The sequence below is a fragment of the Erwinia sp. S43 genome, from assembly GCF_016624745.1.
In the GTDB taxonomy this organism is placed as follows: Bacteria; Pseudomonadota; Gammaproteobacteria; order Enterobacterales; family Enterobacteriaceae; genus Erwinia; species Erwinia coffeiphila.
Genome location: NZ_JACVTX010000002.1, coordinates 230,686 through 344,266, shown reverse-complemented (window position 1 = coordinate 344,266; position 113,581 = coordinate 230,686). Strand labels below are relative to the sequence as shown.

Here is a 113,581-nt window from a genome sequence, read left to right as displayed (position 1 = left end):
CAGCCGTTCCACCACGCCATACAGCAGCGCACCGGTCAGCCCGCAGATCACGATCAGCGTCCACATCCTCACCACGTCTTCGTTGTACATCGACTGGATCAGCAGCACGCCCAGACCCGTGGTGTCACCGAACCACTCGCCGACAATTGCGCCGACCAGGCTGAGGGAAATGCCCAGTTTCAGCGCCACAAAAATCGACGGAGCGGCGGCGGGGAAGTGCAGCACCAGAAAACGCTTCAGGCCGCTGGCACCGAAACTGCGCAGCAGGCTGATATGCAGCGGGTCCACCATTTGCAGGCCGCGCTTGGTGTTCAGTGTGACGGGTAAAAACGTCAGGTAAAAAGCGATCATCACCTTGGCGAACAGCGTGTTGCCGAACCAGATCACCACCAGCGCGCCAAAGGCAATCACCGGCACGGTCTGCGAGATAACAAACAGCGGAAACCAGGCGCGATCGATCCAGCTGACGTAGAAAAACAGGATGCCGCAGGCCACGCCAAACGCGGTGCCCAGCGCAAAGCCCAGCAGCGTTTCCAGCCCGGTGCGCCCGGTGCTGGCCAGCAGCAGATCGGCGTTCGCGCGGATATCTGCCACCACCATCGGCACCGACGGCAGATAGCGTGGGCTGATGGCAAACAGCGTGACGCTTCCCTGCCAGAACAGCAGCACCAGCAACACCGCGACCACCAGAGGATGGGTCAGAAGGCGTTTGATCATGACTGTTCCTCATGCTCGGTGAAGCGAAATGACTTCATGCTCTCCTCCTCAATCGCCTCCAGCAGCCGTTTCTTGATGGCGATAAATTCGGCAGAGGTAAGCATGTCGGGGGTACGCGGGCGGGGCAGATCGATCTGCTCAACGCATTTGATGGTGCCGGGGCGCGCGCTCATCACCACCACTTTGCTACCGAGGAAGATCGCCTCATCGATGTCGTGGGTGATAAACAGCACGGTGCGGCGATGCTGCTCCCACAGCTTCAGCAGCCAGCGCTGCATCAGCGTGCGGGTCAGTGCATCCAGCGCGCCGAACGGCTCATCCAGCAGCATTAAATCGCGCTCAAACAGGAAGGTGCGCATCAGCGCCACGCGCTGGCGCATTCCACCCGAGAGCTGATGTGGATAGCTCTGCTCAAAGCCGCTGAGACCAAAGCTGGGGAACAGCGCCTCGGCGCGTTTGCGGGCCTCTTTGCGCGGCACGCCTTCACACTCCAGCGCCAGAATGGCGTTATCCATAATGGTGCGCCACGGCAGCAGCAGGTCCCGCTGCGGCATAAACGACACTTTGCCGAGCAGCTCGCCATCCCGCTGAGACTGGCCTTTAAACAGGATCGCCCCGTCGCTGTCCGGGTCGAGCAGTCCGGCGATCATATTGAACAGGGTTGACTTGCCGCAGCCGGAAGGGCCAACCAGCGTGACAAACTCCCCCTCATTGACGGTCAGGTTGACGCCGGAGACGGCGATGACCTGTTGCTGCCCATCGCCAAAGCGTTTCCATAAATTATCCAGCTGCAGCAGGGGCAGATGTTTTTTTGGTGCAACGGTCATCAGGCTTCTCCGTGCGGTGATCAGTTAAGGGTTTTGTACTGCGCCGGGACGTTATTCCAGAAGCTGAGGTCGAAGGTCTGGTTAACGTCAACCGGCTGTTTCAGCGCGCCGTACTCCACCAGCAACTTCATCATCTTCTCGGCTTTCGGCATATCGACGTTGCCCAGCCCCGGCGATCCCTGCGGGTACATCAGCGAGGCGACGGAGTCGAGCATCGCCACCTGATGCTTACGATCGAGGCTCGGGTTGGTTTTCATCAGAATATCAATGGTTTCGTCGCGGTGGGTGAGAGCGTATTTCCAGCCTTCCAGCGTGGCGTTAACAAAGGCCTGGACCTGCTGCGGCTTTTTTTCCACCATCGATTTTGAGGTAATCAGCGCATCCTGCTGGGTGGTCACCCCGACGTCATCGGGTGAAATCAGTTTGAGGTTGGTGACGCCTTTCTCTTTCAGCGTGTTGTATTCGTTATAGAGGGTGACGGTGGCGACATCGACCTGCTTATCGATAAACGGGTTGAGCGACACCGACTGCGGCAGCAGGGTGATATCCTCTTTTTTCAGCCCTGCTGCACCCAGCGAGGCCAGCAGCGGATACTGCACGCCGGTAAACCACACCGAGACTTTTTTGCCTTTAAAATCTTTAAAGCTGTTGATGCCGGAATCCGCATAGGTGACAAAAGCGAACGGCGTGCGCTGCTGGGACATCGCCAGCGCGACAATCGGCAGACCTTTTTCCCGCGCGGCCAGCACGCTCTCCATACCGCCCGCCAGGCCGAAGGTATCCGCGCCCGACGCCACTAAGGTTTCTACGTTGATGTTCGGACCGCCCGGATTGATGGTGACGTCCAGCCCCTGCTGCGCATAAAAGCCTTTTTCTTTGGCAACGTAAAAGCCGGCAAACTGCGCCTGCGCCAGCCATTTCAGGCGCACGGAAACTTTCTCCTGTGCGGCCTGCGCGGCGCTGGCCAGCAGCGCGGTACAGAGCAATCCAGTCAGACAACGACGGGCGAACTGCGAGGTAAGTCCTGACATGAGCGTATCCTCTGGTTTCGGGTTTAACATTCAGGTGATAATCAAAAATCGTGTTATGTATACATGTGAACGCTTTTTTAATGTCTTAACTGCCCTTCAGGACTTGCAGGATGTGTGCCAGTTTCAATAAATGCCATTGACCCGCGCCAGAAATCAGCGACAATACGCAATATAAAGTGGTGAAAGAGATGTATACCTTTTCATTTAACAGGTATGCAAATGGATCGTAACAGTGCAACCTGATGAGCAAACAGCACCATGAGTGAGCAAAAAAACCTCTCCCGCCTGACGGGAACCTCGCTGGCGGACGGCCTGAAGCAGACGCTGGAAAAAGAGATCGCCAGCGGCGCGCTGGAACCGGGTAAACGACTGGATGAAAAGGAAATTGGCGCGCGGTTCGGTGTTTCCCGTACCCCGGTACGCGAGGCCTTTCGCCTGCTGGCGGCCGACGGGCTGGTGGATCTCAACGGCCGTCAGGGCGTGATGGTGCGCGCCCTGAGCATGAATACGCTGCTGGAAATGTTTCAGGTGATGGCCGAGCTGGAAGGGCTGTGCGCGCGGCTGGCGGCGCGGCGCATTTCGCCGGTTCAGCTGGCTGCGCTGCGTCAGATCCAGCAGCAGATGGCGGATCGCGGTCCGTCAATCTCGCCGGAAGCCTTCTATGAAATGAATCTCAGCTTCCACGAAGGGATCTACGCCTTTGCGCGCAACGCTTTTTTAGCCGAGGAGACGCGCGCTCTGCGTAACCGCGTGGGCGTTTATCGCCGCCGGGTGACCTTCCATCCGGGGCGGGTCAATAAAACTCTCGAGGAGCATGGCGCGATCCTTGAGGCGATCGCCCGTAACGACGCCGATGCCGCGCACGACGCGATGCGCAAGCACCTGACCCTGCTGGGCGATGACCTGGTCGATTTTATCGCGGGCTTCACCAAATAAACATTTTTGCCTTCCTGGTATGCAAATTGCTTTGCTATGTATACCTAAACTGGAGGGCACCAAATGAATCTCAATCTGAACGGCAAGATCGCGCTGATTACCGGCGCATCAAAAGGCATCGGCGAAGCGACGGCACGCGTACTGGCCGCCGAAGGCTGTACGCTACACCTGGCGGCGCGTAACGGCGCGGCGATGCGCGATCTGCAACAGGCGCTGATTGCCGAATATGGCGTCAGCGTTTCGGTGTATGAACAAGACCTCAGCTCAACGGCGGCGATGGAGTCCCTGGCGGCCGAAGTCGGCGCGATTGATATTCTTATCAACAACGCGGGCGATATCCCTGCCGGATCGCTGGAGGTGGTCGGCGACCGCGAGTGGCGCGCCGGGTTCGATCTGAAGGTCTTCGGCTATATCTCCCTCTGCCGTCTTTACTACCCGCAAATGAAAGCGGCCAAAAGCGGCGTGATCGTCAACGTCATCGGCAACTCCGGGGAAAACTGGGATGCCAGCTATATCGCCGGCAGCACCGGCAACGCCGCGCTGATGTCGTTCACCAAAGCGCTGGGCGGCCGCAGCCTGGATGACGGCATCCGGGTCATCGGTATCAACCCCGGCCCGGTCGCCACCGACCGCATGCTGAAAATCATGAAGCGCAAAGCGATCGACATGCTGGGCGACGAGTCGCGCTGGGAGGAGCTGTTCGCGCTCTATCCGGGCCAGCGCCCGGCTACCTCTGAAGAGGTGGCGGACCTGGTGGCCTTTATGTCTTCAGGGCGCGCGGGTTACATCAGCGGCACCAACATCACTATCGACGGCGGCATTGCTGCGCGTGGATCGGTCATTTAACCGGGAGCGCAGCATGTCAGATATCTATACGCGTAATGCCTGGTTCGATCGGCTGTTTGCCACCGAAGGGCTGATCTGGATGGGGCAGAACACCAACCATCTGCCGCCGCATCCCGAGGTGCTGGCCGCGCTGCATAATTCGGTGGCCGCCACCGAATTCAGTGCCTATGCGCCGCCGCTGGGGTTTGAGTCACTACGTAGCGCTATTGTCGCCGACATTGGGGTTGCCGGTGTGACGGCGATGGTCACCGACGGCGGGGTGAATGCCCTGGCGACGCTGTGCCGCGCCCGCTGCCGCCCCGGCACCACCTTTGTTACCACCGATCCCAGCTGGAAATGGCCCTGCCAGTTCGCTGAGCAGATGGGATCTGAAGTTATTCAAATTCCGATCTGGAACCCCGACTGCCACTATCGCCTGACCCCGGACGCGCTGGCGGCGGCGGTAGACGACAGCACCGCGCTGATCTATCTCGTCGACCCGAACAATCCGCTGGGCATTCACTACAGCCGGGAAGAGCTACAGGCGTTTATCGACATCGCCCGCCGCCATAATGCGCTGCTGATCCACGACTGTACCTACCGCGACTTTGCCCCGGAGCACGTGGCCGCGCTGGGGCTGGACAGTGAACAGGTGGTGATGTCGGTGAGCTTTTCAAAATGGCTTGGGCTGGCGGGCCTGCGGGTCGGCGCGCTGGTTGCCGCTCCGGCGCTGCTGGCGGAGCTGGCACCGTACAACGGCGGCGTGCTGGGAGCTAGCGTTCCGGCGCAGCGCGCGGCGGAAGCGGGTTTAAAAGTGAAAGGGGAATGGATGACCACGCTGCTGGCGGCGGACAAACGCAATAAAGCGCGTATTGCCGAGGCGGTCAGCGCCGTGCCGGGGCTGTCGCTGCCGGTCTATCCCTCCGGCGGCAACTTCCTGGTGATCGATGTCACCGGTGCCGATATCCGGCCCGAAGCGCTGGTGGAGTGCTATCTGCAGCAGGGCATTCAGATCCGCCACGGCGGTTATCACACCGCTACCTTTGGCGATCGCTTTATCAAAGTCAGCACCACCGTTCCGGCTGAATGGGCGGAGAAATTCGCCGCTCTGCTGCCGGAGATGGTAGCCCAGGCCGCGCAGCTGCAGCAGTTCCGCCAACCATTCTGAGGAGCGAACCATGTTTATTACCACTAACGATCGGGTTGAGCTGTGGGTTGAAACCAGCGGGGAAGGCATCCCGATACTGTTTATTCATGAATTTGGCGGCAGTTTTGACAGCTGGCAGCCGCAGATCCACGCCTTCAGCCGCCGCTACCAGTGCATCACCTATGCGGCGCGCGGCTATCCGCCGTCCTCGGTGCCGCAGGATCTGGAGGCGTACTCCCAACAGCGGGCGGTGGATGATGCGCTGGCCGTGCTGGACGGGCTGGGCATTGAAAAGGCGCATATCGTCGGGCTATCAATGGGCGGATTTGCCGCGCTGCATTTTGGCCTCAATGCGCCCGAACGTGCGCTGTCGCTGACCGTCGCCGGGGCAGGCTACGGCTGCGAGCCGGAAACCGAAGCGTATTTCCGCCAGGTCTCGTTACAGGTGGGGGAAAACTTTGCCCGCCAGGGGGCAAAACAGTTTGCGCCGACCTATGCGCTGGGGGCCAGCCGCGTGCAGTTCCAGAACAAAGATCCGCGCGGCTGGCAGCGCTTTGCCGACCGGCTGGCGGAACACGACTCGCTGGGGGCCTCGCTGACCATGCGCGGCGTACAGGCGCGTCGCCCGGCGTTCTACCAGCTGGAAGCGCAGATTCAGGCGCTGATGCTGCCGGTGCTGATTATGGTCGGTGACGAGGACGATCACTGTCTGCAACCCGGCCTGTACCTGAAAAAACACCTGCCCGCCGCCGGTCTGGCGATCCTGCCGAAAACCGGCCACACCCTGAATCTGGAGGAGCCGCAGCTGTTTAACCAGCTGCTGGCGGAGTTTTTCGCGCAGGTTGAGGCGGGTAAATGGGGCGTGCGCGATCCGCGTGCCAATCCGGCGCAGATTATGCGCACCGACTGAGGGTAACGTCATGAAAATTAACGCTGAACGGCTCTGGCAGCGGCTGATGCGTATGGCGCAGATAGGCGCCATTGCCGGTGACGGGGTGAATCGTCAGGCGCTCAGCGCGGAAGAAGCGGCAAGCTGGCGGCTGATGATTGACTGGGCGCAGGCCAGCGATCTGGAGGTCCGCCGCGATGCGGCGGGTAACCTGTTTGTTATTCTACCCGGCAAGGATCGCCGGGCAGCGCCGCTGCTGCTGGGCAGCCACCTTGACAGCCAGCCGACCGGCGGTCGCTTTGACGGGGTCTATGGCGTGCTGGCCGCGCTGGAAGTGCTGACGGTGTTTCGTGAACGGGGCCTTCAACCCGCCTGCGATGTGGTGGCGGTGTCGTGGATGAATGAAGAAGGATCGCGTTTCGCACCGGGGATGATGGGCTCATCGCTGTTCGCCGGGGCGCGCGCGCTGTCGGCGGTGCGTGCCGTGACCGACGAGGCGGGCTGCTCCGTCGGCCAGGCGCTGGATGCGCTGCACCGGGCGGTGCCGCTGGCTCTTTATGCCTGCCCCCATCCCCCGGCGGCGTATCTGGAGGCGCATATCGAACAGGCGACGCAGCTGGAACGCGCGGGTGCCACCATCGGCGTGGTCAGCGGGATTCAGGGCAAAGTGACCTGGCAGGTGACGCTGCGCGGTGAACGCGGCCATGCGGGCACCGTGCCGATGGCGCAGCGGCGCGATGTCCTGCGCAGCTTCAGCGGCATCGCGCAGCGGCTTTACGAGGAGGTGGGCGAGGCCGATCCGGCGGTGATGCTGACGATAGGGCGGATTGAGATGCAGCCTAACGCGCCGTCGGTGATCCCGGATGGCCTGACCTTCCGCATCGATCTGCGCCACCCCGACGCCGGGCAGTTAACGGCGCTGACGGCGACAGCCGAACGGCTGATGAACGACATGGCATCACCTTGTGACATTGAATTCACCCGCCTGAGCGAAGCGGCACCCAACGCCTTTTCCCCCGAACTCCAGCAGGCCATTGCGACATTCGCCGGTGAGCGCGGCTATCCGGCGCTCTCAGTGCTTTCTGCTGCCGGTCACGATGCACGCTATCTTGCGACGATCTGCCCCTCGGCGATGATTTTTATTCCCTGCCGTGCGGGCATCAGCCATGCGCCGGAAGAATGGGCAGAGCCGGAGGCGGTCAGCGCCGGTGCTCAGGTGCTGCTGGACGTTGCCCGCCGCTGGTCAGGGTTGCAGCATTTCGCTCATCGCTTTTAAATTGGCTGAGTGTGTGCCTTTGCGCCACACCAGCCAAATCTCAATATTGCCCATCCCTCCACCCAGCGGCCAGGCCTGAACGCTGTCGCGCCCCGGCATACTCTCCAGCATACTGGCCGGGATCAGCGCCAGCCCCGCGCCTGCGCTGACGCAGGCCAGAATGCCGTGATACGACTCCATTTCGAAAATCTTGCCCGGTACGGCGTTTTCCCGCGCGAACCAGTTTTCAAACAGCCGCCGATAGGAGCAGTTGGCACGGAAGGCGTAAATCGTTGAGCCGGAAATGCTGGCGGCGTCCGGCACCGGCGGATGATTCAGCGCGCCGATCAGTACCAGCTCTTCGCTAAAGGCCGGTACGCCCTCCAGCTGCGGATGCTTCGGCGGCCCGTCGACGAACGCCGCGCTGTAGCGGCCAGAGAAAATCCCGTCAATCATATCGCCGGAAGGTCCGGTGGAGAGATCCAGCTCCACCTGTGGCCACTGCTGATGGTAGCGGGCAATCAGCGGCGGCAGGCGCACCGCGGCAGTGCTTTCAATCGCACCCAGGGTAAAGACGCCGCTGGGATGCTGGCCGGAAACGCTCAGCTTCGCCTCATCGGCCAGCGCCAGAATGCGCCGTGCGTAGTCCAGCAGCGTGCGGCCGCTGTCGGTGATGTGCAGCCGCAGTTTTTCCCGCCGGAACAGTTCGCAGCCCAGCTCTTCTTCCAGCTGGCGCAGGCGGGTAGAGATATTTGACGGCACGCGGTGCAGCCTGTCGGCGGCGGCGGTAATGCTGCCCTCTTCGGCAATCGCGCGGAAGACATCCAACTGGGTCAGATCCATATCATTCTCGATTTGAGTAAGTAACTTTCATTATTATTCATTTTTAAAGAAAGAGTGACAAGCTTATCCTTGACCCCATGCCGCATTTCAGCCTGAGCCGCTGGGTGCTATGTCGAACCGAATGACCGAGAAGGTGCACAACATGACTGACGTAAATTCTGCCGTTTCCCGCAACCCCGCCACGGGTGACGTGGTGGCCCGCTATCCTTTCGCCAGCCGGGCCGACGTGGATGCCGCACTGGCACAAAGCGACAGCGCTTTCCAGCACTGGCGCACCAGCCCGCTGAGTGCACGCGTGCAGCTGCTGTTGTCTGTTGCCGCCGGGCTGCGCGAACAGAGCCGTGCGCTGGCGGAGATGATGACGACTGAAATGGGTAAGCCCATCGACCAGGGCCTGGCCGAAGTGGAGAAAAGCGCGAAGCTGTGTGAATGGTACGCGCAGCACGGTCCAGACTTCCTGAAACGTGAACCGACCACCGTCGAAGGTAACAAAGCCTTTGTTGACTATCTGCCGCTGGGTGCCGTGCTGTCGGTGATGCCGTGGAACTTCCCGATCTGGCAGGTGCTGCGCGGCGCGGTACCGATTCTGCTGGCGGGCAACAGCTATCTGCTGAAACCGGCCCCGAACGTGATCGGCTGCGCACTGCTGCTACAGCAGGTGTTGAGCAATGCCGGGGTGGCGGAAGGGCTGTTTGCGGTGGTTAATGCCGATAACGACGGCGTGGCGCAGGCGATTAACGATCGCCGTATTAAAGCCGTAACCGTGACTGGCAGCGTGCGCGCCGGATCGGCAATTGCCGCGCTGGCCGGAGCCGCCATCAAGAAATGCGTGCTGGAGCTGGGCGGCTCCGATGCTTTTATCGTGCTGGCGGATGCCGATATCGATGCGGCAGTGAAAGGGGCGATTGCCGGTCGCTTTATGAATAACGGCCAGCTGTGCATCTCGGCGAAACGCATCATCGTGGAGAAAGCGGTGTTTGACACCTTCCGCGGCAAATTCCTCGCTGCGGTGAAGGCGATGAAAATTGGCGACCCACGTGAAGCCGGGGTGTGGATTGGTCCGATGGCGCGCTACGATCTGCGCGATGAGCTGGATTCGCAGGTGCAGGCCACGCTGAAAGAGGGTGCCACTCTGCTGCTGGGCGGCCACGTGCTGCCGGGCGACGGTAACTACTATGCGCCGACGGTTCTGAGCGACGTCACGCCCGCAATGACCAGCTTTAAGCAGGAACTGTTTGGCCCAGTGGCCTCGCTGATTGTGGCGGATGATGCCGAACATGCGGTGGCGCTGGCCAATGATTCAGAGTTTGGTCTGGGGGGCAGCCTGTGGAGTCGCGATCTGGAGGCCGCACAACGCCTGGCGTCGCGCATTGAAACCGGCGGGATGTTTATCAACACGCCAAGCTTCTCTGACCCGCGCGTGCCGATCGGCGGCGTGAAGAAAAGCGGTTTCGGTCGCGAGCTGTCGCACTTTGGCCTGCGCGAGTTTACCAACCCGCAGACCGTATGGATTGAACAGCCCTGACGTTACACCGCCATATGGCTGAACCAGTGTTCCAGCTTGTCCGGCGGTAGGGGATGGGAATAATAGAAACCCTGGATTTCGTCGCAGCCGAGATGCTGCAACGAGGCCAGGGTTTGCAGATCTTCCACGCCTTCGGCCAGCACCACGTAGTTCAGCTCTTTCAGCATGGTGATCATATGGCGGGCAATCACTTCGCAGGCCGGATCGCAGTTCAGCTGCTGGATCAGCGAACGGTCCAGTTTAATCACATCGATAGGTATGCGGCGCAGGGTATTAATGTTGTTGTAGCCGGAACCAAAATCGTCCAGCGCAATGCGAAAACCGCGCTGCTTGAGCATATCCAGCCCCCGGCAGGCGTCGGTGCTTTCCAGCACTTGCTGAGTTTCCAGGCATTCAAGGGTCAGATCGCCGGGTTGTAAACCCGCGCGCCGGGTTTTCTCTGCCAGATCGCAGGCAAACTCCGGGCGGGAGAAGTCGCTGACGCTGAGATTAACCGATACCGGCAGATTTAGCCCTTTTTCGCGCCAGACCCGCAGCTGCATCAGGGCGTGGTCAATCACCCAGTCGGTCAGTTCATCCATCAGGCTGGTGTGTTCCGCCAGCGGGATAAACTCGGCGGGGGAGATATTGCCGGCAACCGGATGCTGCCAGCGCAGCAGCGCCTCCAGCCCGACCGGCTTACCGGTGTGCAGGCAGAGCTGCGGCTGATACACGAGGTACAAACCCTGGCTGCCGCGCAGCGCCAGCGCCAGATCGTTTAACAGCTGAAAATTGAGATTGCGGCGGTTATCGCTGTCGGCGTTATAGGCCATCGCCGTCTGCTTCTGGCTGATAGCCTCATGCAGGGCGCTGACCGCCTGGCGCAGCACCTCTGTGACCTGAGAGGTGGCAGGCACAAAACTCACCTCACCGACGTAGATTTTCACATCAATGGTGATATCGCCCAGCACCTGAGCACGAATATGTTCCAGCCGATCGCTGAGCGCCCTGGCGTTAACCGCGCTGTTCTTTCGGCTGAGCAGAGCAAAACGACCGGTAGCGACGGTGTACAGCACGTCCTCTTCGCTCAGATGCAGCCGGGAACGTACCGTTGCGGTCAGGGCTTTCAGCAGTGTTTCTACGGCATCCATCCCCATCGAGCGGGCGATTTCATAGGCGCGCGGCATATCAATGCAGTCAATCAGCGTTAGGGTCAGCGGATCGAAGCTGGAGGCACGCTGCAGTAGGCCAATATCCTTCAGCAGCCGCTGGCGATTGGGCAACTGGGTGACCACATCTTTGTAACCCGCAGTGTACCAGGCATCAAGATAGCCGCTGACCAGGCCCGCCAGCAGCTCCAGCATCGTTGACTGATGTTCATCAATGGTGTGCGGCCGGGTATCGGTAATACACAGGGTTCCCACCGAAATGCCTTCCCGCGTGTAGAGGGGTATACCCGCGTAGAATCGAATGAAAGGCGCGCCCAGCGTGAAGGGACTTTGGCTGAAACGCGGGTCGAGCAGCGTGTCGCTACAGATTAGTAGCGAATCCCTGAGCGCCACCTGGCGGCAGAAGGCGTCATGCAGCGAACTTTGCGGCACATCCAGGCAGCAGGCGGCCTTAATATACTGATTTTCATTATCCAGAACCGAGACAAAGCAGCCCGGGAACGCCAGCAGATCGCTGGCGAGCAGGGTGAATTTTTGCAAAATATCATCGCGGATAGCATCTTCAGATTTGAGCATCTCAAGGGCAGCCAGGCGTCTGACATCATCGTTACTGAAGGTCCCACTCATGGTTTGGATTCGCATTAAAGAGTTGATGGCTGCTGACCCCGTCAGACTATCACGATTCCTCTCTCTGACTGGTCGATCTTCACTGCTGTCATCATGAAAATAATTTTTAATGATAGTGAAGAGATTGCATCATTCCAATGCGGTCCCGGGTTTTGCTGGCACTACATGCGTAATTGTGATGGAAATCATGGCTCAGAGAGCCATGTCGATGTTTTCCTCACGGTTTACACGGCGGCGCCAGCCCAGCTCGGGGGCAATCAGCGTGGCGAAGTCGCTGATAATCTGGCGATACTGGTCTGCGGTGAACTCATAGGGCAATTCCAGTCTCAGTTCATCCACTTCGCGCAGGATCGGATCGTTAAACAGACGTTCCAGGATCTGTTCCGCATCGCCCACGATATCCTGTGAAAACAGCGTACGGCGCGGCCCCTGCGGCGTCAGCGTGCGTTCATAGCGGCTGGCGGCAAATTCCGCGTAGCGGCGGCGGGTTGGGGTGTCCGCACTGTCGATGGGAACAATGACCCGGCCTGCGGCGATACGCGGCCGACGCGGGGCATCTTCGGGCCAGTTTTTACGATAGGTGGCAATCTGCGCCAGCTGCGCCTCATAGTAATTGTTCGTCTCTTCACCTGAGGTCAAATTGCCGATCAGCATGTTAAAACCGTTCGCCGCCGCCCAGGCCGCCGATTTCAGCGAGCCGCCGCCGTACCACAGGCGGTTAACCAGCCCCGGCGAGTCGGGATGCAGGCGCGGGCGCTGCTGGTTGCCCGGCGAGGCAATCAGGGTATTTTCATCCGCCAGCCAGCGGCCGCTGAGGTTATCCCGCAGGCGTCGAACTCGATCGTAGGAGAAATCCTCCTGCCGCCAGTCGCCGGAGAACAGCGCCGGGCCGATCAGTTCCAGGTGGTTCGGCTGCCCGGCACTGAGGCCCACGTTGAGCCGTCCACGGGACAGCACGTCCACCGTCAGTAAATCTTCCGCCAGCCGAAACGGGCTTTCATAGCCCATCTGGATCACCGCGGTGCCCAGCTCAATATGCCGGCTGCGCTGCGTGGCGGCGGCCAGAAAGGTACTCGCCGAGGAGACGCCGTGCTCCAGATGGCGCTGGCGAATCCAGGCGCCGTTGTAGCCCAGCGATTCACCCAGCTCGAACAGCTGCAGGGTCTCTTCCAGCCCCTGTAGCGGGGCGTGGTCCGGGTAGTTCCCGGGAGTAAGGAAAGCGATATGCGATATGGCCGGTTTCGTCATGGTGTCCATCCGTTCAGACCTGATGTGGGAAAGGCGCACTGAAAAATCCTTCAGCATCGGGCAATTGTGTTGCCTGCCCCGCACTTTGCAAAATGCTGAATCCGGCACTCTATTTTCATCTGGTGAAAACGGTCGTCGAAATAAATCCACCTAAACGCTTGCGGTTGCGCTCAGGATGCAATAAAAAAGTCTCTGTCAGGGGAGTCTCGCCGAAGAGACTGAGAGGCTGATTGCGATTTATTGCGGCTCAGCGACCCTTAGAACCTGACCCAGTTGATACTGGCGTAGGAAGACCTGTCGTGCCGCTTCACCGCACGCCTTATCGGGCAGATCGCAGCCGCCGAACGCCGATACTCTCCCTTCTCATTATCGCGGGTCTTCTTAGTTATCTGAGAGGCCGGTATGACGTTTATAACAACTCTCCCTGAATATTTCGCCGAGGCGACATCGTGAGCCACTGGTCGATCCTGGGTTCCGGCGTGACCGGGCTGTGCGTGGCTACTGCGCTGGCCGATGCCGGAGAAAAGCTGGAAATCATCACCTCTGAGGAACACTGCCCCGCGTCGCACTATGCGGGCGGTATGCTCGCGCCGTTCTGCGAGGGCGAAGGCGCGCCGGAAGAGGTGGTCAGGCTGGGGCAGGGCTCCGCCGACTGGTGGCAGGCGCACGTCAGCGGCGTGGAGCGTCAGGGTACGCTGGTGATCGCGCCACCGCGCGACAGCATGGAACTGAACCGCTTTGCCAGAATGACCCAGGGCCATGAGTGGGTGGACCCGGGCAGCGTGGAGGATCGTCTGGCCGGGCGCTTCGCACGCGGGCTGTTTTTCCCCAGCGAAGGGCACCTTGACCCGCGCAAGGCGATGCAGGAGCTGCGGCAGACGCTGCTGGCCGCGGGCGTGGAGATCCACCACGGCAAACCAACGGGCAAAATTATCGACTGCCGCGGGATTCACGCCGCGCCTCAGCTGCCGGAACTGCGCGCCGTGCGCGGTGAGATGCTGATCCTGCAAAGCGATGAGGTGCAGTTTTCACGCCCGGTTCGCCTGCTGCATCCGCGCTTTCCCTGCTACCTTGTGCCGCGCAGCGAAGGGCGCTTTATGCTCGGTGCCACCATGGTGGAAAGCAACGACGCCAGCCCGATCAGCGCCCGCGCGCTGATGGAACTGCTGAGCGCGGCATACACCATCGACCCGGCGCTGGCCGAAGCGCGGGTGATTGAAACCGGCAGCGGCCTGCGCCCCTCTTACCCGAACAACCTGCCGGATATTCGTTATCGCGACGGCACCTTCCACGTCAACGGCATGTACCGGCACGGCTTTTTGCTGGCACCGATCGTGGCGCAAAATCTTATCCAACAGCTGTCGCAGGAGACGCGCTGATGCACATTTTACTGAACGGTCAGGCGACCGAAACCCAGGCCGCGACCCTGACGGCGCTGCTTAACGAGCAGCAGATCGATCGCAGCTGCGTGGCCTGCGCGCTGAACGGCGATTTTGTCCCCCGCGGGCTGTATGACGCCACGCCAATTAACGAAGGCAGCAAGATTGAAGTGCTGTCACCGATGCAGGGGGGCTGAGATGAACTTTTACGATTACGCACCTGAATCACGCTTTCTGTTGGGCACGGCGGGCTACCCGTCGCCGGAGATTTTAGGCCAGGCGATTGAAGCCTCCGGCACCGAGATTATTACCGTCAGCCTGCGTCGCGAAGGCGGAGCGGGTGGGGCATTCCGCGATCTGCTGACCCGGCTGAACAAACGCGTGCTGCCGAATACGGCAGGCTGCCACACGGTGAAAGAGGCGGTCACCACGGCACATATGGCGCGTGAGCTGTTCAACACCCGCTGGATCAAGCTGGAAGTGATCGGCCATGCCGACACGCTCCAGCCGGACCCGTTCGGGCTGGTGGAAGCGGCGCGTATCCTCTGCGAAGAGGGGTTCCAGGTGTTTCCCTACACCACTGAAGATCTGGTATTGGGCGAGAAGCTGCTGGAGGCGGGCTGCCAGGTACTGATGCCGTGGGGCGCGCCGATCGGTTCCGGCCAGGGGCTGCGCAATATTGAAGGGCTGCGCACCATGCGCGCGTGGTTTAAGGACGTGCCGCTGGTGGTGGATGCCGGGATCGGCACACCGAGCCAGGCCGCGCAGGCGATGGAGATGGGCTTTGACGCGATCCTGCTGAATACCGCCGTAGCGAAAGCGCAGGACCCGGTGCGCATGGCCAGCGCCTTCCGCGATGCGATCCGCGCCGGGCAGCAGGCGCTGCTGGCCGGGCCGATGGAGCGCCGCGATATGGCGGCGGCCTCAACCCCGGTCTTCGGCCTGGCGGAGTTTAACTGATGGATCGCTACCAGCGGCAGACCATGCTGCCGGAGATCGGCCCGCAGGGGCAGCAGAAGCTGGCGCAGGCGCGGGTGCTGGTGGTCGGCGCGGGCGGCCTGGGTGCCACGCTGCTGCCGCAGCTGGCCGGGGCCGGAGTCGGCTTTCTGCGCGTCTGCGACGACGACCGCGTGGAGGTGCATAACCTGCACCGGCAGACGCTGTTCACCATGCAGGATGTCGGCCAGCCGAAAGCCGTAGCGGCGCGCCGGGCGCTGAACGCGCTGAACCCGGAATGCGAGGTGGAAGCCGTTGATATCCGCCTGTCCGGCAGCAGTCTGGATCATGCGCTGCGCGATATGGATATCGTGGTGGATGCGGCGGATAACTTCGCCATCACCTGGCTGCTTTCCGACGCCTGCTTCAGCCGTGGCCTGCCGCTGATTTCCGCCTCGGTTCTGGGGCGGCAGGGCTACGTCGGCGGATTCTGCGCCGGGGCACCGAGCTATCGTGCGCTGTTCCCGCAGCTGCCGTCCTCGGCGGCCAACTGCAGCACGGCGGGGGTGATGGGGCCTGCGGTAGCCACGCTGGGCGCGCTACAGGCGCAGATGACCCTCAGCGTGCTGCTCGGTCTGGAACCATCACCGCTGGGCTGCATGGTGAACTGTGATTTTGTGAACTGGCGCTTCGGCCAGTTCCGCTTTGACGGCGCGCCGGAACCGACGGAAGCCATCATCCCGTTCCTCGACGCGCAGATGCTGACGGCGGAAGACTGCATTGTGGAGCTGCGTAGCCTGGAAGAAGCCCCGGTGAGCGTGGCCGCGCAGGCTCAGCGCATCCTGCCCGCCGAGCTGGCCGCCTGGCAGCCACCGGCGTCGGGGCGTATCGTGCTGGTTTGCGCCAGCGGCATCCGCGCGGGCCGCGCGGCGCAGCAGCTGAAAGAGCGGGGATACCGCGATCTGGCGCTGGTGGCGGCGGACTATATTCCGGGGGAGTGACGATGAATTGCGCGTCAGGGGAGGATGAGATCTTACCCGCTGACGCGTTTAATTATTTGTCTGAGGGATGAAACGCCCGTACAACTTGCATTTCATTTTCATCCCATAGCCACGGGGTTTCGTTTTCAGACAGAGTGGACGTTTCTGATTCGGAGGTATTCTGTGAAGCTTTTTGACTGCCCGAGATGACGTTACGGCCTTTGTCTGTTATTCGTATTTCAACATTATGGTAAGCATAGAAATCATCATGGATGTTTTGTTCGACAATTTCTTTTAGATTAGAATCATTTGGTCGGTTGCCGTATTCGATCAATCCCTTTATTTCTAACTCATCAAGAAATGCCGGAATTTCCATCCAGTTAATAAAATCATCGTTAAATTTTGCATGATGCAATCCACAAAGATCGGTGAAACGTAAACCGCTGGCATCATTCACGATTGTCAGCAATTCCCGCTCGCTGCGTGTGAGATGACTTTGCCGTTCAGGTAATTCTTCAAGGAAGCGTTTTAATAGCTGAGCGGTCCATTCGTCCGCTCGTTCCTGGCTGAATATCTCAGTGGCAAGTTCAGGTGTATCGCTGGTTAATGCATGCCAGATAGCATTGTTTTTCTCAACCAGATGCGGTGTGACTTCCGATGCCTTCACCAGTGCGGGCCGCCAGGTTTCGGCCGATTGCTCTGCAATGGAGTGAGGGTAAGTGTATAAATTGACTCTTCCGGCCAGAGTGGGATTGATATCGGTGATAGCTTTGATCAAAAAGACAGCGTTGATTCTTGAAATGGTTTTCACATCCAGCCAGATATCGATAGGGTAATTTTTCTCACTATAATCGAGTATTTCCTGCAGTTTTTCCGCCTCATAAACATCGGTGTTCAGGTTGCTCAACGAGTGGAAGATGCCAGGACGGCGTTTTCTCTGCTCATCACGCTTAACAAAAATGTCAGTGGCTATTTTTGTATTATAAATAGGGTCAGTCGTAAAGTTAGGGTTGAATGAGATTATCACGCTGTTGTTTTTGGTATAAATCTCTGTGGGTTTTATTTTATTGCCATTGTGGACCATAAACTTAAAGTGTCCCGCCGATGAGTCATTGGGAAGAATAACGAGTTTTTTCAAAATTTCCTCTCCAGTTCGAAATGCCACATTAATAATTAAGGTAAGATAACCGAACGCTCTCCGGCAAGGGTGACAGAGTATGGGTAATCTGCTGGCTAAGTGGAACCTTTTTAGTGGCGAGCATTAAAATAATAATTAATTGTTTGGTACGGAAGTGCTATTAATACTGTTGTCTGATGGTGTCGTTGTCAATAATATAAAAATATATATTATGGTTTGCGGTATTTGTATTCCTCAAACGTTTTTGTTCAGCAGGGCATTACCTTTGCCTGCCTCAGCGATCGTCCGGGGTTGGGTGTAGATATCAATCTGAAAAAAGCGGCGAAATACCCGATGCTGGGAGGGATCCCAATGGACCCACGCGCGCCTGCGGCACGCCCGTGAGGTGTTTGTAAGGGTTGATGTTATTGATAGGGGCTACCGGGATGGTGGTTTTTTTTGTTGCTGGCAGGGAATTAAGGATGTTAATTGGCATAATTGGAGAATAGCTCGCATGCCTGTGCCAACACCTGATTTGCAGGACGTTATCGTCATGGGCTTGTCGAGGGATAGATGAAAGAAACAGGATGACTTCCGGTTTGTTGGGCCAAAGAGTAAGCTAAACTTTGATGTTCTAGCTTCAGGCAAGAAACAAACCTAAGGGATGAGACTAAAGGATAGATATGGCTGCATATTCAAATTCAGAAGCGGCGAGAGACTTACGGCTTGCCTTAGACAAGGCACCTGCTGGAGCAGTAAGCGGAGAATGGTGTTCTACTACGGAACAGGCCGGAGTCTCTTCGCAATCCGGTGGCTACATGTATGACGATGGGAGTCATGTTGCAGGGGGTGACAATGCTTTTGAAACGATCCGAAAGGTAGTTGGGAAATTGGAAGCATCACGGACACAGATTTTTAATAAGGTTATTGTTCGCTGGACGAGGTCTAAAATACCGCTAATGAGAGGTCGTGTTACGGTTGATGTGCTATTCGATGAGACTATTGTTCCGCGTGGTCCTGATAGCAAGGTTTATGAAGATGCCGCTATAGCCAGGCGCGCATTCTGGAAGAAGAATGGAGACGTTCTAGACAGCTTTGCTGCTGAAAGGCGTGAAGCAAACTCACATAACCAGACGAAATGGCTCGGGCCACATCGGCGTGTACTCAGCATCAAAACCAATACCGGATTGACCTTGGCTACCGATGGTCTTTCTACGCCTTGGGCTGGCATCTCAGAACCGGAAAATGGTGTAGAATGTGAACTCTTCATGTTATTAGACGCTTCAGCTATTACCACTAGTCAGATTGCTGACTGGGCTAATTTATTAATAAACTTGGGAGATCTCATCGCCGATGGTTACCAGATAGCTGACGATGTCGAAAAATTTGGAGCCATTTTGTTTTGCACCCTTACGAACGAATTTAGTCCGATGACTCGCATCATTCTCAGCCGTGATAGTCGCCTGATTGAAGGTTTGCCTTTTGGTTCAGTTCCATTGATCCGTGTAACGCCGATTACAGAGGCAGAAATAGAATATCGGGACCAATCAGATGAATGGGCCTCGAATGCTGCAAGATATGCGCTCTCGGAAAGGAGAATCGAAATTTAATAGTAATCTAATATAACCAAGCGCATATCTGGTGAAGGAAAGATAAGGCGTAGTGCCGATCAATTTGTTTTCATTTTATGATTAGTGCCTGGAATGAAAAAAATATACTGACGAAACTTCGATTTTGAGTGCTATCAATAAAAATTCTGTTGTGAATAGGGTGTGTCGACATTACTTAGTGATACTAAAAAGCTGCTAAGGTTGTGAGCCATTTAAGATCCTACTCTGAAGAGTAAATTTTAATCCCATTAGAGTTAAAAGCTGTGTCAGCATCAAAGACAATCGCAACACTTTTAACAGGTCTAGTCAGGCCAACATAAAGTTTGGCTCGAGAATCATTGGTGAGTACAGCGTTATGATTCTGGAACCATTTCAGCATCGGGTCGGTAGGAAAAATTATCACTCGTTCAAATGTCAGACCTTTAGATGTACCAAAAGTAAAAACAGGATAGCGCTCATCAACGATACGCTTTTTATCCCAGCGTAACTGCACGGGAGTAGACTTTTCTAGATACTGGCTCAGTAATTTTGCAGGCAGCAGGAAGACTCCGTCGTGACCGGATATCTCACGGACGTTAGAGAATGATGGGGTAAAAGCAGGATAAAGTTTGTTGGCAAAATCGTTGATTTCATGAAAGCACCGAAAGTTCTCATTCAACATTTTATCATCGACTGTGACCCCTGGCGCCTTGTCATCAAAGAAATTCACGATGGCAGCTTTTTTGTACTTTGCATTTTTCTCGGTATTTACGGTACTGTAAGTGGCCTGACGCGGGTCGCCGACCAGCGTGATTTTAATGGGTGATCTGAACAGTGTTTTAAGGATTTCAAGATCGTAACCTGCTAGATCCTGAACCTCATCGACATAGATTTCATCAAAACACGACGCCAACCGAGCGATGATTTTTCCGCTCGACTTCTCATCACAGCGAAGAGAGAGTTTAGCCATTTTATCGGAGTAAAGCTTAAAATCAGCACTAAAATAGTGTTGCCTGAAATCTTTTTCACCCCAATAGATGGGTCTCCCCGCAACCTTATAAGGCTTTACACCGGACTTGCTGCTGCAAAGGAGCATGCCTTTGATGTCATAGTCAAATAAACACCCTTGATAGGGTTTTATCCAGTGTTTAATTAGAAAAGAAAACCAGGTAATCACATACAAATTAGGCGGGATACATCCATTCTCTTTAATGATTTTAATGTTTATTTCATCCCGGCAGGCCTCAGTGAACGTGGTAATCAGAATACGCTTACCTGAAGTCGCCGCCTTTAATGCTTCACCGACCACAAAGGTACTTTTACCTGCTCCAGCAGAGGCGATGATGACTTTGTTCATTTGATCGCATCCAGAATGTACTGCGGATACTGTACGCTGAGCGCTGTAGTATTCGCATAGTTAAATAATTTCAATGCGCAATCAGTTTTATTAGCACGCATATAAATTCGTAAATCATCATCAGAAGTATATGCAGTCCCTAAAATAGTATTAAGGTTTGCCCTACCATTCACTTTTAGCAATTTAGGTTCAAGTGTATTGTAATTGTATTTTTTTTTACCAATCATCAGCGTACCAGTATCAACATTATGATCAACGCAGATGTCAATGTGTGGATTTTTATTCGCATCCAAATAGGCGCTGTATTTTTTCTGGATTGCGGCAATATCGCCATCATTGTCCGTTACGATGCAGGTTGGTTTGTCGATAATCGCAGCTATTTCCAAAAATCTAAGAAATGAAATTCCTACTGAAATGACTTCGACACCGTCTTCAACTGGCAATCGTCCCTGGTTCGCATCCATATAGGCCTTCTGAACTATAAGCTCGTCCGAGTCGCCTTCAACCAGAATCGCTTTCTTACACAGAACCATCCTAAGCGTGTCGTAGCCCGCAATCTTTTCGAAGAATTCTTTCGTTCCTGGCGTTAACGAAACCAACTTGGTCGTCTTGCGGTTCGAGAGAAAAATCAGATCACCAAGACCAAGTTTATTCGCAACAAAACTACTGTGAGTCGTAATGATGATCTGTTTGCCTACACAGTTGTCTTTGATGGTCTTGATGAGCAGATTAAGCTTGGTATGAGATAAGTTATTTTCAGGCTCTTCAATAAGAATGACATTCGACTCTTTTGCTTTATTGTGCGAGAGCGCCAAATTGGTCTTCACAATGCTTTGCTCACCCTTTCCAATGTAGTTAAACGGAACATCGTCCAGGCAAGTAATCAGACTTGATTCCCATGCTTTCTGAGAGGAAAGCTCAACTGAGATAGTGACATTTTTATTAGTGATCTTACTTGCGCTGATAATTTTCTTATTGATCGTTTCGATAGACTCGTCTGATATGAAGGCTTCTTTCATCTTACGGTGGGATTGAGAAACGCTGATGACCTCTTCGTCCGTCAGCAAATCCTTGATTATTCGGCTGATGTAAACATCTGAACCATTATTGCCTTTGCCCGAAGATGAATCGATAAATGCAGACTTGAGGGGGATGTTACGTGATAAAAGGGTATCCCTGCTGAAGCTTTTCCACTCAATATCGTAATACTCGATAGGCAACGTTTTAATATCACCGACTTTCAAAAGTGCTTCATAGGCAGCCTTATAGTCCTCGTTAAACTTGATTTTGAACACAACTCCAACTGAAGATGACTTTAGGCAGTTACCATCCCCCTCCAGGAAAACAGTGTCAGGCGTTTTTTGGAAATGGAGCTCAATAAATAGAGCTGGTGGTGGTAGTTTGGCTGCGGTTACAAGGCTGGCTAAATATTCCTTCACCAATTGATCATTAAAGAGATATTGGCTGATATTGTTCTTGACAGGTTTCCCTGCATATAGCCCCGTCAAACCCAAATTGATAGCCTCAAGGATGGTACTTTTCCCCGCTTCATTATCACCTACGATAATGTTTACTGATTCATTGAAATCGATGCAGAATCGGTCTTTAAAACCCTTGAAACCATCAATAATTAATCTTGTAATAACCATTTACATCTCCATTACATGCTGCGCTCAATCGAATCGAGAAAAAATAGCTGATGAAAACTGAATAAGGATTTGGGCGGTAATTTAAATTTCATCCGAGAATATGACCTGTCCAATTGAAATACAATACGCCAATGTTAATAATACTGCTACCAGTTGTAGAGACTACTGTGATTCTCCACTCCCTCACTCACAGCGTTCCCACCAGCCACTCAGTGCCATGCCCGGCCAAAGAATTTCCGCGTTACAGCAACATAAAATCCCTGGCTCTCTGCCCCAAAAACATGCCCTGAAGCTATCAGGCGAAAATCACACACCGAAACAGATAACAACCGATGCTAATTTTCCAAAGATAAATGCCACCACCGCACCCAAAGCCGCGGCAGTAGCATTTTTTCTTCTTCCCGATAAAGCATCCCGCCTGCCTCATCGGCCACAACGTCATCTACTTTTCGCGGGCGGGGTGGGGGAGCGGATAATCAAAATCAACCCTGATCGGCTCCGCATAGGGGCTGTTCCACAGCTGGCTGTAAAGTGCGTCCAGGCGCTCGGCCATCGGCACGCTGTTCATCACCAGCTCAAGGTTGCGTGAGTTATCAAAATAGCCCCCGCTCCAGTTGCTGGTTCCCACCCAGGCCGTCGTGCCGTCGATCGTCATCAGCTTGCTGTGAACCACGCGTGCAAAAGGAATAAATCCCCGACTTGCAGGAGGGATGGTCACCACCTTCAGCTGAACGTTAGGCACCAGCGACAGGCTTTTTAACCAGAACACCTCGGGTTTCTTCAGGTTCCAGCTGGCCACCATCAGTTCAACCTGCACACCGCGCGCGGCCGCGCTGCGCAGGGCGTTATCAATCGTGGCGTAATAGGGGCGCTTTCCCTTTTCTCCCCACGACAGCGGGGCGTAGTCCATTACCTGCACTCGTATCCGCGACTTTGCGCTGTCCAGCAGACGCGGCAGTTCAACCTGCGAGTCAATCACCCCGCTCGGGTTATAGTCGCGCGGGCTGGCAACCAGATAATTGCCCTGCGGAGCCGACGCCGGTGCCTGCCACGTCAGTTTCGGCACCGGTTTATTGCCGGCGAGCAGTGCCTGCGCCTGCCAGTCCTGATCGAAAATAGCCTGAATTTGCTGCACCGCATGTGCATCATCAATCCGCAGGCCGGTTTCCTGAATCTGCTCCAGCGCGCGCCAGTCAAAGTTCTGGCTGCCGACAAAGGCCACTTTACCATCCACCAGCAGATACTTGGCATGGACGATACCGCCGGTCAGCCGGTGGAACGGAATAATCCGCAGTTCGAGGTTGGGAATGGTCTTCAGCGCCGCCAGCGTTTCCGGCGTCGACAGGCCAACGCCTTTCTCCTCCATCAGGAAACGGATCTTCACGCCGCGTTCCCCGGCGGCGCGCAGATGGGTCAGCACGCCGTCCAGCAGAGAACCTTGTTCGTTTGCCACATAAAACTGCGCCAGATCGATATGCTCGCGTGCCGAATCAAACATCTGTTGCCAGACGTCGGCGGCATTGCGCAAATCACTGTTCTGTAGCGTGGTTTCCTGGGGTGCGTTATACACCAGCTCATAGCCCGGTATTGAGAACGCCGCGTGTACGGGCAGGCTTAACAGCATCCAGCCGCCCGCAACCAGGCTAATCAGGCGGCCTCCCGGCCACCCGTATTGACGAGAATCAGGCATAGCGCTGCGCCTCGCGCCCTTCCCAGTGCCGATCGCTCTGTTCCGGACGACTGGCCGGGCTGCCGGCACGGATCAGCAGAACTTTCAGCAGTTCGTTAATGCGCTCCATGCGGCTTTGCAGGTAGTTATTCCCTACCAGGCACAGCAGCGCTATCGCAATCCCCAGGCCGGTGGCGTAGAGCGCGGTGCCCATCCCGGCGGAAACCATACTGGCGTCAGAAACCCCAGAGGCGGAAAGCGCCTTAAAGGTGTCCATAATGCCCAGTATCGTCCCCAGCAGGCCCAGTAACGGCGCGGCGGTCACCACGGTTTCAAGCATCCACAGCCCGCGCGACATCTGCGGTTTGCTCAGCAGATATTGCGCATCAATTAAATCGCTCATCGCCTCGCGGTCTTCCGCCATCTGTTTCTTCTCCAGCACCGGCAGAATAATGGTCAGTGGCAGGCTGTTGCGCCCGGTCAGCGACTCCGGCAGGTCCGACGCCCGGCGGACGTCCGGCGTCAGCGCCTGTTCAAAACGCCGGGCCTGGCGCTGCGCCCAGGAAAAATAGAGCCCGCGTTCAATCAGTATCACCACGGCGATCGCCAGTGCGGCATACATAATGTAGAAAATAATGTCGTGTATCAGGTTGGCATCCATCAGCGTGCCCTCCGGTTAATTAAAAGGTGGCTTCCAGCGAAACGCTAAAGGTGCGCTCTTCGCCGACGTTGTAATACGGGGTGCTGGCCCTCACGCCATCGTAAGGTGCTGCGTTAAAGGTCGTTGAGCGTACGGAGGTTAGGTACTGCTTATCGAACAGATTATCGATGCCGAAGCGCAGGGTGGCGCTTTTAACAATCTTTTTGTCCACCGGCAGATGAACGCCAGCGGCAACATCAAAGATCGTGCGCCCGCTGATTTTCTCGTCGTTGGTTAAATCGCCATAGAACGCGCTGACGTATTTACCGCCGAAGCTGCCGTAGTAGAGGCCATCGTCATATCCCAGCGACATGTTAAGCATGTTTTTCGGCACGTTCGGCACCGTTTTACCCGCCGTTGGCAGTGGATTGCCGCCGTTGCTGACAATGTCATCTTTCTGCTCGGAATCCGTATAGGTGTATGAGGTGTAGTAGTTGAAGTTGTACGGCAGCTTACCGCTCCACTCCAGCTCCAGACCTTTACTTTCCACGCTGCCGATATTCATCATTTCGTAGTCGCCGTCAGCATTGGTGGTGGAGATCTGACGGTCGGAATAGCGCATATAGAAAACGGTCGCGCTCAGCAGCATGTCGTCACGCTGGAAGCGCCAGCCCAGCTCGTGGTTCCAGCTCAGCTCTGGCGAGGTGTTAATGGAGTCGCCCACGTTATAGAGCACGTAGTTTGGCGGCGTGCGCATGTTGCGCGTCAGGTTATAGAACAGTTGGTTTTCCAGATCCGGCTTATAGCTGAGGCTGAAGTTCGGCAGGAATTCATGGTAGGTGGCTTTACGTTTTTCCGGCGCGTTGTACAGGCTGCCCTTGTTATCACCAATGCGTTCGACGTACTGATACGCCAGCCCGCCCACTACCGTCCATTCTGGCGACACGAACCAGGTATCCTGCAGCCAGACTTTCTGCGCCGGGGTAACGGTGTACTGGTTGCGGCCCTGTACCGTGTTGCCGTTGGCGTCTTTCACCTGGTCGGATCCGCCGGGCTTACCGGAAACGTTCGCCGGGTTGCCATCATCCTGAATACTGATAAACGGCTGGGTCTGCGACTGGCGCGCACGCTCATACCAGTAACCGATATCCAGGCTGTGTTCGTCGTTAATATCCCACTTCAGTTTCGTCGTAACGCCCGGTCGCCATGTCTGGGTCCATGAAGGTCGGTAGTAGGTATTGGACGATAAATTGCTCAGGTCGTACTGCCCGGCTTTATCGGAAGTGCTGGACAGCACTGAGGCCGTTTGTCCGGTAAAGCTGCCGCCGTTACCCCAGAAGTAATAGGGCTGCACGGTCAATGCGAGGTTGTCGCGAAGCTGCAGTCGTTGTGAGAAAGTGAGGTTGAAGTTTTCAAACGGGTTGCGGTTCAGCTTGTAATATTTGCTCAGCTGACCTCGGCTGTTATAGACCGGCGATGTCGAGTAATCCTGGGTCGGATCTTCGTCAAACTGCGCTTTGCTCAGGGTGTTGTAGTTGGTGTTGTCCTGCTTGTTATATTTCACGATCAGGTTACTGCTGTTGCCGTTACCATCCTCGTAAAGCGAGTTCATCTCGAACTTATTGGAGTAGTTGCGTCCTTCTCCGCGCCACTTTTTGGCTTCGGTGTGCGAGTATGAGAGCCAGTTGCTGAAACCGTTGTACTCACCGGTTTCCAGGCGGGCGAAAGTTTTGCTGAGGCTGTTGCTGCCCAGGGTTTGCTTGACGAAGCCGCCGAACTCTTTAGACGGGCGCTTGGTGACAAGACCAATGTTGCCGCCGCTGGATCCGATATGCGGGCCGTCGACTTCGGAAGATCCCTGAGTCACAAAGATCTGCTCAAGGTTTTCCGCATCCCCCAGCAGGTTCGGATACACCGCGTAGTTGCCCGAGTCGTTAATCGGAATGCCGTCCATCGACAGGCCGATTTGATCGGCGTTCATCCCGCGCATGGTGTAGTCGATACCGCTCAGGCCGCTGGCGTCATTACTGTTGACGTTCATACCCGGCGTATATTTCAACATGTCGATCGCGTTACTGGCGCCGGGAGCTTTGTCCATGGCTTCTTTCGTCAGCGTGGAACGCGCTTTACTGCTGTCTTCCTGTACCATCAGACCGCCGCCCAGCGACTGCCCTTTGACATTAATCTCCCCCACATCGCTGCTGTCTGCCGCCAGCGATGAACCTGATAACAATGCCGTCACTACGGCTAACGCAATCCCAGAATAATTAAAGTTCTTCATTTTTTTTCCTGTGAAAAAACAGATAATTAAGTTTTATGGAGCCTGATAATTAAACGTTGCGGTAAATCTTTTGCTTCTTTGCCCGGCGAAAGCCTCTTCAGGGAAGGGCTTCAACTGGCTGATACTTTGTAAGGAACTTAGCGCTGCGCGATTGAGCAACATGCTCGTAGCCTTGCTGGCAATACCGGAAGCGAGCACCCTGCCGCTGCGGTCAACCTCCAGCCAGACCTCAACGTTGCCCTGTGGACGTTCCAGTGATGCCTGACGGCCGCTCGGGTAGCGTTTGCGCTGTTCCAGCTCGCGGCGCAGCGCCTGCAGGTAGCCGTTTTCCACCGCCTGCGCGTTGGCTTTCGGTGCCGGAGGAGCAGGCGGAGCTGGCGGCGCGGTAGGCTGGCTCACCGGCCTGCTGACGGCAGACGGTTTTTGTGCCACGCGCTCCTGCGGCTTCGGCGCTTTTTCAGGAACCGGTTTTGGCTTAGTTTCTGGTTTCGGCTTTGGTTTTGGCTTAACAATCGGTTGCTGCTGGATAACCGGTTCCGGAGCAGGAACGACGGGTTCGGCAATCGGCTCTGGCTCAGGCTGCGGTTCGGGTTGTGGTTCCGGCGGCGGTTCTGGCTGTGGTTCCGGGATGGGTTCCGGCTGCGGTGGCTCAGGTTCAGGTTCGGCCAGCGACAGCTCCATTACCGTATCGTCATAGTGGGGTTTCACCTGCAGCACGGCATGCTGGCTGATAAACAGTAAGCATCCACCGATAACCAGCGCGGGTAGCCAGCTGACAACGTGGCGTGAACGATAAAGCAGATACATATCACTGCTTCCGTGTGGCGATAGAAATGGAGAAGAAACCGCCCTGGCGTAGGGTATCCATCACGGTAACCAGGCGCTCGACCGCCACGTCTTTATCGCTGTTGACGATAATCGTGGTGGTCTGGTTTTCCTGCTGCTGTTGCTTCAGGGTATTCACCAGCGCATCGATGGCCAACGGCTGGCCGTCCAGCTGTAGCTGTTCGCCACTACCGAGGGTGATGATGGCTTTTTTCTGCGGTTTAAGCTGTTGGGCGCTACTGGCCGACGGCAGCTGGGTTTTCAAGCCCAGAGCCGGGATCACATTCAGGCTAATCAGAACAAAGAAAACCAGTAAAAACATCATCACATCGATCATCGGGATCAGTTCGATATGGGCTTTATTTTTTTTAGGCTCACTCCAGTTACGCATGGCACTCCCTCCCAAAAATTGAAGGGGCCAATATAGAAGTGCTTTGTTTATTTTTTGTTGCACATTTATTATTTTATTATCACAACACTTACACTTTTGTGAAATAAAAGCGCGATAAGGTTCAATGAATGGCGCGATATTTGGCAGCAGTCAGGGATAAATCATGTTTTCAGCATATGGGCATGCAGGGGTTAACAGGAATCAATTTTACTATCATTCCTGACGATTCATATCGACTAAAGATGGAGACACATTTCTGTTGATTTTATGGTGCTATGTTAATATAAATATTCATTTAGAATCATATTGTTATTTGTTTGTTGGGTGTGAGTTTTCACAGATCAAAAAATTGATGTTGTTGCCGTGAAAAACGGGTGTCGTCAGCGTTAAGCAATCGTTTTCGTTCAGGCGATTGGGTCAGGAAAGATCGTTCAGAAATAGTTATTGCCAGTACTTCATCAGTAATATAATTGCGTGATATCTACAAGAGTGATTATTTCTGAATTCGCCGATTCTCCGTGTCGAATTAAGGTCGTGGATTTGTCATATTCGGAAATACAGTTCCCTGATGCTCTGGCGGAATTAAGCGCTGCAGTGGCCCAGGGCCGTGACCGCATTACGCAGGTCAGATTATTACCGCCAATCTGAGCCGTCGCGTCCGTTCGTTTCCCCTGTCAGGCCATATCTGCGCACCATCCTATCCTGTATTTTTAGCCGGGAAAGGCGGTAAACTGCCCGCCATAGCCAGCTGAACAGAACACACCATGCAAAATCGCCTGACGATCAAGGACATTGCCCGCCTCAGCGGGGTGGGGAAATCCACCGTTTCCCGCGTGCTGAACAACGAAGAAAACGTTCGGCCGGAAACCCGCGAGCGCGTGCTGCAGGTGATTGAAGAGCATAACTTCAGCCCGTCCAAGTCGGCGCGGGCGATGCGTGGCTTCAGCGACAAGGTCATCGCCATTGTCGTGTCGCGCCTGGATTCACCCTCTGAAAATCAGGCGGTGCGCGCCATGCTGCCGCTTTTCTATCAGCAGGGCTATGACGCCATCGTGCTGGAAAGTCAGTTCAGCGTGGAGCGGGTCAAAGAGCATTTGCAGGTGCTGAAGCAGCGTAATATCGACGGGGTGATCCTGTTTGGTTTTACCGGCCTGACGGCAAAAATGCTGCTGCCGTGGCGCGATAAACTGGTGATGATGGCCCGCGAGATGCCCGGCCTCTCTTCGGTGTGTTATGACGACGCCGGAGCGGTGCAACTGCTGATGAAGACGCTGCTGGACAGACAGATTAACGAGATCGGCTTTATCGGCGTTTCCCCCCGCGACACCACCACCGGCCTGAAGCGTACGCGCGCCTACGAAGAGTGCTGTCAGCAGCACGGGCTGGCAGCGCATATCGCACTGGGCGAGCTGACCTGGCAGAGCGGCTACGATCTGCTGCCGCAGCTGCTGAAACACGATATCCGTGCGGTGGTGTGTGCCTCCGACACTATTGCCCTTGGCGCGCAAAAATACCTTCAGAAACAGCAGATTAGCGGCGTTATGGTGTGCAGCATCGGTAACCTGCCGCTGCTGCATTTCCTGTTCCCGGAATCTTTCTCCGTGGAGCTGGGATACGGTGCCGCCGGTGATGCCGCTGCGCGGCAGCTGCTGGCGCAGCTTGACGGTTCAGCCGATCTGCAGCAGACGATTATTCGCGGAAAACTGGCGCTTTAACGCCGTCTTTCGGCCCGATTAAACCCTTACGATCCTGAAAATTTGTGATCGTTTCTGCAAAACTGGGAACGTTCCCATGACAGGGCGTAGCGGATCTGGATATTCTTGCGTCGATTTCAGACAGCCCCTGACCCGGCATTGGACACTTCCAGAGATAAGGCCACTTCTTATGAGTAAAGTTAAGCAACAGGATGTTGATCGGCTGATCGACCTTGTCGGCGGCAAAGACAACATCGCCACCGTAACCCACTGTATAACCCGTCTGCGTTTTGTCCTGAGCGATCCGAAGAAGGCCTCGCCGCAGGGGCTGGAAGAGCTGCCGATGGTCAAAGGCTGCTTCACTAACGCCGGGCAGTTCCAGGTGGTGATCGGGCCGGAAGTCGGCGACTACTACAAAGTGCTGATTGCCACGATCGGCCAGGCTGAAGTCGGCAAAGAACAGGCAAAAATTGCCGCCCGGCAGAATATGAGCCTGTTTGAGCGCAGCATCTCCCACTTCGCGGAGATCTTCTTCCCGCTGCTGCCCGCGCTGATCAGCGGCGGTCTGATCCTCGGCTTCCGCAACGTTATCGGCGATATTCCCTTCAGCAACGGCCAGACGCTGGCGCAGATGCATCCAATGTGGCAGTCGGTTTACGACTTCCTGTGGCTGCTGGGCGAAGCGGTGTTTATGTTCCTGCCGGTGGCGGTGTGCTGGTCAACGGTGAGAAAAATGGGCGGCACCGAGATCCTCGGCATCGTGCTGGGCATCACTCTGGTGTCTCCGCAGCTGATGAACTCCTATAACCTCGGGCAGCAGCTACCGGAAGTGTGGAACTTCGGCTGGTTCACCATCGAAAAAGTCGGCTATCAGGCGCAGGTGATCCCGTCCGTGCTGGCCGGTATGGCGCTGGCGCTGGTGGAAAATGCGCTCAAGCGCATCGTACCCGCCTACCTGTATCTGGTTATCGTGCCGGTGACCTCGCTGCTGATTGCGGTGTTCCTTGCCCACACGCTGATCGGGCCGTTTGGCCGCATGATCGGTGACGGCGTGGCGTTCGCGGTGAAAAGCGTGATGACCGGCAGTTTTGCGCCGATTGGTGCGACGCTGTTCGGCTTCCTCTACGCGCCGCTGGTGATTACCGGCGTGCATCAGACCACGCTGGCGATCGATATGCAGATGGTGCAGAGCACCGGCGGCACGCCGGTCTGGCCGCTGATTGCCCTGTCGAATATTGCCCAGGGTGCGGCGGTAGTGGGCGTGATTATCGTCAGTAAAAAACATAACGAACGTGAAATCTCGGTTCCGGCGGCGATCTCCGCGTTCCTCGGTGTGACCGAACCGGCCATGTACGGCATCAATCTGAAATACCGTTTCCCGATGCTGTGCGCGATGATCGGCTCCGCCGTGGCGGCGCTGATCTGCGGACTGGCAGGCGTGACGGCGAACGGTATTGGCGTCGGCGGCCTGCCGGGCATCCTCTCTATCAAGCCGCAGTTCTGGAGCGTTTACGCGCTGGCGATGCTGGCAGCAACTGTTATCCCGATTATTTTGACCGTGCTGGTTTACCAGCGTAAGGCGCGCCGCGACGCGCTGGCCGCGGTGTAGTGGTATTTAATAAGGAACAGGCAATGAGTAACGAAGTGCAGTGGTGGAAGAACGGAACCATCTACCAGATTTACCCAAAAAGTTTTCAGGACACCACCGGCAGCGGCACGGGCGATATCAGCGGCATTATCAACCGGCTGGATTATCTGCAAACGCTGGGCGTGGACGCGCTGTGGCTGACGCCGATTTATCTGTCGCCGCAGGTGGATAACGGCTACGACGTGGCCGATTACTGTGCCATCGACCCGGCCTACGGCACCATGGAACAGTTCGAGCAGCTGACGGCGGAAGCGCATCGGCGCGGTATTCGCATCGTGATGGATATGGTGTTTAACCACACCTCAACGCATCACGAGTGGTTCCTTAAGTCCCAGGATCGCGACAGCGAGTTCCGCCCGTTCTACATCTGGCGGGATGCGGCCGAAAACGGCGGGCCGCCGAACAACTGGCGCTCCAAGTTTGGCGGCGGGGCCTGGCAGTGGCACGAAGCGAGCGGGCAGTACTATCTGCACCTGTTTGCTACCGAACAGGCAGACCTGAACTGGGAGCATCCGCCGGTGCGCGAAGCGCTGAAGCAGGTTTGCCGCTTCTGGGCGCAGAAGGGCGTTGACGGCCTGCGGCTGGACGTGGTGAATCTGGTCTCCAAGCAGCAGGATTATCTGCCGGATGACGTGGGCGACGGCCGCCGTTTTTACACCGACGGGCCGCGCATTCACGATTTTCTGCACGAGTTCAGCACCGATGTGTTTCAGCCGCTGGGCCTGATGACCGTGGGCGAGATGTCATCTACCCGGCTGGAGGACTGCCGCCGCTACGCCGCCAATGACGGTAGCGAGCTGTCGATGACCTTTAATTTCCACCATCTGAAAGTGGACTATCCCAACGGCAATAAGTGGACCGACGCCGCGCCGGATTACGTGCTGCTGAAGCAGATATTCCGCGAGTGGCAGCAGGGGATGCACGGCCACGCCTGGAACGCGCTGTTCTGGTGTAACCACGATCAGCCGCGCATCGTTTCGCGCTTTGGCGATGAGGGTGAACTGCGTGTCACCTCGGCGAAGATGCTGGCGATGGTGCTGCACGGGATGCAGGGCACGCCGTATATTTATCAGGGCGAAGAGATCGGCATGACCAATCCGGGCTTCACCCGCCTTGAACAGTATCGCGATGTGGAAAGCCTGAATATGTACGCCGAGCTGAAGAGTGCCGGGCACAGCGATGAGGAGCTGCTGCGCATTCTGGCGCGTAAATCCCGCGATAACAGCCGCACGCCGATGCAGTGGAGCGCCGATGCGCAGGCCGGATTCAGCGCCGGTACGCCGTGGATCCCGGTGGCGCATAACGCCAGCCAGATCAACGTGGAGCAGGCGCTGGCCGACCACGACTCGGTGTTTTATCACTATCAGCGGCTGATTCAGCTGCGTAAAAACGAGCCGCTGCTGACCGAGGGCGATTACCAGGATCTGCTGCCCGATCATCCGTTTATCTGGTGCTATACCCGTTCCGCCGGGGGGAAAACCCTGCGCGTGCTGGCGAATCTGAGCGGTGAAGAGCAGGCGGTGACGCTGCCGGCGCTAAGCGGTGAGGTGCTGCTGCACAACTATGAGGATGCTGCGACAACGGGACGCCTGCGTCCTTACGAGTGTATCTGGCAGCTGGCGGACTGACGGTTGAATGCGGCGCTTCCGGCTGAACGGAACGCCGCATCAGCGATTAATCGGCCTGCTGGAATTCGCTGGCCATCAGCTGCTGGCAGGCATCGGTAGATTTTGCCTGCTGGCGCTGTTCCGGCGACAGCGACTGCCAGCTGTTCACCACTTCTTCGGCAATTTCCTGATCGAACTCGTCTTTATTCAGCGCCGACGGTGATTCGCCGCGCATGCTCATCTCTTTGATTTTTTGCAGGTAATAGTCCGCCGACGCTTCCGGCTGTTTCACCACCACGCTGCACAGATGGTTGATATAGCTGGCCTGGGTTTGCTGCTCGTCCGCCGCGCTGGCGGAGGCGGCGGTGAAAAGTAAGAGGATGGGGAGTAGAAATTTCATAACATCTCCTGCGGTGGCCCGTCTCCGGGGAGTTTACAAGGCTGGTCAGCTTCAGCTGTGACAGTAGTCAGTATGGGGCAACACGGGTGAAAATGCTGCTGCATTACCACCCGCTGCGTCAAAATCAGTGTCAGTGTCAGCGTTGAACTTAATCCTGTTCAGGCGTTTTCTTTGTCTCTTCCGTTTTATCTTCTTTTTCCGGCTCTTCCGGTGCCGCGTGGTTATGCGTTGGTTTCAGCAGCTGGATATCGAGGATCACATAGGTCATGGTACTGATAAACAGCGAGATCACGCTGCCCATCACGCCGCTGGTGGTGAAGGTCAGATAGTTATAAATCACCAGCCATGTCAGACCGATAAACAGCGCCAGCGCGGTGGCAATCGCCGGGCTGGAATAGTCGCTGGCCCCTGAACTGCGGGCGTTCACGGAGGTAAACAGGCTGCCGGAGCTCTGAGACTCCAGCGCGTGGATGGCCCGGTCCCAGCTCTCCGTACGGCGGGCGCTGGTTTTACAGTGGAACAGGTACAGAATGGCAATAAAGTAGCCGGAAAAAGCGATCAGCACCGGAATGGCTTCCAGCGCATATTCAATGCTTTTATGGCCGTGGCTGGCATTCCCGGCGGAGAGATCCAGCGTCAGCGATGCGCCCAGTGCGGCATACAGAAAAACAAACAGCGCCAGGAAAGTGATGGCGTGCTGCCAGAACAGCGTCGACTCGCGGTTTTTCTGCCCGACGGCGGTGGTCAGTGCCTGTTGAATTTTCGCCGTTCGCCGTTCGTCGTATTCACCTTCGGCCTCGTTTTCAAAAAATGCCTGCATAAACTCTGCATCAGCCTGCTCTGTAACCACTTTCATCCCTTGCCTCAATAACAGTTAATTAACGTTCATAGGGTAGCAACGGAACAGGCGTTGTGGAACCCGTAACGATCTCAGTTCATTTCCCCTGAATTAATGTGATTACCCTCTAAGAAAACGATTCTGCCTGGCGGGTGGTAACGGCATTTTAGTAATTAACAAAACATTAACATGATGAATTTAAAACGCTTAACGCACGTTTCATCCGTGAAATGCGCTCAATTTTCGCGCATTGCAATTTTTATTGCTCCGATCTTATTATTGGAAAAAATGGTGCGAAGTCCTGCTGACAGGCAGGGCCATTTTTAAATAACGGCAGTTGATAATAAACCTTCGTAGTCGGTTAACGCCGATTAACCCATTAATGTGGAAGGCAATAATGAAAAAATCACTCTTACTCTGTCTGACCCTTCTCACGCTCAGCCCGGCCGCTTTTGCCGTTCAGGTGGGCGTCAGCATCGCACAAATGGATGATGTCTTCCTGTCCCGCCTGCGGGGATACGTGCTGGACCAAAGCAAAACCTACCCCGATATGAAAGTGCAGTTTGAAGATGCGCAGGGCGCAGTCGATAAGCAGCTGAGCCAGGTACAGAATTTTATCAACGGTAAGGTTGATGTGATTATCGTCAACCCGGTGGATACCCAGGGCACCAAAAACATGAGCGAGGCCGCCAGAAAGGCCAAAATTCCGCTGATTTATCTCAACCGTATGCCGTCGGACTCGAAAATGGGGGACGGCGTCAGCTATATCGGCAGCGATGAGGTAGAGGCGGGCAGGCTGCAAATGGCGTATCTGGCCGAGATGGTGAAGGATCGTAAAAGCGTCAACGTGGCGATCATGAAAGGGCTGCTGAGCAACGATGCAACCCGCTTCAGAACCCAGGGAGCGAAAGAGGTCATCGCCAAACACCCGAATATGCACGTGACGCTGGAAGATACCGCCAAATGGATGCGTGAAGACGGCATGAACCTGATGAACAACTGGCTCCTCGCCGGGGACAAAATCGACATTCTGTCCGCGAACGCCGATGAAATGGCGATTGGAGCGGCGATGGCGATTAAGAGCAATGGTCTGAAGCCCGGTAAAGACATTCTGGTCGGCGGCACCGACGGCGGTCCGAACGGGTTGCAGGCGATTAAAACCGGCCTGCTGACCGTCACCGTGTTCCAGGATGCGAAATCACAGGCCTACGGCGCGGTAGATATGGCCGAGACAGCCGCGAAAGGCGGCAAAGTTGAGGACATTAAATTCATTCCATTCCAGCAGGTTACGCCGCAGAACTATCAGCAGTTTATGACGAAGTAATTATTTTTAGTGGGGTTATTTGCACCTGCGTTTCCCGCAGGTGCCTTTTTCTACAGGAGCCACAATGAAGACAATTAAAGGTCCTGGTGTATTCCTGGCGCAGTTTGCCGGAGACAGCGCACCTTACAATACGCTGGCCGGTATGGCGGCATGGGCGGCGGAGAAAGAATTTAAGGGCGTGGAGATCCCCACCTGGGATACGCGGCTGATCGATCTGGCGCGCGCGGCGGAAAGCCAGACCTACGCCGACGAAATTCTCGGCATCCTCGCCGAACACGATCTGACACTCACCGATTTAGCCAGCCATTTGCAGGGGCAGCTGGTGGCGCTGCATCCGGCATTTAATCTGCCTGCCGATAGCTTTGCGCCGGAAGCCGTGCGCAACAACCCGCAGGAACGGCAGCGCTGGGCGACCGAACAGCTGCATCTGGCGGCGAAGGCCTCCCGCCGTTTCGGTTTAAGCAAACACGTAACGTTTTCCGGCACGTTGCTATGGCCCTATCTCTACCCCTATCCCCAGTGGCCGGAAGGGTTAATTGAGGAGGGCTTTGACGAACTGACGCGCTGCTGGCTGCCGATCCTCAACGCTTTTGACGAGCAGGGGGTGGACGTCTGCTACGAGATCCACGCTACCGAAGATCTACACGACGGCCTGACCTTCGAGCGCTTTCTGGCGAAAACCGGCAACCATCCCCGCTGCAATATGATGTATGACCCCAGCCATCTGGTGCTACAGGGCATGGATTATCTGGCGTTTATCGATCACTACCATGAACGGATTAAAGCCTTCCACGTGAAGGATGCCGAGTTCCGCCCCAACGGTAAAAGTGGGGCCTGGGGCGGCTATCAGCCCTGGAGCAGCCGTGCCGGGCGCTTCCGTTCGCCGGGCGACGGGCAAATCGACTTTTCCGCAATCTTCTCCAAACTGACGGGCTACGGTTTTGACGGCTGGGCGGTGCTGGAGTGGGAGTGCTGCTTTAAAAACCCCGAAGACGGCGCGCGCGAGGGAGCGAAATTTATCCGCGACCATATCATCCGCGTGACCGATAAATCCTTTGATGATTTCTGTAAATCCTGGGCCGATCCGGCGCTTAACCGTAAAATTTTGGGGCTTTGACCATCATGAAAAAAACACCACTGAAGGGGCGGCGCATTCGCCTGGGGATGGTCGGCGGCGGCGAGGGAGCCTACATCGGCGGCATCCACCGCTTTGCTGCCCGGCTGGATAATCAGTATGAGCTGGTTGCCGGGGCATTCGATATCAATGCTGCCCGAGGGCATGCTTTTGCGGCAGAAAACTTTATTGCCGCCGACCGTTCCTATGACGATTTTACGGCGATGATCGCCGCCGAATCCGCGCGTGAAGACGCCGTGGATGTGATTGCTATCTGCACGCCCAATTTCACCCACTATCCCGTGGCGCGCGCCTGCCTGGAGGCGGGGATCGATGTGATTTGCGAAAAGCCGCTGACCAGCACGCTGGAGGATGCGGAGCTGCTGGCCGAAGTGGTTCAGCGTACCGGCGGCTTCCTCGGCGTCACCTATACCTATGCGGGCTATCCGCTGATTGCCGAGGCGCGGCAGCGTATTGCCGCCGGGCTGATCGGCCAGGTGCGTACGGTGCAGGTGGAGTATCCGCTGGAGTGGATGGCGACCGGCGTGGAGCTGAAAAATAATCAGCAGGCCGCCTGGCGCGTCGATCTGAAGAAAAACGGACGGGGTGGCTCGGTGGGCGATATCGGTACTCATGCCTACCATCTGGCGGGCTATGTGACCGGGTTGAAGGCCGAAAGCGTGATGGCCGATCTGGCGACGTTTGTTGCGGGGCGTGCGCTGGACGATAACGCCCATGTACTGATCCGCTATGAGGGCGGCGCCCGGGGGATGTTGTGGTCGTCGCAGGTGGCGATTGGCTGCTCCAACTCGCTGCGGCTGCGCGTTTTTGGCGAAACGGGCAGCCTGATGTGGGCGCAGGAGCAGCCGAATGAACTGCTCTTTACACCGCTGGAGGGCAACAGCCAGGTCATTAAACGCGGGCGCGACGGTCTGGCAGCGTTAACCCGTTCCCGCACCCGCACGCCGCCGGGCCATCCCGAAGGCTACATCGAGGCATTTTCGAACCTCTACAGTGGATTCGCCGATGCGCTGCGGGCGCGTGATGTGGGGCAGGAACCGGGCCTGGCCGGCGCGGCGGTGCCGCAGATTTATGACGGGCTGAAAGGCGTGGCGTTTGTCGATGCGGTGGTAGACAGCCACGAGCAGGGCACGGTGTGGATGAAACCGAAGTACTGCTGATACTCTGGGATCTCTGACCGCGAAGGCCGCGGTCAGAGATTCGGCCAGTGCCGTTCCCCTCAAAGAGGCCGAGCCTCGCCGGGTGCGTTAACGGCGGATCACCACCAGCAGCCCGCCTATCACCAGTACCGTTCCCACCATCTGCTCCAGCGAGATCGGTTCCTTTAACAGCCACCAGCTAAAGAAAATGGTCAGTACCGGGCCAAGAAGACCGATCATCACCGCTCTGGCGGCACCAATGCGGAACACGGCGGCGGACTGCCAGAAAATCGGCAGCACCGTGGAGAACAGCGCCATCGCCAGGCACCAGCCGTAAACCGGCAGGGGAAGATTCAGCGCCGTCAGTCTATGGGTAAACAGGAAGTGAACCAGCGTGGCGAGGGTAGACACCAGCAGCGCCAGCACGGAGAACTTCATCGCGCCAAGACGGGCGATCGCTGCTTCCGACCCGGCACTGTAACCGGCATAAAGCACCGCGCAGCCGAACACCAGCAGACCGCCGGTGATCACCGTGCCGATTTCGCTGGTGACACTGACGTCGTGCATAAAGGCGAAGATAATCCCCGCGTAGGCGAGCGCCATCGCCAGCAGCACCTTTCTTTCAAACTTTTTCCCCAAGAAGGCTACCCCGAGCAGGATGGTCAGCATCGGGTAGGTGAAGAGGATCAGCCGTTCCAGCCCGGCGGAGATATACTGCAGGCCCATAAAGTCCAGCATGCTGGAACCGTAGTAGCCCACCACGCCGAGCAGGAACAGCCATCCATAATCTTTACGCGTCAGCGCCGGGCCCTGGCGCAGGATGGGGATCGCCATCAGCAGGATAAACGGCAGCGACATACTCATCCGTAGTGCCAGCAGGGTAACGGCATCCACGGGTGCGGACTGATAGGCGAGTTTGACGAAAATCGCCTTAAAGGAAAAACCAAAGGCGGCGAGTACGGCAAACGTAATCCCGGCTGCGCGGGATGGGGCAGATAGCGTCATTTGAACCATTTTATATGTAGAGTGAAATGCTGTCGGCGGTTCGATTCACACCGAATAGCGGTTAAATCAATGCTGTGGTCAGGTGCCTGTCCGGCCGGATAATTTGTTGTTCTGCGTGTTCCTTGGGGTTTAGCGGGGCGTGTGTTTTGCGATAAGAGAGATAATCGCTGACGGTTTCTGATATGTGAAATCGTAATCAGGTATGTGTCTGATATGCATTTTATATGATTCAAGGGCAGGGGCTTCGCGTTGAGAGCCGGGAGGATGGTCCGGCCTCGGCTGCTGCTGACGTGATAGCAGCAGTGGCGGTAAGCAAAGAGAGGGGGGCTCGGCCTCGGCGACTGCCGGACGGTCCTCGCGCCGCTTTGCGGTCCCTTCGGTTACTGCATTGTGCCGTGCGGATCGGCCAGGATTGAACATCCCTGTTCAAGCCCGGCCTGAGCGCTGCATCCATGCTGCGCTCTCCTGGCCCAATGCCTCCACCTCAGCGCTGCGGATTATCCGGCAGCCGCCGAGGCCGAGCCCCTGTTACAGTTGGCATCGCTGTTTGAAGATCGCGTGTTCGTTAATTTTAAGAGCCAGAGCCAGACTCTTTTTTCAAACAGGCAACGAAAAAGTAAAAAGCAGACTGGCAGGAGTGCCGAACGGGCAATCCGCAGCGCTGAACGTAGCGAGGAAGCCAGGATTCGGCCACACGGACGTGGCCGAAAGTCACAGCCGCGCAGGACGCGCGTCTGTGGCGGTCCGACCGGCTGACGAGCGAAGTGAGGGCACCGCAAAGCGGCGCGAGGACCCGCCCGAGCGGTGCCCCGACCAGTCTAAGCCGTCACCCTATTCGCAGACGTCACGCCCTCATAAAACCCTCTGGCAAAATGTTGAATATCTCACCCCACCAGCGCTAAAGTTCGATATACAAAACCGCCATCCAGCAGGGCTCTCATATCCACAGCCTATCGAGAGAAAATGATTAACTTCCGTATCATCCGCCATATGTGGCTGTTCCTTGCCGTGGCCGAAGAGAAACACTTTGGCCGTGCAGCCAGGAAATTAGGCATGACGCAGCCTCCCTTAACCCAGCAAATCCAGGTGCTGGAACAATCGCTAAAAGTTAAGCTCTTCGACCGCTCAAAAAGAAACGTGCAGCTGACGCCGGTCGGCCTGGCGATCCTTCCTGCGGTGAAGAAGTTTGCGGAGCAGGTGGAACGGCTCGAAGTGGCAATCAACGAAGCCGTTGCCGGACACAGCGGCGTGCTGACGATCGGTGCCATCAGCGCCGCGATGCTGGACGTACTTCCCGGCTACATCCGGCGAATGAAGGCACTGAACCCGGATATCGTGATTTCCATTAAGGAGATCGACAGCGCCGAGGCGATTCCGGCGCTACAAAATGGCGAAATTGACCTGGCCTTCGCCCGCCTGACCGGTGAACAGGGGGAAGGCATCGAATCGCTGCCGATCTCCAGTGCGGAACTGGTGGTGACGCTACCGCACGATCACCGTCTGGCCGGGCAGAGCCGAATCAGCCTGCGATCGCTGATGAATGAAGAGTGGGTGATGTTTTATCGTTACCTCAATCCGGGCTATTTCGACAGCATCATCTCCGCCTGCCGCAGTGAGGGCTTTTCGCCACGTATTCTCCATGAGGTCCGCTCTGTAGCGCTACAGATTGCTTTCGTCGGCTGCGGGCAGGGCATTGCGCTGGTCCCGGCATCGCTGAAACATCTGTCGCTCACCAGCGTGGTGACGTTACCGCTGGAAGAGCGGATTGAAGTGGTCACTACGGCCGTTGCCTGGTCTTCTGCCCGCCAGAATCCGCTGGTGGAGCGCTTTGTTGAACTGGTGAAAGGGGAGGCGTAGCGGCCTGGCGTGCGGCCACCATCACGGACGCTCCCGCGTATCCAGCTTCAGCTGCATAAAGGTCAGATCCAGCCAGCGGCCAAACTTCATACCCACTTCATGAAGCTGGCCGCTCTGCTCAAATCCCAGCTTTTCATGCAGCGCAATCGACGCCCGATTGCCGGATTCAATCCCTGCTACCATCACGTGTTTACCGTGTTTGCGCGCGTGTTCAATGAGGGCTGACATCAGCGCCAGCCCCGCGCCGTGGCCGCGTGCGTCTTTATGCACATAGACGGAATGTTCAACCGTATGACGATAGCCATCCCAGGGGCGCCAGTCGCCGTAGGAGGCATAGCCAATGGTATCCCCCGCCTCGCTCACCGCCACCAGCACCGGAAACCCGGCCGCCTGGCGGTCGCGAATCCACTGAATACGGTTGCCGATATCCACCGTTTTCTCATTCCAGATTGCCGTGGTGTTCTGTACCGCATCGTTATAGATCTCGGTTATTACCGCTGCATCATTCTCAACTGCCGTTCCGATCTTGACCATAGACACCTCCGGTTTCATCTAATAAAGTGGACGTATTGTTTACTATTTTATTTATCCACTATGTTAGATAACTTGTCCAGTAAAGAAGATGATATTAATCGCCGCATCGGCCAGCGCATTAAGCTGGAGCGGGAACTGCGCGGCTGGTCGCTGACCGACCTGGCACAGCAGTCCGGCGTTTCCCGGGCGATGATCCATAAAATTGAACGCGGCGAGAGCAGCCCGACGGCGACGTTACTGGCCAGGCTGGCGGGATCGTTTGATATGAGTATGTCCCAGCTGATTGCGCAGAGTGAGATGCAGTCGGGCACGCTGCTGACGCTGGCTCAGCAGCCGGTGTGGCAGGATCCGGAAACGGGATATATTCGGCGGCACGTTTCCCCGCAGCAGATCCCGGCGGATCTGGTCAGTGTTGAGCTGCCAGCGGGCGTATCGGTGCCGATGCCGTCCATCTCCTATTTGTCCCGCCGCCAGTTAATCTGGGTAATCAGTGGCGAACTGGTGTTCCAGGAGGGGGAAAAAACCTTTGAGCTGGAAGAAGGGGACTGCCTGGCGTTGGGCGATCCTGCCGACTGTGTGTTTATCAACCGCAGCGAGCGGGCGTGCCGCTACGCGGTACTGGTGCTGAAACCGCTTTAGGTTGCACCTTTCGGTATAAATTGCCCGGCGGCCTGTTTCAAACGTACAGCGTCGAGGGCAAACTCTGGATGCCAGATGCCAGATGCCAGATGTTGGATAGTTGCCAGCATCCAGCTTCGATTAGCCCGGCATCAGTGTAAAGCGGGTAACAATCTCAATCGGCACAAAGGTATGCGCTGACACCGGTTTCTGCTGATTCAGCGCAATCAACCTGTCTACCGTTTCGAGCAGCAGCTGCGGGATATTTTGTGACAGGATATAGTCAATTTTCTCCGCCAGGATCAGGCGTTCGGTAACCTCGTTGACTTCATGGGTGATCACCACCGGTTTTATCGTGCCCTGGTATTCCTCCAGCGCGGCGACAAGCCCTTCGTTCCCTCCGGCAACGTTGTAAACCGCGCGGATATCCGGATCGTTTTTCAGCAGCTGTATCGCCGCATCGTAGGTTTGTTGCGTATCGTCATTGCCTGAAACCACTTCCAGTACGTTGACCGAAGGCAGGGTTTTTCTGATCTGCGCGCGGAAACCAATTTCGCGATCGTCATGGCAGCTGTAGGAGAGCGTGCCAACAATCACCGCCACGCTGGACTGAGGGCAGTGCTGCAGATGTCGGCCCAGAATAAAGCCAGCCGCCTGGCCCGCAGCACGATTGTTGATGCCGATATAGGCATCGCGGGCGTCAGGATCAAGATCGCTGACCAGCGCAATGATACGCTTTCCCTGTTGCTTCAGTTTAAGTACCGCTGCATTTATTACCGGCGTGTTTTTCGCCACGATAGCGATGGCATCGGCGCTCTCTGCCTGCTGCGTGATTAAACGCACCACCTCGTTGTCATCGGTGACCGGGCAATCGGCGATATCCAGCGTGACTCCCCGTGTCTTGAGCTGGCTTGCGATCTTCTCGCCTGCCTGTTTTACCGATGCGTTGTACTCCGCGCCGCCCTGAACCACCAGCGCAAAATGGGCATTCTGTTTCACTACGGCAGGCTTCATATCGCCCGCGGCCTCCACCAGCAACGAGGCATAGGCGTGCTGAACGGCTTCAACGGTTCTGGGATTGACCCCCGGACGGTTGTTGAGGACGCGATCGATGGTTGCGCGGCTAAACTGCGTAGCAGCAACCAGTTCTTTCATGGTGGGTTTACGGTTCATAAACAATAGCCTGCCTTCACGGTTCCATGTTCCTCATGTTACTCCATCTGTAGCCGCTAAGTCTTCGTAATACCTGATGATTCATAAAGGATCTGTATTTGTGTGACTCAGCTTAACGGTTGAAATAAGGCGAACCACCGTAGAAGCGCTCGTACTGCACCGCTTCCGTTTCGCCGCCGCCGGTATTGCCATATTTTTCCCTGTGATGCGTACAGCAAGAGCCGCAGGAAGCACAGATATACCGCCCTTCGTCGCATTTCTCCGTCAGATCCCGGTCATCAATAATTTCACTGCATTTATAGCCAATGCAGTGGTTGATATAGTGGCTGATGTCAAACTGTTCGCAGCCGTGGCTGGCGCATTTAAACACCGTCAGGCGATAGGCTGCCTGGAAAGGTTTACGGATAAACCCGTTACTCGCTGCATCCCACACGGTAACCTCGACGCGGGAATATTTCATATTGGGAACCATCAGCAGACCGCAGCTGCGGCAGTTGAGGCGGGCAAACAGCTCTCTGATACGGTTAAACCAGGCGGCCAGTTTAATCGGTAAATCACGCTTCGACGGCTCACCCACGATCATATATTGCATACCGTAGTGGGCCAGCCAGTCATAGATCGAGAAATCCACAAACGCTTTACTGAGATCGGGCAGGACGCGTGGTTCCTCGCAGACTTTCGACCGGCAGAGGAAGCGGTTTTCTGTCGAGCCGTCGGCCTGTTTTGCCCGCCAGTGGAACGCTTCGCATGACAACCTGATATGCCTGAAGCGTTTTTGCAGCGATGTACACTGCGGAAACAGTCTGAAGATGGCAGGATGACCAACGGTGAATCTGCCCGAGAGCAGTGCCTGCCAGATCTCATGCAGGATCACGCTCTGTATTGCTGCTTCGTCGTTGCGGCCGATGAGCGGCAGCAGTTTAGCGAGAATAAAAAATTCCGGATCGGCGGATAGTTCCGGGCTGGACTCGATATCACTGACGAAGCTGAAATCCTTTCTGAACATCTTCTGCTTCAGCAGGCAGGGGGTGATAAAGTCACGGAATACCGGATGCCGGTACCAGTCGGCTTTTGAGGCAAACGCACGCGGATAAGCATCACGAATATAAGGTTCAACCGCCATTTTATCCTGGCCGAAGCTTCGTCGGATAAACTCGTCAATATCGCTGCCGCGATGCTTGAGAAGCGTTTCACCCGGCAGGCAGTTGAAAAACGCCAGATAGAGCGTGGCGCTAAGCGAAATTTTTTTCAGCAGCGTTTCTATTAGCGCAGACTGCGTGGGCGAAGGCGCAGGATGGTTCCCGGCCCATTTTTTCATCCATGCGGCGAACTGCTCAACATGTTTATCGATAAACTCGCGTGGCAGGGTATCAGGGCTAATGTGTAGTGCGATCAGATCGTTGAAATCTTTGTGGCTGGCGATAGCTTCAAACAGCTCAGGATAATATCGACGCTGTTGAAACAGCGCTAGCAGGTGGTAGGGGGCGATGCCGCTGGCAATCAGCTTGCTGACGACATCATCTCCCCAGGCCCGGACGAAGCAGGTAATGACTTTTTCACGCTGCGGCCAGCCGTTGAACTGAATTTCGCCCTGGCCGAAGGCACTGAAGTAATCCACCAGTTTATCGGCCGTTGTGGCCACATCAAGCAGATGGACCTCATACGCGGTGGGCTTAGCATGTTTGCCCACACCTTCACGAAAAAGTACCGGCGAGTTTTCATCGGGCAGTTGGCTGCCGACAATCTCGCTTTTATGAAAGAATAGCTCGGCCCGGCTTTCCGATTTCAGGAAGCCAAACTGGTTCTCTTTGCCGGTCTTATTGTTCAGGCCGCCATACCAGAGCACGCTGCCCAGATACCACCTGGCACGACCTTTAGCGTTTTCAGCCATATTGCTGATTCCTTCTTTGGTATCGAACGACCGTTATGCTCTGCGTTTTTCCAGGCGGATATCGCCTTCGTCTGCGGGGGTTTCGTTGCCCCATCCGCTATGACGATAGAATCCGGCTGCGCGCGTAGTTTTACCCGTTTCCAGCCAGATAACGTCGTGCTGCCGGAACAGCTCATCTTCAGCAACCTGAACCAGTCGTTTACCAATTCCTCTGTTTTCATATTCGGGAAGAACAAAGGCGGCAAACAGGCAGGCATCTTCCGGGATAATCATGGAAAATCCGACGACTTGCTGGTCTTCAGCCGCCACCCAGGCACAGGATGAATTCTGGATCATGGCGGTCACGGCGGCCCTGGTGATCCCCATTTCTTCAAGTTCTTCACAGGTCAGCGTATTTTCGCGGACCGAAGTGCGCACGTGAAACAGACCGTCGATATCATCGGGCGTTGCTGCACGGATGGTTATTGTCATGGCGGTAAATCCTTTTTTGGCTGAAGACGACCGTCAGTCTGCCTGGTGTTAGCGGCGCTGCGCGACAATATCCAGCTGATATTTCTGCTTAATCAGCGTGTTACGGATGTCAGGCGACAATCCATCATCGGTAATAATCTGGCTAAAGGTATGCTCAATCGAGATCGGGTAGGGGTGGACGCTGCCGAATTTGGACGAATCCGTCAGCGCGATAGTCCAGGTGCCCCTGGCCATCACCGCGTTCACTACGTCGCAGCGCATCATATTGCGGCCGGTAAAGCCGGTGTCCGCATGCCAGCCGTCCACGCCGATAAAGGCTTTATGGAAGTTAAGCTGCTGGATGCAGTAGCGTGTTAACGGCCCGACCACGGATTCGCTGCTTTTCTGATACTGACCGCCGAGGATAACCACTTCGCACTGCGAGTCGCGCAGCAGATGGGCGATAAAATGGCTGACGGTAATAATCGTCAGATCGCTGCGTGAGGCGAGTGCGCGGGCCAGCAGGGCATTGGTGCTGCCGCCTTCAATAAAGATGGCTTCACCGTCGCCGATCTGCGAAGCGGCAAATTCCGCCAGCCCCTGCTTGATTTTGTAGCGGGTCTGCATGCGGGAATTCACGTCGTCGCTGTCGGGGGCGACAGCGGAGCCGTGGACGCGCTTTAAAAAATTGTCGCGTTCCAGCGCGTTGAGATCCTGGCGGATGGTGACTTCAGAAACGCCGGTCAGCTGCGCCAGTTCGCTGACGCTAACACTGCCTCTTTCGTTCACCAGCTGGATGATATGTTCGTGTCTGCTGTTCATTCAGGCTTTGATAAGGCTGGAATAATTCGGTTCAGTCTAACAGATATTCTTTGCGGCACACTACGCCTGTACCAGGCAGCGAGTATTGTGGCTGGCCCAAAACTTCAGGCCAGCCGTTTTGTCACTTATTCCAGCCCGAGGCTGCGCTTGCCGATGTTGTTCAAATCCGCAGTAGTAAAGCGCTGCTGCCAGTCGCGTTCGTAGTCCTCCCGCGGGAAATCGCCCGGCGACGTTCCCCGATCCAGCGCCTGTGCCACTTTGTGTGCGTAGGCCAGATTCTTCTCGCAGAGCGGTGCCGCAGGGATATACATCACGTTGCCCCAGCCCTGCTGATCGGTCACCGGTGCCACCGAGTGGATCACATCACAGTGCCACCACACGGAGTCGCCCGCCTGCAGCGACGGGATGGAACTCAGCCCCTCAATCAAGTCAGGATGCCACTGTGGCGAGATCGGCAGCACTTTGCCCGGTGCCACGCCGCACAGTTCATCTTCCGGAACGTCGTCCAGCAGCGGCCTCAGCAGGACATAGGCCATCGCTTCCGGCACCGGCACCACGTGCAGCAACCCCTGGCCCTGCTGCATATCCGACAGTGCGGTCCAGCCCTGGAAGGTGCGGAAGGCAGAACATTTGGTTGTATTATCAACATCATATTCATGAACCTCGGTACGATGCGCCGCATCCCACGGGTCGTATGCGTCGAATCGATTGTTGAATATTTTGCTGAAAACCTGCTGATAGGCGGGCAGCAGCCAGCGTTCGAGCGCGCCGGAGTCGGTGTGTGCACCCAGCCCTTTTGAGGTGGTTCCCGGCAGGCGGCGGCGAATCCGGTCTGGATAGATGATGCTGACGTCCGGGTTAAACCACTTCACGCCTTCCGATTCGAATTTCCACAGGCGATTAAGGAACGACTGCGTTTCGGCCATCGCCTCGCTTTGCCGCGCTTCCATCTGCGCGGTGGACCAGTAGATCGGATAAATCTCCGGTCGTGACGCCTCCAGGCTGCCAAAGAACGTATCCCCCGGCCCGCGGTACTGCGCATCGAAATCGTTGCGGTCCAGGTAGTCGAGCATCGAGGTATCCCACGCCAGGTTTTTATCGCGCGGGAAGGTTTGCTTTACCACCACGCAACCGCGCCGCTTGATCGCCGCGATCTGTTCAGCAGTAATGCGTTTTTCAGCGATATCTGCCCAGTTAATCACCGGCCAGGCGGTGCCGTGCTCGGCCTCTTCTGCCCTGGCGCGGGCGATTTCAGTCGTGATTTTTTGCTTAACCTGATTAAAAAGCCCTTCAACATCACCGATCTGCTGGCGAAGCTGCTTTTTCATCAGCCGGATCAGGGCGTTATGGTCTTCAGGTAGGGTGTTAGAGGTGAAATCGCTCATCGTGACAGCTCCGCTTCAGGTGTGTTAGGCTTCGAATGAAGGTTTTATTATTTTCGTTCGTAATTATGGCGACGAAGCTAACAAAAATGCAACAAGTCTTGCGTGAGTCGGATCACGAATCGTTCACGTTCCGGGAACGGGACGATCCGCTTTGCTCAGGCCGATAGCGAAACGTGGGGGAGATGAAATGAGTATGTTGAGAGACAGTGCGCACTTTTTCCGCGACTACTTCAGGCTGTCCGCAGCTGACAGTGGCCGTATCTGGCAGGGTTTCAGCCCGGAGGCACGTTACGGCTATTTAGCGGCATTACTGCAGTGGCAGGTGGATGAAACCGATGACAACGGGCAGAGCTGTGAGGAGCGAAGCGGGCAGCGGCATGAAAATAGTGGCATTGAGGGGCGCACGAAAATCTGATTGAAAAACAGATAACCGGCCATTAAAAAACCGGGCTCAGGGTGGCCCGGTATGGTGAGGCTAAGCGCCAATCGCGCCCCTTTGCCGACGATTTAGCCCAGTTTTTTCAGCAGCGCCTTCGCCACATCTTCCGAGCTGGCCGGGTTCTGGCCGGTGATCAGATTGCCATCTTCCACCACGAATGGAGCCCAGTCGGCACCTTTCTGATAGTGTGCGCCAGCGGCAATAAACTCATCCTCAATCAGGAAAGGCACCACGTCGGTCAGCTGCACCGCCGCTTCTTCACTGTTGCTGAAGCCGGTCACCTTTTTGCCCTGAACGCGCGGTGCGCCGTCGGTGGATTTCACGTGGCGCAGCACGCCCGGCGCGTGGCAGACAAAGCTGATGGGCTTAGCGGCGCGGTCAAAGGCTTCAATCAGCGCAATGGAGTCGGCGGATTCGGCCAGATCCCACAGCGGGCCGTGGCCGCCGGGATAAAATACCGCATCAAAGTCCTGCTGATTGACCGTCTCCAGCTTCACGGTGCTGGCCAGCGCCTGCTGCGCCGCGCTGTCGGCCTTAAAGCGGTCGGTCATTGCCGTCTGAAAATCCGGCAGATCGCTTTTCGGGTCCAGCGGCGGCTGGCCACCGGCAGGCGAGGTCAGCACCACCTCCGCGCCCGCGTCTTTGAAGACGTAGTAGGGCGCAGCAAATTCTTCCAGCCAGAAGCCGGTTTTCTCACCGGTGTTACCCAGTTCGGCGTGTGAAGTCAGTACCATTAAAATTTTCATTACGGGTTCTCCGGTGATGAGGTAATAAAGAGTGATTATTGATTAAGCATAGCCGTGACGGCGGCAGTTTTATCCTGATACGGGGCGCGCAGACGTAAATTGGTGGTGCCCGCTTCATCCTGGACCACGACCGGCTTGGCGTGGCTGAAGCGGCGGAAACCGTGAATGCCGTGATAGGCACCGATCCCCGATGCGCCAACGCCGCCAAACGGCAGACTGTCGATCGCCGCGTGGGTCATCACGTCATTGATCACCAGCGCGCCGGAAGTGGTCCGCTGCGCCATCTGCTGCTGGCGCAGCGGATCGTTGCCAAAGTAGTAGGCGGCCAGCGGACGCGGGTGAGCATTGATGTAGGCCATCGCCTCACTGACATCGCCCGCATAGGTTTTCACCGGCAGCAGCGGACCAAATATCTCCTCCTGCATCACTTTCATCTCTTCGCTGACGTCGAGGATCAGATGCGGGGCGATTTTACGGCTCTGCGGATCGAAATCGGCTTCACCCTCCGGCGCCAGGCTGATAATGCGCGCACCTTTGGCGGCGGCATCGGCCAGCAGATCGGTCAGCCGCTGATAGTGGCGATCGCTGATGATGGCGGTGTAGTCCGGGTTATCCTGCACGGCGGGGAAAGATCGGCGGATAAAGGCGCGTGCGGCGTCGGTAAACGCCTCTTCCGCCGCCTGCGGCAGCAGCAGATAGTCGGGGGAAATACAGATCTGCCCGGCGTTAAAGGTTTTGATGGTCAGGGTTCTTTCGGCGGCCAGCTGCGGGTCGGCATCGACATCCAGCACCACCGGCGATTTTCCGCCCAGTTCCAGCGTCACCGGCACCAGGTTCTCGGCAGCGGCGCGCATCACGTGTTTGCCTACCGAGGTGCTGCCGGTAAACACCAGATGGTCGAACGGCAGGGCGCTGAACGCCTGGCCCGTGGCGGCATCACCCAGTACGACGGCCAGCTCATTCGGGGCGAAATAGCGTGCCACCAGTTCGGCCAGCAGCGCAGAGGTTTCAGGCGTCAGCTCCGACGGCTTGAGCATTGCGGTATTGCCTGCGGCGAACACGCCCGCCAGCGGCCCGAATGCCAGGTTGATCGGAAAATTCCACGGGCTGATCACGCCCACCACGCCCAGCGGCTGGGGTTCAATCCACGCCTGCATCCCTGCGACCGGCACTTCAGCGGCCTCCGGTTTCATCCATTCGTCCACGTGATCTGCCGCGTGTTGCAGCATCCCGATCGTGGTCAGCAGGTCGGCGGTCATCGTCTGATACGCGCTGCGGTGGCCGAAATCGGCGCTGATGGCGGCGGCAATCGCCGCATGATTATCGCGGATCAGCGCGGCACTGCGCAGCAGGCGGTCGCGCCGCAGTGCCAGCGGGGCCGGACCCGCCTGTAAATGTGCCTGCTTCATGGTCTGAAGAATGTGCTGTAAGTCCTGCTCAAGTGTGCTGTGAGTCATGTTATTCATTGCCTTTCGCTGATTCGTAAGATGCAGCAAGCTTACCCGCCGTGGATTTTCGCCGCTAACAAGGCTATTTTTGCAGGGGTATAAATATTTTTATGGGGTCAGCATGTCACTGGTTCGCTTACGCACCTTCATTGAAGTTTACCGCCAGGGTTCCATTTCCGGCGCGGCCAGAGCGCTGAATCTGACGCAGCCTGCGGTTTCGCAGCATATCAGCGGGCTGGAGGTCGCCGTGGGCCGCGCGCTGTTTCAGCGTCAGCCGCAGGGCGTGGTGCCGACCGCCGCCGCGGACGACTTAGCGGCCGATATCGGCAATACCCTGGATACCGCCGAGTCGGCGCTGGCTTCTGCCCGTGCGCGATCGATGGATGTTAGCGGCACGCTGCAAATCATCGGCCACGCGGATTTTATGGCGGAGAAGCTGGCCGGGGAGCTGCTGCCGCTGCTGGAAAACGATATTCGCGTACATATGCACACCGGCGACGGCGAGATGGTGGTGCAGATGGTGGTGGAGGGGCACTGTGATTTGGGCATTACCGCACATCCGGTGAGCGATCCGCGGCTGAAAGGTGAAGTGATCTTCACCGATCGCGTGCTGGCGGTGGCCGCGCCCTCGGTGGCACATCGGCTACGACAGCAGCCGGATTTCGCTCTGGCGTTACTTCAGGAACCGTTGCTGGCCTACAACCTTGAGCTGTCGCTGATCGACCGCTGGCTGGATAAAAACCGGATTAAGTATGATGCACTGTTGCCTGCGATGGTCGGCCAGGATCTGCGCGGCCAGCGCAGCCTGCTGTGTAAGGGCTTCGGCTGGACGGTGATGCCGGAATTCCTTTGTCGTACGCAGTTAGACAGCGGTGAGCTGGTGGCGCTCGGTGCACCGGTCGGTGACACGGAAATCCGTTACAGCCTGGTGTGGCTGCCGAGCGCACTGCGCCAGCCGAGAATCGCTCATGCCAGACAGACGCTGGTCTGGCGGCTGGCGAACCGGGAGGAGTGATCGGCGCAGCGGGCGGCGGGCGGGCGGCCCTGCGCCGGTCGGGTTAAGCCAGCGCGTGGTGCACCAGCAGATTAATCGCGCCACCGCCGACAATCAGCCAGATAAACAGGAACAGTCCCAGGGCAAACGGGCGGGTTCCGGCCTTCATCAGCTGGCTGATACGCGTGCTCAGCCCCAGCGCGGCCATTGCCATCGCCAGCATGACATTATCCAGGCTGTTGATGGCGGCCACCACAGGCAGCGGCAGCAGGTGGAACGAGTTAAACATGGCCACCACAATAAACATCAGCGCGAACCACGGGAAGACGATGCGCTGTGCCGTTGTGCTGCTCTCCTCTGTGCCACGGCTGATAAAGATGCTCAGCACCAGCAGGAACGGGGCCAGCATCATCACGCGCAGCATTTTGGCAATCACCGCTGCGTTTTCGGTTTCCGGGCTGACGGCGTGGCCCGCGGCTACCACCTGGGCAACTTCATGCATGGTTGACCCGGTATACACCCCAAACTGGGTTGCCGAAATGCCCGGGATCAGTGAGGCAACGTGATGCCAGATCCACGGATAGAGGAAGATCCCGGCGGTCCCGAAGATCACCACGGTGGCGACCGCGACGGCAACCTTTGACGATTCCGCTTTCACCACCGGGGCCGTAGCCAGTACCGCCGCCGCGCCGCAGATGCTGCTGCCCGCACCGATCAGCCACGCGGTCTGGCGATCGATACCGAGCAGGCGCGACCCCATATAGCTGGCAATCAGAAAGGTGCTGCTGAGCATCACCACATCGACCACCACACCGCTCAGTCCAACATCCATCACCTGCTGAAAGGTCAGCCGGAAGCCGTAGAGGATAATGCCCAGCCGCAGCAGCTTCTGCTTGGCGAACTGTACGCCCTCATCGCACTGCGGGTGCAGCAGGGGATAAACCGTGTTGCCGAGCACGATGCCCACGATAATTGCCAGGGTCAGCGCCCCGAGCCCGAGTCCTGACATTACCGGCTGGTTACCCAGCCACGCGGTGCCGAGGGCAATGGCCAGCGTGAGCAGAATGCCGGGAATAAAGCGTTTAGCCGTGTGTGAATACTGTACCAGCGGAATATCGGTCATGGTTCTCTCCTCATGTATAGGACTGAGGATGCGACTAATTGATTTGAAAAAACAATTTATTATATCGTTATAACCAATCTGAATATCAGGTAAACGTACAGTCTTCAGGGTAATTGACGGTGGTGCCGACAGGGTAATGCGTATTTAAGATGAGGCTGTTAGATGAGTTATTGTATATAAAATACAGTCTGTTAGTTAGGTTTTACGCCTTTTTAGTCATGGGTAATGCCACGATTAATGGAGGCGGATTTGCCAAAAATAATCAACCGGGGCAATAATCGACCGGGTTCACAATTCCAGTGAAATCTTCGTTTTTGCCCGATATTTGAACGCGGAAAGATGCCTGCCACTCCTGTATATGTCATAGTATGACTGTCAATATTATTCAGCGCCTGTAGGTCGGAGGAAGACAGTATGAATCAGGATATTTCATCATCCGCTGAAGTGAAATCGGCGATTTTCCAGCCGCTTTACCTGCAAATCAGCCAGCTACTGCTGGAAAGAATTGCCTCCGGCGAGTGGCCTGCGGGCACCTATATTCCCAGTGAAGCCAGCCTGGCCGACGCCTATAACGTCAGTATCGGCACGCTGCGCAAAGCGCTGAACGAACTGGTGAGTAATAACGTGGTGATCCGCTATCAGGGCAAAGGCACGGTGGTGGCCGCCCATGATTCGGACAGCGCGTTATTCCGCTTCTTTAACGTGCTGCGTGAAAACGGAGAGCGCTCGCTGCCGCTGTCCCGGGTGCTGGCACGACATTTACGCTCCGCCTCCGCAGAAGAAGCGGCGGCGCTGGATATTGCACCGGGCAGCAAGATGATTCATATCTGGCGGGTACGCGATCTCGACGGGGCACCGGCGATACTGGAGCACGTCTACGTGGATGCGGCGCGTTTCCCCGGTATGGACCGTGAACCGGAGATCCTGCCGAATACGCTCTATCAGCTGTATCAGCAAAAGTACGCCTGCACGGTGGCTAACGCCCATGAACAGATCAAAGCGGTGAATGCCGGGCCGGACGAGGTGCTGCATCTGGAGGCCGTCGAAGGGGAAGCGCTGCTGCGCATCTGGCGTACGGCAAGGGATTTTCAGGATAAACCGGTTGAGTACCGCGTTTCCACCGTACTCACCCGGCATCACGCCTACGTCAACCAGCTCTGAGGCGCAGCTGCTCCAGCAGCGTGGCGGGCAGTTCCAGCGTCTCGCCGTGCTGCCTGGCCAGAGCCTGGCGTCGTTCACCGGGCAGCCTTACGCCCGGCTGCTCCAGCATCGCGCGGAACAGCAACTCGCTGTGCTGCAAATAACCCGCTGAGAAGAAGGCCGGATTGAGCAGCAGCAGCAGCTGGGCGATATGCGGCGGTTCACCCTCGGCGCTGAAGAATGAGCTGGCCTGGAAGCCAAAGTGGCTACCAGTCAGCCCCGCCGTCAGCAGCTCCACCATCAGCGCCAGTGCGGCGCCCTTGGCCCCTCCGGCCGGTGCCATGCTGCCCGCCAGCGCGGCGTCTGCGTCCTGAGTCGGGTTGCCCTGGCGATCGATAGCCCAGCCCAGCGGGATCGCTTCCTTTTTCTGGCTGGCCAGCATGATTTTGCCGCGCGCCACTTCCGACAATGACAGGTCGATCACCAGCGGTTCTCCCTGCTCGCGCGGTGAGGCAAACGCCACCGGGTTGGTGCCGTACAGCGGCGCATTGCCGCCCCACGGGGCCATCGCCGCCGGGCCGTTGCTGAATGCCAGACAAAGTAATCCCTGCCGCGCGGCCTGTTCGGTGTAGTAGCCCGCCATGCCAAAGTGATGCGAATGACTGACCGCCACGCTGACGATGCCGAACTCCTGCGCCAGTGCGATGCCGCGATCAAGGCCGCGCTGAACGGTCGGGAAGGCCAGACCGGAATCAGCATCGACGTTCACCACCGCACCGCGCTGGCTGACGGATGGCCTGGCGTGGGCGTTCAGTTTGCCGCTAACCAGCTGGTCCAGGTAGTAGGGCAGCCGCGCAAAGCCGTGGGAGGGAATGCCTGCGCGCTCGGCGGCCATCAGCGCCGCGCAGGTTTCGGCGGCGGCCTGAACCTCCACCCCCAGCTTCACCAGCGCGCGCTGCCCCAGGCTGGCGAGGTCGTGCAGGGCGATTGTTTCGTGGCTCATCGTGTTGTGCTTCCTTCTTCTTCGGTATCGGGGAGTGGCGTATCCGGCAGGACAATTTTACCGGGACCGGCCCTGAGCTGTTCCTGCGCCTGTGCCAGATCCAGCTTGTTTTCCCAGCGGGCGATCACCAGCGTGGCCACCACGTTGCCGATCATATTGGTTACCGCGCGCATTTCGTTCAGTATCCGGTCAATGCCCAGCACCAGGGTGATCCCGGCGAGGGGAATAATATTATGCGTGGCCAGGGTCGCGGTCAGCGCAATCAGCGCCGCCCCGGCCACGCCCGCCCCGCCTTTGGACGTCAGCAGCAGGATCAGCAGCAGGCCCATTTGCTGCCACAGGGTCAGGTCCGTATTGGTGGCCTGGGCGATAAACAGCGATGTCATGGTGAGATAGATCGCCGCGCCGTCCAGATTAAAGGAATATCCGGTGGGAAGCACCAGGCCAACGATGGCCCGGTCGCAGCCCAGCTTTTCCATCTTCACCATCAGGCGCGGCAGCACCGATTCGGTGGTCGAGGTGCCTAGCACAATCAGCAGCTCTTCGCGGAAGTAAACAATCAGCCGCCACATGCTGACGCCGACCAGTTTGCAGATCAGACCCAGTACGCCGCCGATAAACAGGAAGCTGGTGATATACAGGCAGACGATCAGCATGCCGAGATGCTGTAGCGAGGTCAGGCCGTATTTACCGACGGTAAAGGCAATTGCGCCAAACGCGCCGAGCGGGGCCAGCCGCATAATCAGTTCGACGATGCGCATCAGCACCTCGCCGCACTGTTCAATGGTTTTGGTCAGGAAGGCACTGCGGTTGGAGGCCAGCGACAGCGCCACGCCAAACAGTACGGAAAACAGCAGCACCTGTAGCAGATTACCCTGCGCAAAGGCACCGATTACCGAATCGGGGATGATCTGCTCAAGGAAGCCTTTACTGTGTTCGCTGACGTTAACGTAGTGGCTCATCGCACTGTCGTCCAGCTTCGTGGCATCCACGTTCATCCCCTTGCCGGGCTGCATCACGTTGGCCACCACCATGCCGATAATCAGTGCCAGTGTGGTGATTAACTCAAAGTAGAGCAGGGTTTTGCCACCCACTTTGCCGACCTGTTTCAGGCTCTCCATGCGGGCAATACCAATGGCTACGGTACAGAAAATCACTAAGGTGACTACCATCTTGATCAGGCGGATAAAGGTGTCGCCAAGGGGTTTCATCTGAACGGCTAAATCAGGAAACGCGTACCCCACAGCAACTCCGGCGACCAGGCCGATGAGAACCTGGACGTACAGGTGCTTGAGAAATCGCATGCGGTTGTCCTCGCAGTGCCTGACGGCGGCGAACCGGTGAGGATCAGCGCCGCAGGCGATCGGGAAAGCAAAGCCCGCCGGGATCGGCGGGCGGGAGATTACGCACTTTCAAAGATACGGGTCAGAACGAACTCTCTGTGGCCCAGCGCCTCGGCGGCGGTCAGGCGGCCGTTGGCGGTGCGCATCAGGCACTCCAGCAGCGCATCGCCCGCGCCGTCCATGGTCATTTCCCGGCGCAGCAGGGCGGACACGTCAACATCGACATGTTCAGACATCGTCCGCACCGTACGCGGGTTCGCGCAGATCTTGATTACCGGCAGGATCGGGTTGCCGATCACGTTCCCCTGTCCGGTGGGGAAGAAGTGCGCCACATAGCCCGCTGCGGCACAGAGCGTGACCATTTCGGCGGCGGCTGAGGAGGAATCCATAAACCACAGCCCCGGCCCGGTCGGCGTTTCGGCCTTATCCAGCACGCCGTCCACGGAGCATTTTTTGCCGATTTTCTGGATATTGCCCAGCGCTTTCTCTTCAATGGTGGTCAGCCCGCCTTCGATGTTGCCTTTGGTCGGCTGCGATTCGGAGAGATCGCTGGTCTTCCAGCGGTCAATCATTGCGCTGTAGCGATCGAACATAAACTGGAACTTCGTCCGCACGTCGTCATTGATGCAGCGCGCGGCCACCAGATGTTCACCGCCGGTCAGCTCGGAGGTTTCCCCGAACAGCAGCGTATTGCCATTGGCGTGCAGACGATCGAACAGATTACCGACCGACGGGTTCGCGCCGCAGCCGGAGGTGGTATCCGACTCGCCGCACTTGGTCGACACCCACAGCTCGCTGATATCGCAGGTTTCACGCTGCAGTTCAGAAGCGTACTGCGAAAATTCCCGCGCCTTACGCGATGCGGCGCAGATGGTATTGTGATCGCCGTTCTGCTCAATCCAGAACCCCGCAACCGGTTTGCCCGTGGCCTTAATGCCGTCGACCACACGCCGAGTCCAGCCCGGCTCGATGCCGATGACGATCACCGCCGCCACGTTCGGGTTGCAGCCGGTGCCGATCAGCGTACGGAAGTGCAGTTCCAGATCTTCGCCAAACTGCAGGCGGCCGTAAGGATGCGGCAGCGCAATCGTACCTTTAATGTTGTTGGCCACCGCTTCCGCCGCCGCGTTAGAGATATCATCCACCGGCAGCACTATCACATGGTTGCGAATACCCACACGGCCGTTTTCGCGACGATAGCCTGCAAACTTGCTTCCCTGGATTTCCATAGTTACCACCTTTTGGTTTTAACGTTGTGAACGTGAAGATGCTCGCCCTGTTTAATAGCCGCCACCACGCGGCCAATGTCTTCGCCGTATTTGATCACCGTGTCATCCACGGCCAGATCGCGAATGGCTAACTTATGGCCAATTGGAATGGCATCCTTCACCGCAAATTCGATCGTTTTATTTTGATCCATGATCCAGCCCGTCAGCTTCTGGCCTGCTTCCACGCCTTCCACCACTACGACCCCGACAGAATCGCCATCATCGTGTACGACAAAATCGATACTCATAACCGCCTCCGTTGTTTGAACAATAATGCAACTCATGTATATGACATATATTACATGACTTGATTAAAGCAAAATTTTTTCCGCGCAGGCTTAATTTTTTGCGAGGGACTTCACGAATAAAGGCCGATTGGGGCAGGGACAAGCGATGGCAAAGACTTAACAAAGGTAAATCGATTAAATCGATGATTGATATCACTTTATTAATTAGGTGATAACAAAAACGGCTTAAAATGTGATCGCGCATAAACTTCTGAAGCATGAAGCCGATCGCGATCACCTTTTGTTCGATTGTTTTTTGCGCTTCGGGGAAATGCTCATTATAGATATAGCTAAGTCATGTATATGACACAGGAGTATCGACGCAATGAACAGCCGTCGGGCACACTTAAACCTCGGAGATGCGTATGTCAGTAATCTGGTTAAAAAAAGCAACGAAGACGCCGGAGTCCAATACTTCAGAAGCCCGTCGGGTGGTTGAAGAGATGCTCACGACGATTAAGGCCGAAGGGGAAGAGGCGGTACGCCGCTATGCCCACTCGCTGGATAAATGGAGCGGTGAGATCGTTCTGACCCCGGAACAGATTGCGGCGCAGATACGCGAAGTCCCCGCCGACGTTCGGCGTGATATCGACTACGCCATCGAGCAGGTATACACCTTCGCCTGCGCGCAGCGTGAGTCGGTGAAAGATATTGAAGTGACGCTGCCTTCCGGGCTGATCGCCGGGCAGAAGGTGCTGCCGGTGAATACCGTCGGCTGCTACGCCCCGGCGGGCCGCTATGCCCACATCGCCTCGGCCTATATGGGTGTGGCGACGGCCAGAGCAGCGGGGGTGAAAAATATTATCGCCTGCTCCGGGCCGTATCTCGGCCAGTCGATCCATCCCTGCGTGCTTTACGCCTTTCACCGCGCGGGAGCCAGCACCATTATGACCCTCGGCGGCGTGCAGGCGATTTCCAGCATGGCGTGGGGGCTGTTTACCGGCACGCCTGCCGATGTGGTGGTGGGGCCGGGCAATAAATTTGTTGCCGAAGCCAAGCGCACGTTGTTCGGTCAGGTGGGGATCGATGTGTTTGCCGGGCCGTCGGAAGTGGCGGTGATTGCCGACGACAGCGCCGATCCCCGTGTGGTGGCCTGCGATCTGGTCGGCCAGGCGGAGCACGGGCATGAATCGCCCGCCTGGCTGTTCACCACCTCCCGCCCGCTGGCCGAGGCGGTGATGCAGGAAGTCCCCCGCCTGATTGACCTGCTGCCGCCGGTGGCGCGCGATGCGGCGAGCTGCGCGTGGCGCGACTACGGTGAAGTGATCCTCTGCGACAGCCGTGAAGAGGTGGTGGCGATCTCTGACCGCTATGCCTCCGAGCATCTGGAAGTGCATACCCGCGATCTGAACTGGTGGCTGGAATCGCTGAGCTGTTACGGCTCGCTGTTCCTCGGGGAAGAAACCACCGTCGCCTTCGGCGATAAGTGCAGCGGGCCTAACCACGTGTTGCCGACCAAAGGCGCTGCGCGTTACTCAGGCGGGCTGTCGGTGCATAAATTCCTCAAAACGCTGACCTGGCAGCGGATGCCGCGTGAAGCCGTCCCGCAAATCGGCGAGGCCACCGCGCGTATATCGCGTCTGGAAGGGATGGAAGCCCACGCCCGCACCGCCGAAATTCGCCTGGAAAAATATTTCCCCGGCGTCGCTTTCCAGCTCGGTACGCCGGTGACGCGCTAAGGAGAATCCATGCATATTGCATCCTTATTTGATCTACAGGGCAAAACGGCGCTGGTCACCGGCGGCGGCAGTGGCATCGGCGCGGCGATGGCGGAGGCGTTAGCCCGGGCCGGTGCCTCGGTGATCCTCGCCGCCCGCCGCGAAGGGCAGCTGGCGGAAACGGCGCAGCGGCTGAATCAGCTGGGTCCAACGGCGCGCTACTACTGTGCCGACGTCAGCAGCGTTAGTGAAATCAATTCCCTGGCGGCGCAGTGCGACGCGGTGGATATCCTGGTCAATGCGGCAGGGATTAATCTGCGGCAGCCGTTCGAAGAGGTCAGCGAAGCCGCCTGGGACCAGCAGCTGGCGTTGCATCTTAAAGCGCCGTTTTTCCTGACCCAGGCGCTGGCACCGGGCATGGCGCAGCGCGGCTGGGGGCGGATTATCAATATCGCCTCGCTGCAATCCCTGCGCGCCTTTGACAACAGCGCACCCTACGGCGCGGGCAAGGGCGGCATTGTGCAGCTGACGCGAGCCATCGCCCAGCGCTGGGGGCGTGACGGCGTGACCTGTAACGCCATCGGTCCCGGCTTTTTCCCCACGGCGCTGACCGGGCCGGTGTTTGCCAGTGATGAACTGCGCGAGCGCCATGCGGCCCATACCTGTCTGGGGCGAAACGGCGAGATGGCCGACCTGCACGGCGTCACGCTGTTTCTTGCCAGCCAGGCCAGCGCCTACATCACCGGGCAAACACTGATGGTCGACGGCGGCTACAGCGCCGTCTGACACTAACTTACCAGCGCAGAGGAACACACTATGCAACAGCCAGCCAGCGGTAACCTGCGGCGCGTCACGGTGTCGAGCCTGTTCGGATCGACGATCGAGTGGTACGACTTTTTCCTGTACGGCACCGTCGCCGGGATGGTGTTTAACAAACTCTATTTCCCGGAGGGCGATCCCTTTATCACCACGCTGCTCTCCTACGGCGTGTTTGCCATCGGCTTTTTAACCCGTCCGCTGGGGGCCATTATTTTTGGTCACTTCGGCGATACGCTGGGCCGCAAAAAATGCTGATACTGACGCTGGTGATTATGGGCGGCGCGACGGTATTTATCGGTCTGATACCCAGCTATCACCAGATCGGGCTGTGGGCACCGTGCCTGCTGGTGCTGTGTCGCCTGATTCAGGGGATTGGCCTTGGCGGAGAGTGGGGTGGTGCGGTGCTGATGACCTATGAATCCGCACCGGAAAAACACCGGGCCTTCTTTGCCAGTATCCCGCAGATCGGCATGTCGCTCGGGCTGCTGCTGGCCTCGGGGGCGATCGGTCTGGCGTCATTTCTGCTGACGGATGAGGCGTTTATGTCCTGGGGCTGGCGCATGCCGTTCCTGCTCAGCGGCGTGTTTGTGATTATCGGCACCTACATCCGCAATAACGTGGCGGAAACGGAAGATTTCCTCAAGGCGAAGGAGGCGCAAAAGGATAAGCCGAAGCGCATTCCGCTGGTGGAGCTGTTCCGCAAGCATACCGGACTGGTGTTTACCTGCATGGGAATGCGGCTGATCGACGGCGTGTTCTTCAATATCTTCGGCGTGTTCTCGCTGACGTGGCTGACCCAGACGCTGGATATTCCCCGTGGGCAGGCCATCGTGGCGATCCTCGCCAGCGCCTTTGTGATGAGCTTCTTTATTCCGTTCTGGGGCTATATGGCCGACCGCTACGGCCGCGCCAGAATATTCGCCATGGGCGCCACGCTCTCCGGGCTGTCTGCCTTCCCGGCGTTTGCGCTGATGCACGACCATGCGGATAACATCTGGATCGTCTGGGCATCGATTGTTATCCCGTTCGGCATTTTTCATGCGGCGGTCTTCGGCACGCTGTCCTCGGTGTACTCGGACTGCTTCGACGCCTCGGTGCGCTATACGGGTATTTCGTTTGCCTATCAGATTTCCGGCGTCTTTGCCGGTGGCCTGACGCCGGTGCTGGCGACCATTTTCTCCGAGATGCTGGGCGGCAAACCGTGGCTGATCTGCGCCTATGTGCTGATTATCGGCCTGATCAGCGCGGCCTGCGCGCTCTATTTATGGCGTCGCACCCACGGTGCCGGTCGTCTGGCGATGGGCCAGACCTTAACGATGAAGTGAGGAACGATGAAAGCATTAGTTTATACCCAGCCTTACCGGGTCAGCGTTGAGGAACGCCCTTATCCCCAGCTGGAGGACGGCAGCGAGCTGGTGCTGATCCGCATCGGGGCCGCCGGAATATGCGGTTCGGATATGCACGCCTTTCACGGCAGCGATCCGCGCCGCCAGCCGGGGCTGGTCCTCGGCCACGAGCTGGCGGGCGAGGTGGTGGAAAGTCAGTCTCCACGTTTCCGCATTGGTGACCGGGTCACGGCTAATCCGCTGATCGTCTGCGGACAGTGCGAATTCTGCCGCCAGGGGCGCGATAATCTGTGCAGCGACCGCCATATGGTCGGCATGGACTGGGCGGGGGCGTTTGCCGAGTTTATGAAGATCCCCGCCCGTTCGGTGGTGAAACTGCCCGATGGGCTGTCAGTGCAGCACGCGGCGCTGACTGAACCCGCCGCCACGGTGGTCCACGCGCTGAAGCTGACCCAGCGCGCGCTGCACCTGCCGCTGGCGGAAACGCGGGCGCTGGTGATTGGCGGCGGGGCTATCGGCCTGCTGACGGTACTGGTGCTGCGCGCCTGGGGCTGCCGGGATATTACCCTGGCCGAAACCAACGGCCTGCGGCGGGAGGCTGCGGTGCGACATACCGGCTGCGTGGGCATCAATCCGCTGGAAACCCCGGTTGAAGAAGCGCAGATGCAGCTGGTGGTCGATGCGGTCGGTGCGGCTCCAACGCGGCAGATGGCGCTACAGGCGGTGAAACCGGGTGGGGTGGTGATGCATATTGGCCTCCAGGCGTGGGCCAGCGAAATCGATATGCGCAAGCTGACGCTGGCGGAAATCACCCTGCTGGGCACTTACACCTATACGATGGATGATTTCTGCGTCACGCTGAAAATGCTGGGTGAAGGGGCGCTCGGGCCGCTGGACTGGGTGGAAACACGCCCGCTGACGGAGGGCCAGCAGGCGTTTGACGATCTGGAATCGCAGCGGGTTTCGGCGGCGAAAATCCTGTTGATCCCCTGAGCCAGGGGATCGTACTTTCAGGCAATCAGAATCACGCGAATGTCGTTAACGTTGGTCAGCGTCGGGCCGGTGATCAGCAGATCGCCGGTGGCGTGGAAGTAGCTGTAGCTGTTGTGGGCATCCAGATAGTCAGCGGCATTCAGCCCGCACGCCCGGCCCCGCGCCAGCGTGTCGGGGCTGATGATTGCCCCGGCGGCGTCTTCGGTGCCGTCAATGCCGTCGGTGTCCCCGGCGATGGCCCAGATGCCGCTTTCCCCCTTCAACGCGCAGGCCAGGCTGAGCAGAAACTCGGTGTTGCGCCCGCCTTTGCCTGCCCGTCCACTGGTCACCGTCACCGTGGTTTCGCCACCGGAGAGCAGTACCGCCGGGCCGGAAACCGGCTGCCCGTACTGCTTCACCGATTTGGCGATCCCGGCCATCACAATAGCGGCTTCGCGGCTTTCCCCTTCAATGGCGTCACCGAGGATCAGCGGGGTTAAGCCCAGCTGCCGGGCGGCATCAGCGGCGGCGTTGAGCGCCATGGCCGGTGTGGCAACCAGCCTGACCTCGCATATTGTCGGCGAATTATCGCGCAGCCTTGCTTCACCCCTCCTGTCGTCTACCTGAGAATAGCTCCGAGTGGCTTCAACGCTGCTGCTCGCTGGCGATCCGGGAAAAGTGGCCTCCGACAGAGGCAGGCTATGGCGTTCGCTGCCTGCCCGATCCCCGACGTTCAGAACCTGACGTACCGCCTCGGGCACCGCAATACCGTAGCGCTCAAGTACCCTGAGCGCATCCGCAGGTTGGCTGCCGTCGGCCACCGTCGGGCCGGAGGCAACGTCCGCCGGATTGTCGCCGGGAACGTCGCTGATAATCAGTGACACCACCCGGGCGGGATGCGCCATCGCCGCCAGCCTGCCGCCCTTCACGGCGGAGAGATGACGACGCACCAGGTTCATCTCACTGATGCTTGCTCCGCTGTGCAGCAGCGCCCGGGCGATCGCCTGCTTATCGCCGAGCGTCAGTCCCGGCAGCGGTAGCGCCATTAAGGCGGAACCGCCGCCGGAGATCAGCGCCAGCACCAGGTCGTCGGAGGTCAGCCCGTGCAGGGATTCAACGATCTGCAACGCCGCCGTTTCGCTCATCGCGTCGGCCACCGGATGCGCCGCTTCGAGGATGCGAATGCGTCCTGCGGGAACGGCGTGGCCGTAACGGGTGACCACTACGCCGCTGAGGTCGACATCGGGCCAGGCCGCATCGACCGCCGCTGCCATGGCCGCCGATGCCTTACCGGCACCGATCACCACGCAGCGCCCGCGCGGCTTATCCGGCAGTGCGGGCGGGATTACCGGTCCGGGGCGGGCGCTGTCAACGGCCCGCATAAAGATCTGCCGCAGCGTCTCTGCGGCCTGTGGGTTATTCATCGTTATGCGCTCTCGGCGATGGGCGCTTTGGCGGTAATAAAGCCGACCAGCGCCCGGGTAACATCGGCGGTGGTGGCGCTGCCGCCGACGTCCGGGGTCAGAATGCCTTTGGAACAGACGTATTCGATGCCCTCCATCACCATCGCGGCGGCCTCACGTTCGCCCAGGTGTTCCAGCATCTGCACGGCGGTCCAGAAGCTGGCAACCGGGTTGGCGATGCCCTTGCCGGTGATATCGAATGCCGAGCCGTGAATCGGTTCAAACATCGACGGGAAGCGGCGCTGCGGATCGATATTGGCAGTCGGTGCCACGCCCAGACTGCCCGCCAGCGCCCCGGCTAGATCGGACAGAATATCGGCGTGCAGGTTGGTGGCGACGATGGTATCCAGGCTCTGCGGGTGCAGCGTCATGCGGTGGGTCATGGCATCCACCAGCATCTTGTCCCAGCTGACGTCCGGGAATTCCTGCGCCACTTCGGCGGCGATTTCGTCCCACATCACCATTCCGTGCCGCTGGGCGTTAGATTTGGTCACCACCGTCAGCAGCTTGCGCGGGCGGGACTGCGCCAGGGTAAAGGCGTAGCGCATAATGCGGGTTACGCCGACGCGGGTGAAAATCGCCACTTCGGTGCCCACTTCTTCCGGCAGGCCACGGTGCGCGCGGCCGCCGTTGCCGGAGTATTCCCCTTCGGAGTTTTCACGCACGATCACCCAGTCCAGATCGCCCGGTCCGCAGTTGCGCAGCGGCGGGGTAATGCCGGGCAGAATTTTCGTCGGGCGGACGTTTGCGTACTGATCAAAGCCCTGGCAGATCGGCAGGCGCAGACCCCACAGGGTGATATGGTCCGGCACATCCGGCGCGCCGACCGCGCCAAAGTAGATGGCGTCGAACTTTTTCAGCGTTTGCAGCCCGTCCTCCGGCATCATCACCCCGTGTTTTTTATAGTAATCTGAACCCCAGTCGAAGGTTTCAATAGCGAACCTGAGCTGCGGGTTTTGCTGTTCCAGCGCGCGAAGCACTTCAACACCGGCGGAAATCACTTCAGGGCCGATACCGTCGGCGGGAATGGCGGCAATAGAGTAGTTACGCATGTTGTTTCTCCAGTTTGATATCAGTGAGTACGGGGATGGGGGGCATCAGCTGCCTGCGCCTGCGGTTTTTTTGCCGACAGGATCAATACGGTGATGGCTGAGATAGCCAGCAGTCCGGCGACAAAATAGAGTCCCCAGGTGTAGCTGCCGGTCTGCTGGCGGATCACGCCAATCATCATCGGGCCGACGAAGCCGCCGAGATTACCGATGGAGTTGATGGTGGCGATGCCTGCGGCTGCGGCCGGTCCGCTGAGGAACAGGGTGGGCATGCTCCACAGCGGCGGTTTGGACGCGCTGATGCCGACGGTGACCAGCGTCAGGGCGAGGATCACCGCCAGCAGCGAGCTGACGTTACCGGCATAAATCAATCCGGCGGCGGCCAGCAGACAGGCGGCGATCACGTGCCAGCTGCGTTCGTTGGTGCGGTCGGAGTGGCGAGCCCAGAGGATCATGCCGATAACGCCGACCACCGCCGGTATAGCGTTGAGGAAGCCAAGCTCCAGCGACGACGCGCCAAAACTGTGAATAATCTGCGGTGACCAGATGCCCAGCGTGTAAAGCCCCGCCGAGGTGCCGAAATAGACCAGCGCCAGGGCCAGCACGCGGCGATCGGTCAGGCCACGCCAGGCGCTGCTGTGGCTCTGTTTCGCCGCCCGCGCCTGCTCTTCCTGCTGCATGGTGTTTTGCAGCCACTCGCGTTCTTCATCGGTCAGCCATTTCGCCTTCGCCGGGCGATCGGTCAGCCAGAACAGCACCACCACGCCAAGCACCACGGCGGGAATCGCTTCCAGCACAAACATCCACTGCCACCCGGCGTAGCCGAACAGCCCGTGCATCTCCAGCAGTGCGGCGGAAATCGGTGAGCCGAGCGCGGTGGAGAGCGGCGCGGCGGCCATAAAAATGGCGGTCACCTGGGCGCGTTTCGCCGCCGGGAACCAGTAGCTGAGATAGAGAATGATGCCGGGGAAGAATCCGGCTTCGGCGACGCCAAGGAGGAAACGCAGCGTGTAGAAGCTGGTGGTGCCCTGCACGAAGGCCATGCAGCCCGATACCAGCCCCCAGGTGATCATCACGCGGGCTATCCAGATACGGGCACCGACTTTATGCAGGATCAAATTGGACGGCACTTCGAAAAGGAAATAACCGAGAAAGAATATCCCGGCGCCAAGGCCAAATACCGTTGGCGAAAAACCTAAGTCCTGATTCATCGTTAATGCGGCAAAACCGATATTCACCCGGTCGAGAAAAGCGATGAAGTAGAGCAGGATGATAAAGGGCACAATGCGCAACGTCACTTTACGCATAACCCTTTTTTCGAGGGACGTGTTCATAGATAAGTGCTCCGGATTGTGTAGGGGGTGTTATTATTTTGTAATCAAGTTCAGTATGCTGATTTGCCCGGGCAGATCATCAGGGCCGGATTATATAAAGTATTTGAATAATCTTTTGGCGAGGGAAAAGTGGATATAAATCAACTGCGTTGCTTTGTTGCCGTCGGCAAAGAGCTGCACTTTGGCCGGGCGGCCCAAAGAATGGAAATGATGCCTGCGTCACTTTCTCGCTTTATCAAACTGCTGGAAGAGGACCTCGGGGTTCGGTTGCTGAATCGCTCAACGCGCAATGTTTCATTCACCGCCGAGGGCGCGATATTCTTTGACGAAGCGAATAATATTATTGAGCGGTTTGATGCGCTGGCGAGGCGATTTAAAGTTGGAATAAAAGACGATCGCCGAACGTTAAGGATTGGTGCAATGGATACCGCCGCCCGGGGATTAGTTCCGGCGCTGCTGAACTTATTTCTGGCGCAGCATCCTGATACCGATATTCATATTATTGAAGATAAAACTATTAACCTGCTGCCTAAATTAAAATCCGGCTGGCTGGATATGATCTTTATTCGTGCGCCGCAGACGTTGGATGCCTCTTTGGCGGTGCGCTTTATCACCCGCGAGCACTGTGTGCTGGCGGTGCCGGTCAGCCACCCTCTGGCGGCAAAAAGCAGCGTCTCGGTAGCGGATTTCAGCGAGGCAGCGATGATCGTCGCCGATCGTCGGACCCGCCCGCACAGCCACGATCTCACCATGAGCCTGTTTAAGCATGCCGGTCTGACGCCGCATATTGCGCAGTATGCCGAAGAGAAGCAGACCATTCTGAGCCTGGTGGCTGCCGGTCTGGGCCTGGCCGTGGTGCCGGCGTCCTATAGCAATATGAACGGTGACAAGGTGGCCTATATCCCGCTGGTTCTGGACGAACAAAGCAAGGGGCTGCCGCTCAGCGTGGCGTGGCAGAAGGGGAACGAGGATGAATATTTGCGGGATATGCTGCGGCTATTGAACGAGCATAAAGGGGCGTTGACCGAGGGGCTGTAACCGGTCTGCGGAGAAAGCGTGTTTGTGGTCGGCCTTACCTGCCGGATTACAGATGGCTGATGTGATTCATCTGCTGGTGCAGGATGCGTACGATCAATATGTCTGAATCCCGGATGGCATAAAAGATGCTGTGTTGCTGAAATTCAATGCGCTTGATGTTCAGCACCGCCGGGTAATCACGGCCCATTTCAGGCATGCTGGCCAGAGTATGAAAGAATGCTTCCAGCGTTTCGGTGTAGCAGTCTGCCTGAGACTCGCCGAAATTTAACCACGTATAATCATAGATATCGGTGAAATCTTCAGCCGCACGTTGGGTGAGTTTATACACGATGCTTTAACTTCCTTTGTGCTGCAATTTCCGTGAGCGTCAGTTCGCTTTCGCCGCTTTCCAGCCCGGCAACAACGGCCTGGCGGAGCAGTTCATCGCTCGCTTCTTGTTTTTCAAGCAGCCTTAATGCTGAACGCATCACTTCACTGGTGGAACCGTATCGACCACTCTCAATCAGGCGGTTGATAAATAATTCCAGCTGTTCGCCGATTGTTACGCTGGTTGTTCTGGCCATAATGCCCCCTGTGTGAATTATTAACACAATAATAGAAATGCGTCGGGAGTACGTCAACCGTGGATTATCTCAGCCCTCTGCACTGCGTTTAACAGTGCGGTTCTGAGTGTGACCCTTATCACGTAAAAGCAATTTTTAACCATTATGGATATGAGTATAATTATCTAAGTCATTTATTTCATGGCCTTAGAGTAATAGTTGCCACAACTTCCCGCCTTGCAACTTCTGCATATTCAGAGAGAATAACCTGACCCTGCCAGCGTTACCCGCTGTGAAAATAATAATGTGAGGCTGTTATGCTGACCCACTGCCAGGATGACGTCACCGTCTATCCCGATTACGCCGCGCACACCGCGCCTAAACTGCTGTTTGTCTGTAAAACCCAGGGCGAAGAGTCCGCCATCCCGCGCGTTATGCATAAGCATGATGACCGGCTTGAAATCATGTTTGTGGCCAGAGGCAGCGGCCAGTACCTGATCGGCGGCCGCCAGTACCTCGCGCAGCAGGGCGATATCCTGATTTTTAACCAGGGCGTGGTTCACGATGAACGTCCCCACGTCAGCGAGGATTCGCTGATTTACAGCTGCGGCATCAGCCAGCTGCATATCGACGGGCTGCCTGAAAATCATCTGATTGGCCGCGATAAAAGCGCGGCGATCGCCGCAGGGGAACAAAGCCAGGCGCTGTGCGGCCTGTTTGATGCGCTCTGTGCGCAAATATTTAATAATGAGCGCCACCACGGGGTGGTCACGCATCACCTGCTAAATGCGATTGTGGTGATCTGTCGCAATATCTGCCTGGCGCGGCATGAACAGCTGGAAAAAACCGACGCCTCACAGGGGCTTTTGATCAAGCAGTTTATCGATGAGCACTACAAAGAGCCGATTAACCTGGAGTCGATTATGGCGGCGTCCGGGATCTCCCGTTTCTATCTGATCCACCTGTTCAAGAAGTTTTCTGGCTACACCCCCAAGCAGTACCTGATCCGGCGTCGGGTGGGTGAAGCGCAGTCGCTGCTGGTGAATACCGATATGGATGTCACCACCATTGCTGGCGAGGTCGGCTATGAGAGCGTTAACAACTTCCATCGGGTATTTAAAATGGTGGTCGGCATTCCGCCAACGCAGTACAAAAAGCTGTGGATGGAGGGGATTCAGGTAAAGGCGGGATAACGATAAAGCCCGCCGGACGGCGGGCTTGAATCTCGTTGCTGTCTGTGGATCAGATAGCCGGTAACACGTAGTCGGATTTCTCAATGGTTGCCGTGCGCTTCAGCAGATTCACCGATTTGATCACGCCTTCCATCCGCGACAGATTCATATCTTCATGCTCGATGCTCAGGGTCAGATCCGGGCTGGCAAAATGCGCCAGATGGTAGCAGAAGGCATTCCACCACGGTTCCGTCTGGCCGTAGCCCAGCGTCACGTAGGACCAGCTGCGTTCGCGGCTCTGCGTCATCGGGCGGTTATCCAGCGCCGTGGCGGTGGCGCGGTTAACCGTGTCGATAAAGGTATCCTTGGCGTGAACGTGATAGATCATGCTGCCCGCCTGGCGAATAAACGCCAGCGGATCGCCGCCCATCCACATAATGTGGCTCGGATCGAAGTTCAGACCCACCACGTCCCCGGTAATCTCGCGCAGCTGCAGGAAGGTAGGCAGGTTGTACGCCAGCTGCTGTCCGTGCAGTTCAATGCAGATTTTCACGCCGTAGGTGCGCGCCGCCTCGGCGGTTTTGCGCCAGTAGCCTTCGGCCACTTCCCACTGATGTTTCAGGATGGTCTGCGTTTCCGGTGGCCACGAGGTGACAATCCAGTTGGGATAGCTGTCGCCCGGCGCGCCCGGCAGGCCGGACATGGTGATGACGTTTTCCACGCCCAGCAGGTTAGCCAGCTCCAGGGTTTTATACAGGCATTCGGAGTGGATCTTGCCGGTTTCACCCGGATGCATCGGGTTGCCGTTAGCGTTCAGCGCGGAGAGCGTCAGCCCGTTATCGTCCAGCTTGCTCTTCAGTTCCGCCCGGGCGTAGGTGCTGGAAAGCAGTTTTTCCAGGTTGAGGTGCGGGGCCGTTGACCAGTTGCCGGTGGCGAACTCGATGCAGTCAAGCTTCAACTCCGCCGCGGTTTTGATCACCTCATCCACCGGGAGATGGGCGAGGCTGTCAGACACTAATCCGATTTTCATCTTTTATCCCTCCAGGTTAACGCTAACGACTTTCTGCGTTTTAAACGATTCGATCGCCGCTTCGGCCAGCAGCAGCGCGCGCAGTCCGTCGTCCGCGTTGGTGGGTACCGGGCGGTTGTCCTTAAGCGCGGCAACGAAGGCTCTCCACTGCTCGCTGAACGCTTCCTGATAGCGCTCAAGGAAGAAGTGCAGCGGCTTCTGCGCCTGTGCGCCAAACTCTTCAGTCACTTTCACCAGCGTGGTGGTCGGCACGTTGTGAACGTACAGGCAGCCTTTCTGGCCGTGCGCCTCAATGCGCTGATCGTAGCCATAGCCTGAACGGCGGCTGTTGTTGATCACCGCAATCTTGCCGGAGGCGGTTTGCAGGGTGATCACCGCCGTATCGACATCCCCGGCCGCTTTGACCGTCGGGCTGACCAGCGCAGAGGCGATAGCCGATACCGATACCGGCTCTTCGCCAAGCTGGAAGCGCGCCATATCGAAATCGTGAATGGTCATATCGCGGAACATCCCGCCGGAAACCAGCAGGTAGTCGTCCGGCAGCGGCGACGGATCGCGCGAGCAGATTTGCAGATGTTCCAGTTCACCAATCTCGCCGCCGCGAAGAGCGCGGTTAAGGTGGGCGTGGTTTGGATCGAAGCGGCGGTTAAAGCCAATCATAAACGGCACGCCGAGCGCTTTGATTTCAGCCACGCAGGACTTCACGCGCTCAATATTCAGGTCGATCGGCTTCTCGCAGAAGATCGCCTTGCCGGCGCGGGCGGCCTGCAGGGAAAAACCGGCATGAGTATCGGTGGAGGTGGCAACCAGCACCACGTCAACCTGCGGGTCGGCAATCGCTTCATCTGCTGAGAGTACGCGAGCGGCATACTTTTCGGCGAGGGTTGACGCCGCCTCGGCGTAAATATCCGATACGGAATAAAGCGTGGTGTCCGGATGGTCATGAATATGGCGAGCGTGAACCTGAGCAATGCGCCCGGCACCTAATAAAGCAACTTTTAGCATGTTAAACCTCAGCAGAATGGAATTAAGTGCAAAAACGTTTGTCCGTAGAGCAACTTTTAATAGTGAGAGAAAGAACGACAGCCAATGGCATTTATTCTTTCCTCATGCACAGGGCCAAGAATATATCTGCGGATTTTACGTTTCAATATATTTTATCGTGGAATTTTTATTTTGTTATGGCGGTAACATTTCTCGTCGGGTGCGAAAAATTGCTATGAGATAACCTGTTGTAGAATATATATAAAACTATCCTGTCGTCGTAAATTTGCCCTAAATCCATGGCGAAAATAGTGTTAAATTGGCGTTTCAATGAGGCAGTCACTGTGATGTAAATGTTTATTTTTAGATCTTGAAATCAACGCGTTTATCTATAAAGTTGATTAAAATCAGTATGTTGAGTTTTTAATGTCTTTGGTGGTTTTTTGTGCGCAATGCCGATCTTTGTGAAAGACCTCACAGCTCTTCACTGCTTTCAGCCGCAGAGCAATTTCTATCATTGGAATATAAATTTCATTCGTGATTAATAATAGAACAAACGGCGTGGGGTGTGCGTCGTTTAAAAAATGACTTACTGACGTTGGTATTTGTACCTGAAAACAGGCAGCCATTAATAAACTCAATACGCTGCCTGACATTATCTGACTACCAGGATGAGATAATCACGATGGAAGAAAAACTGGCTCGACAGAATATAGCCACGCACGATCAATCCTCCGGGAAAAATATAAAACGCATTACGCTGGTGTCGACGATCGGCGGTTTGTGTTTTGGCTACGATACCGGAGTGATCTCCGGCGCATTACTGTTTATGAACCGCGATCTGGGGCTGAGCCCGGCAGCGGAAGGGTTTATTACTTCTTCGCTGCTGTTCGGTGCGGCGTTTGGCTCGCTGTTCGGCGGTATGCTGTCGGACCGCCAGGGACGCAGGAAAAATCTGCTGTGGGTGGCGATTATCTTTATCTTCGGCGCGCTGGCAACGGCGGTAGCCTGGGACGTTCCCTCCATGCTGGCGGCGCGCTTTATCCTCGGCCTGGCCGTAGGCTGCGCCTCGGTGACCGTGCCGGTCTATATTGCTGAACTGGCCCCGGCCAACCAGCGAGAACGGCTGGTGACGGTGAACGAGCTGATGATCGTCACCGGCCAGTTTCTGGCCTACTCGGTTAACGCCGGGATCGTCAACGCGTATCCGGAACTGAGCCACAACTGGCGCATTATGCTGGCTATCCCGGCGATCCCCGGCGTGCTGCTGTGGTTCGGCATGATGATGATGCCGGAGTCGCCGCGATTCTTCCTTCAGCGCGGCAAAGAGAAAGAGGCGCGCAGGGTACTGTCGATGGTGCGCCAGCCGGAAGAGGTGGAGAAAGAGATTGCCGATATTCGTCAGATTATCGCGCTGGATGCCAGCGGTCCGAGCATTCGGGAGGAGCTGAGCAAGAAATGGGTGATTAAGCTGATCCTGATTGGCCTGATGATTGTACTGGCAACCCGCGTTACCGGGGTGAATACCATCATGTACTATGCGCCGAGCGTGCTGAAATCTACTGGCTTAGGCGATGCCGCCGCCGTTACCGCTGCTGTCGCCAATGGACTAATCTCGATCATCGCCACCGTGCTCGGCATGGCGATTATCGGCAAAATACCCCGGCGTAAAATGTTCCTCAGCGGCCAGATCGCCGTGACCCTGGTGCTGGTGATGATTGGCCTGGCCTTCAAGCTGTGCTTCCACTACGAAGATCATAATGGCGTGAGCGTTCTGCAGGGTAACTTTGCCGGGGCGAGCTATATCATTCTGGCACTGATGTCGCTGTTCCTGGTGTTTATGCAGGGCTGGATTGCCCCGGTATTCTGGCTGATGCTGTCTGAAATCTATCCGCTGCGCATTCGCGGGCTGGGGATGGGTATTGCGGTGTTTGGCCTGTTCGGCTTCGATTTTATTATCCAGTCGCTGTTCCCGATTATGCTTAACGCATGGGGTGGCGGCTCGACCTTCGGCGTGTTTGCCCTGTGTAACGTGGTGATGCTGGTGCTGCTGTTTAAATACCTGCCGGAAACGCGCGGGCTGTCGCTGGAAGAGATTGAGAAGAAGTTCAGGGAGTAAACGAATCCCCTACAATTTACGCCAATAAACCCGGCCTCAGGCCGGGTTTTTCCGTATGACATCTTTTAGGCAGGGAAACATAATTATGTTACTGTATTGCATGATTTTTGCCACGGAGCCTCCATGAAAAACGCGACCCCGCCCATGCGAAAAGGTGAAAAGACCCGGGAACGATTGCTGGCGGTTTCCGCAACGCTGTTTGCAGAAAAACAGTTTCACGGCACCCGTATCAGCGACATCGTCAAAGCCGCTGGCGTCACGCAGCCCAGTTTTTACAGCTATTTCCAGAGCAAAGAAGAAATCTACAGTCTGCTGATCGATAAGTTCGATCGCGAGCTGGAAGAGCTGGTGGCTTCGATGCTGATCGATGCCTCGCTGCCGAAGGAAAACGTGCTGGAAAACGTGTCCGCCAGCTTCCTGCGCTATCTTGAATTTTTCCACCGCAACCGCGAGCTGACGATGATCAGCCTTTTCCAGCAGCCGCAGGATCGGGAAACGCGCGATAAGCTGAAGCGCTGGATCGCGCGCAATATGCAGATTGAACAGCAGCGGGGTTTTTTCAGCCCGGATATTCCGGTGGAGATTATGGCGGACTGCTATCTCGGCGTGCTGCTGCAAACCATGCTAATTGCCACTGATGCGAAAGCGCTGCAACAAATCAGTGAGGAAAGAGGCCGCTTTATCTATGGCGGCCTGACGTTTCGGCGTTAACGCGGATTGGGTTCGTCAGCTTCAGCCCGGCTGGAATCGGCAGCGGGCGATAGCATCCCGCCAGCCTGCGTAACTCTGCACCATCGCTTCAGCCTGTTCCGGCTTCGGCACGATCACCGCACCGCCCTGTAGCGCGGCCAGGTCACGGCCATGCTGCCACCAGCCCAGCACTTTCCCCGCCATTACTGCCGCCCCTAATGCAGAAACTTCAGGCGTCGGTGCGCAGCGCAGCGGGCGTTGCAGCACATCTGCCTGTAGCTGCATCAGCCAGCGATTGGCGGTGGCACTGCCGTCAACGTAAAGCTCAGGCAGGGTATGACCGCAGGCCTGCTCCATGGCGAAGAACACATCCGCTATCTGGAACGCAATCGATTCCAGCGCCACCCGCGCCAGCGTTTCCGGCGTGGCCGCATCGGTCAGGCCGCAGATCAGTCCGCGAGCCTTCAGATCCCACCAGGGTGCACCCAGGCCGGACAGCGCGGGCACAAAGTAAATTCCCTGGTTCGATCCGGCCGTTTTCGCCATCTCGGTCAGGCGGGTTGGGCTGTCGATGCCCAGCATTTTTGAAACCCAGGCGGCCCCCGATCCCGTATGGGTGATGTTGCCTTCCAGCGCATAGCGCAGTGTACCGTCGTGCCAGGCCACCGTAGTGCTTAACCCGAACTCATTCTGTACCGGGCGTTCGGTGGACATCATCAGCGACGATCCGGTGCCGTAGGTGGCTTTGATGGTATCCACGCCCGGCCTGGCGCGCGCATACAGCGCGGCGTGAGAGTCGCCAACGCGGGAAAGCAGCGGCACGCCCGCAGGCAGCCCCGCAGCGGCATCGGCGACGGTTTCACCGCAGGATTGCGCCGACGCGACGGTTTCGGGCAGGGCGGCGCGCGGAATGTGGAACAGCTCCAGCAGCTCGTCGTCCCAGTCTTTTTTCTCCAGGCTGTAGAGCTGGGTGCGGGCCGCGTTAGCATGGTCGGTGACGAACACCGCGCCGCCGCTCAGCCGCCAGCTCAGCCAGCTGTCGACGGTGCCGATGCACAGTTCACCGTTCTGCGCGCGGCGATAGCCGTCCGCGATGGATTGCAGCATGCCGGTCAGCTTGGCGGCCGGGAACATCGGGTCAACCGCCAGTCCGGTGAGGGCGGTAATTCTGGCGTTCTGGCCGCTTTCCTGCAGCTGCTGACAAAAGGCTTCAGAACGACGATCCTGCCAGCTGATCAGTGACGTAACGGGTTCACCGGTTTTCCGATCCCAAATCAGCACCGACTCACGCTGATTGCTGATGGCAATGCCCGCCACCGGTGCACCGCTCAGGCGGATACACTCTTCGATGGCATCCTTCACCGCCCGCCATATCTGCCAGGGGTCCTGCTCGGACCAGCCCGGCTGCGGGTGAGACAGCGAAAGAGGGCGGCTGCTGCGTGCCACCACCTCGCCTTCACCGTTGACCGCCAGGACTTTGGCGTTGGTCGTGCCTTCATCAATCGCCAGTATCACCGGTGAGGTCATACATTTTCTCCGCGAATAAGATGCTGTGCCGTGCGGGCGATGCCCTGCGCATCAATACCCAGCCGGTCACGCGTTGCGGCGCGGTCGCCGGCGATCGCGTACTGCCCGTCCGCCAGACCCAGCCGTTTCAGGCGGATGCCCAGACCGTGTTCCGCCAGCACTTCCGCCACCAGGCTGCCGACGCCGCCGTTAACGTTATGTTCTTCTGCTGATACTACGTACGACACGTCTTTCAGCTGTTCAAACAGCGCCTGAGTATCGCACGGACGTACCGAAGACACGGAAATCACTTTGGCAGAAATACCCTGCTCGTTAAGGATCTCAGCCGCGCTGACCGCCTCATGTACCGTTGATCCCAGCGCCACCAGCGCCACGTCCGAACCCTCGCGAAGGGTATCGATTTTACCCGGTACAAACGCATAATCGTCGTCGTGCAGCACCGGCAGCGCTTTGCCATCCAGACGGATGTAAACCGGCCCGGTGTGGCGCAGGGCATAATCGATGATTTTACGACATTCCACCGGGCAGGACGGCGCGTAGATTTCAATGTTGCCAAAGCCGCGCATGATGGCGATATCGTCGGTACTGTGATGGGTACTTGCCAGCGGGCCGTAGCTGGCACCGGCATTCAGCCCGAACAGCTTGACGTTGGTATTGTTATAGCAGACATCGACCTTCACCTGCTCGTTGGCGCGGGAAATCAGGAAGGGCGCGGCGTTACAGGTCACGGCGACTTTACCGCCCAGCGCCAGGCCCGCGGCGGTGCCGACCAGGGTCTGTTCGGCGATACCGACGTTAACCAGCCTGCCGGGGAACGCTTTAACAAACGGGCTAATTTTTGCCGTAGAGGTGGAATCGGCCACCACCGGAACCAGATCGATTCCCTCATTCACGGCGTCGATAAAGGCGTCAACCATCACGCTAGCCAGGTGTTCTGCATTACTCATCGTTCAGTTCCTCCAGCGCCAGCGCGATCTCTTCGCCTTTTGGCACGCGGTGATGCCATTCCGGCTGCCCCTGGATAAACGAGATCCCGAAGCCTTTTTCCGTATTGGCGATAATAACCTGTGGTTTTCCGGCGGGCTTTAAGCCTTCCAGCGTATCCACAACGTCCTGCATATCGTTGCCCCGGCACTCGGTAACATCCAGTCCAAAGGCACGCCATTTTTCCGCCAGCGGGTCGGTATTCAGGATGTCGCGCGTGGCACCGGCCAGCTGCAATTTATTTTTGTCGTTAATAATAATCAGGTTATCCAGCCCGTAATGGGCGGCAACCAGCGCGGCTTCCCAGTTACTGCCTTCGGCCAGTTCACCGTCCCCGGTGACCACAAAGATGCGGCGCGCGTGACTGCTCTTTTTCGCTGCCAGCGCCAGACCAACCGCAACCGGCAGGCCGTGGCCGAGCGCGCCGGTGTTCAGCTCAATACCCGGGGTTTTTTGCCGTACCGGATGGCCCGGCAGGCGCGAGTCCGCGTGCTGATAGGTTGGCAGCCACTCGGTCGGGAAGTAACCCGCCTCGGCGAGCACACAATAATAGCCGCCTACCGCATGCCCTTTGGACTGGATATAGATATCCCGATCCTCTGAGTCCGTGCGGTCCGGGGCGCAGTTCAGCACGCGGAAATAGAGCGCCGTCAGGATTTCAACCTGCGACAGGTCCGCACCGGTGTGCCCACCCGCCGGGCTGTTGGCGTTCAGTTCAATGATACGGCGACGGACGGCGCGAGCCTTCTTCTGCAGTTCCGGTACATCATATCTGAAGGGATTCATCTGCTACTCCTGAATACTAATTCATGCATGAATAAATATTCATGCGGGGTAAAAATAAAGACCGTCGTGAGCGGTCGTTCAGTCTTGAAACCGTATTAACTGCAGTTCGCAGGTTTTTGCTTTACTGGCTTGAATATATATTCACTATTGATTTAATATTTATTATTATGACCTCAGTTACGCAGTCGAACTATCGGTTCAGCGAACAATTGAGATCGCGATCACAATTTAACCGCAGAAATTATCCGGTGTCACGGTGCTGACTTTAGCTTACGCTCTGCGCAGTAGGGATTGTTTAAATACGAGGCTTTATGATCAGGCAAAACGAAATCAGATTGATGGTAAAAATCGCCAACCTTTATTACAACGAAGGTTCCAAACAGGCTGAGATTGCCGCCGCGCTGAATCTTTCGCAGTCTTTTGTCTCCCGCATGCTGAATCGCAGCGTTCGCGAGGGGATTGTTAAAATCAGTGTGGTCCAGCCTGATAACGTCTTTCCGCAGCTTGAGCGCGGTATTGAGCAGCGCTACGGCATTCAGCAGGCGATCGTCGTTGACGTCGCCGAGGATGACGATGCGGCGCAGGTGCGCAAGGCCATCGGTGCCGCCGCCGCGCACTATCTGGAAACGCGGCTGCGCAACGGCGAGCTGGTCGGGATTTCGTCCTGGAGCAGTACCATCAGAGCGATGGTCAGTGAAATGCATCCGCAGACGGTCAAAGTTGATGGCGTGATCCAGCTGCTCGGCGGGGTAGGCGTGAACGGCAACGTGCAGGCCACTATTCTGACCCAGGACCTGGCAAACCGGCTCAGCTGCCGCGCGTGGCTGCTTCCGGCACAGTCGATTGAAGGTTCGGTGACCAGCCGCGATCTGCTGGCGGCCAGTAAGGACGTGAGCGAGGTGCTGCATAAGTTTAATGAAGTCACCACCGCCGTGGTCGGCATCGGCGATATGGAACCGTCGCAGCTGCTGCGCCATTCGGGAAACTACTACGATAAAACCATGCTGCTGTCGCTGACGGAAAAAGGCGCGGTCGGTGATATCTGCCTGCATTATTTCAACGCAGCGGGCCAGCCGGTGCTGAACGAAGATGAAGATCCGGCGATTGGCATGACGCTGGCACAGCTGAAAGCCTGCCCGCACGCCATTGCGCTGGCGGGCGGACAGGAGAAGGTGACGGCGATTAAAGCGGCGCTGAGCGGCGGGTATCTTAACGTGCTGATTACCGACTACCCCACGGCGCGCGCGTTGATGGAAGATTAAACGGCGGTCATACGCAGGGCGATACCGGGGCGGCCTGGCAGCGGCAGTCTGTCGCCGCTGCGCCATGTCCCAGTTACGCGCTCCACGGACATGGCCCAGGCATCGATAATCTCGACCGCGAATTCTTTCCCTTCCGGCAGCATGGTCAGCAGCTTAAAGCCCGGCTGGCTGTCGCCGAACCACAGCAGCCAGTAGTCGTCGCCCATGTGACCAATGGTGACATCCCACTGCGAGTGGCTGCGGCCCTTCCACGGCGACAGGCGTTTTGCTTCGCCTTCCTCCAGGATGCTGCGCAGGAACGCAATACGTTCGGGGCTTTCTCCCTTAAGCTTGCCGCCGTGCGACCACCAGATAATTTCATCATCGCTCAGATAGCTTTCGCCGTGGGTGACGTAGCCACCGGCGCAGACCCCTTCCCAGGTCAGGTTCAGCATCTTGCGGCCGCTGATATTGCCCCAGCCGCAGTCAACGTCCCCTTCATAGCGGCATTCATCAATGACGATCGGCTTGCTGAACTGCTCGCGCCAGGCGGGAACGAACCACAGATCGTGGTGCTGGATGCTGGCGTGGGTAATCAGCGGGTCAGTCTGATCGTACCAGTGGTCGTTACTGGTGTAATGAATCGGCGGGTTATGCCAGTTATGGATGGAGATAAGATGACCGTAGGGATCGTCCGCCGTAATCTGCTTAAACACGCCGTCCCAGAACGACAGGGGTTTTTTACGCAGTAAATCGAACTCGTTGGCCAGCGACCACCAGATGTTGCTGAAGCTGGAAAGACGTGCCACCAGATATTCCACGTAGCGGCGATCCGTTTCAGCATCCATCTCCGCAAAGCCCCAGCGGTCGTAGGGATGGAAGATAATCAGGTCGGCTTCAATCCCGCGATCCTTCAGCGCGTCGATCTGGTTCTCCAACTGGTGGAAGAAGGCACAGTCGAAGCGTGAAAAATCAAACCCGTCGGTGATATTGCCCGGGAACGGGAACCGCTGCGGTTCTTTAAAGTTATAGGTGTAGTGTTTGGGGAACACGCACATTCTGATTTTATTGAACGGTGAAGCTGCCAGCGAGGCCAGCGTTTGCTCCTGCACCGCGTCCGACTGATAGTTCCAGACGTAGGCGGTGGTGCCGAACGGATACCAGGCTTTGCCGCTGGCGGTGCGGAAATGGAAAGTCTCATCCGTTTCAATCGGGCCAGTGGCTTCATCCCCGGCTGGCGTGCAGTTTACGTTGCCGGTAATGCCGCTGAGGCTGGCGATATTGCTCTCGGTTTGAAACGTCCAGATGCCTTCGCTCTGTGGCATAAAGCGCAGCAGGAAACGGCCGCCATCATCGTAAAACCCGCGCACTACCTTCTGGTCATCGCCGTTGCTGAAGGTGGCTGTTACCCATGACTGGGTAAAATGCGCCGGATCGTTTTCTGCTTTAAACACGAATTCGGCACGTGACCATTTCGCGATATTAAGTGTGGAAGGGGAAACTAACATCTCAGGGTTCCTCTGCTTAGTGAATGCCGGGCTGGTGTGGCTGTGATACAGGGGCCTGCGCCGCCTGACTGTCATCCAGATTAAAGAACATCAACAGCACCACGCTGATGCCGTGGAAAATGGCGGGTACGCCAGCGATCAGGAAGATAATGCCTTTCAAAATCTCCGGGGTGATGGCAACGTCGGCGTGATAGCCGCTCATGCTTAAAATAAAGCCCACCAGGCCACCGGCGATGGCCAGGCCGATTTTCATCGTGAACAGGGTGCCTGCGGCGATAAAGCCGGACATCTTCAGGCCGCTTTTACGTTCGCAGTAGTCCGCGCATTCCGACGGCAGCGCCCAGGCGGTGATAGCACCGATTTCAGCGAGCAGGACAGAGACTACCAGTAAGGCCACCGCCAGCCAGATGTTATCCGGGCTGACAAAGAACAGCGCCAGTGCGGCGATGCAGCCTCCGGACTGGGCCAGCTTCAGCGTGCCCAGTGCGCTGACTTTCTTACGTTTAATCAGCTGCAGGGCGATCATCGGCGCAATAATACCGGCGATAGCGGTGGCCGAAAGCAGCCCGGAAACGAAGCCGTCGCTGCGGCCAAGGAAGTACTTCACAAAGTAAATCGTTGCGCTGCCCTTAATCACGAAGGCGATTGAGCTGGTGATTTTGAAGATGTAAAAAATCACCACCGGGCGGGCAGACAGCGAGATGCGCAACTGCTGCTTAAAGGAAACGTTTGACGCCAGCGATGCCGGTTTCACTCGTTCTTTGGTGCCGAAGAAACAGCTCAACATCATGGCGGTAGCCAGCACGGCAATCATGCTCATCGCTACCATGTAGGCCTGCGCTTCATTATCCTTGCCGTACCAGGCAACGAACATTGGTACTGTCACCGAACAGATCAGGAAAGACATCTTCGCCAGCGGGAAGCGCCAGGCATTGGCAGCCAGTCGTTCCTGCGGATCGCTGGTCAGTGCCGACAGCAGCGCGACATAAGGCACCACGGTGGAGGCATACATCAGGATCAGGAACAGGTAGGTGGCATAGGCATATACCAGTTTCCCGGTTGGGGAAAAATCGGGTGCCAGGAACACCAGCAGGCAGGAGAGGCCATAGGGCACGGCCAGCCACAGCAGCCACGGCCGATAATGCCCGTGCCGGGTTTTCAGCCGATCCGCCACGTTACCGATAAAGGGATCGTAAAACGCATCCACCAGGCGCGCGATAACAAACAGCAGGCCCATCGCCGCTGCCGAAATGCCTAAGACATCGGTGTAAAAATAGGGTAGAAACATCATCGTCATGCCGAGGAAGATATTGGCTGACGAATCTCCCAGACCAAAACAGATTTTTTCCCGCACGGACAGCTTGTGAACCGGTTCCATTTTTACTCCTGAATATATATTCAATAAGGATTATATATTCTATTCTGCGGGATACCGGTAACAGACTGCCAGAGGACAAAGTGGATTCTGGAAGAAGGGTCACATTATTTTTTAGTCAGTCAGATAACTTTGACGATGAAAATTCCATTAATATATTGATATTTAATGATTAATTATAATGTAGAAAATGTTATTTATAAGTAGCATTTTGGGGCGGCGTGAGAGGTGCAGACTACGGGGGCAATATGACTGATGGAACGGGCGACTCAGTCAACTGCCCGCCAGGCGAAAGGCATCTGACATCCGCTCCTGTTCTCTTGCGGAAAGGCCCAGCGCGTCGGCAATGATCCGCCACTGGCTAACCACACTCTGAAATTCCTCAATAATACGCCTGGATTCTGACGCATTAATTCTGAACCAGCGCGCAGCTTCTCTCGCCAGCTCCAGTTCTTTTGCATCGTCGGTTCCTTTTACTCTTTCGAGTGACTTCTTGTTTTCAGTAGCCCAGCAAGACCTGCTGAGGTGAGCGGTACATCTGCCGGAGTAGTATCATTACTCTTTTTGGCCGTGGCGATAGAGTATGGCGCGGCTTTCGCTTCTTGCGCATTACTATCCTCAGATGATGGGACAAAGCTGGAATGCGCCTCGCGTTTCGATTTTTTTGTTGGTGAAGACAGCTGCGAATCCTGAAGCTGACGGCCCAGCAGGTCGTTGGCCGCCAGCAGGTTCAAATCCTGCTCCAGGCCCAGCACCTGCATCACCGAGAGATAGGCACCGATGGTCACTCCCGATCCTCCTGACTCCAGCGATCTTAAGGTCATCGCAGTCATACCCGCGCGCTCTGCTACCTGCTTAGCGGTTAACTTACGGCGTTTTCGGGCAAGCATCAGGCGTTCTCCCAATGCATTGAGAAGATCGATGGTTTGCGGAAGAAGTGGCGCGGTTTTTTTTGCCATAATGCTAATAATTTATCATTTCAGTACTGTGAATGATGAAATATTAGCACATTAAGAAGGTATGTTCTGATTTTAAGCGCTAATGATAATAAAATGATGCAATTAATCATAAAAGAATAAAATATTAGTATTTTATAAAGCGTGGAGATTCTCTTTTCTCGCGGAAATCAATTTGATATCAGCATTGCTGGTCAAAGACAATGTAGTGACATTCGGACAGAGTGGTTTGTAGCGTCGTGTCTTCACTGGTATCCAGATATTTTGCGGTTCTTCAGGCGGTATTTTCCAGGCGGAGCGAAAAGGTGACGCGGTGTGTTCATCTGGTCACTTTATGTGTAGTCACACAGGCGGCCGCAAATCCGGCCGCCTGAGGGTTGTAAAGTTGGTCAGGCAGAAACCGCCAGACCGTCAGTTAATGGCTGGGGAACGCAAACTGGGAAGCTTCCTGCGCTTTCTGTTTTGGCCAGCGCTGGGTGATGGTTTTGCGGCGGGTATAGAAGCGCACGCCGTCCGGGCCGTAGGCGTGCAGATCGCCAAACAGCGAGCGCTTCCAGCCGCCGAAACTGTGGAATGCCACCGGAACCGGCAGCGGTACGTTGACGCCGACCATCCCGACTTCAATCTCATTGCCGAAGTGTCGGGCGGCTTCACCGTCGCGGGTAAAGATGCAGGTGCCATTACCGTACTCGTGCGCGTTGATCAGTTCGATTGCCTGTTCCAGTGAATCGACCCGCACTACGCACAGCACCGGGCCAAAAATCTCTTCTTTATAGATGCGCATATCCGGCGTGACGTGGTCAAACAGGCAGCCGCCGATAAAGTAGCCCTCTTCGTGACCTGCTACCCTCAGCGAGCGGCCATCCACCACCAGCTCCGCGCCGGATGCCACGCCGTCATCAACATAGCCGGTGACTTTGTCCCTGTGCGCGGCTGTGACCAGCGGCCCCATATCCAGCCCGCATTCGGTTCCTGCCCCGATTTTCAGCGCGGTGATTTCCGGGGTCAGGCGGGCAATCAGCGCGTCGGCCACCGCATCGCCCACGCAGACCGCCACCGAAATCGCCATGCAGCGCTCGCCGCAGGAGCCGTAAGCCGCCCCCATCAGCGCGCTGACCGTATTATCCAGATCCGCATCCGGCACCACCACCGCATGGTTTTTTGCGCCGCCCAGCGCCTGCACGCGCTTGCCGCGCTTCGTCCCTTCGCTGTAGATGTACTCGGCAATCGGCGTGGAGCCGACAAAGCTGATCGCCTTCACATCCGGGCTTTCAATCAGCGCATCGACCGCCTCTTTGTCGCCGTTGACCACGTTCAGCACGCCCGCAGGCAGGCCAGCCTGCTGAAACAGCGAGGCGATCAGCAGCGTGGAGCTGGGATCGCGCTCGGAAGGTTTCAGCACAAAGGTATTGCCGCAGGCGATAGCCAGCGGATACATCCACAGCGGCACCATCGCCGGAAAGTTAAACGGCGTGATGCCCGCCACCACGCCGACGGCGTGAAAGTCGCTCCAGGAGTCGATCCCCGGCCCGGCATTGCGGCTGTATTCTCCCTTCAGTAGTTCAGGGGCAGCGCTGGCATATTCTACGTTTTCGATACCGCGCTTCAGTTCGCCTGCCGCATCCTCCCGGGTTTTACCGTGCTCCTCGCTAATCAGCTGGACGATCTCCTCCTGATGTTCCTCAAGCAGTTGCTTAAAACGGAACAGCACCTGAGCACGCTTCGCCGGAGGCAGATTGCGCCACGCGGGAAGAGCGGCTTTGGCGGCGGCAATCGCTTCCTGGACCGTGGCGGCGCTGGCCAGTTCAACCTGGCGGATGGGTTTGCCGGTCGCCGGATTAAAAACGGAGGCAGTGCGGCCATCGGGCTGGCGAATTTTACCGTTGATCAGATGGGTGATAACAGTCATGACATTTCCCTCAGTTAATGTGGTGCAGGGCTTCGCCCACGGCATCAAAAAGACGATCCAGCTCGGCAGGTTCGGTGTTAAACATCGGGCCAAACTGCAGCGTATCGCCGCCAAAGCGCACGTAAAAACCGGCTTTCCACAGCGCCATGCCGGCATCAAACGGCCTGATGGCTGCGTCGCCGTCGCGCGGTGCCAGCTGAATCGCCCCCACCAGGCCGCAGTTACGGATATCAATCACGTTAGGTGCGCTCCGCAGCGCATGTAGCGTGCGTTCAAAATGCGGTGCCAGCTCAGCCGACCGGGCGATCAGCTGTTCGTTTTCCAGCAGATCCAGCGTGGCCAGCCCGGCGGCGCAGGCCACCGGATGCGCGGAGTAGGTGTAGCCGTGGGCGAACTCCACCGCATGCTCGGGGAGCGGCTGCGACATAAAGGTGTGATAGATCTCGCTGCTGGCCACCACGCCCCCCAGCGGGATCGCGCCGTTGGTCACCTGCTTGGCGAAGTTGAGTATATCCGGGGTGACGCCAAAGTATTCGGCACCGCTCCAGCGCCCCATGCGGCCAAAGCCGGTGATCACTTCATCAAAGATCAGCAGGATATTATGCTGGATACAGATCTCACGCAGGCGCTGCAGATAGCCGCGAGGCGGAATAATCGCCCCGGCAGAGCCGGAAAGCGGCTCAACGATCAGCGCGGCGATATTGGATGCATCGTGCAGCTCAATCAGCTTCAGCATCTCATTGGCCAGCTCCACGCCGCCGGTTTCGGCCATGCCCGCCGTGAAGGGCAGGTCGGTTTGCAGCGTATGCGGGATATGGTCAACATCCATAAACTGGCCGAACATTTTGCGGTTGCCGCCAATGCCACCCAGGCTGGTGCCGGCAATATTCACGCCGTGATAGCCACGCGCGCGGCCAATCAGTTTGGTTTTCGAAGGTTGGCCTTTGGCGCGCCAGTAGGCCCGGGCCATTTTCACGGCGGTATCGGCGGATTCAGAACCCGAACCGGTAAAGAACACGTGATTGAGGTCGCCGGGCATACGTTGAGCGATTTTATCTGCCAGCTGGAACGACAGCGGATGGCCGTACTGGAAGCCCGGCGAGTAGTCCAGGGTGCCAAGCTGTTTGCTGACCGCGCTCTGGATCTCGCTGCGGGTATGGCCCGCGCCACAGGTCCACAGCCCGGACAGGCTGTCAAAAATCTGGCGGCCTTTATCATCCGTCAGCCAGCGCCCCTCTGCCGAAACGATAAAGCGCGGATCGCGATGGAAGTTACGGTTGGCGCTGAACGGCATCCAGTGCGCCTGCAGGTTAAGTGATGCGGTATTAACGGCTTCAGACATGATTTTTCCTCCTGACGGGTGTAGGAAGAGTTTGCATTTAAGTATCAGTTAAGTTAAATGCCTATTAATGCATCTTTAGTTATGGAATAACTCACCTATATGAAAAGCAAATCTCTCGCCCAGGTCACTGACTTTGACCTCAAGCTACTGCGAATATTCAAAACCGTCTGCGAATGCGGCAGCTTTTCTGCCGCTGAAAGTCTGCTGGGTATTACGCGCTCGGCGATCAGCCTGCATATGAGCGATCTGGAAAAGCGCCTGGGCATGCGTTTGTGCCAGCGCGGGCGCGCCGGGTTTGCCCTGACCGATGAGGGGCGCGAAATTCTGCGCCACAGCGACAGTATGATGGCGGCCATTGAAGGGTTTCGTCAGCAGGTGAACCAGATGCACAAGCAGCTGCGCGGTGAATTTAACATCGGCATTATCAATAACCTGGTGACCCAGCCGAAGATGAAAATCACCCATGCACTGGATTCCCTGCGGGAGATCGGGCCGGATATTCGTCTGAATATCAGCATGAGTACGGCCGCTGAAATAGAGCGCGGGCTGATGGACGGTCGTCTGCATATCGGTGCTTTGCCGCTGACCTCTCCCGTTTCCGGGCTGGATTACGCTCATCTTTACGATGAAAAATCAGAGCTTTACTGTAGCAGTACGCATCCGCTTTTCAGCGAGGACAGCGATCCGGGGGACGGTCTTCTGGCGCAGTATGATGCGATTGCGCCGAGCTTTCGCATGACGGCTGAAACCATCGGGCTGCACCAGATGCTGAACTGCACGGCCACCGCTTCCGACCGCGAAGGCATTGCGTTTCTGATCCTCACCGGGCGCTTTATTGGCTACCTGCCCGATCACTTTGCCGCGCAGTGGGTGGAGAAAAAGTTAATGCGCGCCCTCGCGCCATCGCGGCTGAACTTCAGCAGTAAAATTGCCATCGTCACCCGAAAAGGGCGTCGGCCTAATGCCATTCTTGAACGATTCCTCCAGGCGCTCGATCTGTAACCCGCACATCATCCCCGCTTTTATGAAGCCGATCACACGCGAGTGGCGATCGGCGTCAAACTTTGATCATAAGTAAACCGTATTAGTTGACTTTGTTAATTTCGTGCTTCTATTCTCTCATTCAGTGATGCATACAAAATTGCATACATGAATGAAGAAATAAGCACCACCTAACTGTTCCTGTTCGCAACATCAACGTTTGGACGAGGTCTTTATGGTCAGTGTTCGTTTATCACATCTCAAAAAGTTTTCCTGTTGTCTGGCGCTGGGCAGTGCTCTGCTGGCGTCCTCTCTTCCCGCTTCGGCAGCCGTCGGTTTCTGGCAGAGCATTCAGCAAAAGGGCGTCCTGCGCTGCGGTGCGGCAACGGCAGCACCCTATGTGATGCGTGATGCCAAATCGGGCGAATACAGCGGCTATTTTGCTGAACTCTGCCGCGATTTTGGTGAAAATGTCTTAAAAGTGAAGGTGCAGTTTGTCGATGCCAACTGGGATACGCTGGTAGCCGGTCTGCAAAGCGACAAGTGGGATATGGCGCTGGGCTTAAATCAGACCCCGGAGCGCGCGCTGGCGGTTGCGTTCTCGGCACCGGCGCAGGACTATCAGGTCTCTTTCCTGATTAATAAGCAGAACCCCAAAATGGAAGGGGTGACCAACAAATTAGCGGATCTCGACAAACCCGGCGTGACCTTTGCGGTGATGTCCGGCACCTCACAGGATAAAGCGGTCACCGCCGTGATTAAGAAAGGCACGATTATGCGCCTGCCCGGCAATGATGAAACCCGCCTGGCGCTGATGGCCCGCCGCGCCGACGTACTGGTGGACGCCAGTGATACCAACCACCTGTTCGCGCTGGCTAACCCGGACTGGGCGAAAGAGATCCTGCCGGTTCCGGCGCTGGCGAAGCAGGGTGTTTCCTTCGGGCTGCCGCGATCCATCACCGAAGCCGACCGGGACGTGATTGATATCTATCTGACCCAGCGCCGTGCCACCGGCGAGATCGACCAGCTGGTCAACAAAGCCTCAATGGAAGCCAACGCCGCAAAATAAGGCGTGATGAATCTCTGACACTTAATTAACCGTGTGCATTCCGCACGCAGCGGAGGAATGATTATGAATGCCTCAAGTAATTTGGCGGCCGCACCCACGTGCCTGCAAGATAACCGACCTGTATTTCTCAATGAATTTAATAAAGGCGAATTTATTCAGCTGGAGAAAGTGAATAAAGCCTATGGAGAATTAGTGGTGATGGATAATTTTGACCTCACCATGAGAAGCGACGATCGTCTGGTTATTATCGGGCCGAGTGGTAGTGGTAAAAGTTCTCTGCTGCGTGTGTTAATGGGGCTGGAAGGTATTCAGGGCGGGACGATCAATTTCCACAGACAGCACTATATTGTCGGCGATAAGGCCAAAAAAGCAAAAATCGTTGATGCGAATATTCAGAAAAAGATCGGCATGGTTTTCCAGCACTACACGCTGTTTCCGCATCTGTCCATTTTGAGCAATCTGATCCTGGCACCGATGAAAGTCCACGGGCTGGAGAAAAAAGTGGCGGTGGAAAAAGCGCGGGCGCTGCTGGCCCGCTTTGGGCTGGAAAGCAAGATCGGCGCTTATCCCAGCCAGCTGTCCGGCGGCCAGAAGCAGCGCGTAGCCATTGCCCGTGCGCTGATGCTGGAGCCGGAGCTGATGCTGTTTGATGAAGTGACCTCGGCACTCGACCCGGAAATGGTCACCGAAGTACAAAGTGTGATGATGCAGCTGGCCGATCAAAAAATGGCGATGATTATTGTCACCCACGATATGCATTTTGCGCGGAATATCGCTTCCCGGGTGGTGTTCTGCGCTAACGGGAAAATTGTTGAGCAGGGACACCCTGATTCGCTATTTACCTGCCCGAAAGAAAAACGCACTCGTGAGTTTCTGGAAAAAGTCCTGCATCTGGATTAATGAGGTTAATTATGAACTATCAGTTTGACTTTCATTTCCTGCAGGGAAATCTGGGGGCGCTGTGGGACGGATTAAAAGTAACACTCGAACTGGCGCTGGTGGCAAATATATTCGGCCTTGTTTTGGGTTTTATTTTATGCCTGATGGCGATGAGCCCGCTGGCGATATTACGCTGGCCGACGAAGTTATTTATTGAGTTTTTTCGCTGCACGCCGGTATTGCTGCAAATCGTCTGGTTTTATTACTGCGTGCCGATCATGTTCAACCTGTTTATTGACCCGATCTATATGGGTTATCTGGCGCTGGGGCTGAATCTGGCGGCGTTTAATGCCGAAGCCTATCGTGCCGGGGTACAGGCAGTGCCGCACGAGCATCACGATGCGGGGATTGCCCTCGGCCTGAATCGCTTCCAGCAGACGGTTTACGTGGTGCTGCCGCAGGCGATACGCAATGCGCTGCCGGTGCTGATGACCAATGGCATCTCGATTTTGCAGCAGAGCGCGCTGGTGGCGATTGTTGCCATCTCCGATCTGATGTACGTCGGCCGAAATATCGCCACCGAAAGCTACCGTCCGCTGGAAACCTACTCGTTGATTGCGCTGATTTACTTCGTGCTATCGCTGCCGATTTCCCAGCTGGTTGCCTGGGTTGAACGCCGCCAGGATGCGGCCACAGAACGCTGAGGCTCAGATGATGACACTCGATTTCACCCAGGTCTTTTCCTACTGGCAGGTGCTACTACAGGGCCTGGGCCTGACGCTGGCCTTTACGCTGAGCTGCGCGGTAATCGGCAGCCTGGCGGGCTTTATTGTCAGCCTGCTGCGCCTGTCGCCGTTCCGGCCGCTGCGCTGGCTGGTGACGCTGTACGTGGAGTTCTTTCGCGGCACGCCGCTGCTGATCCAGCTGTTCTGGGTGTTTTTCTGCTTCCCGGTGGTGTTCCAGCTCAATATCGCCCCGTGGCTGTGCGTCACCCTGTCGCTGGTGCTGTATATGGCAGCGATCACCAGCGAAACCTTCCGCGGCTCGCTGAAATCCATCGCCGGGGAACAGCATGATGCCTGCGTGGCGCTGAGCCTGACGCCAATGGCCAAAATTCTCTACGTCATTTTCCCCCAGGCGCTGCTGCGCGCCGTGCCCACGCTGCTGTCGAACGTGGTTGCGCTGTTCAAGGAGAGCGCGCTGATCTCGTCGGTCGGCGTAGCGGATCTGATGTTCGTGGGGCAAAGCATTTCCAACAGTACCGCGCGCCCGGTGGAATTTCTCTCGGCCGTGGCGGTGATCTATTTCGTTGTGGCATTCCCCTTAACGCGCCTGGTGGGCGTGGTCGAGTCGCGTTTGTTACGGCGTTACGCCCTTTAACTGTCCACAGGAGAAGTAACGATGAAACTACAAGGTATTTTACCGGCCCTGGTCACCCCTTTTGATGCCGCAGGCACGGTCGATCACCAGCAGCTGGCCGATATTCTGGAGTATCAGCTGAAGGCGGGCGTGAACGGCTTTGTGCCGCTCGGCTCCACCGGCGAATATTATGCCCTGACCAACGAGGAGCGCCGTCAGGTGCTGAAAACGGTGAAAACGGTGGTGGGGGATCGCGGCACGCTAATCGCCGGAGCGAACGGTTCCTGTACCCGCGAAGTGCTGGAGCAGGTGCGGCAGACCGTTGACGCGGGCTATCACAACCTGCTGATTGCTCCGCCGTATTACGCGCTGCCTTCCCAGGAGGAGCTGATCGGCCACTATCAGGCGATTCTTGATGAATTCAGTGACATCAATGTGGTTCTGTATAACTATCCGGTGCGCACCAACGTGGAGGTCGGCTTCAGCGTGCTGGAAGCGTTTAAAGATCATCCACGCGTGGTCGGAATTAAAGAAAGCAGCGGCAGCGTGCTGCGCGCGGTCGAAATTGGTCACCGCTATAAAGAGCAGTATCAGCTCTCCTGCGGCTCCGACGATGTGGCATTTGATTTCTTTATGTGGGGCGCCAGCAGCTGGATTTGTGGACCGGCCAACTGCTTCCCGGATCAGATCGTCGACTTCTATCGTAAATTCAGCAGCGGCGATTTACGCGGTGCGCAGGATGTTATGCGTACGCTGTTCCCGGTGATGGCCAGCATGGAAGAGGGCAAGTTTATCCAGAAGGTGAAATACGGCTGCGAGCTGGCTGGGTTTAAGGCGGGTAATGCCAGAATGCCGCTACAGCCGCTAACTCCGGAAGAGAAGGCGGCATTCCGCCAGGTATTCGAAGCATCCCAGCGCTAATCACAATTGAGGTTTCGGCTGGCGGGCCAGAGCGTGCGCGCCAGCCGGTTAACGAGTGGCAACTATGTCAAAACAGCAGATTACACAAAAGTCGGTGGTGATTGGTGGCGGTATTGTGGGCGTCTGTTGTGCGCTCTGGCTGCAAAAAGAAGGGCATCAGGTCTGGTTGATCGACCCGGCTGCACCCGGCGACAGCACCGCGAAATGGAGCTGCGGACAGATGGCGGTGAGTGAAGTGATCCCGCTTTCCAAACCGGGTATTTTAAAACGTATTCCTGGCTGGCTGCTGGATCAGACCGGGCCGCTGGCGCTGCGCCCGGCGGCGCTACCGGCCATGCTGCCGTGGTTTCTGCGCTTTGTTGCCAACGCGCGCCACAGCCGCATCGACGCCATTGCCCATGCGATGGCTACGCTGACCCATCAGGTTTACCCAGATTTTGCCACGCTGCTGGCGATGTGCCCGGACAAAACGCTGCTGGGGCAGCGCCCGGTGATTGAAGTGTTTGATTCACCGCGCGGCCTGGCGGCGGAAGCTGAGCACCTGCGCCTGCGCGAGCAGCTTGGCTTTAAGGCCGAGACGCTGGATGCCGCGGCGATTGCCGATCTGGAACCTGCGCTGGCGGGGAAATTCTCGCACGGCGTGCTGTTCCCGGACTGGTGCGCCGTCAGCGATACCAAAGGCTTTATTGCCGCGCTGACCGACGCGTTTGTGCGCCAGGGCGGCGTGCGTGTAGACACCGAAGCGCAGTCAATCAACGAAGCGAACGGTCTGGCCTGCGGCGTGACGCTGAACGATGGCCGCCAGCTGCCCGCCGATCACGTGGTGGTGGCTGCCGGTACCGGCTCGCGGCGCTTCTTCGACCAGCTGGGCGTGCGCGTGCCGCTGACCGGCATTTCCGGCTATCAGGCGCTGCTGCCGCAGCCCGAGGTCGAGTTTAACCATTCGGTAATTTATGCCGACGGCGGCTTCTGCTTCACACCGATGACCCGCGGTTTGCAGATCGGCGGCACCATTGAATTTGCCGGTGCCGATGCGAAACCGAACTTCCAGCGTGCCGAGATTATCCTGCAGAAGGCCCGAAGGCTGCTGCCGCAGCTCAACGTGGCCGATAAAGAATTCGGCGTCGGGCACCGTCCCTTCCTGCCGGACACCAAACCGATAATTGACCGTTCGCGCCGTCTGACCAACGTGCTGATGGCCTTTGGCCACGGCCAGCTCGGGCTGACGCTGGGCGCAACAACCGGACGGCTGATTGCCGATCTGGCTGCCCTTCGCGTACCCGCTCAGGATCTTACCCCTTTCAGTGCCTATCGCTTTATGTCAGGAGACCGTTCATGACCTTTACCAACCAGCTTTTTATTAACGGCCAGTGGGTTGCCCCGGTGCGCGGCGGCAGCTTTGATACGATTGACCCGGCGAATGAAACCGCCATTGCGCAGGTCGCCGCTGCGACGGCTGAAGATGTGGACCGGGCGGTGCAGGCCGCGCGTAACGCCTTCGACCACGGCGGCTGGCCGGAACTGAGCGGCAAAGTACGCGCCGGGTATCTGCGCCGCATCGCCAGCCTGATCCGCGACCGGCAGCAGACGCTGGCCGAACTGGAAGTGCGCGACAACGGCAAACCGCTGCCTGAAGCACTGTGGGATATTGGCGATACCGCTTACTGTTTTGATTTTTATGCCGATCTGGCCGAGCAGCTGGATGCGCAGCAGGAAAAGGCGGTGGCGCTTTCTGACGAGCGCTTCAGCTCCGTGGCGCGCAAAGAGCCGGTGGGCGTCTGTGGGGCGATTATCCCCTGGAACTTCCCGATGCTGATGGCGGCGTGGAAAGTGGCCCCGGCGCTGGCCGCGGGCTGCACGGTAGTGCTGAAGCCCTCCGAGGTCACGCCGCTGACCGCACTCCAGCTGGCGGACATCGCCCGTGAGGCCGAGCTGCCGCCGGGCGTGCTCAATGTGATCACCGGCTTCGGGGCTGATGCCGGCTCGCCGTTAACCGAACATCCCGATGTCGATAAGCTGGCCTTCACCGGCAGCGTCCCGACCGGGCGCAAAATCATGCAGGCCGCCGCCGCAGAGATTAAAAACGTCAGCCTGGAGCTGGGGGGAAAGTCGGCGTTTATCATCTTTGATGACAGCGATATTGAAAAAGCGGTGGAGTGGATACTGTTCGGCATCTTCTGGAATAAAGGGGAAGTCTGCTCGGCCACGTCGCGGGTGCTGGTGCAGCGCAACCTGTATGATGCGCTGCTGGCCCGGCTGGTGGAGGAAGCGGAGCGCATCCGCATCGGCAACGGAATGGCCGACGGCGTACTGCTCGGGCCGCTGGTCAATGCTGCGCAGTATGAGAAAGTGCAGACGGCGATCGCCCGGGGAATAGAACAGGGGGCAACGCTGCTCAGCGGCGGGAAGAGACCGAACGGCCACGACAAAGGCTACTTCCTGCAGCCGACGATTTTCACCGACGTGTCGGAAGAGAGTGACATCTGGCGCGAGGAAATTTTCGGCCCGGTGGTCTGCGTGCGCGCCTTCGATGATGAAGCCGAAGCCGTGGCTTCCGCTAACCGTTCGCGCTTTGGTCTGGCCGCGGCGGTGATGTCGCCGGACCTGGCGCGTGCCGAACGCGTAGCCCGCAGACTGCGCGCCGGGATTGTGTGGATTAACTGTTCGCAGCCCACTTTCACCGAAGCGCCGTGGGGCGGCTATAAGCAGAGCGGCATCGGCCGCGAGCTGGGCGAGTGGGGCCTGAACAACTATCTGGAAACCAAGCAGATCACCCGTTACGACAGCGACGAGCCGTGGGGCTGGTACATTAAATAAGAGATAACGCCATGCGCTGGAAAAAAACATTACAGCTGATTGATGTGCACTGTGAAGGGGAGATCGGCAAGGTGATCACCTCGGGAGTGATTGATATTCCCGGTACCACCATGCTTGATAAAATGAACTACATCAACGAGGTGGACGATAGTCTGCGTCGCCTGGTTATGCTGGAACCGCGCGGCTGCCTGCAAATGTCGGTGAACCTGCTGCTGCCGCCGACGGTGCCGGGCGCGCATGCGGGGTTCATCGTCTTGCAGGCCGATAAGGCGCATCCAATGTCCGGCAGCAACTGCATCTGCGTGGTTACCGCGCTGCTGGAAACCGGGATGATTGCCATGCAGGAGCCGGAAACCACCGTGGTGCTGGATACCCCCGCCGGGCTGGTGACGGCGATAGCGGCCTGTTCCGACGGGCGCTGCGTGAGCGTGTCGCTGGATATGGTGCCTGCCTTTGTTGAACATCTGGACCGCGAGTTTGATATCCCCGGCTTTGGTAAGATCGCCGCCGATATTGCCTTTGGCGGCGTCTATTATGCGCTGATTGACGTTGAGCAGATCGGCCTGACGATTTCACCGGACAATGCCCGCGAGCTGGCAACCCACGGCGTGGCGTTTTGCCAGGCAATCAACCAGCAGATCCAGGTTCGCCATCCGCTGCTGCCGTTAATTAACGACGTGGCCTATGTGATGTTCCGCCAGCGTGAGGAAAGCAAAATCTGGCGTACCTGCACCACGCTGCCGCCGGGGCGGGTGGATCGTTCGCCCTGCGGCACGGGCAGTTCTGCTAACCTGTCTGTACTGGATGCGCGCGGTGAAGTGGAAGTGGGCGATCGCCTGACCTCGCGTTCAACGATTAACGGTGAGTTTCGCGTAGAGCTGCGCGGGCGTACTCAGGTCGGCGATAAACTGGCGGTACTGCCGCGCGTCACCGGGCGGGCCTGGGTGTACGGCATTCAGCAATTAGGCGTTGATCCTGACGACCCGCTCGCGGCGGGCTTTATGCTCAGCGATACCTGGGGACCGGCATTATCCTGAGGCCGTTTTTGTATTAATTGACTCTCAGTCAGGGAAAGAGCGATGAAACCTAGCGATAAAGAAGAAGGCACCGGCCGCCGACACGGCGGGCGCTATATTTATGAAGAGCTGCGTCGGCAGATCCTGACGCTACAGTTGAAGCACGGCGAACAGCTGGACGAGATTTCGCTGGCGAACACGTTTGGTCTGTCCCGCTCCCCGGTGCGCGATGCAATGGCGCGTCTGGTGAGTGAAGGACTGGTGACGATTCTGCCGAACCGTACCGCCATCGTGACACCGTTTGAAATTGAGGAGTTTCCGAACTACATCACCGCGCTGGATCTGATCCAGCGGGCGGTGACGCGGCTGGCGGCGAAGCACCGCAGCGAAGCCGATCTGCTTAAAATCGAAGCGGCGAACGCCGAGTATATGGAAAAGGTTTATCAGGGCGACTTCAGCGCGATGACGGAGAAGAACAAAGCTTTTCATCTTGCCATCGCCGCCGCTGGTCGCAATAACTACCTGGCGACCTACTACGATAAGCTGCTTTCCGAAGGCCAGCGCATCCAGCACCTGCAGTTTGATTTTATGACCAGTCAGGATGCACCGCAGAAGCTGGGCCGCGATCACGATGAACTGATCGCGGTGATCCGTGCCGGAGATGCCGACGCGGCCGATAAAGCCGCTCATGAACATACCATGCTATTCCAGAACCGTTTTCTGACCTTTATGCAGCGCAATCTGCTGAAGGATATGGACATTAACGCCTGATCCCCCGGTTTTAAACCCACCGCCGCGTGTAAAAGACGCGGCGGGCGGGGAGCGTTTGGCTTTTTTCCGGCAAAGGGCAGTGCACAACAGCGACACGAGGAGAGAAAAATGCAGCGTTTTAGCAATAAGAACGTCATCGTCACCGGCGGCGCAGGCGGCATCGGCGAGGCTATCTGCCGCCGCTTTGCTGCGGAAGGGGCGCAGGTGTGGATCGTCGACAGCAACGCGAAACTGGCCACGGCACTGGCGGAGAGTATTCGTCAGGAAGGCGGAAGGGCGCAGTGGCGGGCCGTGGATCTGGCCAGCGCGGCAGAAATCACGGCGTTTGTCGCCGACGTGAAATCACAGGAATCCCGCATTGATGTGCTGATCAATAACGCCGGGATCAACCGCCGTGGTCCGCTGCTGGAACTGAGCGAAGAGGACTGGCACAGCACCTTTACGGTAAATCTGGATGCGCTGTTTCATATGTGCCGCGCGGTGCTGCCGCAGATGATCGCGCAGGGCGGCGGGGCGATTGTCAACACTGCCTCGCAGTGGGGGCTGCATCCCGCGCCGGGACATATTGCCTACAACACCTCCAAGGCCGCCGTGGCCGCCTTTACCCTCAATCTGGCACGTGATTACGCCGCCGATAAGGTGCGGGTCAACGCGGTGTGCCCCGGCGAAGTGCGAACCCCGATGCTGGAAAGCAATCTGGCGCGCAGCGGCCGCACGCTGGAGGATTTAAACGCGCTGGTGCCGTTTGGCCGCATCGGCGAACCGGAAGAAATTGCCGCCACGATGGCGTTTCTGGCCTCTGATGAAGCACCGTATCTTTGCGGTGCACTGATTGAAATCACCGGCGCGCAGGCCGTGGCATAACTCCTGGAGGAACGATGACTTCACTTAGCGGCAAAACGGTACTGGTTACGGGCGCAACTAAAGGGATTGGTCGCGAAATTGCTAAATCGCTGCACGCTGAGGGGGCTTCGGTGATCGGCCACTATGGTCACGATGAACGCAGTGCGGTGGCGCTGCTTGCGGAGTATCCCCGACGACTGCAACTCGTTCAGCAGGATTTGTCACAGCCGCAGGCTGCGGCGTCGCTCTGGCAAAAGGCGCTCCGCTGCGCTGACAGAATAGACGTGCTGGTGAACAACGCCGGTATTTATGTTGCGTCGCCGCTTGAGGATGCCGAAGCGTGGCAGGCGGGATGGCAGGTCAATTTACAGGTGAACCTGCAGGCCCCCGCCGATCTGTGTCGGCTGGCAATCGGCCACTTTAGCCCGTTGGGCGGCGGGATAGTGATTAATATGGCCAGCCGATCCTCGCATCGTGGCGACGGGCCGGAACATCTGGCCTACGGCGCGGCAAAAGGCGGACTGCTGGCGCTGACCAAAGGGATCGCCCGCGGCTACGGCCATCAGAACGTGCTGGCCTATGCGCTGGCTCCGGGCTGGGTGCGTACGGCGATGGCGGAGGATCATATCGCCAGCGTCGGCGAAGCCGTGGTCACGGCGGACCTTCCGCTGCGTGAAGTCACGCCGCCTTCCGACGTGGCGGCGATGATCGCCTTCCTCGCCAGTGGTCGCTGCCGCCACGCCACCGGATCAACCATCGATATCACCGGCGCGGATTACGTTCGCTAATCTGCCATCGCTGTAATTTTCATCTCTCATGACAAACCTGCATCCCGCTGACGGGATGCAGGCTGTGATCTGCATCACAAATAATACCTTAGTGTCGCGAATTTAAATTTATGTAAAGCAGCTTGATTGACTTTGTTAATCACGAGGTTCTATGCTTTGCGTCACATTGTGTGCAAGTTTGTACACAATAAAATTTCCAGCCTGACAATCAGCAATCCCGTGAGTGGATGAAACGATTATCCCTTTTAACACAGTGTGTTAAGAGACGGGCTGGTATTGCCTGAAGCAAAGTGAGTTATCCAACTATTCATTCTTTGGAACTAAATTTATGGATGTAAACAACCCGGGGAAACTCGGCAAACTATGGCTGAAGCTGGTGGCGGCGGTGACCGCGCTGGCCGGTATTTACTTTCTGGCGGGCGGGGCCTGGCTGGCCGGGATCGGTGGAAGCTGGTACTTCCTGATCGCCGGTATCCTGCTGCTGGGCAGCGGGGTGCTGATGTTCCGCCGTCGGCTGGCCGGTGCGGTACTGTTTGGCATTACCCTGGTTTACACGGCGGTCTGGGCGCTGTGGGACGTGGGCCTGCAGTTCTGGCCGCTGTTCTCACGCGTTTTTGCCCCGGCGGCGGGTGCGGTGCTGATCGCCTTTACCGTGCCGTTGCTCACTCGCCGTGTCGGTATCCGGCGCGGGGCATTTGTTTCCGGTTGCGTGCTGCTGGTGGCGGTCATTGCCGCCTTTATCAGCTCGTTCCAGCCGAAAGGGATTATTCGCAACACCGATGAAGCGGTGGTCAGTAAAGCACTCCCGGAAACGGACCCGCACGCCTCGCAGGCCGACTGGCCCGCCTGGTCCGGTGACAACAAAGGTTCGCGCTTCTCTTCGCTGAGCGATATCACTCCGGCAAACGTCAAAGACCTGAAAGTGGCCTGGACGGCTCACACCGGCGAAGCGGTGATCCCCGATAAGGGCGATGCGGAAGACCAGAACACCCCGCTGCAGATTGGCGACAGTCTGTACGTCTGTACGGCGTATACCTCGCTGATTTCCTACGATATCGACAGCGGTAAGGAAAAATGGCGCTACAAGGCCGGACTGGGGAACTCCACCTATCAGCGCTGCCGCGGAATCGGCTACTTTGATGCCACGACAGCGAAAAACGTCGCCGAGCCGGGGAGCGCGATCGATGCTTCCGTCAGCCCGCAGCGCCTGTTCTTCCCCACGGGGGATGGCCGTCTGGTCGCTATTGACGCGCACACCGGTAAACCGGCAACCAACTTTGGTAACAACGGCGTTGTCGATCTGAAAATCGGCATGGGCGAGGTGAAACCGGGTTACTACCAGCAGTCTTCTTCTCCGCTGGTGGCCGGGAATCTGGTGATCGTCGGCGGCCGCGTGGTCGATAACTTCGAAACCAACGAGCCGCCTGGCGTGGTTCGCGCCTATAACGCTGTGACCGGCGATCTGGTGTGGGCCTGGGACCCGGGCAATCCGAAGGTCACCCGCGAGCCGCTGTCGCCGGAAGGCTATACGCGCGGTACGCCAAACGTCTGGGTTGGCATGTCGTACGACGCCGATCTGGGGCTGGTCTATCTGCCAACCGGTAACGCCACACCGGACTTTTATGCCGGAGAGCGTACCGAGGCAGATGATCAATACGGTTCTTCAATTGTGGCGGTGAAGGTGTCCACCGGGCGTCCGGCCTGGTCGTTCCAGACCGTGCATCACGACGTGTGGGACTTCGACGTGACCGGTACCCCGGTGCTGTACGACGTGAAAAACGATGACGGCACGGTGACACCGGTGCTGGCGGAAACGTCGAAGACCGGGATGATCTACCTGCTGGATCGCCGTAACGGTAAGCCTGTCGCACCGATCGAAGAAAAGCCGGTGCCGCAGGGCAACGTGCCGGGTGAACGCTATTCGCCGACGCAGCCGTATTCCACCGGCATGCCGGGAATTGGTAATGAAACGCTGACCGAATCGGATATGTGGGGTGCCACGCCGTTTGACCAGCTGATGTGCCGCATCCGCTTCAAGTCCAGCCGCTACGACGGCATCTTCACCCCGCCGGGGCTGGATACCGCATTACAGTATCCGGGATCGCTGGGTGGCCTGAACTGGGGCGGCGCGTCAGTTGACCCGACGACCGACCTGCTTTACGTCAACGATCTGCGTCTGGGCCTGTACCACTATCTGGTTCCGGCGAAGGATATTCCAGCCGGGCTGGGCAGCAGTGAAGGGATGGGGATCGTCGTGCAGAAGGGGCTGCCTTACGGCTCCATGCGTCAGCGCCTGATGTCACCGCTCGGCGTGCCGTGCCAGGCACCGCCGTTCGGTACGCTGTCGGCGATTAACCTGAAAACCCACAAACTGGTGTGGCAGGTGCCGGTGGGCACCGTGCAGGATACCGGACCGCTAGGTATTCCGGTGGGTCTGCAAATGCCGCTGGGAATGCCGACGCTCGGCCCGACGCTGACCACGCGTTCCGGTCTGCTGTTCTTTGCCGGTACTCAGGACTTTTACCTGCGGGCGTTTAACAGCCACAACGGTGAGGAAATCTGGAAGTCTCGCCTGCCGGTGGGCAGCCAGAGCGGCCCGATTACCTACCGTTCAGCGAAAACCGGCAAGCAGTACGTGGTGATTTTTGCCGGAGGTTCGCCGCACTCCAGCGAGCGCGGTGATGACATTATCGCTTACAGCCTGCCTTAACGGCTAAAGCGACGGCAGACGTTTGCCGCTTTCTGGGGCCACGGGATGACCGAGGCCCCTTTTAATCCGAATAATAGCTTGCCCTAATCTAACCAGGTGGACAGGCTGCTTACTCTGCTTACTCTGCTTACTCTGCTTACTCTGCTTACTCTGCTTACTCTGCTTACTCTGCTTTCACGGCTAAGCATTTTTTCTGCTAAAGATTTGCGGAGTTATTTTTTTCGTTCAAAACTCCATCATTCGTCACCTTTTTAACTTGTTTCCAATCTTTAACATCTGCTAAAAAGGGTCTGCCAGGACGGCATCTTATTAATTGGCAAACTCAATTCCCCTGCGTTAGAACAATAACGTATTAAAACTATTTAACTGGTATAAAAATGAATAATACTGCGGCCGTTGCGCGGCCAAAAACCTGGATGAGCGTGCTGCTTGTTCTGGGATTAACGCATTTACTTAACGATCTTATTCAGTCCCTGATACCTGCCGTATACCCGATTCTGAGAGAAAAATATCAGCTCGACTTTGTGCAGATCGGTATTATCACCCTGACTTTCCAGATTGCCGGATCGCTCCTGCAGCCGGTTGTCGGAGCAATTACCGACCGTCGCCCTTATCCTTATTCCACCGTGCTTGGCATGATGTTCACCCTGGCGGGGCTGGTCGGGCTGGCGTATGCGCCAAGCTATCATCTCATTCTGCTTTCTGCTGCCAGCATCGGTATTGGTTCATCTATTTTCCACCCTGAAGCCACACGCATGGCGCGCTACGCGTCCGGCGGCAGGCAGGGGCTGGCGCAGGGGATCTTCCAGGTCGGCGGTCAGGCCGGTGGTGCAATGGGTCCGCTGTTTGCGGCGCTGATTATCGTGCAGCGCGGGCAGGAAAGCCTGGCGTGGTTTGCGGTGCTGGCGCTGTTCGCCGTGGCGCTGATGATCTGGACCGCAGGGCGTCATGACGCCATGAAGCACAGCTTTATCCAGTCGGTCAAAGCCAAAGCAAAAAGCGGGCACAAATCCCAAACCTATCCGCCTGCGGTAGTGGCAACCGGGCTGATCGTGCTGACCCTGCTGATGTTTTCCAAGAACGCCTATAACGAAAGCTTCCGCTCGTTTTACACCTTCTACCTGATGGACCATTTTGGTGCCTCGATCACCACATCGCAGTTTATGCTGTTTCTGTTCCTGGCCGCCTCGGCGGTAGGTGCGCTGCTGGGCGGGATTTTAGGCGACCGCATTGGCCGCTATAAAATCATCTGGATCTCCATCCTTGGCCCGTTGCCGCTAACGCTGATGCTGCCGTATGCGGATTTCCACTGGACGGTGGTGCTTACGATTCTGATCAACCTGATTATGGCCAGTGCCTTTGCCGCCATTCTGATTTACGCCATGGAACTGGCGCCGAATCGTATCGGTCTGGTCGGTGGGTTGTTCTACGGGCTGAACTTTGGCCTGGGCGGTATTGCCGCTGCCGTGCTGGGTGCGCTGGCGGATAAAACCGGCATTGAAAATGTCTACTGGCTGTGTTCATTCCTGCCGCTGGCGGGGCTGCTGGCGTGGTTCCTGCCGAAGATTGAAAACGCGTAAATCGCATTTAGCGGGTGCGAAAATGATATCGGGCAGCCTTTGCGTTATGCAGGCTGCCCGTATTTTTAGCGCCAGTTGGGATTGGTTATCACGGAGTATTTACCGCTGCCGAGGAACAGTAAGATAACCGACAGCATCACGTAGAAGACCAGGTCTTCTATCGCCCACGCACCGGTTTCACTCAGCGCCAGCGTATTATCAACGTCTACCAGCCACCATGCGACGATCATCGTACCAATGATGGTCAGCGCCGAGGGGCGGCAGAGGATACCGAGAATAATCAATATCGGCGCAACCACTTCACCCAGATAAACGCCGTAGCCAACAAAGGCAGGAACGCCATGTTCGGCGAGGGTATTTAAAATAAAGCTGATACCGCTGTGGACCTTGTGCCAGCCGTGAAACAATAATAATCCCCCTAAGGTGATCCTTAACAGCAGGGCGGCCAGATCTTTATTGTTCAGGCGGTTGTTAATGTTGGCGAGGATATGTTCAATCATGATTCAGCTCCGGTTTTTATAATTCAACTATAACGGCTAATGCTGTTGTCAATGAGATATCCACCCTGAAAGCGGTTAATGGCATCCACTCCATTAATACCTGGCGACAGAGTTATTACAGAAGGTAAAAGAGAATCGTTTCTGGTAATTAAATTAGTTTAAATTTTTACTCTGTACAATGAGATTTTAAATTCTTTTTTAAAATAGAAAAAATAAACCAACTAATAACAATTGAATTACACATGGTTTATTTGTAATTACCCTTTGTGCATCTTTTTATTCTCATTGCGTCATGATTGACGGGACCGAATGCCGAAATCGATCTTATACTGATGGCTACCGTTTTATGGACCCGTTCCGCAACGCTGTGCAGGATGACCGAATGAATAATCTGCTCTGTAAACGTCTCAACCTCCGTTTTCCACTGATTCAGGCACCGATGGCCGGCGTCTCTACACCCGAACTGGCCGCCGCCGTCAGCAATGCGGGCGCGCTGGGATCGATCGGCGTAGGGGCGTCAACGCCGCAGCAGGCGGAGGCGATGATACGGCAGTCGCTGTCCCTGACCAGCGGCCCGCTTAACGTGAATGTCTTTTGCCATGCTCCGGCACAGCGCGACCCGCAGCAGGAAAGCGCGTGGATTGCGCGTTTTGGTGAGCGCTTCAGCGGGTTTGATGCGGCTCCTCCGGGAGAACTGTCAGAGATCTATCAGACCTTCTGCGGCAATGAAGCAATGCAGGAAGTACTGCTCAATACCCGCCCGGCCGCCGTCAGTTTCCACTTCGGCCTGCCTTCAGAGGACGTTATCCGGCGGCTGAAATCGCAGGACATCGTGACCCTGGCGACGGCGACCAGCCCGGCAGAAGCACGGGTGATTGAAGAGGCGGGCGTCGATTTTATCGTCGCGCAGGGCATTGAGGCCGGGGGCCACCGGGGAATCTTTGATCCGCAGGCGGAAGATCGTCAGCTCAGTACCCTGACGCTGGTACAGGCGATACGTCGTGTATCGCGGCTGCCGGTGATTGCCGCTGGCGGCATTATGGACGGTGCGGGGATCGCAGCGATGATGAAGCTGGGTGTGGCGGGCGTGCAGCTGGGCACTGCCTTTGTGCTCTGCCCGGAATCGGCGGCGAATACGGCTTACCGCCAGCTGATGAAGAGCGAACAGGCCGCCAGCACGGTGATGACGGCGGCGATTTCCGGGCGGCCTGCACGCTGCATTACCAATGACTTTTGCCGCATGACGCAGGATATTCCCGCGCAGGCTATCCCGGCCTATCCGCTGACTTATGCCCTCGGCAAAGCGCTCGCTGCGGCGGCCAGCGCAAAAGGCGATCACGGCTACGGTGCGCAGTGGGCGGGACAGGGTGCGTCGCTTGCCCGCGAACTGCCCGCCACAGAACTGGTCAAGGTGCTGATCGCTGAGTGGCAGGCCGCCGATGATTTGACGGCAGAGTGATGTCAGTGAGAGCGAAGGGGAGATGTGGCGGATTTAACGGGGTGAGAAACAGAGGCCCGTCAGGGCCTCTCAGATAAAATTATTTTTTCACGGCGGCAAAGGTCGTCAGCATCACGCCTGAGAATATTAGCAGCAGCCCGGCGATATACAGCGATGACAGCGTATTGTGCAGGAACACCACGGCGGCCACGGCCCCGATCAGCGGCACGCCGAGGGTGACATTGGACATCGTAAACACGCTGACCCGACGGCCATGCTCGGATGAAATCACAAAGCACAGTGACGTGGCTACCGGACCAATAAACAACAGCAGCCACAGCAGGTTGGCACTGAATTCAATCGTTGCCGGTGAGCCTTCCACGTTCCAGGCGATCATTGCCAACGGCACTGCAGCCAGCAGCATCTGCCATGGGGCCAGCGACAGCGGCGATGAGGCCCAGCGGTGATGGCGCACGTGCACAATTACCAGCGACCAGGATATTGCGCCGATAATCAGCAGCGCGGCACCCATCAGTACTTCAGGGTTATCCCACTGCATTTCCCACGGCGAACAGATCAATCCGATGCCTGCCATCCCGGTCAGCAGCGCAACGAGCTGGAGTTTAGACGGTGCCTGCTTCAGTAACAGCCACGATGTGAGTATCCCCCACAGCGGCGTGGTATATGCCAGCAGCACCGCGTGGCTGGTGTCGGTGTGGCGCATGGCGATCATTCCCAGCCCGGTGAACACCATCATCTGCATAATTCCCACCGAGGCAACGATAGGCAGATCCTGACGCGATGGCAGCCTGAGCTGGCCGCGCAGCGCCACGAAGGCAAACAGGCAGATACCCGCCGATCCGAAACGGATCGCAGCCAGCCACAGCGGCGGCGTCACGTTCAGTGCCAGCTTGGTTGCGGGCCAGCTCAGGCCCCACAGCACCACCATCAGCAGCAGCCATAGCAGGGTAGATCGCCCGGCGTAGCGGGCTGCGTTTTGTTTAAGGGATTCTGACGTGATAACGCTCATTGGGGTTCCTGATAAATCAGCATGATTTCGATAATGCTATGCCGCTTTATCAGGTAAATCCGTGCTATTTTGTTCTTGCTTTGCTGCTTAAAAGAAAAAATCTACGTTTAAATTCACGATTACAGGAAAACTATGCCGCAACAGAAGCCGCAGCTGGATGAAGTCAGTCTGAAAATCCTCGATATCCTGCAAAAACAGGCCGATATCAGTAATGCCGAACTGGCCGATCGGGTCGGGCTTTCGGTGTCTCCCTGCTGGCGGCGGGTGACGGAAATGCGTGAAAAGGGGGTGATCCGCGGATCGGTGATGCTGGTAGATCCGGAAAGTCTCGGGCTTGAGGTGAATGTTTTTGTTCACGTAACCCTGAAGCAGCAGGACAAACAGTCGCTGGAGGAGTTCACCGACACCGTCAGCAACCGCCCTGAAGTGATGGAGTGCTATCTGATGACCGGGGAAGCGGACTATCTGCTGCGGGTCGTGGTGGAAAATCTGAAGAAGTATCAGGTGTTTATTCAGGAGTGTCTGACGCAAATTCGCAGCGTGGCAAGCATTCGCTCCAGCTTTGCCCTGAGCCAGGTGAAGTACACCACGGCGCTGCCGACTCAGCATCTGCTGCGGTAATGATGGGGCAGATGCGAGCGGTTTATGCCGGCCGTATTTCCGACCTGGGGATACCCGGCGAATCTGAACGGCACTCACGCACGGCCATCCACCGCGTCGCCTATGTCTATACCGGCAAATGATTCAGGCAGAGCCACCGAGTAAATCACAAACGGTGTGTCCGGGCTGCTGGCGTCCGGGATCGGCTGTTTTACTGGAATATACAGTTTACGATCGGCGCTGATAAAGGTGCCATCTGGCCGAATAAGTGAAGGGCTGGAGGCGATAACCGCCGTTTTCCCCTCGGGAGACAGCAGGGTAATATTGCCGGTGACGGTTTCCGAAAAATAGACATTACCGCGTGAGTCCATGCAGCAGCCACCGGCGAAATTATTGGCATACACCTGTTCAACGTACTGCTCCAGCAGTGGGTCGGTGAGAGACCGATCCTTCAGCCAGCGCGTTTCGATGCGGTAAAGCGGCCCGGTCGGCGCTGCCCAGTACAGCCATTTGCCGTCTGCGGTGATTTCCAGCAGGTCGCTGTTGGGCGGATGGAAAGTTTTCCCTCCCTTTACGTGCGCCAGAATTGACGGGATTTTCGCCGCCGAAGCTTTCACCACGCTGGCCCCGGACAGACGGCGCAGAGTCCGGCCGCTTTGCATATCGTGAACAATGATCCCACCCAGTCCGGAGTCGGAGAGATACAGCGTTGAACCATGGAAACGCATGTCGTTCATCTGTGCGCCCGCAGGCAGGATCGTCTCGTCAAAACGCAGGATGCGCAGGATTTCCCCGGAACGGGCATCCAGCTGTACCAGCTTTTGTGCGCCCGGTTGTGGAACGGCATCGGCCGCAGAAAACACTCCTGCGCTCAATGACCCCTGATCGACACACCACACCGTATCATCGGCGAAGATATGCACCGAGTTGAGATATACAAAGGCATTCGTGCCATCCTTTCCCGGCTGCCATTCATTCCAGGCGTTACCCGGGAAGGGCTGAAACTTGCCGCTGGCGTCGCGCCGGGCAAGCGACGGTGTGGATTTATCTTTGGCGTAGCGCGGCAGGCCAAGAAACATGACGTTGTCACGTGTCAGTGCCACCTGGTTGGCCATCCACGGCGATCTTGCCGCGACATTGAGCGGTAGCGGTGTGGCTGCCGCTGCCGCAGAGAACCGGGGAAATGCGCTGCTCAGGCTCGCCGCTGCCAGATTGATCAGCAGCGAACGACGGGAAAGTGCGATCATCTTTACCTCATCAGGCGTAGGCACCGGCGGAATAGGTCAGCTCGTAGCTGTGGCTGTAAATCTCAATAATATTGCCGAACGGATCTTCCATATAGACCATGCGATACGGCTTTTCGCCGGGGAAGTATTCGCGTACCGGCATGCGCTGTTTTCCTCCGGCAGCCACGATTTTCTCCGCCAGTCCTTCCACATCCGGATCCTGAATGCAGAAGTGGAAAACGCCGGACTTGCGGAAGTCGAAGTTGTTTTCCGGCTTCACCGTATCCCTGAACTGGAAGATCTCTACACCCACGCGATCGCCGGTGGACAGGTGCGCAATGCGGAAGGAATGCCAGCCCGCGCCGAATACGTCGCTGCACATCACGCCAATTGCGGAGTCGTCTTCGGTAATTTCCGTCGGCGGCATAATCAGATACCAGCCCATCACCTCGGTATAAAATTTAACGGCGGCGTCCAGGTCGGTGACGGACAGGCCGATATGCGAAAAACTGCGTGGGTAAGGGATCATGATATGTCTCGTTGCGGATGGAAAAGCGTAGAGTAAGCGGGCAGGTGTATAATGAAAATATCATCTGACTTATGGTTTTTATAAAATATCGTTATGCTCAATCCGCAATGGCTCCGATCGTTTGCCCTGCTTTGCCAGCAGGAGAGCTTTACCCGCACCGCCGACAGTCTGGGGATCACCCAGGCGGCCGTCAGTCAGCATCTGCGCTATCTGGAAAATCACTATGGCCAGCTGATCGTTCGCAGCCGACGGCGGTTCGATTTGACGCCAGCAGGGATTGCGCTGCTGGAGTTTTGCCGGGAAATGGAAAAAGCCAGCCAGCGGCTGGAGATGCGGCTACAGGAAAATGACGGGGATTGTGGCGATATCAGCCTGATCACCCCCGGCAGCATTGGACTGCGCTGCTACCCGCTGCTGCTGAGTTTGCAGCAGTCGCTGCCCGGTCTGGCTATTCGCCACCGCTTTGCGCCCGATGATGAAGTTCTGTCAGCGGTGCTGGAAAATCGCTACGAGCTGGGTCTGATGACCCGTCAGCCCGACGATTCTCGACTGGTCGCTGAACCCTTTGCCAGAGAGCCGCTGGAGCTGGTTTTTCCGGCGGGGAAAAAAGTGCAGAGCTGGCAGGATCTGGCCGCGCTGGGGTTTATCGACCACCCTGACGGCCAGGCAATGGCGACACGTCTGTTGAGCCGGGTATTCCCCGGGAACCCCGGCGTGCGCTCGCTGCCGTGCCAAGGCTTCAGCAATCAGATTGCCCTGATCCTCAGCCCGGTTGCCCGCGGTCTGGGTTTTACCGTGCTGCCCCGGTTCGCGCGGCTGGCCTTTTCCGGGCAGCACGAAATTGAAGTGATGCCCTGTACCGTGCCGGTGGTGGATACTATCTGGCTGATCCATCGCGCGGAATGGCCGCTTTCGGGGCGGGCGCAGAAGGCGCTGGTGTGGCTGAAAGATCATCTGGAAGGCTGAAGGATAAGAACGACGTGCCGCGATATCCCATGCGTAAAAGTGCCATCCTCATCCGATTGTTTACCCTCCGCGATAGCCGCTTTGCCGCGACAGCGCCATTGCGGCATGGCGGATTTTCTCTCCGAGGCGAGTGGTCATATCCGATCTTGCCTCGCTGCTGAGAAAACTGGTGGCGATCCCCGCCACCACTTTGCCGGTATGATCGTATATTGCCGACCCCACGCAGGTCATTGCTTCGTGGATTTGCCCGTTATCGATTGAGAACCCGCGATCCCGAATGCCGTGGAACTCCGCCTGCAGTTCAGCGAGGTTGCTGACGCTGGATGCAGTCAGCGGCGCGGGAAAGCGATCGGCAAAAATCCGTTCGAGTTCGTCATAATCCAGCTCGCTCAGCAGTACTTTCCCGGTGGCGGTGAAGGGCGCGGGCAGGCGCTTACCGATGCGGAAGCTGTGCCCCAGTGGCTGATCGGTGTTGCGGCAGCTGACGTACACTACCTCATCGCGATCGAGCACGGTCAGGGTGATGGTGTAGCCGTCGAGCTCGCTATCCGCCGCGAAGTAGTCGCGAAACAGCGAAACAAAATCCATCTGTGACAGAAAACCGTCTGCCCAGTGCATCAGATGCGGCCCCAGACGATAAGTGCCTTCCGCCGTTCTCACCAGTAACCCCAGTTCGGTCAGAACGTTAATCTGGCCGTGCGCGGTACTTTTGGGCAGTGCCAGCTGTCGGGTAATGTCCGCCGCTGAGAGCGAACCGCTGGCCGCCGCGACCAGATCCAGGATGGTGACAGCTCTCCGCAGAGCGGGTACCGAATCGACGCTTTTGAGCGGTTGATCGCTTTTTGCACCGGAATTCCCTGACATACTGCACCTCGCATAAAGTTCATAATACAGACTGTAGTTCAATATATTGAACCAATTCGAAAGGAGAAGCTATGATCAAGCTCAAGAATTCAGCACTGCTGCGTGACCGCTGCCTGATTAATGGAGAATGGATTCCCGCCAGCGATGGTCGCGAGATTGAGGTGGATAATCCCGCCAGTGGCAAAATTATTGCCCGGGTGCCCTCGCTGACCGGCAGCGAAGCGGAAAGCGCTATTGCCGCTGCGAAGGCGGCACTACCCGGCTGGAGCCGTCTGGCTGCAAAGGACAGAACCGCCATCCTGCGCCGCTGGTTTACGCTGATTGTTGAGAACGCAGACGATCTGGCCGCGCTGATGACCGCCGAGCAGGGTAAACCGCTGGCGGAAGCAAAGGGCGAAGCGCTGTATGCCGCCTCCTTCGTTGAATGGTTTGCGGAAGAAGCCAAACGTGTTTACGGCGAAACGGTTCCGGCACCCGGCACCGATAAACGCATCATCGTGATGAAGCAGCCGATCGGCGTCTGCGCAGCGATCACCCCGTGGAACTTCCCGGCGGCGATGATTACCCGCAAAGCCGCTCCCGCTCTGGCTGCAGGCTGCACGATGATCGTAAAACCTGCCGAACAGACGCCGCTCACCGCGCTGGCGCTGGGTGTACTGGCCGAGCAGGCAGGTATCCCAGCGGGCGTATTTCAGGTGATCACCGGTGATGCAAAAGAAATTGGCGGAGTACTTACGGCCAGCGACACGGTCAGAAAACTCTCCTTTACCGGCTCGACGGAAGTCGGACGGATTCTGATGGCGCAGTCGGCGCCAACCATTAAAAAACTGTCGCTGGAGCTGGGCGGTAACGCGCCGTTTATCGTCTTTGATGATGCCGATCTGGATGCGGCCGTTGAGGGCGCGCTGGCATCGAAATACCGCAATGCGGGCCAGACCTGCGTCTGCTCCAACCGTATTTACGTTCAGTCCGGTGTTTATGATGCCTTCGCCGAGAAGCTGGTGGCGCGCGTTGCGGCACTGCAAGTCGGGGAAGGTCATCAGCCGGGCGTCACTATCGGACCGTTGATTGACGCCAGCGCCGTTGAAAAAGTGGAAGATCATATCGCTGATGCGCTGGCTAAAGGGGCAAAACTGCTGATTGGCGGGCAACGCCACGCGCTGGGGGCCACTTTTTATCAGCCGACGGTGCTGGCCGAGGCGACCCAGCAGATGAAAATTGCCCGCGAGGAAACCTTTGGGCCGGTTGCGCCGCTCTTCCGTTTTGAAACGGAAGAAGAGGTGATTGCTATGGCCAACGATACCGAATTTGGCCTGGCGGCCTACTTCTATACCGAAAACGTACGCCGCACCTGGCGGGTGGCAGAAGCCCTGGAGTACGGCATGGTGGGCCACAACAGTGGACTGATCTCCAATGAGGTTGCGCCGTTTGGCGGCGTGAAGCAGTCCGGGCTGGGGCGCGAAGGTTCGCACCACGGCATTGATGAGTATCTGGAAATTAAATATCTGTGCTCGGTCATCGCCTGAGCATGCCCGTTACCTGAAAGGAGGAATAATGACTATCAATCCATTTGAGTTCCGCACCGTGCCCTCCATTGAGGTGAAATGGGGAGGTGCACAGGAGCTGGGTACGATCGTTGCGGCACGGTTCAAGGCGCGAAACGCCCTGCTGGTGACCGATGCCGGGCTGATTAAGGCCGGGCTGATTGCGCCGATCGAGGCCTCGCTGAAGGGGGCGGGATTTACTGTGACCCTGTTTGACCAGGTGGTCGCCGATCCGCCTGAGCATATCGTTCACGCCTGTGCCGACGCGGCACGTGGGGCAAATGCCGATATCGTGATTGGTCTTGGCGGCGGATCATCGCTGGATATTGCCAAGCTGGCGGCGATTCTGGTGGAGAGCGAACAGCCGCTGTCGGAAATGTACGGTATCGGTAAAGTGAGCGGTTCGCGCCTGCCGCTGGTGCTGATCCCCACCACCGCCGGGACCGGGTCGGAGGTGACCAATATTTCGATTATCACTACCGGTGAAACCACCAAGATGGGGGTGGTGTCGCCGCAGCTGTACGCTGATTTCGTCCTTTTAGACGCCGAACTGACCGTGGGACTGCCGCAGATCCATACCGCCGCAACGGGTATTGATGCGATGGTGCATGCGATCGAGGCGTATACCAGTAAACACAAAAAGAATCCGCTGTCCGATGCGCTGGCGCGTGAAGCGCTGCGTCTGCTCGGTGCGAATCTGATTGCCGCCTGCCGCGACGGTAAAAATCGTGCGGCGCGCGAGGGGATGCTGCTGGGCGCAACGCTGGCCGGTCAGGCTTTTGCCAACTCGCCTGTTGCCGCCGTTCACGCGCTGGCCTATCCCTTAGGCGGCCACTATCACATTGCGCACGGTCTTTCGAACGCGCTGATGCTTGGCCCGGTGCTGCGCTATAACGCCAGCGCCGCCGCGCCGCTGTATGCCGAACTGGCAGACGTGCTGGGCATTGAGGGCAGCGGCAACGCGGACCAGCGTTCCGCCGCCTTCGTTGAGCATATGCTGACGCTGATGGAAGAGAGCGGAGCACCGCGCCGTCTGCGTGACGTGGGCGTAACCGAAGAGAGCCTTACGCGCCTGGCGGCCGATGCCATGCTGCAAACGCGCCTGCTGACCAACAACCCGGTCGATGTGCAGGAACAAGACGCACTGAATCTGTATCAACAAGCATTCTGACGACCTGACTCAAACGTATCACTGTACCCACTATAAAAAAGAGGCAAGCCCAGTATGAACGATATCCGACTCTATATGCTTCAGTCCGGCACCCTGAAATGCAAAGTGCACAACATTAAAATGAACCAGGGCAGCGGTGCGGATTATGAAATTCCGGTGCCGTTTTTCCTGATCACCCACCCCGATGGTCATACCATTATTGATGGCGGCAACGCCATTGAAGTCGCCACCGATCCTCGCGGCCACTGGGGCGGCATTTGCGACGTGTACTGGCCGGTACTGGCGGAAGATCAGGGCTGTGTCGATCAGATTAAGGCGCTGGGCATCGATCCGGCGGATGTGAAATACGTGGTGCAGTCGCATCTGCATCTTGACCATACCGGCGCAATTGGCCGCTTCCCGAATGCCAAACATATCGTGCAGCGCGTGGAGTATGAGTATGCCTTTACGCCGGACTGGTTTGCCGCCGGTGGCTATATTCGTAAAGACTTCGACAAGCCGGGGCTGAACTGGCAGTTCCTCAATGGAACCGAGGATGATTTTTACGATGTTTACGGCGATGGCACGTTAACCACGATCTTCTCTCCCGGACATGCGCCCGGACACCAGTCATTCCTGGTACGGCTGCCAAACAGCAAGCCTCTGCTGCTGACCATCGATGCCGCCTATACGGTGGATCACTGGGAAGAGAAGGCGCTGCCGGGATTCCTGGCCTCGGCGGTGGATTCCGTTCGCTCTGTGCAAAAGCTGCGTAACGTTGCCGAGCGTAACGATGCCATCGTGGTCACCGGGCACGATCCGGATGCCTGGGCGGGCTTTAAGAAAGCTCCTGAGTATTATTCCTGACAGGCGTTTAGAAAACTCGATAAGTACGGGGTTATCAGCGTTTACTGATAACCCCGAAATATTAAAATGGTAATACAGAGTATTAACACGATAGTGATTATGGGTGGTATTTTCATCGCTCTTGCTCCTTGCATTACTGCGGGTAAGAGGCTACTCTGATGTTCTGTGGACATAGAGGATGCCTCGTTGGTGATTAACATTACCTTCGGGGCTTTCTTCTTTTTATCCCTTACAACCTGTTACCGGCAGTTACCTGAGATAAAAAGCCTCAAGCACCGGGCGGGATTATACTTTAGCGCATGAGTTATTAAATTTCTTTCTGTTCTCTATGCGCGAAATTGTGTACGGTATCGCAAACTATATGTAATTATTATTTGGTATTCATTTATTGGATTGGTATCGCTTTCGGGTTTGTAGTTAAACTTGTTATGCATCCTGTTTATGTGGTTTGGTTATTAATTTAATTCAGCGTTTTCATGGGTGATAATTCAATTAACGCAGGGGTGTTATTATCACCCTTAACCTGTTCACGTTATTATTTCCGATTAGAAACCCAGAAATTAGTAAACCGTTATGCTGTTTTATCCGTCTTAGCCACCAGCTCAATCTGCGATCCCCACGGCGTCAGGAAGTAAAACCACTGAGTGCCATCGGCATTGGTGACGGGTTCATTAAGCGTCTTCAGCCCGGCCTTTTTTAGCGCTTCATAACTCGCTTGAATATCCTGAGTGCGCAGGGCGATATGCGTTGCCGCAGCGTCATCCTCGTGTGGCTGAGCATGATTGATCTCTGCACCGCTGTATTGAAACAGCTCAATGCCGGTGCCGTCCGGCAGTCTGACCATCACAAAGCGTTTTAAGTCGCTGGAAGAACGCCAGTTAAACGCTGTTTTCCACGCGTCAGGAATAGTGCCCGGCGTGATATCAGATTCGAGTTTGCCACCGAAGGTTTTCGAGAAAAACGCCACGGCAGCATTGATATCGGGGACGTTGATCCCGGCATGATCGATACCGCTAATATGGACGACCGGCTGCGGCTCAGCACCGAATGCCGTTGCGGAAAGCGATGCCGCACCCAGTAGCAGTGCCGAGGCGAAGGCGGTTGAGTTAACGCTAAATTTTTTCATCGGTTTGCTCCCGTTTGTTTGTTTAATAGCCTCATCGGGCGGGAAGTTCTGCGACGGTCTGTCGCGATGAAAGAAGCATATCGACGCGCCGACATTTTCAAAATAGAATGATTTGAAACCCATCATTGCAAAAATGAAATGAGTAAACTTCCCGATTTTGAAGGGCTGGCGATGTTTGCCAAAGTGGCTGAGGAGGGTTCCTTCGCAGCGGCGGCCAGAGTTATGGGCGTTTCCGTTCCCACCGTTTCCCGTGCGGTAGCGCGTCTTGAAGAGCGGCTGGGCGGAAGGCTGTTCAACCGCACGTCCCGCCAGCTGGCGCTGACGGAGTTTGGGCAGAGTATGGCGGCGAAAGCGGCAGAAATTTATCGCCAGGCGGAGGAAGTGGAGAGTGAAGCCCACGAACTCTCGGTTCAGCCGCGTGGGCAGGTCAGGTTGGCGATCCCGATGTCATTTGGGCTGCGCTGGGTGGCTCCGCTGATGCCTGAAATTATTCGCCAGTTCCCCGAACTGAATGTCGATCTGCATTTGTCCGATGCCTCAGTGGATTTAATTGCCGAAGGTTTTGACGCCGCACTGCGTATTGCCGCGCTGCCGGATTCTTCACTGGTGGCCCGTCGCTTGTGCCCGGTGACTCAGTATCTGGTTGCCTCACCGGCCTATCTGGCGCAGCACGGCACTCCTCTGCATCCACGCGAACTGAGCAGCAGACAGTGTTTCAGTTACGCCTACCGCGCACGCAGCCAGGTCTGGCGTTTCAGCCACAGCTCAGGTTCGCAGGAGGATATTGTGCCGAACGGACCGCTGCGGGTAACGAACTCGGATGCGCTGCTACCGCCATTACTGGAAGGGTTAGGTATTGCAGAACTGCCGGAGTTCATTGCCGCAGAGTATCTGCGCGACGGGCGGCTTGTCCATTTGCTGGATGAATGGTCGATGACTCAGGGCGGCTTGTATTTTGTGACCCCCACCGCGCGCAGTCGTCCGCTTAAAGTCAGGGTGCTGTCGGACTTTTTTGCGCGCC

General features: G+C 57.1%; 105 protein-coding genes and 1 riboswitch (2 of these 106 running past the window's edge). Of the genes, 54 read left to right on the top strand and 51 right to left on the bottom strand.

What is annotated here, in order from left to right:
* The 3 genes in view from IBT47_RS03790 to IBT47_RS03780 are tightly spaced (at most 20 nt apart) and all read right to left on the bottom strand, a layout consistent with a single transcriptional unit that may run on beyond the window.
* On the bottom strand, positions 1–717 hold the 5' portion of the coding sequence (locus IBT47_RS03790) for an ABC transporter permease (protein WP_200559228.1). 30 nt of this gene lie to the left of the window's left edge; 717 of the gene's 747 nt are visible here — the first part of the coding sequence; the start codon lies at positions 715–717; its stop codon lies beyond the left edge, outside the window.
* The gene (locus tag IBT47_RS03785; RefSeq protein WP_200559227.1) at positions 714–1,544 is read right to left on the bottom strand and encodes an ABC transporter ATP-binding protein; all 831 of its coding nucleotides are present in this window, start codon (positions 1,542–1,544) and stop codon (positions 714–716) included. The genes IBT47_RS03790 and IBT47_RS03785 overlap by 4 nt, the downstream gene beginning before the upstream one ends.
* Positions 1,545–1,564: 20 nt before the next feature.
* Positions 1,565–2,575, bottom strand: a complete 1,011-nt coding sequence (locus IBT47_RS03780; RefSeq protein WP_200559226.1) for an ABC transporter substrate-binding protein — start codon at positions 2,573–2,575, stop codon at positions 1,565–1,567.
* A gap of 258 nt (positions 2,576–2,833) precedes the next feature.
* Here IBT47_RS03780 and IBT47_RS03775 point away from each other — a divergent pair, with 258 nt between their 5' ends.
* The 5 genes from IBT47_RS03775 (at position 2,834) to IBT47_RS03755 (ending at position 7,648) form a co-directional block, all read left to right on the top strand.
* Positions 2,834–3,511, top strand: coding sequence for a GntR family transcriptional regulator (locus IBT47_RS03775; RefSeq protein ID WP_200559225.1), 678 nt, complete (start codon positions 2,834–2,836; stop codon positions 3,509–3,511).
* Between the two features lie 63 nt (positions 3,512–3,574).
* Complete coding sequence (locus IBT47_RS03770; protein ID WP_200559224.1) at positions 3,575–4,357, top strand: SDR family oxidoreductase; 783 nt, start codon at positions 3,575–3,577, stop codon at positions 4,355–4,357.
* 13 nt (positions 4,358–4,370) lie between these two features.
* Positions 4,371–5,504, top strand: a complete 1,134-nt coding sequence (locus IBT47_RS03765; protein WP_200559223.1) for a pyridoxal phosphate-dependent aminotransferase — start codon at positions 4,371–4,373, stop codon at positions 5,502–5,504.
* Between the two features lie 10 nt (positions 5,505–5,514).
* A complete protein-coding gene (locus IBT47_RS03760; RefSeq protein ID WP_105591991.1) occupies positions 5,515–6,393 on the top strand; it encodes an alpha/beta fold hydrolase in 879 nt (292 codons plus the stop codon).
* A gap of 10 nt (positions 6,394–6,403) precedes the next feature.
* On the top strand, positions 6,404–7,648 hold the full coding sequence (locus IBT47_RS03755; RefSeq protein WP_200559222.1) for a M20 family metallo-hydrolase: 1,245 nt from the start codon (positions 6,404–6,406) through the stop codon (positions 7,646–7,648).
* Here the strand turns inward: IBT47_RS03755 and IBT47_RS03750 are convergent.
* The gene (locus tag IBT47_RS03750) at positions 7,616–8,470 is read right to left on the bottom strand and encodes a LysR family transcriptional regulator (protein WP_200559221.1); all 855 of its coding nucleotides are present in this window, start codon (positions 8,468–8,470) and stop codon (positions 7,616–7,618) included. The genes IBT47_RS03755 and IBT47_RS03750 overlap by 33 nt on opposite strands.
* Before the next feature lie 142 nt (positions 8,471–8,612).
* Between IBT47_RS03750 and IBT47_RS03745 the strand changes: the two genes are divergently transcribed.
* Positions 8,613–9,995 (top strand): NAD-dependent succinate-semialdehyde dehydrogenase, encoded by a 1,383-nt coding sequence (locus tag IBT47_RS03745; RefSeq protein ID WP_370569855.1) that lies wholly within the window; start codon positions 8,613–8,615, stop codon positions 9,993–9,995.
* Between the two features lie 2 nt (positions 9,996–9,997).
* On the opposite strand, the gene IBT47_RS03740 is transcribed toward IBT47_RS03745, so the two are convergent.
* A complete protein-coding gene (locus tag IBT47_RS03740; RefSeq protein WP_234471682.1) occupies positions 9,998–11,785 on the bottom strand; it encodes a sensor domain-containing phosphodiesterase in 1,788 nt (595 codons plus the stop codon).
* A 177-nt stretch (positions 11,786–11,962) separates the two neighbouring features.
* Positions 11,963–13,018 carry an LLM class flavin-dependent oxidoreductase gene (locus IBT47_RS03735; RefSeq protein ID WP_200559218.1) on the bottom strand — a complete coding sequence of 352 codons (1,056 nt, stop codon included), beginning with the start codon at positions 13,016–13,018 and terminating at the stop codon, positions 11,963–11,965.
* Between the two features lie 187 nt (positions 13,019–13,205).
* Positions 13,206–13,326, top strand: a riboswitch (TPP riboswitch).
* Positions 13,327–13,467: 141 nt separating this feature from the next.
* Between IBT47_RS03735 and IBT47_RS03730 the strand changes: the two genes are divergently transcribed.
* The 4 genes from IBT47_RS03730 to IBT47_RS03715 are packed head-to-tail and all read left to right on the top strand — an operon-like array spanning position 13,468 to position 16,334.
* The gene (locus tag IBT47_RS03730; protein ID WP_200559217.1) at positions 13,468–14,397 is read left to right on the top strand and encodes an FAD-dependent oxidoreductase; all 930 of its coding nucleotides are present in this window, start codon (positions 13,468–13,470) and stop codon (positions 14,395–14,397) included.
* On the top strand, positions 14,397–14,594 hold the full coding sequence (gene thiS, locus IBT47_RS03725) for a sulfur carrier protein ThiS (RefSeq protein ID WP_105591974.1): 198 nt from the start codon (positions 14,397–14,399) through the stop codon (positions 14,592–14,594). Before IBT47_RS03730 ends, thiS begins: the two co-directional genes overlap by 1 nt.
* 1 nt (position 14,595) lies before the next feature.
* Entirely contained in the window at positions 14,596–15,357 is a 762-nt protein-coding gene (locus IBT47_RS03720; RefSeq protein ID WP_200559216.1) for a thiazole synthase, read from the top strand.
* Positions 15,357–16,334: a HesA/MoeB/ThiF family protein gene (locus IBT47_RS03715; protein WP_200559215.1), complete on the top strand. Its 978-nt coding sequence runs from the start codon at positions 15,357–15,359 to the stop codon at positions 16,332–16,334. The genes IBT47_RS03720 and IBT47_RS03715 overlap by 1 nt, the downstream gene beginning before the upstream one ends.
* A gap of 52 nt (positions 16,335–16,386) precedes the next feature.
* Here IBT47_RS03715 and IBT47_RS03710 read toward each other — a convergent pair whose 3' ends face one another.
* Positions 16,387–17,451, bottom strand: coding sequence for a hypothetical protein (locus tag IBT47_RS03710; RefSeq protein WP_200559214.1), 1,065 nt, complete (start codon positions 17,449–17,451; stop codon positions 16,387–16,389).
* 225 nt (positions 17,452–17,676) lie between these two features.
* On the opposite strand from IBT47_RS03710, the gene IBT47_RS03705 reads away from it, so the two are divergent.
* Together IBT47_RS03705 and IBT47_RS03700 are read left to right on the top strand one after the other, a co-directional pair.
* Positions 17,677–17,835, top strand: coding sequence for a hypothetical protein (locus IBT47_RS03705; RefSeq protein WP_200559213.1), 159 nt, complete (start codon positions 17,677–17,679; stop codon positions 17,833–17,835).
* A gap of 278 nt (positions 17,836–18,113) precedes the next feature.
* The gene (locus IBT47_RS03700) at positions 18,114–19,040 is read left to right on the top strand and encodes a hypothetical protein (protein WP_200559212.1); all 927 of its coding nucleotides are present in this window, start codon (positions 18,114–18,116) and stop codon (positions 19,038–19,040) included.
* A 220-nt stretch (positions 19,041–19,260) separates the two neighbouring features.
* On the opposite strand, the gene IBT47_RS03695 is transcribed toward IBT47_RS03700, so the two are convergent.
* The 7 genes from IBT47_RS03695 to IBT47_RS03665 form a co-directional block, all read right to left on the bottom strand.
* Positions 19,261–20,376 (bottom strand): UvrD-helicase domain-containing protein, encoded by a 1,116-nt coding sequence (locus IBT47_RS03695; protein WP_200559211.1) that lies wholly within the window; start codon positions 20,374–20,376, stop codon positions 19,261–19,263.
* Positions 20,373–22,025 carry an ATP-dependent endonuclease gene (locus IBT47_RS03690; RefSeq protein WP_200559210.1) on the bottom strand — a complete coding sequence of 551 codons (1,653 nt, stop codon included), beginning with the start codon at positions 22,023–22,025 and terminating at the stop codon, positions 20,373–20,375. The genes IBT47_RS03695 and IBT47_RS03690 overlap by 4 nt, the downstream gene beginning before the upstream one ends.
* Before the next feature lie 442 nt (positions 22,026–22,467).
* On the bottom strand, positions 22,468–23,715 hold the full coding sequence (locus IBT47_RS03685) for a phospholipase D-like domain-containing protein (protein WP_200559209.1): 1,248 nt from the start codon (positions 23,713–23,715) through the stop codon (positions 22,468–22,470).
* Positions 23,708–24,355 carry a MotA/TolQ/ExbB proton channel family protein gene (locus IBT47_RS03680; protein ID WP_105591961.1) on the bottom strand — a complete coding sequence of 216 codons (648 nt, stop codon included), beginning with the start codon at positions 24,353–24,355 and terminating at the stop codon, positions 23,708–23,710. The genes IBT47_RS03685 and IBT47_RS03680 overlap by 8 nt, the downstream gene beginning before the upstream one ends.
* Before the next feature lie 19 nt (positions 24,356–24,374).
* Entirely contained in the window at positions 24,375–26,615 is a 2,241-nt protein-coding gene (locus IBT47_RS03675) for a TonB-dependent receptor (protein ID WP_200559208.1), read from the bottom strand.
* A 33-nt stretch (positions 26,616–26,648) separates the two neighbouring features.
* On the bottom strand, positions 26,649–27,422 hold the full coding sequence (locus IBT47_RS03670; RefSeq protein ID WP_200559207.1) for an energy transducer TonB: 774 nt from the start codon (positions 27,420–27,422) through the stop codon (positions 26,649–26,651).
* Position 27,423: 1 nt separating this feature from the next.
* Complete coding sequence (locus IBT47_RS03665) at positions 27,424–27,831, bottom strand: biopolymer transporter ExbD (protein WP_105591958.1); 408 nt, start codon at positions 27,829–27,831, stop codon at positions 27,424–27,426.
* Positions 27,832–28,595: 764 nt separating this feature from the next.
* On the opposite strand from IBT47_RS03665, the gene treR reads away from it, so the two are divergent.
* The 3 genes from treR to treC all read left to right on the top strand — a co-directional run bounded on the left by treR (position 28,596) and on the right by treC (position 32,801).
* Complete coding sequence (treR, locus tag IBT47_RS03660; protein ID WP_200559206.1) at positions 28,596–29,546, top strand: trehalose operon repressor TreR; 951 nt, start codon at positions 28,596–28,598, stop codon at positions 29,544–29,546.
* Between the two features lie 169 nt (positions 29,547–29,715).
* Positions 29,716–31,134, top strand: a complete 1,419-nt coding sequence (gene treB, locus IBT47_RS03655; RefSeq protein WP_200559205.1) for a PTS trehalose transporter subunit IIBC — start codon at positions 29,716–29,718, stop codon at positions 31,132–31,134.
* A 23-nt stretch (positions 31,135–31,157) separates the two neighbouring features.
* Positions 31,158–32,801: an alpha,alpha-phosphotrehalase gene (treC, locus tag IBT47_RS03650; protein ID WP_200559204.1), complete on the top strand. Its 1,644-nt coding sequence runs from the start codon at positions 31,158–31,160 to the stop codon at positions 32,799–32,801.
* 46 nt (positions 32,802–32,847) lie between these two features.
* Here the strand turns inward: treC and IBT47_RS03645 are convergent, their stop codons facing one another.
* Both IBT47_RS03645 and IBT47_RS03640 read right to left on the bottom strand, forming a co-directional pair.
* The gene (locus IBT47_RS03645) at positions 32,848–33,180 is read right to left on the bottom strand and encodes a hypothetical protein (protein WP_200559203.1); all 333 of its coding nucleotides are present in this window, start codon (positions 33,178–33,180) and stop codon (positions 32,848–32,850) included.
* Between the two features lie 148 nt (positions 33,181–33,328).
* Complete coding sequence (locus IBT47_RS03640; RefSeq protein WP_200559202.1) at positions 33,329–34,036, bottom strand: hypothetical protein; 708 nt, start codon at positions 34,034–34,036, stop codon at positions 33,329–33,331.
* A 379-nt stretch (positions 34,037–34,415) separates the two neighbouring features.
* On the opposite strand from IBT47_RS03640, the gene IBT47_RS03635 reads away from it, so the two are divergent.
* The 3 genes from IBT47_RS03635 (at position 34,416) to IBT47_RS03625 (ending at position 37,637) form a co-directional block, all read left to right on the top strand.
* Positions 34,416–35,342, top strand: coding sequence for a substrate-binding domain-containing protein (locus IBT47_RS03635; protein WP_200559201.1), 927 nt, complete (start codon positions 34,416–34,418; stop codon positions 35,340–35,342).
* 64 nt (positions 35,343–35,406) lie between these two features.
* A complete protein-coding gene (locus IBT47_RS03630) occupies positions 35,407–36,459 on the top strand; it encodes a sugar phosphate isomerase/epimerase (protein ID WP_200559200.1) in 1,053 nt (350 codons plus the stop codon).
* Between the two features lie 5 nt (positions 36,460–36,464).
* A complete protein-coding gene (locus IBT47_RS03625; protein ID WP_200559199.1) occupies positions 36,465–37,637 on the top strand; it encodes a Gfo/Idh/MocA family protein in 1,173 nt (390 codons plus the stop codon).
* Between the two features lie 87 nt (positions 37,638–37,724).
* Here the strand turns inward: IBT47_RS03625 and IBT47_RS03620 are convergent, their stop codons facing one another.
* The gene (locus tag IBT47_RS03620) at positions 37,725–38,621 is read right to left on the bottom strand and encodes a DMT family transporter (RefSeq protein ID WP_200559198.1); all 897 of its coding nucleotides are present in this window, start codon (positions 38,619–38,621) and stop codon (positions 37,725–37,727) included.
* A gap of 963 nt (positions 38,622–39,584) precedes the next feature.
* Between IBT47_RS03620 and IBT47_RS03615 the strand changes: the two genes are divergently transcribed.
* Positions 39,585–40,478: a LysR family transcriptional regulator gene (locus tag IBT47_RS03615; protein ID WP_200559197.1), complete on the top strand. Its 894-nt coding sequence runs from the start codon at positions 39,585–39,587 to the stop codon at positions 40,476–40,478.
* Between the two features lie 21 nt (positions 40,479–40,499).
* On the opposite strand, the gene IBT47_RS03610 is transcribed toward IBT47_RS03615, so the two are convergent.
* Positions 40,500–41,012: a GNAT family N-acetyltransferase gene (locus tag IBT47_RS03610; protein ID WP_234471681.1), complete on the bottom strand. Its 513-nt coding sequence runs from the start codon at positions 41,010–41,012 to the stop codon at positions 40,500–40,502.
* A 60-nt stretch (positions 41,013–41,072) separates the two neighbouring features.
* Between IBT47_RS03610 and IBT47_RS03605 the strand changes: the two genes are divergently transcribed.
* Entirely contained in the window at positions 41,073–41,651 is a 579-nt protein-coding gene (locus IBT47_RS03605) for an XRE family transcriptional regulator (protein ID WP_105591947.1), read from the top strand.
* A gap of 120 nt (positions 41,652–41,771) precedes the next feature.
* Here the strand turns inward: IBT47_RS03605 and IBT47_RS03600 are convergent, their stop codons facing one another.
* The 5 genes from IBT47_RS03600 to IBT47_RS03580 form a co-directional block, all read right to left on the bottom strand.
* A complete protein-coding gene (locus IBT47_RS03600; RefSeq protein WP_200559195.1) occupies positions 41,772–42,803 on the bottom strand; it encodes a substrate-binding domain-containing protein in 1,032 nt (343 codons plus the stop codon).
* A gap of 112 nt (positions 42,804–42,915) precedes the next feature.
* A complete protein-coding gene (locus IBT47_RS03595) occupies positions 42,916–44,694 on the bottom strand; it encodes a cold-shock protein (protein WP_200559194.1) in 1,779 nt (592 codons plus the stop codon).
* Positions 44,695–44,727: 33 nt separating this feature from the next.
* Positions 44,728–45,165: a GNAT family N-acetyltransferase gene (locus IBT47_RS03590; RefSeq protein ID WP_200559193.1), complete on the bottom strand. Its 438-nt coding sequence runs from the start codon at positions 45,163–45,165 to the stop codon at positions 44,728–44,730.
* A 48-nt stretch (positions 45,166–45,213) separates the two neighbouring features.
* Entirely contained in the window at positions 45,214–45,966 is a 753-nt protein-coding gene (locus IBT47_RS03585; protein ID WP_200559192.1) for a DNA-binding transcriptional regulator YciT, read from the bottom strand.
* Between the two features lie 125 nt (positions 45,967–46,091).
* On the bottom strand, positions 46,092–47,351 hold the full coding sequence (locus tag IBT47_RS03580; RefSeq protein ID WP_200559191.1) for a DUF1479 domain-containing protein: 1,260 nt from the start codon (positions 47,349–47,351) through the stop codon (positions 46,092–46,094).
* Positions 47,352–47,538: 187 nt separating this feature from the next.
* On the opposite strand from IBT47_RS03580, the gene IBT47_RS03575 reads away from it, so the two are divergent.
* On the top strand, positions 47,539–47,766 hold the full coding sequence (locus tag IBT47_RS03575) for a hypothetical protein (RefSeq protein ID WP_200559190.1): 228 nt from the start codon (positions 47,539–47,541) through the stop codon (positions 47,764–47,766).
* Between the two features lie 92 nt (positions 47,767–47,858).
* Here IBT47_RS03575 and IBT47_RS03570 read toward each other — a convergent pair whose 3' ends face one another.
* Together IBT47_RS03570 and IBT47_RS03565 are read right to left on the bottom strand one after the other, a co-directional pair.
* Positions 47,859–48,536: a type 1 glutamine amidotransferase domain-containing protein gene (locus IBT47_RS03570; RefSeq protein WP_200559189.1), complete on the bottom strand. Its 678-nt coding sequence runs from the start codon at positions 48,534–48,536 to the stop codon at positions 47,859–47,861.
* A gap of 35 nt (positions 48,537–48,571) precedes the next feature.
* Positions 48,572–49,993 (bottom strand): coniferyl aldehyde dehydrogenase, encoded by a 1,422-nt coding sequence (locus IBT47_RS03565; RefSeq protein ID WP_200559188.1) that lies wholly within the window; start codon positions 49,991–49,993, stop codon positions 48,572–48,574.
* A 112-nt stretch (positions 49,994–50,105) separates the two neighbouring features.
* Between IBT47_RS03565 and IBT47_RS03560 the strand changes: the two genes are divergently transcribed.
* A complete protein-coding gene (locus IBT47_RS03560) occupies positions 50,106–50,999 on the top strand; it encodes a LysR family transcriptional regulator (protein WP_200559187.1) in 894 nt (297 codons plus the stop codon).
* A 43-nt stretch (positions 51,000–51,042) separates the two neighbouring features.
* Here the strand turns inward: IBT47_RS03560 and IBT47_RS03555 are convergent, their stop codons facing one another.
* The gene (locus IBT47_RS03555) at positions 51,043–52,101 is read right to left on the bottom strand and encodes a YeiH family protein (RefSeq protein ID WP_200559186.1); all 1,059 of its coding nucleotides are present in this window, start codon (positions 52,099–52,101) and stop codon (positions 51,043–51,045) included.
* A gap of 414 nt (positions 52,102–52,515) precedes the next feature.
* Between IBT47_RS03555 and IBT47_RS03550 the strand changes: the two genes are divergently transcribed.
* Positions 52,516–53,262 carry a GntR family transcriptional regulator gene (locus IBT47_RS03550; protein ID WP_200559185.1) on the top strand — a complete coding sequence of 249 codons (747 nt, stop codon included), beginning with the start codon at positions 52,516–52,518 and terminating at the stop codon, positions 53,260–53,262.
* Here IBT47_RS03550 and IBT47_RS03545 read toward each other — a convergent pair.
* From IBT47_RS03545 to IBT47_RS03530, 4 genes are all read right to left on the bottom strand, one after another.
* The gene (locus tag IBT47_RS03545) at positions 53,249–54,244 is read right to left on the bottom strand and encodes an Ldh family oxidoreductase (protein WP_200559184.1); all 996 of its coding nucleotides are present in this window, start codon (positions 54,242–54,244) and stop codon (positions 53,249–53,251) included. The genes IBT47_RS03550 and IBT47_RS03545 overlap by 14 nt on opposite strands.
* Positions 54,241–55,548 (bottom strand): C4-dicarboxylate transporter DctA, encoded by a 1,308-nt coding sequence (dctA, locus tag IBT47_RS03540; RefSeq protein ID WP_200559183.1) that lies wholly within the window; start codon positions 55,546–55,548, stop codon positions 54,241–54,243. The genes IBT47_RS03545 and dctA overlap by 4 nt, the downstream gene beginning before the upstream one ends.
* Positions 55,549–55,646: 98 nt before the next feature.
* The gene (locus IBT47_RS03535; RefSeq protein WP_200547270.1) at positions 55,647–56,816 is read right to left on the bottom strand and encodes a UxaA family hydrolase; all 1,170 of its coding nucleotides are present in this window, start codon (positions 56,814–56,816) and stop codon (positions 55,647–55,649) included.
* Positions 56,817–56,818: 2 nt separating this feature from the next.
* Positions 56,819–57,103 (bottom strand): UxaA family hydrolase, encoded by a 285-nt coding sequence (locus IBT47_RS03530; RefSeq protein ID WP_105591934.1) that lies wholly within the window; start codon positions 57,101–57,103, stop codon positions 56,819–56,821.
* A gap of 404 nt (positions 57,104–57,507) precedes the next feature.
* Here IBT47_RS03530 and hisD point away from each other — a divergent pair, with 404 nt between their 5' ends.
* Genes hisD through IBT47_RS03510 form a run of 5 tightly spaced genes read left to right on the top strand, consistent with a single transcriptional unit; the run spans position 57,508 to position 61,958 of the window.
* Entirely contained in the window at positions 57,508–58,821 is a 1,314-nt protein-coding gene (hisD, locus tag IBT47_RS03525) for a histidinol dehydrogenase (RefSeq protein ID WP_200559182.1), read from the top strand.
* Positions 58,822–58,830: 9 nt separating this feature from the next.
* The gene (locus IBT47_RS03520) at positions 58,831–59,586 is read left to right on the top strand and encodes an SDR family NAD(P)-dependent oxidoreductase (RefSeq protein ID WP_200559181.1); all 756 of its coding nucleotides are present in this window, start codon (positions 58,831–58,833) and stop codon (positions 59,584–59,586) included.
* Positions 59,587–59,616: 30 nt separating this feature from the next.
* Positions 59,617–59,874 carry an MFS transporter gene (locus IBT47_RS26955; RefSeq protein WP_234471680.1) on the top strand — a complete coding sequence of 86 codons (258 nt, stop codon included), beginning with the start codon at positions 59,617–59,619 and terminating at the stop codon, positions 59,872–59,874.
* Positions 59,868–60,944, top strand: a complete 1,077-nt coding sequence (locus IBT47_RS03515; protein ID WP_234471679.1) for an MFS transporter — start codon at positions 59,868–59,870, stop codon at positions 60,942–60,944. The genes IBT47_RS26955 and IBT47_RS03515 overlap by 7 nt, the downstream gene beginning before the upstream one ends.
* A 6-nt stretch (positions 60,945–60,950) precedes the next feature.
* The gene (locus IBT47_RS03510) at positions 60,951–61,958 is read left to right on the top strand and encodes an alcohol dehydrogenase catalytic domain-containing protein (RefSeq protein WP_200559180.1); all 1,008 of its coding nucleotides are present in this window, start codon (positions 60,951–60,953) and stop codon (positions 61,956–61,958) included.
* 17 nt (positions 61,959–61,975) lie between these two features.
* Here IBT47_RS03510 and IBT47_RS03505 read toward each other — a convergent pair whose 3' ends face one another.
* Genes IBT47_RS03505 through IBT47_RS03495 form a run of 3 tightly spaced genes read right to left on the bottom strand, consistent with a single transcriptional unit; the run spans position 61,976 to position 65,783 of the window.
* Complete coding sequence (locus tag IBT47_RS03505; RefSeq protein WP_200559179.1) at positions 61,976–63,361, bottom strand: glycerate kinase; 1,386 nt, start codon at positions 63,359–63,361, stop codon at positions 61,976–61,978.
* 2 nt (positions 63,362–63,363) lie between these two features.
* Complete coding sequence (locus IBT47_RS03500; RefSeq protein WP_200559178.1) at positions 63,364–64,452, bottom strand: tartrate dehydrogenase; 1,089 nt, start codon at positions 64,450–64,452, stop codon at positions 63,364–63,366.
* Between the two features lie 20 nt (positions 64,453–64,472).
* Positions 64,473–65,783, bottom strand: coding sequence for an MFS transporter (locus IBT47_RS03495; protein WP_200559177.1), 1,311 nt, complete (start codon positions 65,781–65,783; stop codon positions 64,473–64,475).
* A gap of 129 nt (positions 65,784–65,912) precedes the next feature.
* Between IBT47_RS03495 and IBT47_RS03490 the strand changes: the two genes are divergently transcribed.
* Positions 65,913–66,821, top strand: coding sequence for a LysR family transcriptional regulator (locus tag IBT47_RS03490; RefSeq protein WP_200559176.1), 909 nt, complete (start codon positions 65,913–65,915; stop codon positions 66,819–66,821).
* A gap of 46 nt (positions 66,822–66,867) precedes the next feature.
* Here IBT47_RS03490 and IBT47_RS03485 read toward each other — a convergent pair whose 3' ends face one another.
* Together IBT47_RS03485 and IBT47_RS03480 are read right to left on the bottom strand one after the other, a co-directional pair.
* Complete coding sequence (locus tag IBT47_RS03485; RefSeq protein WP_200559175.1) at positions 66,868–67,149, bottom strand: type II toxin-antitoxin system RelE/ParE family toxin; 282 nt, start codon at positions 67,147–67,149, stop codon at positions 66,868–66,870.
* Positions 67,142–67,384, bottom strand: coding sequence for a type II toxin-antitoxin system ParD family antitoxin (locus IBT47_RS03480; protein WP_200559174.1), 243 nt, complete (start codon positions 67,382–67,384; stop codon positions 67,142–67,144). Before IBT47_RS03480 ends, IBT47_RS03485 begins: the two co-directional genes overlap by 8 nt.
* A gap of 296 nt (positions 67,385–67,680) precedes the next feature.
* On the opposite strand from IBT47_RS03480, the gene IBT47_RS03475 reads away from it, so the two are divergent.
* Complete coding sequence (locus IBT47_RS03475; RefSeq protein ID WP_105591928.1) at positions 67,681–68,556, top strand: AraC family transcriptional regulator; 876 nt, start codon at positions 67,681–67,683, stop codon at positions 68,554–68,556.
* A gap of 49 nt (positions 68,557–68,605) precedes the next feature.
* On the opposite strand, the gene IBT47_RS03470 is transcribed toward IBT47_RS03475, so the two are convergent.
* Together IBT47_RS03470 and iolG are read right to left on the bottom strand one after the other, a co-directional pair.
* Positions 68,606–69,565, bottom strand: a complete 960-nt coding sequence (locus IBT47_RS03470; protein ID WP_200559173.1) for a sugar phosphate isomerase/epimerase — start codon at positions 69,563–69,565, stop codon at positions 68,606–68,608.
* 3 nt (positions 69,566–69,568) lie between these two features.
* Entirely contained in the window at positions 69,569–70,570 is a 1,002-nt protein-coding gene (gene iolG / locus IBT47_RS03465) for an inositol 2-dehydrogenase (RefSeq protein ID WP_200559172.1), read from the bottom strand.
* Positions 70,571–71,234: 664 nt separating this feature from the next.
* Here iolG and IBT47_RS03460 point away from each other — a divergent pair.
* The gene (locus tag IBT47_RS03460; protein ID WP_200559171.1) at positions 71,235–72,668 is read left to right on the top strand and encodes a sugar porter family MFS transporter; all 1,434 of its coding nucleotides are present in this window, start codon (positions 71,235–71,237) and stop codon (positions 72,666–72,668) included.
* Between the two features lie 123 nt (positions 72,669–72,791).
* A complete protein-coding gene (locus IBT47_RS03455; RefSeq protein WP_105591922.1) occupies positions 72,792–73,379 on the top strand; it encodes a TetR/AcrR family transcriptional regulator in 588 nt (195 codons plus the stop codon).
* Positions 73,380–73,400: 21 nt separating this feature from the next.
* Here IBT47_RS03455 and IBT47_RS03450 read toward each other — a convergent pair whose 3' ends face one another.
* From IBT47_RS03450 to IBT47_RS03440, 3 genes are read right to left on the bottom strand one after another with little or no spacing between them, the layout of a single operon-like run.
* Positions 73,401–74,885: an FGGY family carbohydrate kinase gene (locus IBT47_RS03450; RefSeq protein ID WP_200559170.1), complete on the bottom strand. Its 1,485-nt coding sequence runs from the start codon at positions 74,883–74,885 to the stop codon at positions 73,401–73,403.
* Positions 74,882–75,832, bottom strand: a complete 951-nt coding sequence (locus IBT47_RS03445) for a transketolase family protein (RefSeq protein WP_105591920.1) — start codon at positions 75,830–75,832, stop codon at positions 74,882–74,884. The genes IBT47_RS03450 and IBT47_RS03445 overlap by 4 nt, the downstream gene beginning before the upstream one ends.
* Positions 75,825–76,655 (bottom strand): transketolase, encoded by an 831-nt coding sequence (locus IBT47_RS03440; protein WP_200559169.1) that lies wholly within the window; start codon positions 76,653–76,655, stop codon positions 75,825–75,827. Before IBT47_RS03440 ends, IBT47_RS03445 begins: the two co-directional genes overlap by 8 nt.
* A gap of 311 nt (positions 76,656–76,966) precedes the next feature.
* On the opposite strand from IBT47_RS03440, the gene IBT47_RS03435 reads away from it, so the two are divergent.
* The gene (locus IBT47_RS03435; RefSeq protein WP_200559168.1) at positions 76,967–77,917 is read left to right on the top strand and encodes a sugar-binding transcriptional regulator; all 951 of its coding nucleotides are present in this window, start codon (positions 76,967–76,969) and stop codon (positions 77,915–77,917) included.
* Here IBT47_RS03435 and IBT47_RS03430 read toward each other — a convergent pair.
* The 5 genes from IBT47_RS03430 to IBT47_RS03410 form a co-directional block, all read right to left on the bottom strand.
* A complete protein-coding gene (locus IBT47_RS03430; RefSeq protein WP_200559167.1) occupies positions 77,914–79,404 on the bottom strand; it encodes a DUF4038 domain-containing protein in 1,491 nt (496 codons plus the stop codon). The genes IBT47_RS03435 and IBT47_RS03430 overlap by 4 nt on opposite strands.
* Before the next feature lie 16 nt (positions 79,405–79,420).
* On the bottom strand, positions 79,421–80,782 hold the full coding sequence (locus IBT47_RS03425; protein ID WP_200559166.1) for a glycoside-pentoside-hexuronide (GPH):cation symporter: 1,362 nt from the start codon (positions 80,780–80,782) through the stop codon (positions 79,421–79,423).
* Positions 80,783–81,252: 470 nt separating this feature from the next.
* Positions 81,253–81,738 (bottom strand): helix-turn-helix domain-containing protein, encoded by a 486-nt coding sequence (locus tag IBT47_RS03420; protein WP_200559165.1) that lies wholly within the window; start codon positions 81,736–81,738, stop codon positions 81,253–81,255.
* A 412-nt stretch (positions 81,739–82,150) separates the two neighbouring features.
* Positions 82,151–83,644, bottom strand: a complete 1,494-nt coding sequence (locus tag IBT47_RS03415; RefSeq protein WP_200559164.1) for a CoA-acylating methylmalonate-semialdehyde dehydrogenase — start codon at positions 83,642–83,644, stop codon at positions 82,151–82,153.
* A gap of 10 nt (positions 83,645–83,654) precedes the next feature.
* On the bottom strand, positions 83,655–84,986 hold the full coding sequence (locus IBT47_RS03410) for an aspartate aminotransferase family protein (RefSeq protein WP_200559163.1): 1,332 nt from the start codon (positions 84,984–84,986) through the stop codon (positions 83,655–83,657).
* Positions 84,987–85,085: 99 nt separating this feature from the next.
* Between IBT47_RS03410 and IBT47_RS03405 the strand changes: the two genes are divergently transcribed.
* The 14 genes from IBT47_RS03405 (at position 85,086) to IBT47_RS03340 (ending at position 100,720) form a co-directional block, all read left to right on the top strand.
* The gene (locus tag IBT47_RS03405) at positions 85,086–85,988 is read left to right on the top strand and encodes a LysR family transcriptional regulator (RefSeq protein ID WP_200559162.1); all 903 of its coding nucleotides are present in this window, start codon (positions 85,086–85,088) and stop codon (positions 85,986–85,988) included.
* A 214-nt stretch (positions 85,989–86,202) separates the two neighbouring features.
* Complete coding sequence (locus IBT47_RS03400) at positions 86,203–87,036, top strand: ABC transporter substrate-binding protein (RefSeq protein WP_200559161.1); 834 nt, start codon at positions 86,203–86,205, stop codon at positions 87,034–87,036.
* A 63-nt stretch (positions 87,037–87,099) separates the two neighbouring features.
* A complete protein-coding gene (locus tag IBT47_RS03395) occupies positions 87,100–87,936 on the top strand; it encodes an amino acid ABC transporter ATP-binding protein (RefSeq protein WP_105591909.1) in 837 nt (278 codons plus the stop codon).
* An 11-nt stretch (positions 87,937–87,947) separates the two neighbouring features.
* Positions 87,948–88,619: an amino acid ABC transporter permease gene (locus IBT47_RS03390; protein WP_200559160.1), complete on the top strand. Its 672-nt coding sequence runs from the start codon at positions 87,948–87,950 to the stop codon at positions 88,617–88,619.
* Positions 88,620–88,626: 7 nt separating this feature from the next.
* Positions 88,627–89,295: an amino acid ABC transporter permease gene (locus tag IBT47_RS03385; RefSeq protein ID WP_234471678.1), complete on the top strand. Its 669-nt coding sequence runs from the start codon at positions 88,627–88,629 to the stop codon at positions 89,293–89,295.
* A 21-nt stretch (positions 89,296–89,316) separates the two neighbouring features.
* The gene (dapA, locus tag IBT47_RS03380; RefSeq protein ID WP_200559159.1) at positions 89,317–90,195 is read left to right on the top strand and encodes a 4-hydroxy-tetrahydrodipicolinate synthase; all 879 of its coding nucleotides are present in this window, start codon (positions 89,317–89,319) and stop codon (positions 90,193–90,195) included.
* 64 nt (positions 90,196–90,259) lie between these two features.
* Complete coding sequence (locus IBT47_RS03375; protein WP_200559158.1) at positions 90,260–91,534, top strand: FAD-binding oxidoreductase; 1,275 nt, start codon at positions 90,260–90,262, stop codon at positions 91,532–91,534.
* On the top strand, positions 91,531–93,012 hold the full coding sequence (locus IBT47_RS03370) for an aldehyde dehydrogenase family protein (protein WP_200559157.1): 1,482 nt from the start codon (positions 91,531–91,533) through the stop codon (positions 93,010–93,012). Before IBT47_RS03375 ends, IBT47_RS03370 begins: the two co-directional genes overlap by 4 nt.
* Positions 93,013–93,023: 11 nt before the next feature.
* Positions 93,024–94,049 carry a proline racemase family protein gene (locus IBT47_RS03365; protein ID WP_200559156.1) on the top strand — a complete coding sequence of 342 codons (1,026 nt, stop codon included), beginning with the start codon at positions 93,024–93,026 and terminating at the stop codon, positions 94,047–94,049.
* Between the two features lie 42 nt (positions 94,050–94,091).
* A complete protein-coding gene (locus IBT47_RS03360) occupies positions 94,092–94,799 on the top strand; it encodes a GntR family transcriptional regulator (RefSeq protein WP_105591903.1) in 708 nt (235 codons plus the stop codon).
* A gap of 108 nt (positions 94,800–94,907) precedes the next feature.
* On the top strand, positions 94,908–95,663 hold the full coding sequence (locus tag IBT47_RS03355; RefSeq protein ID WP_200559155.1) for an SDR family NAD(P)-dependent oxidoreductase: 756 nt from the start codon (positions 94,908–94,910) through the stop codon (positions 95,661–95,663).
* Between the two features lie 14 nt (positions 95,664–95,677).
* Positions 95,678–96,430, top strand: a complete 753-nt coding sequence (locus IBT47_RS03350; protein WP_200559154.1) for an SDR family NAD(P)-dependent oxidoreductase — start codon at positions 95,678–95,680, stop codon at positions 96,428–96,430.
* A 328-nt stretch (positions 96,431–96,758) separates the two neighbouring features.
* A complete protein-coding gene (locus tag IBT47_RS03345) occupies positions 96,759–99,140 on the top strand; it encodes a membrane-bound PQQ-dependent dehydrogenase, glucose/quinate/shikimate family (RefSeq protein WP_200559153.1) in 2,382 nt (793 codons plus the stop codon).
* 377 nt (positions 99,141–99,517) lie between these two features.
* A complete protein-coding gene (locus tag IBT47_RS03340; RefSeq protein WP_105591899.1) occupies positions 99,518–100,720 on the top strand; it encodes an MFS transporter in 1,203 nt (400 codons plus the stop codon).
* Positions 100,721–100,785: 65 nt separating this feature from the next.
* Here the strand turns inward: IBT47_RS03340 and IBT47_RS03335 are convergent, their stop codons facing one another.
* Positions 100,786–101,220, bottom strand: a complete 435-nt coding sequence (locus IBT47_RS03335) for a DoxX family protein (RefSeq protein ID WP_200559152.1) — start codon at positions 101,218–101,220, stop codon at positions 100,786–100,788.
* A 382-nt stretch (positions 101,221–101,602) separates the two neighbouring features.
* On the opposite strand from IBT47_RS03335, the gene IBT47_RS03330 reads away from it, so the two are divergent.
* The gene (locus IBT47_RS03330; RefSeq protein ID WP_200559151.1) at positions 101,603–102,679 is read left to right on the top strand and encodes a nitronate monooxygenase family protein; all 1,077 of its coding nucleotides are present in this window, start codon (positions 101,603–101,605) and stop codon (positions 102,677–102,679) included.
* Between the two features lie 79 nt (positions 102,680–102,758).
* Here IBT47_RS03330 and IBT47_RS03325 read toward each other — a convergent pair whose 3' ends face one another.
* The gene (locus tag IBT47_RS03325; RefSeq protein WP_200559150.1) at positions 102,759–103,688 is read right to left on the bottom strand and encodes a DMT family transporter; all 930 of its coding nucleotides are present in this window, start codon (positions 103,686–103,688) and stop codon (positions 102,759–102,761) included.
* Positions 103,689–103,820: 132 nt separating this feature from the next.
* On the opposite strand from IBT47_RS03325, the gene IBT47_RS03320 reads away from it, so the two are divergent.
* Positions 103,821–104,309, top strand: coding sequence for an Lrp/AsnC family transcriptional regulator (locus IBT47_RS03320; protein WP_105591896.1), 489 nt, complete (start codon positions 103,821–103,823; stop codon positions 104,307–104,309).
* Between the two features lie 74 nt (positions 104,310–104,383).
* Here the strand turns inward: IBT47_RS03320 and IBT47_RS03315 are convergent, their stop codons facing one another.
* Complete coding sequence (locus tag IBT47_RS03315; RefSeq protein ID WP_200559149.1) at positions 104,384–105,535, bottom strand: L-dopachrome tautomerase-related protein; 1,152 nt, start codon at positions 105,533–105,535, stop codon at positions 104,384–104,386.
* Between the two features lie 10 nt (positions 105,536–105,545).
* Positions 105,546–106,043 carry a lactoylglutathione lyase family protein gene (locus IBT47_RS03310; RefSeq protein ID WP_234471677.1) on the bottom strand — a complete coding sequence of 166 codons (498 nt, stop codon included), beginning with the start codon at positions 106,041–106,043 and terminating at the stop codon, positions 105,546–105,548.
* A 93-nt stretch (positions 106,044–106,136) separates the two neighbouring features.
* On the opposite strand from IBT47_RS03310, the gene IBT47_RS03305 reads away from it, so the two are divergent.
* Entirely contained in the window at positions 106,137–107,009 is an 873-nt protein-coding gene (locus IBT47_RS03305; protein WP_200559148.1) for a LysR family transcriptional regulator, read from the top strand.
* A 60-nt stretch (positions 107,010–107,069) separates the two neighbouring features.
* Here the strand turns inward: IBT47_RS03305 and IBT47_RS03300 are convergent, their stop codons facing one another.
* Positions 107,070–107,873 (bottom strand): IclR family transcriptional regulator, encoded by an 804-nt coding sequence (locus tag IBT47_RS03300; RefSeq protein WP_200559147.1) that lies wholly within the window; start codon positions 107,871–107,873, stop codon positions 107,070–107,072.
* A gap of 74 nt (positions 107,874–107,947) precedes the next feature.
* Here IBT47_RS03300 and IBT47_RS03295 point away from each other — a divergent pair, with 74 nt between their 5' ends.
* The 3 genes from IBT47_RS03295 to attM are packed head-to-tail and all read left to right on the top strand — an operon-like array spanning position 107,948 to position 111,434.
* The gene (locus IBT47_RS03295) at positions 107,948–109,399 is read left to right on the top strand and encodes an NAD-dependent succinate-semialdehyde dehydrogenase (RefSeq protein WP_370569857.1); all 1,452 of its coding nucleotides are present in this window, start codon (positions 107,948–107,950) and stop codon (positions 109,397–109,399) included.
* A 28-nt stretch (positions 109,400–109,427) separates the two neighbouring features.
* Positions 109,428–110,588, top strand: a complete 1,161-nt coding sequence (locus tag IBT47_RS03290) for an iron-containing alcohol dehydrogenase (protein WP_200559145.1) — start codon at positions 109,428–109,430, stop codon at positions 110,586–110,588.
* 54 nt (positions 110,589–110,642) lie between these two features.
* On the top strand, positions 110,643–111,434 hold the full coding sequence (gene attM, locus IBT47_RS03285) for an N-acyl homoserine lactonase AttM (RefSeq protein WP_172606559.1): 792 nt from the start codon (positions 110,643–110,645) through the stop codon (positions 111,432–111,434).
* Between the two features lie 571 nt (positions 111,435–112,005).
* On the opposite strand, the gene IBT47_RS03280 is transcribed toward attM, so the two are convergent.
* On the bottom strand, positions 112,006–112,560 hold the full coding sequence (locus IBT47_RS03280) for a VOC family protein (RefSeq protein WP_105591887.1): 555 nt from the start codon (positions 112,558–112,560) through the stop codon (positions 112,006–112,008).
* Positions 112,561–112,698: 138 nt separating this feature from the next.
* Here IBT47_RS03280 and IBT47_RS03275 point away from each other — a divergent pair, with 138 nt between their 5' ends.
* Positions 112,699–113,581 carry the 5' portion of a LysR family transcriptional regulator gene (locus IBT47_RS03275; protein ID WP_200559144.1) on the top strand. The gene runs 32 nt beyond the window's last position, so 883 of the gene's 915 nt are visible here — the first part of the coding sequence; it begins with the start codon at positions 112,699–112,701; its stop codon lies beyond the right edge, outside the window.

What these genes read in the sequence shown, in the direction of transcription:
- IBT47_RS03565 (WP_200559188.1), bottom strand. Translation starts at nt 49,993, where the DNA reads ATGACTCACAGCACACTTGAGCAGGACTTACAGCACATTCTTCAGACC.
- IBT47_RS03480 (WP_200559174.1), bottom strand. Translation starts at nt 67,384, where the DNA reads ATGGCCAGAACAACCAGCGTAACAATCGGCGAACAGCTGGAATTATTT.
- treR (WP_200559206.1), top strand. Translation starts at nt 28,596, where the DNA reads ATGCAAAATCGCCTGACGATCAAGGACATTGCCCGCCTCAGCGGGGTG.
- IBT47_RS03330 (WP_200559151.1), top strand. Translation starts at nt 101,603, where the DNA reads ATGAATAATCTGCTCTGTAAACGTCTCAACCTCCGTTTTCCACTGATT.
- IBT47_RS03745 (WP_370569855.1), top strand. Translation starts at nt 8,613, where the DNA reads ATGACTGACGTAAATTCTGCCGTTTCCCGCAACCCCGCCACGGGTGAC.
- IBT47_RS03760 (WP_105591991.1), top strand. Translation starts at nt 5,515, where the DNA reads ATGTTTATTACCACTAACGATCGGGTTGAGCTGTGGGTTGAAACCAGC.
- IBT47_RS03775 (WP_200559225.1), top strand. Translation starts at nt 2,834, where the DNA reads ATGAGTGAGCAAAAAAACCTCTCCCGCCTGACGGGAACCTCGCTGGCG.
- IBT47_RS03310 (WP_234471677.1), bottom strand. Translation starts at nt 106,043, where the DNA reads ATGATCCCTTACCCACGCAGTTTTTCGCATATCGGCCTGTCCGTCACC.
- IBT47_RS03340 (WP_105591899.1), top strand. Translation starts at nt 99,518, where the DNA reads ATGAATAATACTGCGGCCGTTGCGCGGCCAAAAACCTGGATGAGCGTG.
- IBT47_RS03600 (WP_200559195.1), bottom strand. Translation starts at nt 42,803, where the DNA reads ATGAACCGTAAACCCACCATGAAAGAACTGGTTGCTGCTACGCAGTTT.
- IBT47_RS03305 (WP_200559148.1), top strand. Translation starts at nt 106,137, where the DNA reads ATGCTCAATCCGCAATGGCTCCGATCGTTTGCCCTGCTTTGCCAGCAG.
- IBT47_RS03740 (WP_234471682.1), bottom strand. Translation starts at nt 11,785, where the DNA reads ATGCGAATCCAAACCATGAGTGGGACCTTCAGTAACGATGATGTCAGA.
- attM (WP_172606559.1), top strand. Translation starts at nt 110,643, where the DNA reads ATGAACGATATCCGACTCTATATGCTTCAGTCCGGCACCCTGAAATGC.
- IBT47_RS03680 (WP_105591961.1), bottom strand. Translation starts at nt 24,355, where the DNA reads ATGGATGCCAACCTGATACACGACATTATTTTCTACATTATGTATGCC.
- IBT47_RS03455 (WP_105591922.1), top strand. Translation starts at nt 72,792, where the DNA reads ATGAAAAACGCGACCCCGCCCATGCGAAAAGGTGAAAAGACCCGGGAA.
- IBT47_RS03505 (WP_200559179.1), bottom strand. Translation starts at nt 63,361, where the DNA reads ATGAATAACCCACAGGCCGCAGAGACGCTGCGGCAGATCTTTATGCGG.
- IBT47_RS03430 (WP_200559167.1), bottom strand. Translation starts at nt 79,404, where the DNA reads ATGTTAGTTTCCCCTTCCACACTTAATATCGCGAAATGGTCACGTGCC.
- treB (WP_200559205.1), top strand. Translation starts at nt 29,716, where the DNA reads ATGAGTAAAGTTAAGCAACAGGATGTTGATCGGCTGATCGACCTTGTC.
- IBT47_RS03420 (WP_200559165.1), bottom strand. Translation starts at nt 81,738, where the DNA reads ATGGCAAAAAAAACCGCGCCACTTCTTCCGCAAACCATCGATCTTCTC.
- IBT47_RS03335 (WP_200559152.1), bottom strand. Translation starts at nt 101,220, where the DNA reads ATGATTGAACATATCCTCGCCAACATTAACAACCGCCTGAACAATAAA.
- IBT47_RS03750 (WP_200559221.1), bottom strand. Translation starts at nt 8,470, where the DNA reads ATGGATCTGACCCAGTTGGATGTCTTCCGCGCGATTGCCGAAGAGGGC.
- IBT47_RS03445 (WP_105591920.1), bottom strand. Translation starts at nt 75,832, where the DNA reads ATGAGTAATGCAGAACACCTGGCTAGCGTGATGGTTGACGCCTTTATC.
- IBT47_RS03515 (WP_234471679.1), top strand. Translation starts at nt 59,868, where the DNA reads ATGCTGATACTGACGCTGGTGATTATGGGCGGCGCGACGGTATTTATC.
- IBT47_RS03500 (WP_200559178.1), bottom strand. Translation starts at nt 64,452, where the DNA reads ATGCGTAACTACTCTATTGCCGCCATTCCCGCCGACGGTATCGGCCCT.
- IBT47_RS03475 (WP_105591928.1), top strand. Translation starts at nt 67,681, where the DNA reads ATGCTGACCCACTGCCAGGATGACGTCACCGTCTATCCCGATTACGCC.
- IBT47_RS03280 (WP_105591887.1), bottom strand. Translation starts at nt 112,560, where the DNA reads ATGAAAAAATTTAGCGTTAACTCAACCGCCTTCGCCTCGGCACTGCTA.
- IBT47_RS03415 (WP_200559164.1), bottom strand. Translation starts at nt 83,644, where the DNA reads ATGACTGTTATCACCCATCTGATCAACGGTAAAATTCGCCAGCCCGAT.
- IBT47_RS03360 (WP_105591903.1), top strand. Translation starts at nt 94,092, where the DNA reads ATGAAACCTAGCGATAAAGAAGAAGGCACCGGCCGCCGACACGGCGGG.
- IBT47_RS03630 (WP_200559200.1), top strand. Translation starts at nt 35,407, where the DNA reads ATGAAGACAATTAAAGGTCCTGGTGTATTCCTGGCGCAGTTTGCCGGA.
- IBT47_RS03635 (WP_200559201.1), top strand. Translation starts at nt 34,416, where the DNA reads ATGAAAAAATCACTCTTACTCTGTCTGACCCTTCTCACGCTCAGCCCG.
- IBT47_RS03440 (WP_200559169.1), bottom strand. Translation starts at nt 76,655, where the DNA reads ATGAATCCCTTCAGATATGATGTACCGGAACTGCAGAAGAAGGCTCGC.
- IBT47_RS03580 (WP_200559191.1), bottom strand. Translation starts at nt 47,351, where the DNA reads ATGAGCGATTTCACCTCTAACACCCTACCTGAAGACCATAACGCCCTG.
- IBT47_RS03720 (WP_200559216.1), top strand. Translation starts at nt 14,596, where the DNA reads ATGAACTTTTACGATTACGCACCTGAATCACGCTTTCTGTTGGGCACG.
- IBT47_RS03755 (WP_200559222.1), top strand. Translation starts at nt 6,404, where the DNA reads ATGAAAATTAACGCTGAACGGCTCTGGCAGCGGCTGATGCGTATGGCG.
- IBT47_RS03780 (WP_200559226.1), bottom strand. Translation starts at nt 2,575, where the DNA reads ATGTCAGGACTTACCTCGCAGTTCGCCCGTCGTTGTCTGACTGGATTG.
- IBT47_RS03365 (WP_200559156.1), top strand. Translation starts at nt 93,024, where the DNA reads ATGCGCTGGAAAAAAACATTACAGCTGATTGATGTGCACTGTGAAGGG.
- IBT47_RS03385 (WP_234471678.1), top strand. Translation starts at nt 88,627, where the DNA reads ATGATGACACTCGATTTCACCCAGGTCTTTTCCTACTGGCAGGTGCTA.
- hisD (WP_200559182.1), top strand. Translation starts at nt 57,508, where the DNA reads ATGTCAGTAATCTGGTTAAAAAAAGCAACGAAGACGCCGGAGTCCAAT.
- IBT47_RS03690 (WP_200559210.1), bottom strand. Translation starts at nt 22,025, where the DNA reads ATGGTTATTACAAGATTAATTATTGATGGTTTCAAGGGTTTTAAAGAC.
- IBT47_RS03590 (WP_200559193.1), bottom strand. Translation starts at nt 45,165, where the DNA reads ATGACAATAACCATCCGTGCAGCAACGCCCGATGATATCGACGGTCTG.
- IBT47_RS03645 (WP_200559203.1), bottom strand. Translation starts at nt 33,180, where the DNA reads ATGAAATTTCTACTCCCCATCCTCTTACTTTTCACCGCCGCCTCCGCC.
- IBT47_RS03665 (WP_105591958.1), bottom strand. Translation starts at nt 27,831, where the DNA reads ATGCGTAACTGGAGTGAGCCTAAAAAAAATAAAGCCCATATCGAACTG.
- IBT47_RS03735 (WP_200559218.1), bottom strand. Translation starts at nt 13,018, where the DNA reads ATGACGAAACCGGCCATATCGCATATCGCTTTCCTTACTCCCGGGAAC.
- IBT47_RS03670 (WP_200559207.1), bottom strand. Translation starts at nt 27,422, where the DNA reads ATGTATCTGCTTTATCGTTCACGCCACGTTGTCAGCTGGCTACCCGCG.
- IBT47_RS03435 (WP_200559168.1), top strand. Translation starts at nt 76,967, where the DNA reads ATGATCAGGCAAAACGAAATCAGATTGATGGTAAAAATCGCCAACCTT.
- IBT47_RS03320 (WP_105591896.1), top strand. Translation starts at nt 103,821, where the DNA reads ATGCCGCAACAGAAGCCGCAGCTGGATGAAGTCAGTCTGAAAATCCTC.
- IBT47_RS03615 (WP_200559197.1), top strand. Translation starts at nt 39,585, where the DNA reads ATGATTAACTTCCGTATCATCCGCCATATGTGGCTGTTCCTTGCCGTG.
- IBT47_RS03545 (WP_200559184.1), bottom strand. Translation starts at nt 54,244, where the DNA reads ATGAGCCACGAAACAATCGCCCTGCACGACCTCGCCAGCCTGGGGCAG.
- IBT47_RS03585 (WP_200559192.1), bottom strand. Translation starts at nt 45,966, where the DNA reads ATGAACAGCAGACACGAACATATCATCCAGCTGGTGAACGAAAGAGGC.
- IBT47_RS03535 (WP_200547270.1), bottom strand. Translation starts at nt 56,816, where the DNA reads ATGGAAATCCAGGGAAGCAAGTTTGCAGGCTATCGTCGCGAAAACGGC.
- IBT47_RS03410 (WP_200559163.1), bottom strand. Translation starts at nt 84,986, where the DNA reads ATGTCTGAAGCCGTTAATACCGCATCACTTAACCTGCAGGCGCACTGG.
- IBT47_RS03625 (WP_200559199.1), top strand. Translation starts at nt 36,465, where the DNA reads ATGAAAAAAACACCACTGAAGGGGCGGCGCATTCGCCTGGGGATGGTC.
- IBT47_RS03520 (WP_200559181.1), top strand. Translation starts at nt 58,831, where the DNA reads ATGCATATTGCATCCTTATTTGATCTACAGGGCAAAACGGCGCTGGTC.
- IBT47_RS03685 (WP_200559209.1), bottom strand. Translation starts at nt 23,715, where the DNA reads ATGCCTGATTCTCGTCAATACGGGTGGCCGGGAGGCCGCCTGATTAGC.
- IBT47_RS03345 (WP_200559153.1), top strand. Translation starts at nt 96,759, where the DNA reads ATGGATGTAAACAACCCGGGGAAACTCGGCAAACTATGGCTGAAGCTG.
- treC (WP_200559204.1), top strand. Translation starts at nt 31,158, where the DNA reads ATGAGTAACGAAGTGCAGTGGTGGAAGAACGGAACCATCTACCAGATT.
- IBT47_RS03570 (WP_200559189.1), bottom strand. Translation starts at nt 48,536, where the DNA reads ATGAAAATTTTAATGGTACTGACTTCACACGCCGAACTGGGTAACACC.
- IBT47_RS03290 (WP_200559145.1), top strand. Translation starts at nt 109,428, where the DNA reads ATGACTATCAATCCATTTGAGTTCCGCACCGTGCCCTCCATTGAGGTG.
- IBT47_RS03470 (WP_200559173.1), bottom strand. Translation starts at nt 69,565, where the DNA reads ATGAAAATCGGATTAGTGTCTGACAGCCTCGCCCATCTCCCGGTGGAT.
- IBT47_RS03395 (WP_105591909.1), top strand. Translation starts at nt 87,100, where the DNA reads ATGAATGCCTCAAGTAATTTGGCGGCCGCACCCACGTGCCTGCAAGAT.
- IBT47_RS03460 (WP_200559171.1), top strand. Translation starts at nt 71,235, where the DNA reads ATGGAAGAAAAACTGGCTCGACAGAATATAGCCACGCACGATCAATCC.
- IBT47_RS03675 (WP_200559208.1), bottom strand. Translation starts at nt 26,615, where the DNA reads ATGAAGAACTTTAATTATTCTGGGATTGCGTTAGCCGTAGTGACGGCA.
- IBT47_RS03575 (WP_200559190.1), top strand. Translation starts at nt 47,539, where the DNA reads ATGAGTATGTTGAGAGACAGTGCGCACTTTTTCCGCGACTACTTCAGG.
- IBT47_RS03555 (WP_200559186.1), bottom strand. Translation starts at nt 52,101, where the DNA reads ATGACCGATATTCCGCTGGTACAGTATTCACACACGGCTAAACGCTTT.
- IBT47_RS03610 (WP_234471681.1), bottom strand. Translation starts at nt 41,012, where the DNA reads ATGGTCAAGATCGGAACGGCAGTTGAGAATGATGCAGCGGTAATAACC.
- IBT47_RS03695 (WP_200559211.1), bottom strand. Translation starts at nt 20,376, where the DNA reads ATGAACAAAGTCATCATCGCCTCTGCTGGAGCAGGTAAAAGTACCTTT.
- iolG (WP_200559172.1), bottom strand. Translation starts at nt 70,570, where the DNA reads ATGCTAAAAGTTGCTTTATTAGGTGCCGGGCGCATTGCTCAGGTTCAC.
- IBT47_RS03715 (WP_200559215.1), top strand. Translation starts at nt 15,357, where the DNA reads ATGGATCGCTACCAGCGGCAGACCATGCTGCCGGAGATCGGCCCGCAG.
- IBT47_RS03405 (WP_200559162.1), top strand. Translation starts at nt 85,086, where the DNA reads ATGAAAAGCAAATCTCTCGCCCAGGTCACTGACTTTGACCTCAAGCTA.
- thiS (WP_105591974.1), top strand. Translation starts at nt 14,397, where the DNA reads ATGCACATTTTACTGAACGGTCAGGCGACCGAAACCCAGGCCGCGACC.
- IBT47_RS03620 (WP_200559198.1), bottom strand. Translation starts at nt 38,621, where the DNA reads ATGACGCTATCTGCCCCATCCCGCGCAGCCGGGATTACGTTTGCCGTA.
- IBT47_RS03375 (WP_200559158.1), top strand. Translation starts at nt 90,260, where the DNA reads ATGTCAAAACAGCAGATTACACAAAAGTCGGTGGTGATTGGTGGCGGT.
- IBT47_RS03640 (WP_200559202.1), bottom strand. Translation starts at nt 34,036, where the DNA reads ATGAAAGTGGTTACAGAGCAGGCTGATGCAGAGTTTATGCAGGCATTT.
- IBT47_RS03770 (WP_200559224.1), top strand. Translation starts at nt 3,575, where the DNA reads ATGAATCTCAATCTGAACGGCAAGATCGCGCTGATTACCGGCGCATCA.
- IBT47_RS03300 (WP_200559147.1), bottom strand. Translation starts at nt 107,873, where the DNA reads ATGTCAGGGAATTCCGGTGCAAAAAGCGATCAACCGCTCAAAAGCGTC.
- IBT47_RS03765 (WP_200559223.1), top strand. Translation starts at nt 4,371, where the DNA reads ATGTCAGATATCTATACGCGTAATGCCTGGTTCGATCGGCTGTTTGCC.
- IBT47_RS03595 (WP_200559194.1), bottom strand. Translation starts at nt 44,694, where the DNA reads ATGGCTGAAAACGCTAAAGGTCGTGCCAGGTGGTATCTGGGCAGCGTG.
- IBT47_RS03550 (WP_200559185.1), top strand. Translation starts at nt 52,516, where the DNA reads ATGAATCAGGATATTTCATCATCCGCTGAAGTGAAATCGGCGATTTTC.
- dapA (WP_200559159.1), top strand. Translation starts at nt 89,317, where the DNA reads ATGAAACTACAAGGTATTTTACCGGCCCTGGTCACCCCTTTTGATGCC.
- IBT47_RS03530 (WP_105591934.1), bottom strand. Translation starts at nt 57,103, where the DNA reads ATGAGTATCGATTTTGTCGTACACGATGATGGCGATTCTGTCGGGGTC.
- IBT47_RS03325 (WP_200559150.1), bottom strand. Translation starts at nt 103,688, where the DNA reads ATGAGCGTTATCACGTCAGAATCCCTTAAACAAAACGCAGCCCGCTAC.
- IBT47_RS03560 (WP_200559187.1), top strand. Translation starts at nt 50,106, where the DNA reads ATGTCACTGGTTCGCTTACGCACCTTCATTGAAGTTTACCGCCAGGGT.
- IBT47_RS03700 (WP_200559212.1), top strand. Translation starts at nt 18,114, where the DNA reads ATGGCTGCATATTCAAATTCAGAAGCGGCGAGAGACTTACGGCTTGCC.
- IBT47_RS03510 (WP_200559180.1), top strand. Translation starts at nt 60,951, where the DNA reads ATGAAAGCATTAGTTTATACCCAGCCTTACCGGGTCAGCGTTGAGGAA.
- IBT47_RS03355 (WP_200559155.1), top strand. Translation starts at nt 94,908, where the DNA reads ATGCAGCGTTTTAGCAATAAGAACGTCATCGTCACCGGCGGCGCAGGC.
- IBT47_RS03315 (WP_200559149.1), bottom strand. Translation starts at nt 105,535, where the DNA reads ATGATCGCACTTTCCCGTCGTTCGCTGCTGATCAATCTGGCAGCGGCG.
- IBT47_RS03390 (WP_200559160.1), top strand. Translation starts at nt 87,948, where the DNA reads ATGAACTATCAGTTTGACTTTCATTTCCTGCAGGGAAATCTGGGGGCG.
- IBT47_RS03495 (WP_200559177.1), bottom strand. Translation starts at nt 65,783, where the DNA reads ATGAACACGTCCCTCGAAAAAAGGGTTATGCGTAAAGTGACGTTGCGC.
- IBT47_RS03450 (WP_200559170.1), bottom strand. Translation starts at nt 74,885, where the DNA reads ATGACCTCACCGGTGATACTGGCGATTGATGAAGGCACGACCAACGCC.
- IBT47_RS03350 (WP_200559154.1), top strand. Translation starts at nt 95,678, where the DNA reads ATGACTTCACTTAGCGGCAAAACGGTACTGGTTACGGGCGCAACTAAA.
- IBT47_RS03370 (WP_200559157.1), top strand. Translation starts at nt 91,531, where the DNA reads ATGACCTTTACCAACCAGCTTTTTATTAACGGCCAGTGGGTTGCCCCG.
- IBT47_RS03605 (WP_105591947.1), top strand. Translation starts at nt 41,073, where the DNA reads ATGTTAGATAACTTGTCCAGTAAAGAAGATGATATTAATCGCCGCATC.
- IBT47_RS26955 (WP_234471680.1), top strand. Translation starts at nt 59,617, where the DNA reads ATGCAACAGCCAGCCAGCGGTAACCTGCGGCGCGTCACGGTGTCGAGC.
- IBT47_RS03785 (WP_200559227.1), bottom strand. Translation starts at nt 1,544, where the DNA reads ATGACCGTTGCACCAAAAAAACATCTGCCCCTGCTGCAGCTGGATAAT.
- IBT47_RS03425 (WP_200559166.1), bottom strand. Translation starts at nt 80,782, where the DNA reads ATGGAACCGGTTCACAAGCTGTCCGTGCGGGAAAAAATCTGTTTTGGT.
- dctA (WP_200559183.1), bottom strand. Translation starts at nt 55,548, where the DNA reads ATGCGATTTCTCAAGCACCTGTACGTCCAGGTTCTCATCGGCCTGGTC.
- IBT47_RS03400 (WP_200559161.1), top strand. Translation starts at nt 86,203, where the DNA reads ATGGTCAGTGTTCGTTTATCACATCTCAAAAAGTTTTCCTGTTGTCTG.